The organism is Nakamurella flavida (assembly GCF_030811475.1).
Classification (GTDB): domain Bacteria; phylum Actinomycetota; class Actinomycetes; order Mycobacteriales; family Nakamurellaceae; genus Nakamurella; species Nakamurella flavida.
In genome coordinates this window covers 3,872,707-3,987,161 of the sequence record NZ_JAUSQV010000001.1, presented here as the reverse complement: position 1 = coordinate 3,987,161, position 114,455 = coordinate 3,872,707, and the positions used below count along the sequence as shown (strand labels likewise).

The 114,455-nt window shown below is 71.9% G+C and carries 96 protein-coding genes, 1 tRNA gene, 2 pseudogenes and 2 riboswitches (1 of these 101 running past the window's edge); of the genes and pseudogenes, 27 read left to right on the top strand and 72 right to left on the bottom strand.

Annotation, left to right across the window (positions count from 1 at the left end; all coding sequences use genetic code 11):
* The 3 genes from J2S58_RS17650 to J2S58_RS17640 all read right to left on the bottom strand — a co-directional run.
* Window positions 1-328 carry the 5' portion of a hypothetical protein gene (locus tag J2S58_RS17650; RefSeq protein ID WP_205257064.1) on the bottom strand. The gene continues 314 nt to the left of window position 1, outside the view, so 328 of the gene's 642 nt are visible here — the first part of the coding sequence; its start codon is at window positions 326-328; its stop codon lies beyond the left edge, outside the window.
* The gene (gene mshB / locus J2S58_RS17645; protein ID WP_205257063.1) at window positions 325-1,164 is read right to left on the bottom strand and encodes an N-acetyl-1-D-myo-inositol-2-amino-2-deoxy-alpha-D-glucopyranoside deacetylase; all 840 of its coding nucleotides are present in this window, start codon (window positions 1,162-1,164) and stop codon (window positions 325-327) included. Before mshB ends, J2S58_RS17650 begins: the two co-directional genes overlap by 4 nt.
* Before the next feature lie 61 nt (window positions 1,165-1,225).
* Window positions 1,226-3,244 (bottom strand): ABC transporter ATP-binding protein, encoded by a 2,019-nt coding sequence (locus J2S58_RS17640; RefSeq protein WP_205257062.1) that lies wholly within the window; start codon window positions 3,242-3,244, stop codon window positions 1,226-1,228.
* Window positions 3,245-3,354: 110 nt separating this feature from the next.
* Between J2S58_RS17640 and J2S58_RS17635 the strand changes: the two genes are divergently transcribed.
* The gene (locus tag J2S58_RS17635; RefSeq protein WP_205257061.1) at window positions 3,355-3,960 is read left to right on the top strand and encodes a PH domain-containing protein; all 606 of its coding nucleotides are present in this window, start codon (window positions 3,355-3,357) and stop codon (window positions 3,958-3,960) included.
* Between the two features lie 32 nt (window positions 3,961-3,992).
* Here J2S58_RS17635 and J2S58_RS17630 read toward each other — a convergent pair whose 3' ends face one another.
* From J2S58_RS17630 to J2S58_RS17620, 3 genes are all read right to left on the bottom strand, one after another.
* Window positions 3,993-5,060, bottom strand: a complete 1,068-nt coding sequence (locus tag J2S58_RS17630) for an ABC transporter permease (protein ID WP_205257060.1) — start codon at window positions 5,058-5,060, stop codon at window positions 3,993-3,995.
* Window positions 5,057-6,604 (bottom strand): ABC transporter permease, encoded by a 1,548-nt coding sequence (locus J2S58_RS17625; protein WP_205257059.1) that lies wholly within the window; start codon window positions 6,602-6,604, stop codon window positions 5,057-5,059. Before J2S58_RS17625 ends, J2S58_RS17630 begins: the two co-directional genes overlap by 4 nt.
* Window positions 6,605-6,865: 261 nt before the next feature.
* Window positions 6,866-8,872, bottom strand: a complete 2,007-nt coding sequence (locus tag J2S58_RS17620; protein ID WP_205257058.1) for an ABC transporter substrate-binding protein — start codon at window positions 8,870-8,872, stop codon at window positions 6,866-6,868.
* 406 nt (window positions 8,873-9,278) lie between these two features.
* Between J2S58_RS17620 and J2S58_RS17615 the strand changes: the two genes are divergently transcribed.
* Window positions 9,279-9,935, top strand: coding sequence for a PH domain-containing protein (locus J2S58_RS17615; protein WP_205257057.1), 657 nt, complete (start codon window positions 9,279-9,281; stop codon window positions 9,933-9,935).
* Here the strand turns inward: J2S58_RS17615 and J2S58_RS17610 are convergent.
* The 6 genes from J2S58_RS17610 to J2S58_RS17585 all read right to left on the bottom strand — a co-directional run bounded on the left by J2S58_RS17610 (window position 9,883) and on the right by J2S58_RS17585 (window position 19,709).
* Window positions 9,883-11,727: an ABC transporter ATP-binding protein gene (locus tag J2S58_RS17610; RefSeq protein ID WP_205257056.1), complete on the bottom strand. Its 1,845-nt coding sequence runs from the start codon at window positions 11,725-11,727 to the stop codon at window positions 9,883-9,885. The genes J2S58_RS17615 and J2S58_RS17610 overlap by 53 nt on opposite strands.
* A gap of 46 nt (window positions 11,728-11,773) precedes the next feature.
* Entirely contained in the window at window positions 11,774-12,799 is a 1,026-nt protein-coding gene (locus J2S58_RS17605) for an ABC transporter permease (protein WP_205257055.1), read from the bottom strand.
* A 26-nt stretch (window positions 12,800-12,825) separates the two neighbouring features.
* Complete coding sequence (locus tag J2S58_RS17600; RefSeq protein ID WP_205257054.1) at window positions 12,826-14,364, bottom strand: ABC transporter permease; 1,539 nt, start codon at window positions 14,362-14,364, stop codon at window positions 12,826-12,828.
* 155 nt (window positions 14,365-14,519) lie between these two features.
* Window positions 14,520-16,373 carry an ABC transporter family substrate-binding protein gene (locus tag J2S58_RS17595; protein WP_205257053.1) on the bottom strand — a complete coding sequence of 618 codons (1,854 nt, stop codon included), beginning with the start codon at window positions 16,371-16,373 and terminating at the stop codon, window positions 14,520-14,522.
* A gap of 240 nt (window positions 16,374-16,613) precedes the next feature.
* Entirely contained in the window at window positions 16,614-18,467 is a 1,854-nt protein-coding gene (locus tag J2S58_RS17590) for an ABC transporter substrate-binding protein (protein WP_205257052.1), read from the bottom strand.
* Window positions 18,468-18,533: 66 nt separating this feature from the next.
* Window positions 18,534-19,709: a phytanoyl-CoA dioxygenase family protein gene (locus tag J2S58_RS17585; RefSeq protein ID WP_205257051.1), complete on the bottom strand. Its 1,176-nt coding sequence runs from the start codon at window positions 19,707-19,709 to the stop codon at window positions 18,534-18,536.
* A gap of 111 nt (window positions 19,710-19,820) precedes the next feature.
* Between J2S58_RS17585 and J2S58_RS17580 the strand changes: the two genes are divergently transcribed.
* A complete protein-coding gene (locus tag J2S58_RS17580) occupies window positions 19,821-20,864 on the top strand; it encodes a LacI family DNA-binding transcriptional regulator (RefSeq protein WP_205257050.1) in 1,044 nt (347 codons plus the stop codon).
* Between the two features lie 106 nt (window positions 20,865-20,970).
* On the opposite strand, the gene typA is transcribed toward J2S58_RS17580, so the two are convergent.
* Window positions 20,971-22,815: a translational GTPase TypA gene (gene typA, locus J2S58_RS17575; protein WP_205257049.1), complete on the bottom strand. Its 1,845-nt coding sequence runs from the start codon at window positions 22,813-22,815 to the stop codon at window positions 20,971-20,973.
* A gap of 259 nt (window positions 22,816-23,074) precedes the next feature.
* Between typA and J2S58_RS17570 the strand changes: the two genes are divergently transcribed.
* Entirely contained in the window at window positions 23,075-23,260 is a 186-nt protein-coding gene (locus tag J2S58_RS17570; RefSeq protein WP_205257371.1) for a hypothetical protein, read from the top strand.
* Between the two features lie 22 nt (window positions 23,261-23,282).
* Here the strand turns inward: J2S58_RS17570 and J2S58_RS17565 are convergent, their stop codons facing one another.
* From J2S58_RS17565 to J2S58_RS17540, 6 genes are all read right to left on the bottom strand, one after another.
* Complete coding sequence (locus tag J2S58_RS17565) at window positions 23,283-24,188, bottom strand: amino acid ABC transporter ATP-binding protein (protein ID WP_205257048.1); 906 nt, start codon at window positions 24,186-24,188, stop codon at window positions 23,283-23,285.
* Window positions 24,189-24,193: 5 nt separating this feature from the next.
* Window positions 24,194-24,982: an amino acid ABC transporter permease gene (locus J2S58_RS17560; protein WP_240189014.1), complete on the bottom strand. Its 789-nt coding sequence runs from the start codon at window positions 24,980-24,982 to the stop codon at window positions 24,194-24,196.
* A gap of 117 nt (window positions 24,983-25,099) precedes the next feature.
* Window positions 25,100-26,077 (bottom strand): ABC transporter substrate-binding protein, encoded by a 978-nt coding sequence (locus J2S58_RS17555; protein ID WP_205257046.1) that lies wholly within the window; start codon window positions 26,075-26,077, stop codon window positions 25,100-25,102.
* Window positions 26,078-26,206: 129 nt separating this feature from the next.
* Complete coding sequence (locus J2S58_RS17550; protein ID WP_306829092.1) at window positions 26,207-27,121, bottom strand: (deoxy)nucleoside triphosphate pyrophosphohydrolase; 915 nt, start codon at window positions 27,119-27,121, stop codon at window positions 26,207-26,209.
* A gap of 27 nt (window positions 27,122-27,148) precedes the next feature.
* Complete coding sequence (locus J2S58_RS17545; RefSeq protein WP_205257045.1) at window positions 27,149-28,393, bottom strand: glycosyltransferase 87 family protein; 1,245 nt, start codon at window positions 28,391-28,393, stop codon at window positions 27,149-27,151.
* A complete protein-coding gene (locus tag J2S58_RS17540; RefSeq protein ID WP_205257044.1) occupies window positions 28,390-29,670 on the bottom strand; it encodes a glycosyltransferase 87 family protein in 1,281 nt (426 codons plus the stop codon). Before J2S58_RS17540 ends, J2S58_RS17545 begins: the two co-directional genes overlap by 4 nt.
* Window positions 29,671-30,060: 390 nt before the next feature.
* On the opposite strand from J2S58_RS17540, the gene J2S58_RS17535 reads away from it, so the two are divergent.
* Genes J2S58_RS17535 through J2S58_RS17525 form a run of 3 tightly spaced genes read left to right on the top strand, consistent with a single transcriptional unit; the run spans window position 30,061 to window position 33,498 of the window.
* Window positions 30,061-32,325, top strand: a complete 2,265-nt coding sequence (locus J2S58_RS17535) for a carbon starvation CstA family protein (protein ID WP_205257043.1) — start codon at window positions 30,061-30,063, stop codon at window positions 32,323-32,325.
* A complete protein-coding gene (locus tag J2S58_RS17530; protein ID WP_205257042.1) occupies window positions 32,322-32,504 on the top strand; it encodes a YbdD/YjiX family protein in 183 nt (60 codons plus the stop codon). The genes J2S58_RS17535 and J2S58_RS17530 overlap by 4 nt, the downstream gene beginning before the upstream one ends.
* A 34-nt stretch (window positions 32,505-32,538) precedes the next feature.
* Entirely contained in the window at window positions 32,539-33,498 is a 960-nt protein-coding gene (locus J2S58_RS17525; protein ID WP_205257041.1) for a DNA polymerase domain-containing protein, read from the top strand.
* A gap of 10 nt (window positions 33,499-33,508) precedes the next feature.
* Here J2S58_RS17525 and J2S58_RS17520 read toward each other — a convergent pair whose 3' ends face one another.
* Window positions 33,509-34,195: an alpha/beta hydrolase gene (locus J2S58_RS17520; protein ID WP_205257040.1), complete on the bottom strand. Its 687-nt coding sequence runs from the start codon at window positions 34,193-34,195 to the stop codon at window positions 33,509-33,511.
* A 71-nt stretch (window positions 34,196-34,266) separates the two neighbouring features.
* Here J2S58_RS17520 and J2S58_RS17515 point away from each other — a divergent pair, with 71 nt between their 5' ends.
* The 3 genes from J2S58_RS17515 (at window position 34,267) to J2S58_RS17505 (ending at window position 37,267) form a co-directional block, all read left to right on the top strand.
* Window positions 34,267-34,824, top strand: a complete 558-nt coding sequence (locus J2S58_RS17515; protein WP_205257039.1) for a TetR/AcrR family transcriptional regulator — start codon at window positions 34,267-34,269, stop codon at window positions 34,822-34,824.
* Between the two features lie 101 nt (window positions 34,825-34,925).
* Window positions 34,926-36,449, top strand: coding sequence for an FGGY family carbohydrate kinase (locus tag J2S58_RS17510; protein WP_205257038.1), 1,524 nt, complete (start codon window positions 34,926-34,928; stop codon window positions 36,447-36,449).
* Window positions 36,446-37,267: an SDR family NAD(P)-dependent oxidoreductase gene (locus J2S58_RS17505; protein WP_205257037.1), complete on the top strand. Its 822-nt coding sequence runs from the start codon at window positions 36,446-36,448 to the stop codon at window positions 37,265-37,267. The genes J2S58_RS17510 and J2S58_RS17505 overlap by 4 nt, the downstream gene beginning before the upstream one ends.
* A 57-nt stretch (window positions 37,268-37,324) precedes the next feature.
* On the opposite strand, the gene J2S58_RS17500 is transcribed toward J2S58_RS17505, so the two are convergent.
* The 3 genes from J2S58_RS17500 to J2S58_RS17490 all read right to left on the bottom strand — a co-directional run bounded on the left by J2S58_RS17500 (window position 37,325) and on the right by J2S58_RS17490 (window position 39,567).
* Window positions 37,325-38,461 (bottom strand): SDR family oxidoreductase, encoded by a 1,137-nt coding sequence (locus J2S58_RS17500; RefSeq protein WP_205257036.1) that lies wholly within the window; start codon window positions 38,459-38,461, stop codon window positions 37,325-37,327.
* A gap of 180 nt (window positions 38,462-38,641) precedes the next feature.
* On the bottom strand, window positions 38,642-39,208 hold the full coding sequence (locus tag J2S58_RS17495; RefSeq protein ID WP_205257035.1) for a zeta toxin family protein: 567 nt from the start codon (window positions 39,206-39,208) through the stop codon (window positions 38,642-38,644).
* Window positions 39,208-39,567, bottom strand: a complete 360-nt coding sequence (locus tag J2S58_RS17490; protein WP_205257034.1) for a TA system antitoxin ParD family protein — start codon at window positions 39,565-39,567, stop codon at window positions 39,208-39,210. The genes J2S58_RS17495 and J2S58_RS17490 overlap by 1 nt, the downstream gene beginning before the upstream one ends.
* Window positions 39,568-40,067: 500 nt before the next feature.
* Here J2S58_RS17490 and J2S58_RS17485 point away from each other — a divergent pair, with 500 nt between their 5' ends.
* On the top strand, window positions 40,068-40,772 hold the full coding sequence (locus J2S58_RS17485) for a hypothetical protein (RefSeq protein ID WP_205257033.1): 705 nt from the start codon (window positions 40,068-40,070) through the stop codon (window positions 40,770-40,772).
* Between the two features lie 124 nt (window positions 40,773-40,896).
* On the opposite strand, the gene J2S58_RS17480 is transcribed toward J2S58_RS17485, so the two are convergent.
* The gene (locus J2S58_RS17480) at window positions 40,897-41,133 is read right to left on the bottom strand and encodes a hypothetical protein (RefSeq protein ID WP_205257032.1); all 237 of its coding nucleotides are present in this window, start codon (window positions 41,131-41,133) and stop codon (window positions 40,897-40,899) included.
* A gap of 72 nt (window positions 41,134-41,205) precedes the next feature.
* On the opposite strand from J2S58_RS17480, the pseudogene J2S58_RS19240 reads away from it, so the two are divergent.
* Window positions 41,206-41,343 (top strand): annotated as a pseudogene (locus tag J2S58_RS19240) (tyrosine-type recombinase/integrase); the annotation flags it as partial.
* A 78-nt stretch (window positions 41,344-41,421) separates the two neighbouring features.
* On the opposite strand, the gene ychF reads toward J2S58_RS19240, so the two are convergent.
* Both ychF and J2S58_RS17470 read right to left on the bottom strand, forming a co-directional pair.
* Window positions 41,422-42,501, bottom strand: coding sequence for a redox-regulated ATPase YchF (gene ychF / locus J2S58_RS17475; protein ID WP_205257031.1), 1,080 nt, complete (start codon window positions 42,499-42,501; stop codon window positions 41,422-41,424).
* Between the two features lie 11 nt (window positions 42,502-42,512).
* Window positions 42,513-43,157 (bottom strand): class I SAM-dependent methyltransferase, encoded by a 645-nt coding sequence (locus tag J2S58_RS17470; RefSeq protein WP_205257030.1) that lies wholly within the window; start codon window positions 43,155-43,157, stop codon window positions 42,513-42,515.
* A gap of 68 nt (window positions 43,158-43,225) precedes the next feature.
* On the opposite strand from J2S58_RS17470, the gene J2S58_RS17465 reads away from it, so the two are divergent.
* Window positions 43,226-44,140, top strand: coding sequence for a DMT family transporter (locus J2S58_RS17465; protein WP_205257029.1), 915 nt, complete (start codon window positions 43,226-43,228; stop codon window positions 44,138-44,140).
* On the opposite strand, the gene J2S58_RS17460 is transcribed toward J2S58_RS17465, so the two are convergent.
* The 12 genes from J2S58_RS17460 to J2S58_RS17405 form a co-directional block, all read right to left on the bottom strand.
* Window positions 44,137-47,157, bottom strand: a complete 3,021-nt coding sequence (locus J2S58_RS17460; RefSeq protein WP_205257028.1) for an alpha/beta hydrolase — start codon at window positions 47,155-47,157, stop codon at window positions 44,137-44,139. The two genes, J2S58_RS17465 and J2S58_RS17460, sit on opposite strands and share 4 nt — an antisense overlap.
* 130 nt (window positions 47,158-47,287) lie before the next feature.
* Complete coding sequence (locus J2S58_RS17455; RefSeq protein WP_205257027.1) at window positions 47,288-48,019, bottom strand: sirohydrochlorin chelatase; 732 nt, start codon at window positions 48,017-48,019, stop codon at window positions 47,288-47,290.
* Complete coding sequence (gene fgd / locus J2S58_RS17450) at window positions 48,016-49,017, bottom strand: glucose-6-phosphate dehydrogenase (coenzyme-F420) (protein ID WP_205257026.1); 1,002 nt, start codon at window positions 49,015-49,017, stop codon at window positions 48,016-48,018. Before fgd ends, J2S58_RS17455 begins: the two co-directional genes overlap by 4 nt.
* Before the next feature lie 68 nt (window positions 49,018-49,085).
* Window positions 49,086-49,991 carry an ABC transporter permease gene (locus J2S58_RS17445; protein ID WP_205257025.1) on the bottom strand — a complete coding sequence of 302 codons (906 nt, stop codon included), beginning with the start codon at window positions 49,989-49,991 and terminating at the stop codon, window positions 49,086-49,088.
* On the bottom strand, window positions 49,978-50,832 hold the full coding sequence (locus tag J2S58_RS17440; protein ID WP_205257024.1) for an ABC transporter ATP-binding protein: 855 nt from the start codon (window positions 50,830-50,832) through the stop codon (window positions 49,978-49,980). Before J2S58_RS17440 ends, J2S58_RS17445 begins: the two co-directional genes overlap by 14 nt.
* A 23-nt stretch (window positions 50,833-50,855) precedes the next feature.
* On the bottom strand, window positions 50,856-51,977 hold the full coding sequence (locus tag J2S58_RS17435; RefSeq protein ID WP_306829078.1) for an ABC transporter substrate-binding protein: 1,122 nt from the start codon (window positions 51,975-51,977) through the stop codon (window positions 50,856-50,858).
* Between the two features lie 268 nt (window positions 51,978-52,245).
* Window positions 52,246-53,661: a sulfate adenylyltransferase subunit 1 gene (locus tag J2S58_RS17430; RefSeq protein WP_205257023.1), complete on the bottom strand. Its 1,416-nt coding sequence runs from the start codon at window positions 53,659-53,661 to the stop codon at window positions 52,246-52,248.
* Complete coding sequence (gene cysD, locus J2S58_RS17425; protein WP_205257022.1) at window positions 53,661-54,611, bottom strand: sulfate adenylyltransferase subunit CysD; 951 nt, start codon at window positions 54,609-54,611, stop codon at window positions 53,661-53,663. Before cysD ends, J2S58_RS17430 begins: the two co-directional genes overlap by 1 nt.
* Window positions 54,608-55,189, bottom strand: coding sequence for an adenylyl-sulfate kinase (gene cysC, locus J2S58_RS17420; protein ID WP_205257021.1), 582 nt, complete (start codon window positions 55,187-55,189; stop codon window positions 54,608-54,610). Before cysC ends, cysD begins: the two co-directional genes overlap by 4 nt.
* Complete coding sequence (locus J2S58_RS17415) at window positions 55,186-55,881, bottom strand: phosphoadenylyl-sulfate reductase (RefSeq protein ID WP_205257332.1); 696 nt, start codon at window positions 55,879-55,881, stop codon at window positions 55,186-55,188. Before J2S58_RS17415 ends, cysC begins: the two co-directional genes overlap by 4 nt.
* Before the next feature lie 5 nt (window positions 55,882-55,886).
* Complete coding sequence (locus tag J2S58_RS17410; RefSeq protein WP_205257020.1) at window positions 55,887-56,069, bottom strand: hypothetical protein; 183 nt, start codon at window positions 56,067-56,069, stop codon at window positions 55,887-55,889.
* Window positions 56,066-57,775: a nitrite/sulfite reductase gene (locus J2S58_RS17405; RefSeq protein WP_205257019.1), complete on the bottom strand. Its 1,710-nt coding sequence runs from the start codon at window positions 57,773-57,775 to the stop codon at window positions 56,066-56,068. The genes J2S58_RS17410 and J2S58_RS17405 overlap by 4 nt, the downstream gene beginning before the upstream one ends.
* 424 nt (window positions 57,776-58,199) lie before the next feature.
* Here J2S58_RS17405 and J2S58_RS17400 point away from each other — a divergent pair, with 424 nt between their 5' ends.
* Window positions 58,200-59,369 (top strand): DNA recombination protein RmuC, encoded by a 1,170-nt coding sequence (locus tag J2S58_RS17400; RefSeq protein WP_205257018.1) that lies wholly within the window; start codon window positions 58,200-58,202, stop codon window positions 59,367-59,369.
* On the top strand, window positions 59,366-59,815 hold the full coding sequence (locus J2S58_RS17395; RefSeq protein ID WP_205257017.1) for a DUF6542 domain-containing protein: 450 nt from the start codon (window positions 59,366-59,368) through the stop codon (window positions 59,813-59,815). Before J2S58_RS17400 ends, J2S58_RS17395 begins: the two co-directional genes overlap by 4 nt.
* Window positions 59,816-59,843: 28 nt before the next feature.
* Here J2S58_RS17395 and J2S58_RS17390 read toward each other — a convergent pair whose 3' ends face one another.
* On the bottom strand, window positions 59,844-60,809 hold the full coding sequence (locus J2S58_RS17390) for a 4-hydroxy-3-methylbut-2-enyl diphosphate reductase (protein WP_205257016.1): 966 nt from the start codon (window positions 60,807-60,809) through the stop codon (window positions 59,844-59,846).
* A 112-nt stretch (window positions 60,810-60,921) separates the two neighbouring features.
* On the opposite strand from J2S58_RS17390, the gene J2S58_RS17385 reads away from it, so the two are divergent.
* From J2S58_RS17385 to J2S58_RS17375, 3 genes are all read left to right on the top strand, one after another.
* Complete coding sequence (locus J2S58_RS17385; protein WP_205257015.1) at window positions 60,922-62,154, top strand: hypothetical protein; 1,233 nt, start codon at window positions 60,922-60,924, stop codon at window positions 62,152-62,154.
* A gap of 31 nt (window positions 62,155-62,185) precedes the next feature.
* Entirely contained in the window at window positions 62,186-63,445 is a 1,260-nt protein-coding gene (gene xseA, locus J2S58_RS17380; protein WP_205257014.1) for an exodeoxyribonuclease VII large subunit, read from the top strand.
* A 90-nt stretch (window positions 63,446-63,535) separates the two neighbouring features.
* Window positions 63,536-63,784 carry an exodeoxyribonuclease VII small subunit gene (locus J2S58_RS17375; protein ID WP_205257013.1) on the top strand — a complete coding sequence of 83 codons (249 nt, stop codon included), beginning with the start codon at window positions 63,536-63,538 and terminating at the stop codon, window positions 63,782-63,784.
* 19 nt (window positions 63,785-63,803) lie between these two features.
* Here the strand turns inward: J2S58_RS17375 and J2S58_RS17370 are convergent, their stop codons facing one another.
* Window positions 63,804-64,403, bottom strand: a complete 600-nt coding sequence (locus J2S58_RS17370; RefSeq protein WP_205257012.1) for a DUF4245 domain-containing protein — start codon at window positions 64,401-64,403, stop codon at window positions 63,804-63,806.
* 145 nt (window positions 64,404-64,548) lie between these two features.
* On the opposite strand from J2S58_RS17370, the gene J2S58_RS17365 reads away from it, so the two are divergent.
* Window positions 64,549-66,006, top strand: a complete 1,458-nt coding sequence (locus J2S58_RS17365; protein ID WP_205257011.1) for a class II fumarate hydratase — start codon at window positions 64,549-64,551, stop codon at window positions 66,004-66,006.
* A 93-nt stretch (window positions 66,007-66,099) separates the two neighbouring features.
* On the opposite strand, the gene J2S58_RS17360 is transcribed toward J2S58_RS17365, so the two are convergent.
* The 6 genes from J2S58_RS17360 to J2S58_RS17335 all read right to left on the bottom strand — a co-directional run bounded on the left by J2S58_RS17360 (window position 66,100) and on the right by J2S58_RS17335 (window position 74,146).
* Complete coding sequence (locus J2S58_RS17360) at window positions 66,100-67,626, bottom strand: hypothetical protein (protein ID WP_205257010.1); 1,527 nt, start codon at window positions 67,624-67,626, stop codon at window positions 66,100-66,102.
* Window positions 67,627-67,895: 269 nt separating this feature from the next.
* Entirely contained in the window at window positions 67,896-69,173 is a 1,278-nt protein-coding gene (locus J2S58_RS17355; protein ID WP_344469944.1) for a PhoH family protein, read from the bottom strand.
* A gap of 357 nt (window positions 69,174-69,530) precedes the next feature.
* Window positions 69,531-71,222, bottom strand: a complete 1,692-nt coding sequence (locus J2S58_RS17350) for a sensor histidine kinase (RefSeq protein WP_205257008.1) — start codon at window positions 71,220-71,222, stop codon at window positions 69,531-69,533.
* Window positions 71,223-71,233: 11 nt separating this feature from the next.
* Window positions 71,234-71,935: a response regulator transcription factor gene (locus J2S58_RS17345; protein ID WP_205257007.1), complete on the bottom strand. Its 702-nt coding sequence runs from the start codon at window positions 71,933-71,935 to the stop codon at window positions 71,234-71,236.
* A 203-nt stretch (window positions 71,936-72,138) separates the two neighbouring features.
* A complete protein-coding gene (locus J2S58_RS17340; protein ID WP_205257006.1) occupies window positions 72,139-73,341 on the bottom strand; it encodes a DUF885 domain-containing protein in 1,203 nt (400 codons plus the stop codon).
* Between the two features lie 43 nt (window positions 73,342-73,384).
* Window positions 73,385-74,146 carry an isoprenyl transferase gene (locus J2S58_RS17335; RefSeq protein WP_205257331.1) on the bottom strand — a complete coding sequence of 254 codons (762 nt, stop codon included), beginning with the start codon at window positions 74,144-74,146 and terminating at the stop codon, window positions 73,385-73,387.
* Between the two features lie 129 nt (window positions 74,147-74,275).
* On the opposite strand from J2S58_RS17335, the gene trhA reads away from it, so the two are divergent.
* Window positions 74,276-74,953, top strand: coding sequence for a PAQR family membrane homeostasis protein TrhA (gene trhA / locus J2S58_RS17330; protein WP_205257005.1), 678 nt, complete (start codon window positions 74,276-74,278; stop codon window positions 74,951-74,953).
* An 88-nt stretch (window positions 74,954-75,041) separates the two neighbouring features.
* Here the strand turns inward: trhA and J2S58_RS17325 are convergent.
* From J2S58_RS17325 to mca, 3 genes and pseudogenes are all read right to left on the bottom strand, one after another.
* Window positions 75,042-75,596: pseudogene (locus J2S58_RS17325) on the bottom strand (hypothetical protein); the annotation flags it as partial.
* A gap of 565 nt (window positions 75,597-76,161) precedes the next feature.
* Window positions 76,162-76,572, bottom strand: a complete 411-nt coding sequence (locus tag J2S58_RS17320) for a hypothetical protein (RefSeq protein ID WP_205257003.1) — start codon at window positions 76,570-76,572, stop codon at window positions 76,162-76,164.
* The gene (mca, locus tag J2S58_RS17315) at window positions 76,569-77,417 is read right to left on the bottom strand and encodes a mycothiol conjugate amidase Mca (RefSeq protein ID WP_344469943.1); all 849 of its coding nucleotides are present in this window, start codon (window positions 77,415-77,417) and stop codon (window positions 76,569-76,571) included. Before mca ends, J2S58_RS17320 begins: the two co-directional genes overlap by 4 nt.
* Window positions 77,418-78,048: 631 nt before the next feature.
* On the opposite strand from mca, the gene greA reads away from it, so the two are divergent.
* On the top strand, window positions 78,049-78,534 hold the full coding sequence (greA, locus tag J2S58_RS17310; protein WP_205257001.1) for a transcription elongation factor GreA: 486 nt from the start codon (window positions 78,049-78,051) through the stop codon (window positions 78,532-78,534).
* Between the two features lie 182 nt (window positions 78,535-78,716).
* On the opposite strand, the gene ilvA is transcribed toward greA, so the two are convergent.
* The 3 genes from ilvA to J2S58_RS17295 all read right to left on the bottom strand — a co-directional run bounded on the left by ilvA (window position 78,717) and on the right by J2S58_RS17295 (window position 82,708).
* Window positions 78,717-79,928, bottom strand: coding sequence for a threonine ammonia-lyase (gene ilvA, locus J2S58_RS17305; protein WP_205257330.1), 1,212 nt, complete (start codon window positions 79,926-79,928; stop codon window positions 78,717-78,719).
* Between the two features lie 127 nt (window positions 79,929-80,055).
* Window positions 80,056-81,267 (bottom strand): cystathionine gamma-synthase, encoded by a 1,212-nt coding sequence (locus J2S58_RS17300; protein ID WP_205257000.1) that lies wholly within the window; start codon window positions 81,265-81,267, stop codon window positions 80,056-80,058.
* Between the two features lie 76 nt (window positions 81,268-81,343).
* Window positions 81,344-82,708 (bottom strand): cystathionine beta-synthase, encoded by a 1,365-nt coding sequence (locus tag J2S58_RS17295; RefSeq protein ID WP_205256999.1) that lies wholly within the window; start codon window positions 82,706-82,708, stop codon window positions 81,344-81,346.
* A gap of 280 nt (window positions 82,709-82,988) precedes the next feature.
* On the opposite strand from J2S58_RS17295, the gene J2S58_RS17290 reads away from it, so the two are divergent.
* Window positions 82,989-84,035 (top strand): SGNH/GDSL hydrolase family protein, encoded by a 1,047-nt coding sequence (locus tag J2S58_RS17290; protein ID WP_205256998.1) that lies wholly within the window; start codon window positions 82,989-82,991, stop codon window positions 84,033-84,035.
* Window positions 84,036-84,049: 14 nt separating this feature from the next.
* On the opposite strand, the gene J2S58_RS17285 is transcribed toward J2S58_RS17290, so the two are convergent.
* The 11 genes from J2S58_RS17285 to J2S58_RS17235 form a co-directional block, all read right to left on the bottom strand.
* Window positions 84,050-84,355: a hypothetical protein gene (locus J2S58_RS17285; protein ID WP_205256997.1), complete on the bottom strand. Its 306-nt coding sequence runs from the start codon at window positions 84,353-84,355 to the stop codon at window positions 84,050-84,052.
* 37 nt (window positions 84,356-84,392) lie between these two features.
* Window positions 84,393-85,166: a Bax inhibitor-1/YccA family protein gene (locus J2S58_RS17280; RefSeq protein ID WP_306829057.1), complete on the bottom strand. Its 774-nt coding sequence runs from the start codon at window positions 85,164-85,166 to the stop codon at window positions 84,393-84,395.
* A gap of 167 nt (window positions 85,167-85,333) precedes the next feature.
* Window positions 85,334-87,022: a fibronectin type III domain-containing protein gene (locus tag J2S58_RS17275; protein ID WP_205256996.1), complete on the bottom strand. Its 1,689-nt coding sequence runs from the start codon at window positions 87,020-87,022 to the stop codon at window positions 85,334-85,336.
* 247 nt (window positions 87,023-87,269) lie between these two features.
* Entirely contained in the window at window positions 87,270-87,950 is a 681-nt protein-coding gene (locus J2S58_RS17270) for a GyrI-like domain-containing protein (RefSeq protein WP_205256995.1), read from the bottom strand.
* 145 nt (window positions 87,951-88,095) lie between these two features.
* A tRNA-Leu gene (locus J2S58_RS17265) sits at window positions 88,096-88,169 on the bottom strand.
* 51 nt (window positions 88,170-88,220) lie between these two features.
* Window positions 88,221-89,186, bottom strand: coding sequence for a Ppx/GppA phosphatase family protein (locus J2S58_RS17260; protein WP_205257328.1), 966 nt, complete (start codon window positions 89,184-89,186; stop codon window positions 88,221-88,223).
* 55 nt (window positions 89,187-89,241) lie between these two features.
* Window positions 89,242-89,733, bottom strand: a complete 492-nt coding sequence (locus tag J2S58_RS17255; RefSeq protein WP_205256994.1) for a DUF501 domain-containing protein — start codon at window positions 89,731-89,733, stop codon at window positions 89,242-89,244.
* Window positions 89,730-90,182, bottom strand: coding sequence for an FtsB family cell division protein (locus J2S58_RS17250; RefSeq protein WP_205256993.1), 453 nt, complete (start codon window positions 90,180-90,182; stop codon window positions 89,730-89,732). The genes J2S58_RS17255 and J2S58_RS17250 overlap by 4 nt, the downstream gene beginning before the upstream one ends.
* 147 nt (window positions 90,183-90,329) lie before the next feature.
* Window positions 90,330-91,616: a phosphopyruvate hydratase gene (eno, locus tag J2S58_RS17245; protein WP_205256992.1), complete on the bottom strand. Its 1,287-nt coding sequence runs from the start codon at window positions 91,614-91,616 to the stop codon at window positions 90,330-90,332.
* A gap of 244 nt (window positions 91,617-91,860) precedes the next feature.
* The gene (metX, locus tag J2S58_RS17240) at window positions 91,861-92,961 is read right to left on the bottom strand and encodes a homoserine O-acetyltransferase MetX (protein ID WP_205256991.1); all 1,101 of its coding nucleotides are present in this window, start codon (window positions 92,959-92,961) and stop codon (window positions 91,861-91,863) included.
* A 37-nt stretch (window positions 92,962-92,998) separates the two neighbouring features.
* Entirely contained in the window at window positions 92,999-94,315 is a 1,317-nt protein-coding gene (locus J2S58_RS17235; protein WP_205256990.1) for a bifunctional o-acetylhomoserine/o-acetylserine sulfhydrylase, read from the bottom strand.
* Window positions 94,316-94,400: 85 nt separating this feature from the next.
* A riboswitch (SAM riboswitch) is annotated at window positions 94,401-94,517 on the bottom strand.
* Window positions 94,518-94,679: 162 nt separating this feature from the next.
* Between J2S58_RS17235 and J2S58_RS17230 the strand changes: the two genes are divergently transcribed.
* The 3 genes from J2S58_RS17230 (at window position 94,680) to J2S58_RS17220 (ending at window position 96,730) form a co-directional block, all read left to right on the top strand.
* Window positions 94,680-95,327 (top strand): dihydrofolate reductase family protein, encoded by a 648-nt coding sequence (locus tag J2S58_RS17230; protein ID WP_205257327.1) that lies wholly within the window; start codon window positions 94,680-94,682, stop codon window positions 95,325-95,327.
* Window positions 95,312-96,298, top strand: coding sequence for an NAD-dependent epimerase/dehydratase family protein (locus J2S58_RS17225; RefSeq protein ID WP_205256989.1), 987 nt, complete (start codon window positions 95,312-95,314; stop codon window positions 96,296-96,298). The genes J2S58_RS17230 and J2S58_RS17225 overlap by 16 nt, the downstream gene beginning before the upstream one ends.
* A gap of 99 nt (window positions 96,299-96,397) precedes the next feature.
* Window positions 96,398-96,730 carry a DUF3817 domain-containing protein gene (locus J2S58_RS17220; protein ID WP_205256988.1) on the top strand — a complete coding sequence of 111 codons (333 nt, stop codon included), beginning with the start codon at window positions 96,398-96,400 and terminating at the stop codon, window positions 96,728-96,730.
* Window positions 96,731-96,758: 28 nt separating this feature from the next.
* Here the strand turns inward: J2S58_RS17220 and J2S58_RS17215 are convergent, their stop codons facing one another.
* From J2S58_RS17215 to J2S58_RS17205, 3 genes are all read right to left on the bottom strand, one after another.
* The gene (locus tag J2S58_RS17215; protein WP_205256987.1) at window positions 96,759-98,033 is read right to left on the bottom strand and encodes an Nramp family divalent metal transporter; all 1,275 of its coding nucleotides are present in this window, start codon (window positions 98,031-98,033) and stop codon (window positions 96,759-96,761) included.
* A gap of 135 nt (window positions 98,034-98,168) precedes the next feature.
* Entirely contained in the window at window positions 98,169-99,398 is a 1,230-nt protein-coding gene (locus tag J2S58_RS17210) for a ribonucleotide-diphosphate reductase subunit beta (protein ID WP_205256986.1), read from the bottom strand.
* 94 nt (window positions 99,399-99,492) lie between these two features.
* Entirely contained in the window at window positions 99,493-102,477 is a 2,985-nt protein-coding gene (locus J2S58_RS17205; RefSeq protein WP_205256985.1) for a ribonucleoside-diphosphate reductase subunit alpha, read from the bottom strand.
* A gap of 121 nt (window positions 102,478-102,598) precedes the next feature.
* A riboswitch (cobalamin riboswitch) is annotated at window positions 102,599-102,877 on the bottom strand.
* 145 nt (window positions 102,878-103,022) lie between these two features.
* Between J2S58_RS17205 and J2S58_RS17200 the strand changes: the two genes are divergently transcribed.
* A complete protein-coding gene (locus J2S58_RS17200) occupies window positions 103,023-104,057 on the top strand; it encodes a Gfo/Idh/MocA family protein (protein ID WP_306829045.1) in 1,035 nt (344 codons plus the stop codon).
* 9 nt (window positions 104,058-104,066) lie between these two features.
* On the opposite strand, the gene J2S58_RS17195 is transcribed toward J2S58_RS17200, so the two are convergent.
* The 5 genes from J2S58_RS17195 to J2S58_RS17175 all read right to left on the bottom strand — a co-directional run bounded on the left by J2S58_RS17195 (window position 104,067) and on the right by J2S58_RS17175 (window position 111,743).
* Window positions 104,067-104,753, bottom strand: a complete 687-nt coding sequence (locus tag J2S58_RS17195) for a nucleoside triphosphate pyrophosphohydrolase (RefSeq protein ID WP_306829043.1) — start codon at window positions 104,751-104,753, stop codon at window positions 104,067-104,069.
* Complete coding sequence (locus J2S58_RS17190; protein WP_205256984.1) at window positions 104,750-105,613, bottom strand: hypothetical protein; 864 nt, start codon at window positions 105,611-105,613, stop codon at window positions 104,750-104,752. The genes J2S58_RS17195 and J2S58_RS17190 overlap by 4 nt, the downstream gene beginning before the upstream one ends.
* 220 nt (window positions 105,614-105,833) lie before the next feature.
* Complete coding sequence (locus J2S58_RS17185) at window positions 105,834-107,546, bottom strand: sugar transferase (RefSeq protein WP_205256983.1); 1,713 nt, start codon at window positions 107,544-107,546, stop codon at window positions 105,834-105,836.
* 285 nt (window positions 107,547-107,831) lie between these two features.
* Window positions 107,832-108,287, bottom strand: coding sequence for an adenylyltransferase/cytidyltransferase family protein (locus tag J2S58_RS17180; protein WP_205256982.1), 456 nt, complete (start codon window positions 108,285-108,287; stop codon window positions 107,832-107,834).
* A gap of 210 nt (window positions 108,288-108,497) precedes the next feature.
* Window positions 108,498-111,743 (bottom strand): PKD domain-containing protein, encoded by a 3,246-nt coding sequence (locus J2S58_RS17175; protein ID WP_205256981.1) that lies wholly within the window; start codon window positions 111,741-111,743, stop codon window positions 108,498-108,500.
* 397 nt (window positions 111,744-112,140) lie between these two features.
* Between J2S58_RS17175 and J2S58_RS17170 the strand changes: the two genes are divergently transcribed.
* Entirely contained in the window at window positions 112,141-112,758 is a 618-nt protein-coding gene (locus tag J2S58_RS17170) for an arsenate reductase/protein-tyrosine-phosphatase family protein (RefSeq protein WP_205256980.1), read from the top strand.
* Window positions 112,759-112,790: 32 nt separating this feature from the next.
* Here J2S58_RS17170 and J2S58_RS17165 read toward each other — a convergent pair whose 3' ends face one another.
* Window positions 112,791-114,320, bottom strand: coding sequence for a tyrosine-protein kinase domain-containing protein (locus tag J2S58_RS17165; RefSeq protein ID WP_205256979.1), 1,530 nt, complete (start codon window positions 114,318-114,320; stop codon window positions 112,791-112,793).
* Window positions 114,321-114,455 lie beyond the last annotated feature (135 nt).

Genomic DNA, 114,455 nt, shown 5'->3' with positions numbered 1-114,455 from the left:
GCAGGGCGACGGGCAGCAGCGCACTGACGGGCAGCGGGACGGAGCCGATGTGCAGGGGCAGGAAGAACACGGCCACCACGGCGACCCAGGCCGCCAACAGGGCGAGACCGGCGACGACCAGCCAGTCCCCCGGTCCCGGGCGGTGCGCCGGGGCGGGAACGGCCCGATCGCCGGTGTCCACACCGTCGAGGTCCGCCGTCTGCGTCCGACCTCCCGCAGGACCGCCGGGCAGCGGACACCCGTCGGCAGCTGCTGCGTCGAGCTCGACCGGGGTCGGCGCCGCCGGGGAGCCGACCGGCTGGGCGCCGGCGGCCGTCGGCCCCGTCATCCCGCCCCGGCGAACAGCACGTCCGGCCCGCCGCTGACGATCCCGGGGAGGGCGTCCCCGGTCACCACGCGGAACCACTCCGCGCTCGGGTCGGGCTGGGCGATGCGGTTGGACAACGCGAACCCACCGGGCAACAGCTCGACCTGGGTGGCGTGCGCGGCCAGCGCCGCGCGGCGGGCGGGTGCCCCGGGTCCGAGCTCGACCGTCGCGCCGATCTCGGCGTCGTCGACCAGGAAGCCCAGGTCGCCGTCCCGCGGGGCCGCGTACCCGGCGGGCACGGTCATCCCCGCGACGAGCCGGGCCAGCTCCGCCCGCGGTTTGACCGCGGCGAGCACGCGGGGCACCCGACCGGCGGCCGCAGCCACGGCGACCTCGTGGGCGGCGATGTGGTCCGGGTGGCCGTAGCCGCCGTCCGCGTCGTAGGTGAGCAGGACGTCCGGACGGACCTCGTCGATCACCGCGACCAGGGCGGCGACGGCCCGGGCGTGGTCCGGTCCGCCGGTACGCGCGCGGACGAAGGCCCGGGGGTGGTCGGCGGACGGGGTTCCGGCCATGCCGGAATCACGGAAGGCGCCGACGCCGCCGAGCATCCGGTGGTCGGTGATCCCCAGTGCGCGGCAGGCGGCGGCCAACTCGGTGTAGCGGTAGCCGCCCAGCTGATCGGCCTCGTCGGCCGCCAGACCGGCCAACTCGGCGCCGATCACCTCACCCTGTTCGCCGAGCGTCGCCGTGACCAGGGTGACCGCGATCCCCTCGGCCGCGCATCGCGCCAGGGTCGCCCCCATGGTGAGGGTCTCGTCGTCCGGGTGGGCGTGGACGGCGAGGAGGCGGGGCACGAGGGATCACGCTACCGGGGCACTCCCCGGGTTCGGTGGGTTCCCCCGACCCCCGCCGCGATCAGCCGGACCCGCCCGCGAACCGGCCCGATTCCTCGGCGGCGAACGAGCCCGGTGCGTCCTCGGCGACGCCGAGGCCCTTGTCGGCCTCGGCCCTGCGCTTGGCGTCGGCCTCGTCGTCGCGTCGATCCGGACCGTCGTCGTCCGTTCCGACCCCGGCGGCCAGCAGCGCGTCGCGCTCGGCGCGGCGGCGGGCCTGCTCGTCGGGGTCGGGGACGGGCACGGCGGCCAGGAGGCGGCGGGTGTAGGCGCGCTGCGGATCGGTGAGGATCTGCTCCCGGGTGCCCAGCTCCACCAGGCGGCCGTGGTGCATGACCGCGATGCGCCGGGACAGGATCTCCACCACGGCGAGGTCGTGGCTGATGAACAGGCACGCGAAGCCGGCACTGGCCTGCAGGTCCTGGAACAGCTGCAGCACCTTGGCCTGCACGGAGACGTCCAGTGCGGACGTCGGCTCGTCGGCGATGAGCAGCTTCGGCTCCAGGGCGAGCGCCCGCGCGATGCCGATGCGCTGACGCTGGCCCCCGGAGAGCTCGTGCGGGTACCGGTTCCGCATGGCCCGCGGCAGCTGCACCTTGTCCAGCAGGGCCTCGACCCGCTTGCTGAGGTCCGCACCTTTGGCCACGTCGTTGAGCAGCAGCGGCTCGCCGATCGACTCCCCGACCGGGAAGCGGGGGTTCAGCGACGAGCCCGGATCCTGGAAGACGAAGCTGACGTCGCGGCGGAGCTGGCGGAGATCCTTGGGCTTGATGCCGACCAGGTCGTGGCCGACCACGCGGGACTGGCCCTGCACGAACGGCAACAGGCCGACCAGGGCGCGGCCGACCGTGGTCTTGCCCGACCCGGACTCGCCGACCAGGCCCACGACCTCGCCCTCGCCGATGCGCAGGCTCATCCCCTCCACGGCCCGGAAGGCCGCGCTGCGGCCGCGCTTGGGGTACTCGATGGCCACGTCGTCCAGCTCGACCACGGCCGGCACCCCGGGGGCCAGGCCGGCGCGGTGCACGGACGGGTCCAGCTCGACACCCGACGCCGTCTTCTGCAGGGACGGGGCCGGCCGCGGGGACGTCTCCGCCCCGCCGAGAGGGCTGCTCCCGGCCAGCAGTCCGCCGTGCCCCAGCGTCGCCCCGTCGGCCGCCGGTCCGTCCGCGAGGGGCCCGGACCCGGCGGCGCCGGCCCGGTCGGTCTCCCTCTCGGCGCCGATGACGGCACCCAGGTGGGGCACGGCGTCCAGGAGCTGGATCGTGTACGGGTGCTGCGGGCGGTGGAACACCTCGTCGGCGGTGCCCGACTCGACGATGCGACCGTCCTTCATCACCAGCAGGCGGTCGGCCAGGTCGGCGACCACGCCCATGTCGTGCGTGATGAGCACGATGGCCGCGTCGATGCGGTTCTTCAGATCGCGCATCAGCTTGAGGATCTCGGCCTGGACGGTCACGTCCAGCGCCGTGGTGGGCTCGTCGGCCACCAGGAGCTCGGGATCGCAGGCCAGGGCCTGGGCGATCATCGCGCGCTGCCGCTGCCCGCCGGACAGCTGGTGCGGGTAGGAGTCGACCCGGCGCTCCGGGTCCGGGATCTCGACCATCGACAGCAGCTCGATCGCCCGCTTGCGAGCCGCCGACGGGGCCATCGCGAAGTGGCTGCGGAGCATCTCGGCGATCTGGAACCCGATGGTGTACACGGGGTTCAGCGCGGTCATCGGCTCCTGGAAGATCACCGAGATCTCCCGGCCGCGGATCGACCGGAGCATGCGGGCGTCCGCGCCGACGAGCTGCCGCCCGCCCAGCTCGATCGACCCGGAGACGTGGCTGTTCTTGGGCAGCAGGCCGAGCAGGGACATGGCGGTGGTCGACTTGCCCGAGCCGGACTCGCCCACGATGGCCAGCACCTCACCGGCCCGCAGGTCGAACTCGGCGCCGACCACGGCGGGGTACCAGGTGCCGTCCACCCAGAAGTCGACGCCGAGGTTCTTGACGGAGACCACGGGGGCGCCACTGGCGGAGCTGGCAGCGGTGCTCATCGGGAGTTCCTTTCGCACGGGTGGTGCAGAGGGGCGCCGTGGACGGGTCCGCGGCGGGCGGGACGGTGCAGGCAGCGGGCCCGCTCCGGTCCGGGTGCGACGATGGCGGCATGGAGAGCCACGTGCAGCGACCGACCGGCGGCCGGGTGCTCGCCGTGTCCGTCTGGGTGATCTGTGCAGCCGGTGCGGTGGCCCTGGCCGTCTCGCAGGGTCCGGGGGTGCTCGTCGGCTCGGGCGCCTGGCTGCTGCTGCCCGCGGTCGCGGTGTGGGCGGTGTTCTACCGCCCGGGGGTCGCGGTCGACGACGGCGGGGTGGAACTGGTCAACGTGCTGCGCACGGTCCGGCTGCCCTGGCCGAGCATCCAACGGGTGGACACCCGTTGGTCGCTGACCCTGCACACGGCCTACGGGAAGTTCTCCGCCTGGGCGGCGCCGGCACCCGGCCGGTACGCGGCGCGCCGCGACCAGCGCCGACGGGGCGGCCGGGCCTCGGCCGACGAGGGCGGCATCCGGCTGGGCGATCTGCCGGACTCCGAGTCCGGTGCGGCCGCGGAATCGATCCGTCGCCGCTGGGAGGCCCTGCGTGACGCCGGGCATCTCGACGATCCCCGGTTGGAGTTCGACCGGGCGCCGACCCGTTGGCACCTGGGCACCATCCTCGCGCTGGTCGCCCTGCTGGTCTGGGCGCTGCTGAACCTGGCCGGCGTCATCCGCTGACCACGGTCCGGGCACCGACCGCGCCGAACTTCTCACGCCTTGTCCTGCGAGGTGCGGGCGGCGGAGGCGGCCAGGTCCTTCTGCTTGGGGATGCGCTTCTGGCGGGGATCGAAGGCGTCCCGCAGGCCGTCGCCGATGAACTGGATGCAGAGCACGATCACCACGATGAAGAACCCGGGCCACACGAACAGCCACGGTCGGGTGGTGAACGCGCCCTGGTACTGGCTGATCAGCGAGCCGAGCGAGATGTTGGGCGGCTGGATGCCGAAGCCCAGGAAGCCCAGGGCGGCCTCGGTGAGGATGCCCGCGCCCATCAGCAGCGTGGTGTTGACGACGACCACGCCGACGGTGTTGGGCAGGATGTGCTTGAAGATGATCCGCGTCGAGGACGCCCCGCCCACCCGGGCCGCGTCGACGAACTCCCGTTCCCGCAGGGCCAGGAACTCCGCCCGGACCAGCCGGGCCAGACCGGTCCAGGTGAACAGGCCCAGCACCAGCGCCACGCTGAACACCCCGCGGGCGTTGAAGGCGAAGCCGGCCACCGCCGCGATGAGGATCAGCGGCACGATGATGATCATGTCGGTGAAGCGCATCAGGATCGAATCGGCCCAGCCGCCGAAGTAGCCGGCGACGGCCCCGATGACGATGCCCAGCGTGGTGGCCAGCAGGCCCAGCACGATGATGACCACCATCGTGTTCTGGATGCCCTTCATGGTGGCGGCGAACATGTCGCGGCCGACCTCGTCCTGGCCGAACGGGTGGGTGCCGATCGTGAACCCGCCCTCGCCCCAGAGCGAGAGCGTCGGCTGGCCGCGGGGGTTCAGCGGGGCGGGGCGGTCGAACGGCGTCCAGGTGTACCAGCCGCGGATCGGCCCGATGCCGATGCTGGTCACGGCCAGCAGCAGGATCAGGATCAGCACGAACAACGAGACCATCGCGCCCTTGTGACGGAAGAAGCGGCGACGGACGATCTGCCCCTGCGAGAGACCGGCCACCTCCTTCTGCTCGAGGCTCTGCTCGTTGCCGGCCTCGGCGGAGCCCTCGGGGGCCACGGTCTCCCCGGACACGTGGCCGGGGTTCGTCGGAAGCGGTGTCGTCATGACTGTCCCACCCTGATTCGCGGGTCGAGTGTGGCGTAGGCGATGTCGGCCAGGATGTTGAAGACGACGGCGATGACCGCGACGACGACGAAGAACGCCATCACCGGGTTGGGGTCGCGGTTCGTCAGGCCGTTGTTGAACAGGGTGCCCATGGCGTCCCACTGGAAGATGCGTTCGGTGATGACGGCGCCGCCGAGCAGGCCGCCGATGTCGAAGGCGACGATGGTGGCCAGCGGGATCAGGGCGTTGCGGAACGCGTGCCGCATGACCACGGTGCGCTCGGTGAGGCCCTTGGCCCGGGCGGTGCGGATGTAGTCCTGGTTGAACACCTCGAGCAGGCTGGCCCGGGAGTACCGGGTGTAGCTGGCCAGCGAGATGAGCATCAGGGCCAGGGTCGGCAGCAGCAGGTGGGTGAAGACGTCGATGGTGCGGATCCAGAAGTCGCCCTCCAGACCGGTCTGCGCGTCACCGATGGTCTTGATCGGCCGGCCGCGGATGGCCGGGTTGTCGCTGTAGACCTGCCAGGCCCGCATGGTCCGGTCCAGGAAGACGACCAGCGAGACCCCGACGGCGGTGAGCGCGGCGGCCCGGGCGGACAGCCCCCGGTCGTCCCCGCCCCAGGCGTACCCGACGCCGATGCCGACGACGATGGCCAGCACCGCCAGGCCGAGCAGCTTCCAGACATTCATGCCCTCGTAGAAGAAGTACTGCAGCGGGAAGTACGCGGCCAGGCCGATCGCGACCACGGTCAGCGCGGAGTACAGCGCCTTGCGGTTGCGCAGGCCGGCGGTGAGCACGGTGACGCCGAAGGCGATGCCGACGCTGAGCACGGCGATGACGATGATGCCGAGCGAGGGATTGAGCAGCCACTGGGTGGCCGAGATGTAGGCGAGCACCCCACCGACGACGACGGCGGCCACCGCCCCGACCAGCAGGCGTCTGGGTGGACTGCCGCCGGCCAGGCTGTACCCGATCGCACCGACCACGACGGCGCCGCCGATGATCACCCACAGCGGCAGGGTGGGCCCGTCGGCGAGGAAGTCGTTGAACCGGATGGCCACGAATTCCTTGAGCAGGACCGCCACCCAGAAGACCGGCAGGGAGAAGAACAGGAAGGTGAAGAACGTGGCGGTGTAGTCGAAGCCGGAGTACTGGCGCAGGGCGGTGACGATGCCGATCGCGACACCGATGAGCACGGCGAGGATCTGCGCGGCGAGCACCAGCTTGATGGTGATGGCGATGCGGCCGGGCAGGTCGGCGGCCACCGGCTGCAGGGTGACCGTCGAGATGCCGAAGTCGCAGTTGCCGACGAAGCAGCCGCCGACCCCCTTGAGCCACAAGAAGTACCGGCTGACCGGGTCGAGGTCCAGCCGCAGGTTGCGGGTGATCGACTCGACCGCCTGCTGCCGCGCCACCGGGTCGTTGATGGCCAGGGTGCGCTCGAGCGGGTCACCGGCGTTCGCGGTGAGGATGTAGACCAGGAACGAGGCGGCCAGGATCACGAAGAACCCGGCGACCAGTCGCCTGAGGATGAAGGTGGCCATCGAGGAAAAACCCTTCGCCTGCGCCGGAGGGACGTGCCTGGGGCGAACCGTAGCCCTTGACTGACGGGACCGTTCACCGTCGCGGTCGGACCCGCCGGACGGGCCGGGACGCGACGAGGGCGCCGAACCCGGTGGTGAGGCCGCGCGTACACGCGGAGGGATTCGGCGCCCCGGTCGTCCCGCGGCGGGCCCGGTGGGCCCGCCGCGGGGTGGTGCAGATCGTGCGGCTCCTGGTGGAGCTGTCGGTACCCGACCGTCAGGTCAGGAGACCGGCTGCCAGTCCCAGAAGTTGAAGAACACTCCGGGGGCCAGCGGGGTGTCCGAGACGCCGGTGACCCGGTTCTCGTTCCACGCGGTCACGTTCGGGAACTGGAAGATGGTGACGCCGAAGGCGTCGTCCACCAGCTGCTTCTCGATCGTGGAGAGCAGTTCGGTCCGCTCGTCCTCGGACAGCACGCTGCCGGTCAGCTTGTTCTCGGCGTCGTCGACCACCGACGAGGAGTACAGGCCGTAGTTGTTCGACCCGTCCGTGACGTAGTTGGCCTTCTGCTCGGCCACACCGGTCGAGGTGGACTGCCACCCGAACAGCGAGGCGTCGTAGCCGTCGATGGCCGGCAGCTCCTGGCCCCAGCTCGCGCTGCGTCCGTCGACCAGGTTGAACCCGGCCTCCTGAGCGGAGGCCTTCATCAGGTCGTACTCGTTGGAGCGACGGGCGTTGTTCTCGGCGAACTTGAGCCGCACGTCGACCGTGCCGGTGACCCCGGCCTCGGCGAGCAGCGCCTTGGCGCCCTCGATGTCCACCGTGCCGTAGGCGGTGCCCATGCCGTTGGCCTCGGTGATGGCGTCGTAGGCCGGTGCACCCGGGACGGTGGTGTACGACTGGCGCAGCACCGCTTCCGGGTTGATCGGCTTGATGAGCCGGTCGAGGATGTCCTGCCGGGGGACGGTCTTGAGGAACGCCTGGCGGACCTTCTTGGCCTTCTCGGTGTCGCCGCCGTAGGTGGCCGGGTCGAACGGGCCGCCGTTGGCGAAGACCAGGTCGACGTGCTCGTAGGTGCCGCCGTCGCCCGTCTTCACCTGGATGCCACGGTCGGACAGCGCGCTGACCGCCTCGTAGATGTCCGCGGTGGACTGCGGGGAGATGACGTCAACCTCTTCGTTGGTCAGCGCCTGCACCGCGGCCGTGGCCTCACCGATGATCTGGTACTGGATCGTGTCGGCGATGGGCTTGGGGCCCCAGGTGTAGCCGTCCATCTTCTCGAAGGTCAGGCTGGCCCGCTGCTGGTACGCGGTCGTCTTGTACGGCCCGGTGGACAGGTACAGCGACGGGTCGCTCGGCAGCTGGTCGGTGTCGAAGCCGGTGTTCCAGAAGTCGGCGACCGGCTTCAGGGAGGCCTTGTCGTTGTTCTTGAACGCGGTGGTCACCGCGGCCGCCGCAGCGGTCGGGTCGGTGATGTTCAGGGCCTTGGCCCCCAGCACGTGCGCGGGGATCAGGGTGCCGGGGCCGCCGTTGTTGGCCGGGCCGGCGGTCTGGTAGTCGACGTAGTACTCCGACCACACGAAGGTGGCGGACCGGTTGTCGTCCTCGATCGTCGGGAAGTCCTTGATCAACGACAACGACGGGTCGAGCTTGTCGAAGGCGACCCCGGCGGTGGGCAGCAGGTTGCCGTCGTCGTCGGTCTGCGCCTCCTCGTCGTTGAACACGCCGGACTGGGCGGCCCAGGACAGGACCAGGTCGTCGGCGGTGACGGGGGTGCCGTCGGACCACTTGACGCCGTCGGCGATCGTGTACTTGACGGTCAGCGGATCCTCGCTGACCAGCGTGCAGGTGCCGAACTGATCGTTGTTGATCAGGTTCAGATCACCGTCGTAGTAGCTGAAGCCCAGGTTGGTCAGGTACTGCACGTTGAACGTAGCGACCGCGTTGCCGTGGGTGGTGTTGTTGTTCCAGGACAGCGGCGGGTCGTTCCAGGCCGCGCGCACCTCCCCACCGGTCTGCGACGGATCGGCGTACGGGCCGTGCGGGATGCCACAGGCGGAGCCGCCGACCTTGCCGACGTTCGCCGCCTCGGGGCTCTCGGTGATCGGCGTGCCGCTGCTGGCGGACTCCGTCCCGCTGGCCGACGCTGAGCCGCCGGCACTGCCGGACGGCGCGGAGCTGGCGCTCGTGGTGGCACCCTGCTGGCCGGGCGTGCCGCTGCACGCCGCCAGGACCAGGGCCGCACTGGCCACGAGAGCGGTGAGTCCCACCGCTCTGCTTGTCCTCATCAAAGATCCTCCTCCGTGCCGGTAGGTACCGGCACCTGCTGACCTCGTCGACCCGCCGGCCGTCCCTGTCGACGCCGGCGTTCCGGGCACCGGCTTCCCGGCACACCATGGGATCGGCGATGGGTTGTCCATCACCGACCGTGGAACTCTACGACCGGGTAACTTCCCGCACATCCGGAGCGGGACATCGTGACCGAAGGGTGATGCACACAGGTCCGAACGTGTCACCGGCCCGCACGATCATCCGATTGGTCGAACACCCCACTGAGATCCTCGTGTCTCCACGGTCTATCAGCGCGAGATTTCCGTCGTATTACCGCATCGACGAGTGATCCACCGCCCCGACCCCGCCACCCCGTCGTGGATCGGGTCGAGGCGGATCGACCCCCGCTGGGAGGATGGCGGGATGCCCCCGCTCCCCCGTCCGCGGTCCGCCAACCCGGTGGCCGGGCCCGACACCTTCACCTTCCGCCCCCGCACGGCCTGGATCTCCGCGGTGGTGTGGGGGCTGGTGGTGGCCGGTTGGCTGACCCTGGCCCTGACCGGCTCGGCCGAGCCGATCGGAGCAGCGTCGCGGCAGCTCCCGGCGATCGCTCTCGGCTGCGTGGTCGTCTATGCGGTGTGCGTCCGCCCGGTCGTCCGGGTCGGTGCCGAGGGGGTGTGGCTGCGCAACGTGGTGCGCGACGTCTGGCTGCCGTTCGCCGATCTCGCCCGGGTCGAGACGCAGTACGCGCTGACCCTGGTCACCGTGTCCGGTCGGCGTCATCAGGCGTGGGCGGCGCCGGCCCCGTCCCGGCACGGGGCGGCCCGGGTCACCGACGGGGACGTTCGCGAGATGGGCTGGACCCCGGACCAGGGGCCGGTGCCGGCCAGCGCCACCCTGCGCAGCGACGCCGGGGCCGCCGCGGTGACCGTGCGGCGCATGTGGGACGCCCACCGCGCGGCGGACGGCCGACCCGCCGCGGGAACCGAGGTGCGCTGGGCCCGCGGGGTGCTCGCCGCCCTGGCCGTCACGGCCCTTGCTGTGGGGCTTGCGTCGGTCCTTGCGGGGGCGCCGGCCTGACCACGCGGCCGATCCCCCGGCTCGCCGGATCCTGCTCGTCCGATCCCGCGGCGAGCAGCGCCCGCCGCTCGTCCCGCCGGGCCTCCTGCTGGGCCGGGTCCGGGACGGGCGCGGCGGCGATGAGCCGCTGGGTGTACGGATCGGTGGCCGCGGTGAGGATCTGTTCCCGGGAGCCGATCTCGGCGAGCTTCCCCCGGTGCAGCACGGCGATCTGATCGGCCAGGATCTCCACGACCGCGAGGTCGTGGCTGATGAACAGGCACGCGAAGCCGAACTCGCGCTGCAGGTCCTGCAGCAGGTCGAGCACCCGGGCCTGCACCGAGACGTCCAGAGCGCTGGTCGGCTCGTCGGCGATCAGCAGGGCCGGTTCCAGGGACAACGCCCGGGCGATGCCGACGCGTTGCCGCTGCCCGCCGGATAGCTCGTGCGGGTAGCGGTTGCGGTAGTGCTGCGGCAGCCGCACGGACTCCAGCAGCGCCTCGACCTTGCCGTCGAGGTCCTTGCCACGCAGCGGGGTGTGCAGCCGGAGCGGCTCGCCGATGGACTCCCCGATGGTCATCCGCGGGTTGAGCGAGGACGCCGGGTCCTGGAAGACGATCGCGACCCGCTTGCGCATCGGGCGCAGCTGCTTCTGGCTGAGCCCGCGGATGTTCGTGCCGGCGATGCGGATCTCCCCGGCGGTGGTGGGCAACAGGCTGGCCACCGCCCGGCCGATGGTCGTCTTGCCCGATCCGGACTCACCGACCAGGCCGAGGATCTCCCCCGGGCCGATGCTGAAGGAGACGTCGTCCACGGCCCGGAACGCCGGTACCCGGCGGCCGCGCCCGGGGTACTCGATGACCAGGTTGCGGATCTCCAGCGCCGGGACGGTGTCGGCTGCCGGCTCCCGACGCGGGGCCGGCACGGTCGCCGGCCGGTCCTCGACAGTGGCACCCAGATGCGGGACGGCGGCCAGCAGGTCCCGGGTGTACGGGTGCTGGGGCGAGGCGAACACCGACCGCACCGTGCCGGTCTCCACGATGGACCCGGACCGCATGACCACCACGCGGTCGGCCAGATCGGCGACGACGCCCATGTCGTGGGTGATCAGCAGGATGGCCGAGTTCAGGCGGCGGTGCAGGTCGCGAAGCAGGTCGAGGATCTCGGCCTGCACCGTGACGTCGAGCGCGGTGGTCGGTTCGTCGGCCAGCAGCAGCACGGGGTCGCAGGCCAGGGCCATGGCGATGACGACGCGCTGGCGCTGCCCGCCGGACAGCTGGTGGGGGTAGCGGTTGTAGCGCTCCTCCGGGTCGGGCAGGTCGACCAGGCGCATCAGCTCGAGCACCCGCACCCGGGCGGCCTCGGGGGTGAGGTCGAAGTGGCTGAGCAGTACCTCGCCGATCTGGAACCCGACGGTGAGCACCGGGTTCAGCGCGGACATCGGCTCCTGGAAGATCAGCCCGACGTCCTTGCCGCGCACCGCCCGCAGGGTGGACTCGCGGGCGCCGATCAGCTCGCGGCCGAGCAGCGTGGCGCTGCCGGTGACCCGGGCGTTGCCCGGCAGCAGGCCGAGCACGGACATCGCGGAGACGGACTTGCCGGACCCGGACTCGCCGACCACGGCCAGCACCTCGCCGGGGGCGATGGCGAAGTCGACGTGCTCGCTGGCCATCACCCACTCGTCATCGACCCGGAACGCCACACCCAGGTCGCGCAGTCGCAGGACCGGTTCGCCGTCGTGGGCCTCGGGACGCTGGATGCCGGCGAAAAGGTCACCGGTGTCGACGCTCGCGCCGGTGTTCGAGGGGCTCATCAGGTGCTCCTGTGTGTTGCTCGGAAGGCGTCGACCACCGGGGCGCTCATGCCTTGGCCCGGTTCTGCCGCGGATCGAACGCATCGCGCAGACCGTCGCCGATGAAGTTGATGGCCAGCGAGATCAGCACGATGAGCACGCCGGGCCACCAGAACAGGTACGGGCGCACGTCCATCGCCTGCCGGTACTGCTGCAGCAGCAGGCCGAGCGAGGTGTCCGGGCTCTTGACCCCGAGGTTGAGGAAGCTGAGTGCGCTCTCCAGCAGGATCGCCCCGGAGATCGACAGGGTGGCCGACACGGTGATGACGCCGATGGTGTTGGGCAGGATGTGCCGGAAGATGATGCGCCCGCTGGATGCGCCGACCGAGCGGGCCGCGTCGACGAACTCCTTCTCGCGCAGGGAGAGGAACTCCCCGCGCACGATGCGGGCCAGGCCGGTCCAGGTGAACAGGCCCAGCAGCAGCCCGAGGAACAGGATGCCGCCACCGCCGACGCTGTTGGCGACCACGGCCGCGATGGCCAACAGCGGGATGGTGATGATGACGTCGGTGATGCGCATCAGCACGCCCTCGGCCCAGCCGCGGAAGTAGCCGGCGACCGCGCCGATCACGGTGCCCAGGATGGTGCTGGTGATGCCGACGAGGAACGCGATGATCAGCGACTGCTGCAGCCCGCGCATGACCAGCGCGAAGTAGTCCCGGCCCTCGTTGCTCTGGCCGAACGGGTGCTCCCCCAGGCTCGGCGGCCACAGCGACAGGGTCGGCGCACCGCCGTCGGTCAGCTGGGTGGCGAAGTCGGTGTAGTCGTACTTCCACCAGCCCGGGATCGGCCCCCAGCCGATCGAGGTGAACGCGAGCAGGACGATCAGGGCGAGCACCACCAGTCCGGCCAGCGCGGCCCGGTGCCGCAGGAACCGGCTCAGCACCAGGCGGAACTCGGTCTTCGCGGCCACCGGGGTGACCGTGCCGGAGCCGCCGCCGGCCCGCCCGACATCGGTGTCGGTGGCCTCGAGCGTGAGGTACTCCAACTCGGTGGCCGGGACGTTGCGGGCGGGAACGTGTTCGTCCCCCATGTCGGGATGCTCGTGTCGGGCCATCATCACGCCAATCGGATTCTGGGATCGAGGTACGCGTAGGCGATGTCGGCGAGCATGTTGAACAGCACCGTCGCCGTGGCAGTGATCAGGAAGAAGGCCATCACCGGGTTGGGGTCGATGTTGGTCAGGGCCGTGGTGAACAGCCGCCCCATGCCGGCCCAGCCGAACACCGTCTCGGTGATCACGGCGCCGCCGAGGATGCCGGCGAAGTCGAACGCGACCAGGGTGGCCAGCGGGATGAGCGCGTTGCGGAACCCGTGCCGGACCACCACCGTCCGGTTGTTCAGACCCTTGGCCCGCGCGGTGCGGATGTAGTCCTGCCCCATCACGTCGAGCATGCTCGCCCGGGTGTACCGGGTGTACGTCGCGAAGGAGATGAGCATGATCGCGAAGGTCGGCAGGATGAGGTACGACAGATAGTCCAACTGCGTCGTCCAGAAGTCCGCGCTCAGGTTGGGCGTCTCGGACCCGGTCGTCTTGATCGGCCGGCCGCCGGTCGCGGCGAAGAGGGACGGGTAGGAGCCGAGCAGCTGGTCGACCGCCACCAGCAGGGCGACGGTGAACCCGGTCAGCCCGGCCACCCGCTGGGCCAGCCGCCGGGCGGGCCCGCCGAGCACGGCGCCGGCCAGGAAGCCCAGCGCGACGAGCAGCACGATCATGCCGAGCACCACCGGCCAGCCGCCGGTGTGCACCAGGTTGCCGGCCACGAGCACCAGCACGGTGCCGACCACGACGGTGGCGGCGCTGGAGAGCAGCACCGGTCGGCTGCGCCGGGTCAGCCCGGCGAACAGCGACGTCCAGCCGACGGCCGCGGCCAGCCCGAACACCACGATGCCGGTGACGCCGAAGTAGGGGGTGCGGAAGAAGTCGGTGGCCAGCAGTGCGTAGACGACCACGAAGGTGGCGATCGCGGCGACCCCGAAGACGACCAGCTTGCGCCGGGCGTCACCGCCGATGATCAGCATCCAGAACAGCCCGGCCACCACGGCCACCCCGATGATCGCGGCGACCGTCATGACGGGATCGCCCAGCCAGGTGTTCAGGTCGATGGCCACGTACTGCTTGAGCAGGGTGGAGACGAAGAAGATCGGGAGGGAGAAGCAGAGGAAGGCGATGAAGGTGACGCCGTAGTCGAAGACGCTGTACTGGCGCAGCGCGGTGACCACACCGGTGACGACGCCGAGGATCAGCGCGAGCAGGGTGGCGACGACCACGAGCCGGAGAGTGGAGCCGATCGCGTTCTGCAGCTGTGGGAGCACCGGCTGGCCGTTGCGGTCCAGCCCGAGGGTGCACTGCCCGCCGCCGGGCAGCACGCACCGGCCGACGTCGCCGAGCCAGAGGAAATAGCGCCCGATGACGGGGGTGTCGAGGTTCAACGCCTCGGTCCGCAGGGCGATCTTGGAGTCGCGCTGCGGGCCGCGCAGCTCGAGCAGGTCCTGCAGCGGGTTCCCGGAGAGCGCCACCAGCACGTAGGTGAGGAACGTCGAGGCCAGCAGGATGAAGAACGAGACGACGATGCGTCTCACCACGAACACGAGCACGGGACTCCTTCGGACACTCCGACAGCGATACGACGGTGGTACGACATCGCGGCCACACCGGCACCGCCCCCACCGATCGGATCGGCGGGGGCGGCGGCGGAGGGGGTGGGGTGCCCCGCCGGTCGGCGGGGGCACCCCGGGAGATCACCGACGGATCAGCCGGCGCTCTTCGTCCACGTCTCGGCGTTCCAGGTCAGCCCGGTCTGGGTCGGGTTGAACCCGGCACCGGTGATGCTCGACGAGGTGGCCGACAGACCCGGGGTCGCGTAGAGGGTGGCGTTGTAGGGGTTGGCCCACAGCTGCTCCTCCATCGGGGCCTTCTTCTCCTCAGCCGAGTCGCGGTCCACGGTGCGGACGACGTCGTTCCAGATGGAATCGACCTTCTCGTCGCTGTAACCGCCGTAGTTCTGATCACCGCCGGTCACGTAGATCGACTGGCCGGAGGCCACCAGGCCGGAGCCCGACCAGCCGAAGACGGCCGCGTCCCAGGTGCCGCGGGTGGTCAGCGTGGTGAAGACGTCCGGGTCGGGCTGGTCGATGATGTTGAACCCGGCCTGGTCGCAGGAGGACTTGATCAGGGCGATCTGCTGACCACGCAGGTCCGAGGCGGACGAGCGGATGAAGCGGATGTCGTAGGGCTGGGTGACACCGGCCTGGGTGAGCAGGTCCTTGGCCCCGGCCAGGTCGACGGTGTCGTACAGCTTGGCGCTGGGCACCTGGTCCAGGATCTCCTGGTAGTTGCCCTGGGCCGGCAGGAACTCGTGCAGGTTCAGGATCTGCGCACCGTCGAAGACGGGCTTGGCGAACTTGTCGACCAGCTCCTGGCGCGGGATGCACTTGAGGAAGGCCTGGCGGACGCGGAGGTCGGCGAACCGACCCTGGGGTGAGGAGTCGAAGTCGACGTGGGAGAAGGAGTAGCTCTCCCCGGTCTCGTACTTGACCTTGTCACCGAGCGCATCGAGCTGGGAGACGACGTCCTGGGTGGGGTTGGACGGGTCGTAGGCGTCGATCTCGCCGTTGGCCATGGCCTGCACCCATTCCTCGGCGCTGACCGTCTTGAACACCAGGGTCTTCGTCTTGGCCGGGGTGCCCCAGAACTGGTCGTTGGCGACCACGGTCAGGGTGCCGTTGGTGGCGTTGTCGTACTTGTACGGCCCGGTGGAGGGCAGCAGGGCCACGTCCGGGATGGAGGGCAGCTCGGGCTGGAAGTCCCAGCCGCTGTTCCAGAAGGTGGCCACCGGGGTGAGCGCCGCGGTGTCAGAGTTGTTGATCGCGTCGATGAGTGCCTGACCGTTGTTGTCGGCGGACAGGCCACCCTGCTCGGCCGCGATGTGCGCGGGCATGAGGACGCCGCCGCTCATCAGGGCTTCCCAGTCGGCGTAGGGCTCCTTGAACACGAACGTGAACGAGGTGTCGCCGGCCTTGCCCTCGGGCTTCTCGATCTGGGCGAAGCCGTTCGTGCTCGCCGGGGTGAACAGGTCGACGTCGTTGCCGGCGTCGTCCTTCGCGCCGGTCGGGAAGTTGCCGGACAGCGCCGCCCAGGCGAGCAGCACGTCGTCGAAGTCCAGTGGGGTGCCGTCGGAGAACTTGGCGCCCTCGGCGAACTGGTACTTCACCGTCAGCGGGTCGTCGGAGGTCTTCTCGTAGGTGCCGAAGGCGGTGTTCGGCTTGAGCGACCCGTCCGGCTGGACGTCGACGAATCCGTCGTTGACGACGTTGTCGACGTACCCGGTGTAGACGCTGTTGGCGCCGGCGGAGTTGGGGTTGAAGCCGCCCGGGGACTGCTCCAGACCGATGTTGATGGTGTCGGCCGTGGCGCCACCGGTGGCACCGCCCGAGCTCGACGAGTCGGCGGCCGTCGAGGACGCCGCACTGGTGGCCGAACCCGCGGAGGACGACGTGGTGGTGGTCGTGCTGCCCACCGATCCGCACGCGCTCAGCACGACCGCGGCGGCGGTGGCGGCCACGGCCACCCGACCGGCTCGGCGCATTCCTGACCTACTACTCATCCAGGGCCTCCTCGAAGCCTGACGGACGAGCGGATGCGGCCCTGTTGGCCGCGCCCGCGGGCGCCCACTCAGGCATCTCTCATGGTGTTCCGATGGCAGGCACCCTACGACGTTGATCACCGGGCTTCACGCCATCCGGTCAGGTCGTGAGGACACCGTGACCGTTAGCCGCAAAAAACACCCGTATGCCGAGGAATGGAGTGCTGTCTTCCTGCAGCGCCGGTCCGGCACCCCGGGCACTCAGGGGGTGGGCCACTCGGCCAGACCGGCCAGCGGTCCGGTCCACACCCAGCCGCGGCGCTCCGTGGTGATCACCGAGGCCAGCTCGGGCGCCACCGCGAAGGTCGTGGTCGGCTCGGCCACGGGCAGCACGGGGAGGGCGGACCACAGCATGTCGTCGGCCTCCGTCACGTCGACCCGGCCGGCCAGCGCGTCGGTGAGGGTCTCCTGCAGGTCGGGGGCGCAGTACCCGGAGAGGTTCCCGACCCGCGGCGGCAGCACCGGGACGGCCGCGTCGGCCACGGGGGCGTCCTGCGTGGGGCAGCCGAACGCCGAGGCGGCGGAGACGGTGTCGGAGAAGCCCCGCGGGACGGTGAGCAGGGCCAGATCGACCGTGCCGGCCGGCAGCAGGTCCTCCACGATGGTCGACGGGGCGTCCGGGCGCAGGTCGATCTCGATGCCGGCGGCCCCGAGCCGGGTCTGGATCTCGAGCGCGGCGGCGGTCAGCCGGGCGTCCTGCTGCGGGTAGGCCAGGGTCATCCGCAGCACCTGGCCGTCGCGGGCCGCGTACAGCCCCGTGCGCCGGAACCCGGCCCCGGCCAGCAGCGCGGTCGCCGCGTCCGCGTTCCCGGTGGTGATCGGCGGCCCCACCGGCTCGCCCGCCGAACCCGAGGAGGCGGGCTCCGTGCTCGTGGTCCGGTCACCAGGAGTGGAGACGGTCGTGTCGTCGGACGGCACCCGCGCCGATCCGGGGGCCACGGGGGCGCCGGTCGCCGGCAGCCGGACCTGCGAGGTGACCGTCGGGTAGGCGGTGGCCTGCTGTCCGCTGAGCACGGCCCGCAGCCGGTCGAGATCCAGCGCGGCGGCCACCGCTCGCCGGATGTCCTGTTCGGCCGCCGGTCCGGTGGTGGTGTCGAACACCAGCTGGACCGAGGCCGGCTCGGCGACCGTCACCCGACGCTCCTGCGGCACCGCGGCCGCGAGCGCAGCCGAACTGTCCGCGCCCGGCCCGACGAGCACGGCCTGCAGGTCACCGCGTTCCAGCCCGGCCACCAGATCGGACGGGCCCCCCTGGCGGAGCACCACCGACGCCGGCCCGGGCGGTGCGCCCCAGAACTTGTCGTTGCGGACGAGCGTGATCTCGCCGGTCACCGCGTTGTAGCTGTCCATCTTGTAGCGGTTGCCCGAGACGGGGAGCTCGGTGGCCAACGCCGCCGACCATCCCCCGGGTGAGTCCTTCATGATGTGGCTCGGCAGCAGCGGGGAGAACAGCGTCCGCCACTCGGCGAAGGGTTCGGCGAACTCCACGTCGACGGTCTTGCCGGCGTCCCGCGACCGCACGGCGGTGATCAGCCGGTAACCCGCCGGTGCCTCCGCGCCGGCCTGGCTCACCATCTGATCGCGCAGGTAGGCGAAGTCCTCCGCGGTGATCGGCGTGCCGTCCGACCAGGCCGCGCGCCGGTCCAGCGCGTAGGTGACGGTGAACGGACTGCCCGCGGTGGTCACGGCGCCGGTCGCGTCGACCTGGCTCACCCCCACGGGTACGGCCGGGCGGACGGTCACCGAGTCGACCACGTCGGGGTCGGGCGCGAGGGTGCCGTTGGCCGCCATCACCACCGCGGACGGCAGGACCAGCTCGGTGACCGCCCGGGAGGCGGTGGACCAGTCGGCGATCGCGTGCGGGTTGAACCCGGTGACGGCACCGCCCTCCACGCCGACGACGACCGCCCCGTCCGCCACGGGGGACTTCCCGGGCGAGGTGGTCCGGGTGGGCGTCAGCGGCGGCGGCAGGTTGGGCGGGGTGCAGGCGGCCGTGGCCACCAGGAGCAGGACCGCGAGGGCGACTGCGTCCCGTCGCCGCCCCCGTCGCCTCACCCTGCGAGGGTACGAGGCCACCGTACGGTGCCGACGGCCCGCCACCCCGGCTCGCGGCCGCCGCCGTCAGTGGGTGAGATGCCGGGCGGCCTGCGCCAGCAGGGCCTCCGTCGTACGCGCGGGTGTCCAGCCCTCGGCCAGCGCCTGGCGGAGCAGATCGGACTGGCTCTGCGGGTTGATCGAACCCAACGGCTGGTCCCGGTCGAGATTGGTGGGGTACGGGTACCCCTCGCTGACGGCGGTGACGACGTTGTCCACCAACCGGGCCGGGGTGCCGGCGGCACTCAGCTCCTGCAGGGTCGGGTAGACGGCGATCGACATGCGCGTGGTGTCCACCGCCTCCAGGCACCGACCGAACGCCGAGGAGATCTGCAGCAGGTTGGCCATCCGCCGGACGTCGGGCGTGGTGTTCGTGCCGGCCCCGTGCATCAGGGCCGGGTTGAAGAACACCGCGTCACCCTTGCCGAGCGCCTGCTGGACGTGGTGCTCGGCGAAGTACTCCTGGAACTCCGGGAGCGAGAACGCCACGTAGCCGGGCAGGTACTTGTGCGAGTGCGGCAGGTAGAGGGTGGGTCCGGTCTCGATCGGCATGTCGCAGTGCGCCACCGCACCCTGCAGGGTCAGGGCCGGCGACAGCCGGTGCACGTGGGCGGGGTAGGTCAGCGCGGTCTCCAGCGGCATGAAGCCCAGGTGGTAGTCGCGGTGCGCGACCTGGGCCCGGCCGCCCGGGTTCACGATGTTCAGCGCCGCGTTCATCTGGTAGTTCGCCCCGAGCCAGGCCCCGGCGGCCAACGCGACGTAATCGTTGGAGAAGTACTCGGCGAACAGGGCGGGGTCCGCCACGGCCAGTTTCTCCAGGGCGTTCCACACCCGGTCGTTGGCCCCCGGCTTGGCGAAGTGATCGCCGCCGACCATGCCGGCGGCCTTCTCCTGCGCCAGCAGGTCGAAGAACGCGGCGGTGGCGCGGTCGATGAGGTCCGGGTCGAACGCGTTCCGGAACACCACGATGCCGGGGCCGTCCGACAGTGCCCGGGCGATCTCGGCCTGCACGTCCCGGCGTCCGGACGCGGTGTCCAGATGGTCGAGCAGCCGGTCGGAGTAGATCAGCACTCCCCCGCTGACGGCGTCGGCGTAGGGGTAGTCGGCGAGGTCGGTGCCGGACTCCAGGAGTGCGGCGAACTCCCTCAGGTCGCAGTCGTCCCGGGAGAGGAAGACGGGGGGCTTCGGAGCGAGGGAGGTCATCTGAGCTGGTCCTTCCGGCGGGGATCGACAATGATCGTGCTGCTGACCCTAGGAGCGGGCACCCTCGGTCACAAGGTTGCCAACCCCTCAAGAACCCCTCAGGATCAGTGGATGGCACACCCCCACCGCGTCCGTGACATCGCCGTCCAGGCCGGCCTGAGTCAGGCCACCGTGGACCGGGTGTTGAACGGGCGGGGCGGCGTCCGCGCCAGCACCGTGGCCCAGGTCGGCCGGGCGGTCGCCGAGCTGGACCGCCAGCAGACCCAGCTCGCCGTGGACGGCCGCACCTTCCTGGTGGACGTCGTGGTGGACGCCCCGCAGCGCTTCTCGCACGCCGTGCGGGCCGCCCTCGAGGCGGAGCTGCCGGGCCTGCGGCCGGCGGTGGTCCGGGGCCGGTTCACGCTGACCGAGGCCGCCCCGGCCGCCGAGATCGCCGCCGCCCTGCACCGGGTGGCCGACCGCGGGTCGCACGGGGTGGTGCTGAAGGCACCGGACTCCCCCGAGGTGACCGACGCCGTCGCCCGGGTCCAGCGCGCCGGGATCCCGGTGATCACCCTGGTCACCGATCTGCCCGGGACGGCCCGGCTGGCCTACGTGGGCCTGGACAACCGGGCCGCCGGGGCCACGGCCGCCTATCTCGTCGACCGGTGGCTGCCCGCCGACGACGCGGCCGTCCTGGTCATCCGCGGCGACTCCGCCTTCCGCGGCGAGGACGAACGGGAGATGGGCTTCCGGGCGACTTTGCGGGCCACCGCGCGACCCGGCGCCGAGCCGCGTCGGCTGGTCGAGCTGGTGCACTCCGCGGGCGGCGACGACACCCTGCGCCGGGCCGTCACGGAATCCTTGGCCCGGCACGGCGACATCGCCGCCGTGTACTCGATGTACGCCTTCGGCGGGAACGCCGCGGTGCTGGACGCCTTCGACCGGGCGGGCCGCCGGTCGGCCGTGTTCGTCACCCACGACCTGAACGCCGATAACCGTGCGCTGCTGCTGGACGGCCGCATCTCCGCCGTGCTGCACCACGATCTCAACGACGACCTGCGGCGCTGCTGCTGGTTGATCATGCAGGCGCGGGGGGCGCTGCCCGGGACACCGGTGACCCTGACCTCGCCGATCCAGGTCGTCACGCCGTACAACGTGCCGCCCGCCCGGTGATCCGGGCTCGCGGCCGCCGCTCCATCCCCGGGAACGGCACCCCGGAGCGCCGACGACCCCGGAGCCACAGGGGCGCCGGGGTCGGGACGGGGTGGGACGGGGTCGATCAGCCCTTGTTGCCGCGGGTGCGCGAGCGGGCGCGCTCCCCGGCGTTGAGGATGACCTTGCGGATGCGGGCGGAGACCGGGGTGATCTCCACGCACTCGTCGTCGGCGCAGAACTCGAGCGCCTGCTCCAGGGACAGCGAGCGGGACGGCACCAGGTGGACGAGCTCGTCACCGCTGGACTGCCGCATGTTGGTGAGCTTCTTCTCCTTGGTGATGTTGACGTCCATGTCGTCGGAGCGGGAGTTCTCCCCGATGATCATGCCCTCGTACACCTCGGTGGTCGGCGGCACGAACATCGCGCCGCGCTCCTGCAGCGCGAACATGGCGAACGGGGTGGCCTTGCCCGCGCGATCCGCGACGAGCGAGCCGGTCGGCCGGGCGCGCAGGTCGCCGGCCCAGGGGCCGTAGCCGTCGAACAGGGTGCTGGCGATGCCGGTGCCGCGGGTGTCGGTGAGGAACGCGGTCCGGAAGCCGATCAGGCCGCGGGACGGGACGTGGAACTCCAGGCGGACCCAGCCGGAGCCGTGGTTGCTCATGGTCTCCATGCGGCCCTTGCGCACGGCGAGCAGCTGGGTGATCGCGCCCAGGTACTCCTCGGGGGCGTCGATGGTCAGTCGCTCGAAGGGCTCCTGCTTCTTGCCGTCGACGATCTTGGTGACGACCTGCGGCTTGCCGATGGTCAGCTCGAAGCCCTCGCGGCGCATCGTCTCGACCAGGATGGCCAGGGCCAGCTCGCCACGGCCCTGCACCTCCCAGGTGTCGGGGCGCTCGGTGTTGAGCACGCGGATGGACACGTTGCCGATGAGCTCGGCGTCCAGCCGGTTCTTCACCTGGCGGGCGGTCAGCTTGGTGCCGCCGTCCTTGCCGGCCAGCGGCGAGGTGTTGATGCCGACGGTCATCGAGATGGCCGGCTCGTCCACGGTGATCGGCGGCAGGGCCACCGGGGTCTCGACGTCGGCCAGGGTCTCGCCGATGGTGATGTCGGCCATCCCGGCCACGGCGATCAGGTCACCGGCGTAGGCGGACTCGACCGGCACGCGGTCCAGCGCCTCGGTGATCAGCAGCTCGGTGATCTTGGTGCGCTGGACGGTGCCGTCGAGCTTCATCCAGGCCACCTGCTGGCCCTTGGTGATGGTGCCCTCGATGACCCGGCACATGCCGATGCGGCCGAGGAAGGGCGAGGCGTCGATGTTGGTGACCTGCGCCTGCAGCGCGGCCCCCTCGGTGTACTCCGGGGCCGGGATGGCCTCCAGGAGCACGTCGAACAGCGGGTCGAGGTTCTCGTGGTCGGGCATCTCGCCGTTGCCCGGCTTGTTCTTGCTGGCCCGGCCGGCGCGGGAGGCGCAGTAGACGATCGGGAACTCGATCTGCTCCTCGTCGGCGTCCAGGTCCAGGAACAGGTCGTAGGTCTCGTCGACGACCTCGTCGATGCGGGCGTCGGGGCGGTCGGTCTTGTTGATGACCAGCACCACGGGCAGCCGGGCGGCCAGCGCCTTGCGGAGCACGAAGCGGGTCTGCGGCAGCGGACCCTCGGAGGCGTCGACGAGCAGGACGACACCGTCGACCATCATCAACGCGCGCTCCACCTCGCCACCGAAGTCGGCGTGACCGGGGGTGTCGACGATGTTGATCACCATGTCGCCCCGGCGCACGGCCGTGTTCTTGGCGAGGATGGTGATGCCCTTCTCGCGCTCCAGGTCGTTGGAGTCCATGACGCGATCGGTCTTCTCACTGCCGATCCGGAACGCACCGGACTGCCACAGCATGGCGTCGACCAGAGTGGTCTTGCCGTGGTCGACGTGGGCCACGATGGCGACGTTACGAAGATCAGAACGCACAGGCACGGGGAACAACACTCCTTGCAGTTGGGTGGCGCACCGGGACGACCGGGGCGACGTGTCGGCCACCCACCCGGAGTCCGACCGGCGCAGTGCAGCCCTCCCAGTCTACCGATGGGAGCACCTGTCGACGGCACGGCCGTCCGCGGCGGCGGTCGCCGACCACTCCGCGGGCCGCGTCGGGACCCTGCGCATCGGCGTCCGGCGGGCGGCCGTTCTAGGCTCGCGGTCCCCGTGCACTCCCCCACCGCGTCAGGAGCACCCGATGGCGAATCCCGATCAGACCCCTGCCGGTACCCCCGCGCCGGACCCGGCCGCCGAGGGCATCCCGGTCGGTCCGGACGGCCGGCCCGATCTGCCGTTGCAGGTCCTCGAGGACGACGAGACGGTGCCGCCGCGCCCCGAGGAGGAGCTCGCCGATCTCGAGCGATCCGACCCCCAGGCCCCCTGACCTGCAGGGACGGCTCTGCAGGTCAGATCCCGCGGTTGAGGTTGGTGTCCAGCGGGCTGGTCAGTGGAGCACCCGCCGCGACGTCGATCGGAGCCGGCGGCGCCGGGAACGAATCGCCCGGTTCGACCTGCGTCGGGTTCAGCACCCGGGACAGGAACGACTTGGTGCGCTCGTTCTGCGGGTTGCCGATGCACTCGTCCGGCGGCCCCTGCTCGACGATGTAGCCGCCGTCCATGAAGATCACCCGGTCGGCCACGTCCCGCGCAAAGGCCATCTCGTGGGTGACGACCATCATGGTCATCCCCTCCTTGGCGAGGCCCTTCATGACGGCCAGCACCTCCCCGACGAGCTCCGGGTCCAGGGCCGAGGTGGGCTCGTCGAAGAGCATCAGCTCGGGCGACATGGACAGCGAGCGGGCGATGGCCACCCGTTGCTGCTGCCCGCCGGACAGCTGCGCGGGATAGGCCTGCGCCTTCTCGGCCAGGCCGACCCGGGTCAGCGTGCTCATGGCGATCTTCTCCGCCTCCTCCTTGCTCCGCTTGAGCACCTTGGTCTGGGCCACGGTGAGGTTGCGCAGCACGGTGAGGTGCGGGAAGAGGTTGAACGACTGAAAGACCATGCCGACCCGGGTGCGGACCTTGTCCAGGTCGACATCCGGGTCGGTCATCTCGTCGTCGCCGATGAAGATCTTGCCGGCCGTCGGCGTCTCCAGCAGGTTCACGCAGCGCAGCAGGGTCGACTTGCCGGAGCCGGACGGTCCGATCACGCAGACCACCTCGCCGGTGGCGATCTCGACGTTGATGTCCTTGAGCACCTCGATGGCCCCGAACGACTTCTTCAGGTTCTGCACCGAGATGGCCGGGCGGGACGACAGCCGGCCGGCTGGGCTGGTGGAGGAGGTGTTGGACGGGGACGTGCTGGACGACATGGCGGTCACCGGGCCCTTGCGTGGCGGATCTCGAGGCGGCGGACGAGCTGGGACAACGGCAGGGTCAGGCAGAGGTAGAGCAGGCCGCCGACGACCAGCGGGGTCGGGCTGACGGCCTTGTTCAGGAAGTCCTGGCTGAACTTGGTCAGCTCGTACTGAGCGGTGGTCACCCCCAACACGTAGACCAGCGAGGAGTCCTTGAGCAGCAGGATGATCTCGTTGGTCAGCGGCGGGATGACGATGCGGAAGGCCTGCGGCAGCACGATGGTGATCAGTGTCCGGCCCGGGGACATGCCCAGGGTGCGTGCCGCCTCGACCTGCCCCTTGGGCACGGCCTGGATGCCGGCGCGGATGGTCTCGGCCATGTAGGCCGCGGCGGTCAGTCCGAGACCGACCGTCACCTGGCCGAGGAAGCCGCCGGGGAAGCTGAAGTTCGGGAATGCGTTGGGGATGCCGTAGGCCACGATGAACAGCACGAGCAGGGCCGGCAGACCGCGGAACAACTCGACGTAGAGGGTGCCGATCCACCGGTACGGGCCGACGCTGGACAGTCGCATCAGCGCGATGATCACGCCGACGACGAGCCCGAACACGAAGGCCAGGATCGTGTACTTGACCGTGTTGAGCAGGGCGATGCCCAGCACGCGCGGGAACATCCGGCCCGCGACCTCGGTGTTGAAGAACGCCTCCGCCACCCGGGGCCAGTCGGCCGCGACGGCGATGAAGACGATGATCGCGACGAGGATCGCGTACTGGACGCCGCGGAACGCGCGGGCCCGCTGACGACGGGTCATGGTGGCCAAGGGGACTCCTCGGGAGCAGCGGCGGGCTGACGGGGCGGAGCTGCAGGTGACACGGCGAAGGGCCCGGGCGGTGCGGTGGGACGACCCGCCCGGGCCCTGGTGGCCGGATCAGCCGGCCGGGACCTCACCGATCCACTGCGTGTACAGCTCGTCGTACGTGCCGTCGGACTGCGCCTTGCTGATGGTGGCGTCGACGACGGACTTCAGCGGGGTGTTGTCCAGCTTCATGCCGAAGCCGTACTGCTCACCGGTGTCGAACTGGGCGGCGATCTTGGTCGTGCCGGCCTGCTCCTTGATGTACTCCGACCAGACCGGGAGGTCGTTGATGGCCCCGTCGATCTGGTTGGTGACCAGGGCCTGCTGCTCGGAGGCCAGGTCCTGGAACTCGACGACCTCGTAGCCGCTCTCGGCCGCGTTGGCGTTGGCGTAGTCCAGGCCGGTGGTCGAGGACTGGGCACCGACGCGCTTGCCGCTCAGGTCGTCCAGCGAGGCGTAGGAATCGCCGGAGCGGACGAGCAGCGCCTGGGTGGCGTCGAAGTACGGCTCGGAGAACAGGATGACCTTCGACCGCTCGTCGTTGATGGTCATGCCGGCCGCGGCGATGTCGCACTTGCCGGTGGACATGTCCTGGCCGGACTTGATGCCCTCGAAGGGCGTGTCGACCACGGCGACCTCGACCCCGAGCTCGGTGGCGACCAGCTTCATCATGTCGATGTCGAAGCCCACGGTCTCGCCCGCGTCGTCGTTCGACTCGAACGGGGCGTAGGGCAGGTGGGTGCAGACGGTGAGCGAACCGGCGCTGATCAGCGAGGCCTTGGCCGCCTCGACGTCGGCGGCCGCGACACCGGACCCGCTGGCGGCGGAACCGGAGGTGGCCGAACCGGACGTGGCCGCGGTGGCCGCCGAGCTGGAGGCGGACCCGGAGGACGCCGCGGCCGAGGTCTCGGAGGCGACGGCGGAGGACAGCGCGGAGGACGCGGAGCCGGCGGCCGGGGTGGCGCTGCCACCGCAACCGGCCAGCAGCAGGCCACCGGCGGCGAGCGAGGCCACGGCGGCGGCGCGGGCCTTGGACGAGGTCAGAAACACGAAGACTCCCGGATGTGGCGAAGATGCGAGCGACCTCTGAAGAAGGCCGACGGGTGTCGCACCGGGGCATCGTGCCACGCCGAATGTGTCAAACGGATCACAAGAGTGACGGGAGTATTCCGTCGCCGGTCACCCAGCGTTGTCCGGGCGATCATCGTGGGCGCGTTCGGCCCTGTTCTCCGCGGCGGTGGCGGTGGCGGCGAGCAGGGCCCGGACATCGGGCAGGACGGCGAGGTCGGCCGGCAACCAGTCCACCTCGGTGAGCTCCTCGCCTTTCAGCCAGCGGATCCGGTCGTGGTCACCGGCCTGCGGGGTGGGGGTCCCCGACCGCACGGTCGCCACCCGGCAGCGCAGCACGGCCGACCCGCCCAGATCGACATCGGGGCCGACCCGCTCCCCCACCCGGACCGTGATCCCCAGCTCCTCCCGGAGTTCCCGGACCAGCGCCGCGTCCTCTTCTTCGCCGGGTTCGACCTTGCCGCCCGGGAACTCCCAGCCACCGGCGTGGGCGGACGGGGCGGCCCGGCGCGCGGCGAGCACCCGGTCGGCGTCCACCACCACCCCGGCGACGACGACGAGCGGTTCCCGGGCGAGCAGGGTGGCGATGCCCAGCAGGACCCCGGCGCCGGCCCGGATCCGCCGGGCGGGCATCCGCCCCGGCCGGCCGACGGTGCACCGGACGACGGCCCCGGCCGGGTCGCCGTCCACCCGGAAGCTCACGGTGGCGCCGGTCAGGGGGCCGTGGACGATCTCCAGCACGGGGGTCGGGTCCGTCGCCCGGACCCGCAGATGCATCGCGACGGGACGCAGGAGGGCCGGTCCACCGTCGGGGCGCACCCGCAGCAGGTCACCGACCCGCAGCTCGCGCCGCACGTCGACCAGCTCGCCGGCGACCTCGAGCCGCCGCCCCAGCACCCGGGCGGTCCGGCTGTACAGCTCGGCGCGGCGCAGGGCCCGCGACACGGCGACCGGTGGGGCCTGCACGGCCATCCCGGTGACGATCTCGGCAGCGGCAGCGGCGGCGGCGGGGAGCGGGGACGGCACGGCCCCACCCTGCCACGGGCGCGCAGGTCAGCTCCGGACGGCGTGGTCCCGGGAGGGCGCGGCAACCGTGCGGTGCACCGTGCCGATGACCACGAGTGCGGCGAAGCCCAGGACGGGATAGACGGCGTCCAGCACCGACTCCCAGATCGGCCGGCCGGCGGCGAACTCCAGATGCCCGTTCTGGATCATGATCAGGAAGATCACCACGTAGAGCAGGCACACCGCGGCCCAGGCCCAGCCGAGCCGCCGGACGGCCCGCACGGCGGAGCGCGGACCGAACAGGCACCAGAGCAGCAGCGGGACGACCCAGACCCAGTGGTGCGACCAGGACACCGGCGAGATCAGCAGCCCGACGATCTGGGTGCCGACCAGGGCGGCCAGTCCGTCCCCGGCGCGGGCGGCCCGGGAGATCGCCCAGATTCCGACGGCCAGGCTGACCACGGACAGCAGGATCCAGGCCGCGGTGTGGTCGTGGCCGAACAGCCTGTACACGGTGCCGCGCCACGACTGGTTGCGGGTGACCCAGATGGCGCCGGTGCGGGTGGGGTCGAACATGAGCTGGGTGAAGAAGCGCCAGGTCTGCGACGGGAGGAAGGCGAAGGAGATGCCGAGCGCGGCGAGGAACAACCCGATGCTCCAGGCCGCCGCCGCCCACCGCCGGCTCAGCAGGTAGTACAGCCCGGTGACGGCGGGGACGACCTTGATCCCGGCGGCGACGGCGACCGACAGCCCGGCCCAGACGTCGCGCCGCCGGCCGGCCGCGGAGGCACCGGCGAGCAGCAGCGCGGCCAGGAACAGGTTGATCTGCCCGTAGTTGAAGGTCGAACGGACCGGTTCGAGCCAGAAGGCGATCGCGGTGGCAGTGACGACCGTGCCCCGCAGGTGGTCCAGTGGCCGGTCGGCCCGGTGACCGGCCCGGCCCAGCATCCGCAGCGAGCACACGATCATCACGACGAGCGCGGCCAGGCTGGCGATCTGCCAGCCCACCGCGACGACGGGCCAGGGCAACAGGCCGAGCGGGGAGAACAGCAGCGCGGCGAAGGTCGGGTAGGTGAAGGGGAGCACCTCGACCCCGGAGGTGAAGTCGTACAGGGCCCCGTCGGTGAGGTGTTTCGTGCCGTCGACGTAGACCCGCAGGTCGATCATCTTGAATCCGTCGGCGCCGAGGGCCTGGAAGGCGACGTGCAGGAGGACCGTCACGCCGAGCAGTGCCCACGGGATCCACGGGGAGGACACGACACGGGTGCCCAGCCGTGTCAGGCGGTCCGTCATGCCACTCCCTCGTCCGCGAGCCCGGTGCCGGACGCGCCCCGGGAGGGTAACGGGACGCCGGGGGTGCGCCGGCCCGGCAGGACCAGGATCGCGATCACGCACCACAGGACGGGCAGCCCCGAGAGCACCAGCGTCACGACGCCGGCCGTGGGCCAGTCGTCGATGTCGGTGCGGATGTAGGACGTGGGTTGCATGCCCCAGATGAGCATCCCGGTCAGGCCGAGCACGAGCAGCCCGGTCCGTCCGCGGCCGGGGGTGCCGCGCAGCCGCCACCACCGGTCGGCGATGACGGCGAGGGCGGGCAGCACCCACACCGCGTGGTGGATCCAGCTGACCGGGCTCACCGCGATGCCGACGAGCCCCACCACCGTCAACCCGGCCAGGTCGTCGCCGCCCCGGTACAGGCGGGCCGCCCGGTACAGCCCGATGCCGACCAGCGCGGCGGCGAGCACGGCCCAGAGCGGCCGGGGTACCGGCTCGGGCGCGAACCACCGGGCCAGCCAGCCGTTGACCGACTGGTCGAGAATGCTCTCGGGCCGACCGACGCGGGTGGTGTCCCACAGCAGGCCGGTGAAGAAGTCCCAGGTCTCCCGGGGCGCGATCGCCGCGGCCAGCCCGGTGACCACGGCCGCGGTGGCGACCGCGGTCAGCGCGGCACGCCAGCGCCGGGTGACCAGCAGGTAGAGCACGGCGATCCCGGGGGTGATCTTCAGCGCGCCGGCCAGGCCGATCCCGACGCCGAACCAGCGGGACCGCCGCCGGCCGAGCACCAGCACGTCGGCGACGACGAGAAGCACCAGGAACACGTTGATCTGACCGAACGACAGGTTCTCCCGCAGCGACTCGACCATGAAGGCGACCGGGGTCAGCACGACCGCAGCCGCCCAGCCGGTGCGCCGGGCGAGGCCGGGGCCGACCCGGTCGGTCAGCAGCAGGTGCACCAGCACCCCACCGGCCACCACGATGGCCAGCACGGTGAGCACCCGGACCGCTCCGAACGACAGCAGCGTCATCGGGCTCATCACGATGGCGGCGAACGGCGGATAGGTGAAGCCGAGCGAGCCCATGATCTCGTCGGGCTGGGCGTAGGAGTACAGCCCGGCGCCGGCCACCCAGGCCGAGACCGCGCGGTAGTAGATGGCCAGGTCGAACTGGGGCACCCAACCGGTGGCGCTGAGCGCGGCGATCACCGACAGCAGGGTGGTCAGGCCGAGCGCGGTCGCGAAGCGGACGCCGGCTCGCTGCCGGCGCCACCGGGCGAACACGGGGCGCAACACGCGGGGTGATCCGTTCGGAGGCGGTACGGGGGTCCGCCCCACCGTAGGGCCCGGGGTCCGGGGAGACCGGACCCGACACCGGGACCGGCGCGGTCCGGGTGCGGTCGACCGGGGCCCGGGTCGGGAGCCGATCGAGCGGCTCCCGACCCGGGAGAAGGAAGCGTGGTCACGTCGCACCCCTCGAGCGACATCACCGGCATTCTCACACTCAGTCGTTCTCCTATTACTGATCGTTACACACCCTCGGGGGCGCTCCTCGGATCGACGGTTCGCCTGCCCGATGGCTCGCCCACGAACACGGCCCCCGTGTGACGGCGATCACCTAGGCTCGGCGGGTCCGGTCCCGGCGAGCAGTCCGCCGGTGCGAGCGAACACCGACATCGGAGTCTCATGGTCACCACCTCCCCCCGCAGGCCGCAGGACGGCGTGGAGCTCGTCCGGACCGACCCCGATCAACCACCCGTCGCGGTGCGCGAGCCCTACCGTTGGACCCCGGCCAAGCGGGTCGTGTACGTCCTCGTCGCCCTGCTCGGCGGCCTGGGCTGGGTGATGCTCGCGGTGGTGCGCGGCGAGCACGTCAACGCGGTGTGGTTCGTCTTCGCCGCCGTCTGCACCTACGTCGTCGCGTTCCGCTTCTACGCCCGGCTCATCGAGTACCGGGTGGTCAGACCGAAGGACGAGCGGGCGACACCGGCCGAGATCCACGACAACGGCAAGGACTACGTCCCCACCGACCGCCGGGTGCTCTTCGGCCACCACTTCGCGGCGATCGCCGGAGCCGGACCACTGGTCGGGCCGGTGCTGGCCGCGCAGATGGGTTACCTGCCCGGGACCATCTGGATCATCGTCGGCGTCGTGTTCGCCGGCGCCGTGCAGGACTACCTGGTGCTGGCCATCTCCATCCGGCGGCGCGGCCGCAGCCTGGGTCAGATGGCGCGGGAGGAACTGGGCCGGGTCGGCGGCATCGCCGCCCTGGTCGGCGTGTTCATCATCATGATCATCATCATCGCGGTGCTCGGCCTGGTCGTCGTCAACGCACTGGCCGAGAGCCCGTGGGGCGTCTTCTCCATCGCCATGACCATCCCGATCGCGTTGTTCATGGGCGTGTACCTGCGGTACCTGCGGCCCGGGCGGGTCTCGGAGGTCTCCCTCATCGGGGTGGCCCTGCTGCTGCTGGCCATCGTCTCCGGCGGCTGGGTCGCCGAGACCGAGTGGGGCGCCGACACCTTCACGCTGTCCAAGGTGACCATCGCCTGGTTCATGATCGCCTACGGCTTCGCCGCGTCGGTGCTCCCGGTGTGGCTGCTGCTGGCCCCGCGCGACTACCTCTCCACGTTCATGAAGATCGGCACCATCGTCCTGCTGGCCGTGGGCATCCTCATCGCCCGCCCGGAGGTGCAGGCCCCCGCGGTGAGCACGTTCGCGACGGAGGGCAACGGCCCGGCCTTCGCCGGCAGCCTCTTCCCGTTCCTGTTCATCACCATCGCCTGCGGTGCGCTGTCCGGGTTCCACGCGCTCATCGCCTCGGGCACCACGCCGAAGCTGATCGAGAAGGAGAGCCAGGCCAAGCTCATCGGCTACGGCGGCATGCTCACCGAGTCGTTCGTGGCGATCATGGCGTTGGTGGCGGCGGTCTCGCTCGACCAGCACCTCTACTTCGCGATGAACGCGCCCGCCGGGCTGACCGGGGGCACCGCCGAGGCGGCGGCGGCCTACGTGAACGGCCTGGGACTGAGCAGTCCGAACGTGGACGCCAACTACTTCACCCAGATCGCGTCCGATGTCGGCGAGCAGAGCGTCATCTCGCGCACGGGCGGCGCCCCCACGCTGGCCCTGGGCATCTCGAACATCATGCACGACGTCATCGGCGGCGAGGGGCTCAAGTCGTTCTGGTACCACTTCGCGATCATGTTCGAGGCGCTGTTCATCCTGACCACGGTGGACGCCGGCACCCGGGTGGCCCGCTTCATGCTGTCGGATTCGCTCGGCAACATTCCCGGAAGGGCCCGGCGCTTCCGCGATCCGTCCTGGCGGGCCGGTGCCTGGATCTGCTCGCTGGTCGTCGTCCTGGCGTGGGGGGCGATCCTGCTGATGGGCGTCACCGATCCGCTCGGCGGGATCAACACGCTCTTCCCGTTGTTCGGGATCGCCAACCAACTGCTGGCCGCCATCGCGCTCACCGTGGTGTTCACCATCCTGGTGAAGAAGCAGATGTACCGGTGGTGCTGGATCCCGGCCGTGCCGCTGGTCTGGGACCTGCTGGTGACCATGACGGCGTCGTACCAGAAGATCTTCTCCGCCACCCCGGCGATCGGATACTGGGCCCAGCACAACGCCTTCCGGACCGCCCGGGACGCCGGGGAGACCTCGTTCGGTACCGCCCGGACGCCGGAGGCGATGGACGCGGTCATCCGCAACACGTTCGTCCAGGGCAGCCTGTCCATCCTGTTCGCCGGGCTGGTCCTCATCGTGGCCGTCGCCGGCGCGGTGGTCTGCATCCGCTCGGTCCGGGCCGGCGGCATGCCCACCTCGGAGGACGAGGAGGTGCCCTCGCACCTGTTCGCCCCCCGCAGCTTCGTGCCCACCGAGGCCGAGAAGCAGGTGGCGGCGGAGTGGCTCGAGGTGGCACCTCCGCGGGCCCGGAGCCACGGATGAGCGGGGTGTTCGCCGGCGTGCGGTGGTGGTTCGCCGGGCTGATGGGCGACGACGCGTACACCCGCTACGTCGCCCACCTCGCGCGCCGGCATCCCGACGCACCGGTCCCGACGGTGCGGGAGTTCTGGCGCAGCCGGTATGCCGACATGGAGGCGAATCCGGGCGCGCGATGCTGTTGAGCCGGCCCCCGGCGCCGGCGGGGAGGATGGGCCGGTGAGCGACGAGCTGGCCGGGGTGGCCCTGACCCATCTGGACGACGAACTGTTCGAGGGCGCCGGAGCGACGAAGCGGGACCTGGTCGGCTATCTGGACGCGGTCGCCGACCGGATGGTGCCGGTGCTGTCCGGTCGGCCGCTGTCGGTGATCCGGGTCCGACCCGGGTCGCCGCCGTTCATGCAGAAGAACCTGCCGAAGTACGCCCCGGAGTGGATCGCCCGCACCGTGGTCTGGTCGCCGGCCTCTTACCGGGAGATCACCTACGCGCTCGGGGACGACCACCGCACGCTGATCTGGTTCGGCAACCAGCGGGCGGTGGAGTACCACGTGACGCTGAGCCGGGCGGACGACCCGGCGCCCACCCATCTGGTCATCGATCTGGATCCGCCGGAGGGGGCGCCGTTCTCGGCCGTGGTCGCCACCGCGGCCCTGGTCCGGCAGGCGCTGGCCGACACCGGACTCGCCGGCGCAGTGAAGACCAGCGGGGCCAAGGGGCTGCACGTCTTCGTGCCCCTGCTGCCCGGGGTGTCCTGGGACGACGCCGCCGGGGCGACCCGGGCCCTGGCCGCCCGCGCTGCGGCCCTGGACCCGGGCGTGGCCACCCCGGCGTACATCGTCCAGGACCGGGAGGGGAAGGTGTTCGTCGACTCCACCCGGTCCGGCGGCGGCACGGTGGCCGCGGCGTACAGCCCGCGGGCCAGACCCGGGGCGCCGGTGTCGTTCCCGCTCGGCTGGGACGACCTCGGGTCCGTCTCCCCCGCCGACTTCACCCTGCACACCGCAGTCGCGGCGTTGGGCTCCGGTGATCCCTGGGCGGCGGCGATGCCCGACGCGGTGGCCCTGCCCGAGGACCTGCTCGAGCAGGGCCGGGCGATCCCCGTCGCCCGGGTCGCCGCCATGCACGAGGGGAAGCGGCGCAAGCGGGCGGCGCGGACCGCCGACGGGGACGGCTCCTGAGCGGTCCCGCTCAGAGATCGAGCAGCAGGTCGCGCATCGCTGCGGGCTGCGACAGGAACGGGTGGTGGCCGGTGTCGAGCTCGACCACGCGGTCGGCGCGGCGGGCGAACTCGTGCTGCCGATCGACCGGGGTACCCCGGTCCTGGGTGCAGACGAGATAGGTGGTCGGCACCTGGTGCCAGGCCGCCGCCGCCACGCCCTGCCCGATGACCTGGACGCTCTGCCGAGCCAGGTGGTCGGCTCCCGAGGCCCGGATGTCGGGACCGCAGTCCTGCAGGAAGGTCTGGACGAGCAGATCGGGCCGCACCCCGAAGGTCCCCGCGACCGGGTCGACGTCCAGGAACGGGGCCGGGGCCTCACCGCCGAAATCGCCCAGGCTCTGGCCGATCTCGGGCAGGTAGCTGGACACCAGCACGAGATGACGGACGGCGTCGATGCCGGCCGCCGCCTCGGCCGTGACGATCCCGCCGTAGCTGTGCGCGACCAACACGATCGGCTCCTCGCCGCCGAGCGCCGCGCGCACCGCGGCCACGTCCTCGGCGAGGCCGGCGCCCCCGGCCGCGATGCCCGTCTCCCCGCAGCTCGGCAGGGCCGGGCTCCGGCTGCCGATCCCCCGCTCCGCGAGCAGCTCGGCCGTGCGGTGCCGCCACCACGCCCCGTCCCGCACGCATGCCCCGTGCACGAAGACCACCCTCATCACTGCCTCCACGTCTCGACCGGCTCTTTCCGACGGTAGACGTACGACTTATTACGCGAAAAGATGGCGCCATGGGCCGCCGACCGCAGCCGGAGATCGCCCGGCACCTGCTCGAGGCCTGCACCGATCACGCTCTTGCGCACGGCCTCCCCGACCGGCTGGAGACCCTGGCCGCCGCGGCGGGCACGTCGTCCCGGATGCTGATCTACCACTTCGGCAGCCGCGACACCCTGCTCCGCGCTGTTCTGGACCGGGCCCGCCGGCGCCAGCAGGAGTTCTACGGCGAGCTGCTGACCGCCCGAGCGGGTGAGCCCTACCCCGTGACACTCCGCCGGGCGTGGGCGGAGATGACCGGACCGCGTGGCCGGCCGTACCTTGGCATGTTCGGGCAGCAGTTGCGGGACAGCACCGGGCAGCGACTGTGGCCCGGTTTCCCGCGGGAGGCGACGACGGACTGGCTGCCCCTGCTGACGGAGGGGCTGCGGACCATCGGCCGACCGGAGCTGGCCACCCTCGTGCTCGCCGTCATCCGCGGTCTGTTGCTGGATCTGGCCGCGACCGGCGACACCATCCGCACCGATGAGGCTTTCGACCACTACCTGGTCGGCCTGACCCCCCGCCGCACTTGACACCAGCCTGTCTCGATAGTAATTCTGTGCACGCATATCCAGTCAACGGCGACGGGGTGCAGAGGTCCTCCCGGGCGACTGTGCCGTGAGGGAGCGTGGTGGTGGGCGGGGAGCAGCGCGGCCTGCGGGCCGTCGTGGTGGCGGTCGATCAGGGCACCAGTGCGACCAAGGCGGTCGTCGTCGACGAGGCCGGCGAGATCCTGGGTCGGGCATCAGTGCGGGTCGGCCGGTCGGACCCCCGCCCGGGCTGGGTCGAACAGGACCCGGCCGAGATCCGGGACAGCGTCGTCACGGCCATCACCACCGCTCTCGACACGGTCCCCGGCGTCGAGGTGCGCGGGCTCGGCCTGACCAACCAGCGCGAATCGGCCCTGATCTGGGATCGGCAAACCGGCGAACCGCTGGGTCCCATGCTCGGCTGGCAGGACCGACGCACGGCCGGCCGGGTCGCCACCCTCCGGGAACGGGGCTGGGACACCCGCATCCGGGCGAGCACCGGCCTCCCGGTGGACCCGATGTTCTCCGCGTTGAAGCTCGGGTGGCTGCTGGACGAGATCGACCCGACCCGGGAGCAGGCGCGCAGTGGACAACTCGCCGTCGGCACCGTCGACTCCTGGCTGCTGTTCTCCCTCACCGGTGAGCACCGCATCGAGGCCGGTAACGCCGGCCGGACCCAGCTGCTCAACCTGGACCGGTTCCGCTGGGACGACGAGCTTCTCGAGCTGTTCGACATCCCCGCGGCGTGTCTGCCCGAGATCGTCCCGTCCGGCGCCGCGAGTGCGCCGATCACCGGGGTGCCGGGCCTGCCGGCGGGGGTACGGGTGCACGGCGTTCTGGGTGATTCGCACGCCGCGCTGTACGCGCACGGCGTCCGCGGGCCGGGACAGGTCAAGGTCACCCATGGCAGCGGCAGTTCGGTCATGGGGCTGTCGGGGAGTGCGTCTGCGGGCGCAGTTCCCGATCCGGCCGACGGCGGGGTGGTGCGCACCCTGGCCTGGGCGGACCCGGAGCCGGTCTTCGCGGTGGAGGGCACGATCCTGTCCACCGGGGCCACCGTGCTGTGGCTCGCGAAGTTGCTGGACTCGGATCCGGCCCGACTGGCCGCGTTGGCGGCCGGGACCGGTACGGCCCACGGGGTGAACCTGGTACCCGCCTTCGCCGGTCTGGGCGCGCCGTGGTGGGACGAGCAGGCCGTGGCCACGGTCAGCGGTTTCGGCCTGGGCACCAGCGCGGCCGATCTGGCCCGGGCCGCGTTCGAGTCCATCGCCCTGCAGACCGAGGACCTGCTCGCCGCGGTCGAGACCAGGGTCGGCACGCCGGTCGACACGGTGCTGGCCGACGGCGGCCCGGCCCAGAACGACTGGCTCATGCAGACCCAGGCCGACCTGAGCCGCCGACATCTGTTGCGCAGCAACATCGCCGAGCTCTCCGCCACCGGCGCCGCCCATCTGGCCGGTCTCGGGTGCGGCCTGTGGACCGCCGACGAGTGCCTGGACATGCCCCGGGACCGCACGGCATTCGAACCTGCGCTGGACGCCGAGACCGCCGCCGAACGGCGCCGGTCGTGGCGCGATGCCGTCGCCCGTTCCCGTTTTCGCCCCGCCCCCCAGGAGGAGTCCCCGTGACCGCATCCACCCCCGCCCCCCGGACGTCCGCGATCTTCGCCGGCCACTTCACCGGGCGCGTGGCGCTGGTGACCGGGGCCGGCCGCGGCATGGGCCTGGCCATCGCCCGGTCTCTGGCCGAGAACGGCGCCGGTGTCGTGCTTCTCGACCGTGACGAGCGGGTGGAGGCCGCGGCCGCGTCGCTGCGGGAGATGGGGCTGGATGCCGAGGGCGCGATCGTCGACGTCACCGACGAGGCCCAGGTCGGCGCCGCGGTCGATGCCATCGGCGAACGACGGGGTCGCCTGGACATCGTCGTCAACAACGCCGGCGTCATCAGCGTGGAGTACCTGCAGGATCTGACCCCCACCGAGTTCCGCCGCATCCTCGACGTGAACACCGTGGCGCCGTTCGTGGTGGCCCGGGCGGCGGCGCCGTGGCTGCGCCGCAGCGGCGGCGGGGTCATCCTCAACTCCGCCAGTGCCCAGGCCCGCGAGGGCTTCATCTACACACCGCACTACGCGGCCAGCAAGTTCGGCGTCATGGGCCTGACCCAGTCGCTGGCCAAGGAACTCGCCAAGGACGACATCCGGGTCAACGCCTACTGCCCGGGCATCGTGATGACCGACATGTGGGGCTACCTGGACGGCGCGTGGGCGGCCAAGCTCGGCGACTACCAGCCCGGCCAGCTCGTCCAGGAGTGGATCGACGCCATCCCGATGGGCCGCCCGGCCAGCGAAGCCGACGTGGCCAACCTGATCCTGTTCCTCGCCTCCGACGCCGCCAGCTACATCACCGGCCAGGCGATCAACATCGACGGCGGGATGCAGATGGACTGACGTCCGTAAATCCCCCCCCGCCCCGGCGGCTTCCACCGGGGCGGGCGAGCACGGACGTCAGGGCAGGATGCGGTCCGCGCGGTAGCGGCCGAGCATGTCCAGCAGGGAGCCGGTGGTGTTGACCCAGCCGGTGAACCCGGCGACCCGGCTGCGGGTCATGTCCCCGAACACCTCGGTCTCCCGGCCCAGGTCGCTGTCGGTGTGCCACCAGGACGCGACGCGGGACAGATCGGGCTCGGCGAGATCGTGCTCGGCGACGAGCTTCTCCCACACGGCCTCGGCCCCGACCATCTGCTCCTCCAGCGGCACCGGGGTCTCCCCCGGCCCCTCCGCGCGGACCCCGAAGTACTCGGCCAGCTGCGGCCACAGCCGACGCCAGCGCACGAGGTCGCCGTCGACGATGTTGAACTCGGTGTCCGCCGCCTGCGGGGTGGTCGCCGCCCAGAGCTGGTGGTCGGCGAGCAACTCCGCGTCGGTGATGTCGACGACGCCGTTCCACGCGACCTGCGATCCGGGGAACAGGAAAGGCCGGTCGGTCGCCTTGACGATCGCGGCGTAGGCACCGAGGGTCGAGGCCATGTTCATGGCGTTGCCGACCACGTGCCCGAAGACGGTGCTGGCACGGTGCACCGACCACGAGAACCCGTGCGCCGCAGCGGCTGCGGTGAGTTCGTCCTCCTGCGCGTAGTAGAAGTTCTCCACCGGCCGGCGCTCGGCGTCCTCCAGGAACGGGGTGTCCGGCAGCTCGCCGATCCCGTACGCCTCGAAGGGCCCGAGGTAGTGCTTGAACCCGGTGACCAGGGTGACGTGCCGGAGCGAGCCCTGCGGGCCGAGGACGGCGAGCAGGTCGCGCACCATGCCGCCGTTGACCCGGACGTTCTCCGCCTCGGTCTCCTGCCGTGACCACGCGGTGATGAACACGTGCGTGGGCTGGAGCCCGTCCAGCGCGCTCTGCAGGCTGTCCAACGAGGTCAGGTCGGCGGCCACGTGCCCGGCGCCGGGGATGTCCAGCGAACGCCGGGACAGCCCGGTGGTCCGCCAGCCGGCCTCGACCAGCTCGTCGATCAGCGCCGACCCGGTGATGCCGGTGGCCCCGACGACCAGCGCGTGCGCGCCCTCCGGCGGCGTGCGGGTCGGGGTCGGGGCGCGGTAGGCGGCGTTGTCGCCGGTGGGCAGGGTGGGGCTGTCGGGCATGGGTCTCCTCGTTCGCACGTCGATGACGGGGGTGGCCCGTACCTGGTGCGAACACGAGTGGACCCGGACCCATTCCTCGCGTGCGGCGAGTTCAACTCCTCGGCTCACTTCCCGGTTCGATCAGCGCCCGTTCAGGTCCGGGCGCCACCCCCCACCGTCATGCGCGGCGGTGCCGCCCGATCAACCGCACAGGGCAGCGGGAGTCCAGGCCGGCCACTCCGGAGCACCCTCGAGTGCGCCGTGCCGGTACGACGCACACAAGCGGAACGGGGCGTCCGCACTGGTGTTGTCGAACACTTCTGCGATGTCGGCCACGACGATCGCGTCTCGGACGTAAGACCAGAGCCGCTCGTAGCGCTCGCGGATCTTGTACTCGGGGACGACATGACCACCACGCCGGACACGCTCACGAACCCGCTGCACGGTCAGTTCGACGGGAACCAGGACGACGTGCAGGTGCACCAGATAGCCGGCCCCGGCGGCGTCGGTGACGAGCTGCACCTTGCTCGGGTGGGAGAACACAGTCTCGGAGATGAAGGATGTCCCCGCTGCGATGAGGGCCCGACGCTGTTCCTCGGCCATCTGCGCCGCCTCGTAGGCGTGCACCGCAGGATTCTCCGGCCAGTGTGATGCCGCGATCTCGTCGGCATTGACGAACGGCAGGCGTGTGGCGGGCAGCAGCACATCTGCGACATAGCTGGATTTCCCGGAACCGTCGGGACCGGCGAGGAGGTGCAGCAGAGGCATCAGTCGCGGGCCGGGTGCACGACGACACTGCCGTCGGCGTCGAGTTCCGAGTAGGACTCCCCTGCAGCAGTGAAACCGGCTGCGTAGTTCAGCTCTCCCCGGAGAGCCGTCGCGCGTTCGGTCCACTCCTGACGAACCACGGCCTGCTCCTGCTCGCTCAGCGCGTCATAGGACCCGGCGCCGACGAGAACGTGATTGATCGCCCGGTGGTTCACCTGGGGGGACATCTCCAGCTCACGACCGATGCGCGCCCAGTGGGCGATCTGCTGCGCCGCCGAGCGCGACGAGATCGCGGACGCTGCCACCGCAGCGTCATAGATGTCGGCCGGGAGGCGGGTGGGCTGACTGGTCCTGGCCATGCATCACGGTAGCACCGTGCTACCACGACCGAAGAAACGCTTCCGAGGACGACCAACGACGCCCGACTCGGTCAGACGTTGAAGCGGGACGTCGCAGGGGGTCGTTGGGTAGCGTCGGGTAGTGACGTTTACATGTCCTGATCTTGGAGGATGTGCACGCCGACCGTTTGGGAGGAAGGGGCAGAAACGGGCTGTCACGGCCTTCTTGCGGACTTTCTGCGGACCAGCGAAGATCAACTTGGGTCTGCCGCCTGTCCGAGCCCTCTTTAGCGAGACGGCACGTCGGGGCGGGCTAAGGCCGCCCAAGGTGAGGACAACACGCACGTTGTACGAGTGCCCTACAGTTCTGGCCGCGCCTGGCTAAGGTCGGTCAGATGTGGGATTTTGCGGCCTGCCTCCGGTGCCAGGGCAGACTAGAGCCCGAAGCGGGCGGCCTGTGCGGTGGCTGTTTGCAAGGATGGGAAAAGTGCTCTGACGAGAAAGTCACTGGGCATCTTCCCATGACTCTGCCCTTGTTTGTCGATTCCGAACCAGAGGAGGCTTTAGCCTCCGCGGGGGTGGTGCTCGGGCCCATGGGCACAGCGGAGAAACCAAGACAGGTCGAGCTTCCACCTCTTGGTGCAAAAATCCCGATATATTTTTTCATCCGCCGTACTGAGACGGTCTCGCAACGGTCAGGGCCGGCGAGCATTAAGAGTGTTCAGAAATACAAGCGATCGTCATCTCACAAGGGTGCTGAGCTCATGGTCCATTTCAACCTCTGGTACAAGGACCGAAAAACACTCTTGAACCGAGTGAGATGGATTGACCAGCTCGCAAATTACTACGTCGAATTCTACCTGGACCAGGCGACTTCGACCGTCGTCTTCTGCAACGAGGAGCGATTGAAAGATCACGGAAACCGCGGAAAACGGGTACCCGGACTCAAGCTGCGCGAGTGGCCATCGCTTGACTTCCTCACCGAGGAGGATTTTGTTCCAATGCGAGACGTACCGATCCGAGAAATCCTGGCGTTACCCACGGGGGATTACATGTTTCCTGAGGGGGGCTCGGTTGTCTCGCCAGGCCGTCATGGCCGCGATTGGGAGCCTGCGCACGTCTTACTCGAGGAATGGTCTCATGATATTGACTCGCAGCAAACGGTACAGAAATTTGAGATTGGCTTCTACCGAGCATATGACTCCAAGGGAGAGATTGGAGGCTGACGGGACTGCCTCCGCACGTTTTCGTTCCTCGTGATCAAAACGGGTACACGCCCGAAGGGGCAGCGGGAGGGCAGAGGTTACGTGAACAGCGTGGCGAACCGAGAGAGTTCCTGTCCCGGCCAAGTCAGAGCTTGCGCCAGGTACGGATGAGCCTGGGCAGGGGGATCAGTATGGGTAGTACGAGCATGAGGCACGCGAGCCAAAATACGGTGTCTGTGGCTGCGGCGAAGTGCCTGTGGCCGATCCCCCAGGCGATGCTCGCGAAAGCAAGTAGGCCCCCGACGACGGAACCGACGATCTGCCACGTTGGCGGCCGTTCGCCAAGCCAAATCTGACTGTCCTTGCCGGTGTCGTCGACCATGTCTGCATCCTGGCACCGGCCCGCCATCTTCGCGAGGGACACATCGCCCGGCCACCTGAACCCCTGTGGGATGCCGGCTGCGACGTGGTCACGGTGCAGCGTGCCCTAGGCCACGCGTCTGCGACGACCACCCTCGGGACTTACTCGCACCTGTGGCCGACTGCAGAAGATCGCACCCGACGTGCCGCCGACGCCCTCATGGTCGCAGCTTCCAGCGAGATTCTTGCGGACTATCTGCGGACAAGCAGATACCGCACATGCCCTCTGACCACAATGAACACCCTCGTTTCACACGTTGAAGCGGAACTCCACCACGTCCCCGTCGTGCATGACGTAGTCCTTGCCCTCGATGCGGGCCTTGCCGGCGGAACGGGCGGCGGCGATGGTCTTGGCGGCGACGAGGTCGTCGTAGGAGATGACCTCGGCCTTGATGAAGCCCTTCTCGAAGTCCGAGTGGATGACGCCGGCGGCCTGCGGGGCGGTGGCGCCCTGCTTGATCGTCCAGGCCCGCGACTCCTTGGGCCCGGCGGTCAGGTACGTCTGCAGGCCCAGGGTGTGGAAGCCGGCGCGGGCCAGGGCGTGCAGGCCCGGCTCCTCCTGGCCGACGGACTCGAGCAGCTCCAGGGCGGATTCGTCGTCCAGCTCCAGCAGCTCGTACTCGACCTTGGCGTCCAGGAATACCGCGTCGGCCGGGGCGACGGCCGCCTTCAGCTCGGCCTTGCGGGCGTCGTCGGTCAGCACCGACTCGTCGGCGTTGAACACGTACAGGAAGGGCTTGGTCGTCATCAACGACAGCTCCTTGAGCACGGCCAGGTCGATCGTCTTCTGCGCCGAGAACAGCGTCCGGCCGGAGTCCAGGACGGCCTGGGCGGCGACGGCGACCTCGAGGACCGCGCGGCGGTCCTTCTGCATCCGGGCTTCCTTCTCCAGCCGCGGGATCGCCTTCTCCAGCGTCTGCATGTCGGCCAGGATCAGCTCGGTGTTGATGGTCTCGATGTCGGCCATCGGATCCACCCGGCCGTCGACGTGGATCACGTCGTCGTCGGCGAACACGCGGACGACCTGGCAGATCGCGTCGGCCTCGCGGATGGTGGCCAGGAACTTGTTGCCCAGCCCGGCACCCTCGCTGGCCCCCTTGACGATGCCGGCGATGTCCACGAACGACACCACGGCCGGCACGATCTTCACCGAGTCGAACAGCTCGGCCAGCTTGTCCAGCCGCGGATCCGGCAGCGGGACGATGCCCACATTGGGCTCGATGGTGGCGAACGGATAGTTCGCGGCCAGCACGTCGGCCTTGGTCAGCGCGTTGAACAGGGTGGACTTGCCGACGTTGGGGAGGCCGACGATGCCGAGGGTCAGGGTCACGGGAAGCCAGTCTAAAGGGGGTCGGGCTCCGCGCCCGCCGGTGCACGCAGGACGCTGACCACCCAGCCCGCGTCGTCCATCCACGGGTCCAGGTGCCAGGTGGCGAAGCGGTGCTCCAGCACGAGCCCGACAGCGGCGCAGTCGGCGTCGAAGTCGGCCACGCGGTAGACGCGGTCGGTCGCGAAGCCGGTGACCAGCCGGCCACCCGGCACCAGCAGCGTCGCCAGCGCCGTCAACACGTCGCGCTCGCTACCCGGGGCGAGGAACACCATCACGTTGCCGGGGACGGCCACGACGTCGAACCGCTCGGGCGCACCGGCGCTGCGCAGCACGTCGGCGGTCACCGACCCCAGGTCGGCCCGCAGGTACCGCACCTCCGGGTACTGCCGGGCCGCGATGGCCAGCAGGCCGGCGTCCCGGTCCACCCCGACGACCCGGTGCCCACGACGGTGCAGGCCGGCGGCCACCCGCCCGGTGCCGCAGCCGGCGTCCAGGATCGCCGCGCCGCGCGGGGCGAGCACATCCAGGAAACGGGCCTCGCCGTCGTGATCGACCCCCTCGGCGAACTCGCGAGCGAACCGGTCGGCGTAGTCCGCCCAGTCCTGGCCGGTGTACTCCTGCTCCCACCGGGTGGGCGGTCCTGCGTCCAGCGTCATGACCGTGATGGTGCCCCACGCGGCCGTCGGTGTACGGCGGTGTCGGGGCGGGGTGCGAGAGTCGTGCCATGCCCTCCGTCGTGCTCTCCCCCGCTGCCCGCACGACCACGGCGGTGGTGATCACCGTGCTCGCGTGGGCCTCGGCCTTCGTGGCCATCCGCGCCGTGGGTCGGGACTTCGAGCCCGGGTCCCTCGCCCTGGGCCGGTTGCTGGTCGGCGCGATCGTGCTGGTCTCGATCACCGTGCTGCGCCGGGCGTGGGTGCGGCCGACCCGCCGGGAATGGCTGCTGCTGGTCGTGTGCGGGGTGGCCTGGTTCGCCCTCTACAACGTGGCCCTGAATGCGGCCGAACAGCACCTGGACGCCGGGACCACCGCGATGATCGTGGGCGTGGGGCCGGTGCTCATCGCCGTGCTGGCCGGCTGGCTGCTGCGCGAGGGATTTCCGCGGTGGCTCGTCATCGGGGCCGGCGTGGCCTTCGCCGGCGCCGTTCTCGTGGGTGTGGCCACCCGCCGGGCGGGCGCGGTGGATGTCACCGGCGTCGGTCTCGCTCTGGTCGCGGCCGTCACCTACGCGATCGGGGTGCTGGCCCAGAAGCCGGTGCTCCGCCGCCTTCCCGCCCTGCAGGTGACCGCCACCGCCTGCCTGATCGGCGCGGTGGCCTGCCTGCCGTTCCTGCCGCAGCTCGTCGGCGACCTGGCCGACGCCCCCGGGTCCGCCATCGCCGGAGTGGTGTACCTGGGCGCGGTGCCCACCGCCCTGGCCTTCGTCACCTGGGCCTATGCCCTGGCCCGGATGGACGCCGGTCGGCTCGGCGTCACCACCTACGTGGTCCCGCCCATCACGATCCTGCTGTCGCTGGTGCTGCTGGACGAGGTGCCGCCCCTGCTGGCGCTGGCCGGCGGGGCGCTGTGCCTGGTCGGCGTCGGGCTGTCCCGGCGGCGGAGCCGGCCCCGGGTGGAGCCGGCCCCGGCGGAGGGCTAGTGCGCCCGGCGGGTCCGACGGCGCGTGGTGACCACCACCGTGAGGCCCGCCCCGATGAGCAGCACGCCCGCCGAGATCAGACCCCCGACGTCGACCCCGGTGTGGGCCAGCGACCCCGACCGGACGGCCGCGGCGTCCCGTGAGGTCGTCCGGACCACCGGCACCACCACCGCGGTGACCGTGCTGGTCACCACCGGAGTCGTGGTGGTCGACGAGGTCGCCGGATCGGAGGTGACCGGATCGGACGTGGCCGGATCGGACGTGGTCGAACTGTCACTGGTCGACGGATCGCTGGTGGCCGGATCGCTGGTCGACGGATCGCTGCTGGTCGGCGGGGCCGCAGCGGTGACGGTGATCGACCCGGTCGCACGGAGTGATGAGCCGTACCCCACGGCGGTGACCTCCGCCGCACCCGGGGACGCATCCGCCGGGACGGCGGCGGCGATGCGGACGGCCCCGTCCCCGTCGGCCAGGGCGGTCACGTCCGCGGCTCCCGGGACGGTCAGCGTCACCGTCTCCCCGGCCCGGAAGCCTGATCCGGTCACCGTGAAGGCGTCGCCCGGCCGCAGCTCCCCGCCGGGAACCCCGAGGGTCCCGATCGGCGTGAGCGCCTCCGCGCACACGTCACCCTGCTCGCCCACCTGCGGGCCGTCGTCACCGAGGTCGGCGGGTTGGACGGTGACCTCCGCGGTGGCGATGCCGGGCAGGGCCGCGGTGATCAGACCGCCGTCGGCGTCGATCCGGGCCACCGACACCCCCTCCTCTCCCGCGCCGGGCACCGGGAACGAGGCCGGCGCGCACCGCTGTCCGGCCGGGACGGTGACCTTCGTCGTGGCCGTGATCCTGGTCGAGACGCCCGCCTGCGCGTGCGTGACGATCCAGGTCGTCACCGGTCGGGGGGAGGGCTCGTCCAGCAGCACGGCCAGGGAGCCCGCCCGGGTGGCGGCCACCTGCCGGACCCCGGTCGGGGCCAGCGACAGCGTCGGCAGCTTGCGCACCTCGGGCCGTCCCACGCTGCTGCGGGTGGCGGCCACGTCCGCGATGTACACCCCGCCGGTGTCCGTGCCCGACCGGAACCGGATCCCGCGGATGTCGGTCAGGTCGAGGCCGGCCAGCGAGCTGAGTGGCACGCGCACCTGCTGCAGCACCACCCGGCGCAGCGGGGTGGTGGTTCCGGGCAGCACCCGCAGGGCGTCGTCGAGGAGGGCGGGGTCCAGCGAGCGGGTCGTCCCGGTCCCGTCGTACACCTCCGCCGTGACGTCCGTGCTGCCGGCCACCGCCTCGTCCGGCGCCAGCGTGAAGGTCAGATCGGTCATGGTGGACACGTCGCGGGAACCAACCGCGAACGGAAGGTCCAGGGAGCCGCCGGCGGCGTCCCACCGCATCCGGAAGGCGGAGGACGTGGGCAGGGAACCGGCGCTCCACGCGGGTCCCCAGTGGGGCACCTGGTCGGGCGCCAGGGTCGAGCACGCCGTGGCCGCCGAGAGCGCCGCGGTGCCGGATCCGGTGCACACCGCGGCCTGGACCCCCGAAGCCAGGAGCGTCGTGGACGCGGTCGGCGCGAGATCGATCCGGTCGTCCGCCGGGGCCTGCGCGGCCACCCGCACGTCGGCGTTCCGGGCCGAGGCCACCGTGGACCGGGAACCGTCGAACAGCGGAAGGAACCGGGTGTCGTCGGCCAGGGTCAGGCGGAAGAAGCCGGACAGGTAGGCCGTGCCCACGGCCCGCTGGGCGGCCTGGTCGAGCCGCCCGGGTGCGTTCTGTCCGCAGACCGGATTGCTCTGGTCCTCGTCCACGTACGACCAGTCGTCGGACGTGGCGACGGAGAAGCCGCCCGGCGACCAGATCGTGTTGAAGTAGTTGTGGTTGGTCCCCATGACCAGCAGCGAGGTCCGCAGGACGGAGTCGTCGAAGGCACCCTGCGCGTCGTCGACGAAGTGCTGCCCGTCCAGGCTGCTGACGTCCCCGTCGCAGTAGGGCAGCAGGACCGCGGTGGCCACGCCGGGCGCGGTCTCCCGGGTGGGGTTGGTCGGGGCGAGCGGGAAGACCGACCGGATGCCGAACGGCTGGTCCAGCTGGGAGTTCATCCGGGCCGCGCGCACCACGCCGGCGCCGCCCCGGGAGTGGCCCATCAGGCCGACCCGGGTGAGGTCGAGCCGGCCGCGGAGCACCGGGTCGAAGCCCGGCGCGCCGACGGTGTCGGCCTGGGCGAGGCGGGTCAGCGTGTCCAGGACCAGCTGCCCCCGGGCCTGCGTACCCCCGTCGGAGGCGAAGTTGTCGAGGACGTTGATCGCGTCGGCGGACACCGAGACCACGACCACCCCGTTGCTGGCCAGCGCCTGGGCGGGCTGGTCGTAGCCCAGATAGCTGGGGATGGATGCGCCACCCGTGCACGGCCACTGCTCGGGTCCGCTGACGCAGCCCGTGTGCCGACCGTGCAGGAAGAGCGCCACCGGACTGGCCGTGGTCTTCTCCGCGGGGTAGTAGACGGCGCCGCGGATCTCGCCCCGCCGGCCCTCGAGACCGGCCAGGTCCTCGACCTCGTCACCGAGGTCGTAGTCGGCGCGGGCGACGGTGTACGGCCCGGCTACGGCCGGGTCGGCGTCCAGCACGGGACCGGACGCCGGCGGCGCGGTGTCGCCCGCTGTCCCGTCGGCGGCCTGGACCGCGGGGTCGCCGTCCCAGGTGAGCACCACGGTGTCGGTGTTCCGGACGGCGGGGTCGGGGGTTTCCGCCTGCACCCTGCGTCGGTCCGCGGACACCGACACGGACGTCAGGTCGACGCCGTCCACCTCGAGCCCGGCCTCGGCCGATCGGACGGGGAGCGGATCGGCGACGGTGAGTTCGATGCGGTAGCCGTCGGCGGTCTCGGTGATGGTCCAGCCCGGGCCGGAGTCGACGACGTCGCCCGGCGCGGCGGAGGCGGCCCCGGCGAGGGGCGGCGCCAGCACCAGACCGCCCACCAGCAGCAGGACGGCCAGGGCGCCGGGCAAGGTCGGTCGGCGACGGGTCTTCACGATCGGATCTCCCGGAAGGGCCAGGGCACCCTCTCGGGAGAACGGACGGACGACCACCCCGGGAATGCCTGACAGTGATCAGATCATTACGTTCGGTTGCCCCTCGGTGAAGCCCAGCCGGGTCGAGCGGTCAGCCGGCGACCGCGTCGTACCGGGCCAGCACCAACCCCGCCAACGTGGTGCCCAACGGCTCGGTGATCAGCACCGGGACGTCCCCGGCGAGGTCGCGGGCGCGGCGGACGGTGGCGTCCAGCAGCAGCCCCGGAGCCAGGAACAGCGGCACCACCACGACGGGGGTGTCGGTGGTGACTGCGTGCTCCCCCACCTGCTCGAGGACGGCCGCGGCCTTGGGCTGGCCGGCGGTGGCAAACCCCGCCCACACCGGCCCGGTCCGCAGCGCGGCCCACCGGCCGGCCAGATCGTGCACGGCGTCGTTGGCGCTCTGCACGCTGGAGCCGACCGCCAAGAGCAGGATCGCGGCGTCGTCCGGGACGTCGGCGGTGCGGGCAGCGGCCCGCAGCGCGGCCAGCACCTCGTCCCCCATGCCGAGGATGTCGCCGACGAGCAGCTCCACCCCGGTCTCGCCGGTCACCTCACCGACCGCGGTCGGCGTGTCCACCGTGGCGTGGAAGGCCTGGGTGAACAGCAGCGGGAGCACCACGGCCCGCGCCAGCTCCCCCTCCTGCTGCAACGCAACCACGGCCTGTCCGAGGTCGGGTTCCATCAGGTCGAGGTAGGCGGGTCGGGTGACCAGACCCGGTCGCAGCTCCGCCACCGCGGCCATCACCGCCTCGATGGTCTCGGCGGCGCGGGGGTCCCGACTGCCGTGGGCCAGCCCGATCAGCGGCGGGACGCCGCTCACGCGAGGGCGCGCAGACGCGGCAGGACCTGCTCGCCGTAGATCTTCAGGAAGCGCTCCTGATCCGGACCCGGGGCGTGGAACACCAGATGCCGGAAGCCCAGGTCGAGGTACGTCCTGATCTTCTCCACGTGCTCGTCGGGATCGGACGAGACGATCCACCGGGACTGCGCGCGCTCCACCGGCAGCGCATCGGACAGCCGCTGCATCTCGATCGGGTCCTCCACGCCCATCTTCTCCTCGGCGCTGAGCGCCAGCGCCGCCCAGTAGCGGGTGTCCTCCCGGGCCCGGTCGAGATCCGGATCGAACGACACCTTCATCTCGATCATCAGATCCAGGTCGTCCAGGGTGCGACCGGCCTTGACGGCGCCCTCGGCCAGGGCCGGCATCAACGTGTCGCGATACAGCGTCTCGGGCTTGCCGGAGGTGGTGATGAACCCGTCGCCCACCCGGCCGGCCATCCGCGTCGCCGCCGGACCCGAGGCGCCGATGTAGATCGGCACGGGGGTGTCCGGACGGTCGTAGATGGTGGCGTTCTGCGTCCGGTAGAACTGCCCGTCGAAGGTGACCCGCTCACCCGACCACAGCTCCTTGATGAGCGTGATCGCCTCCTTGAGCCGGGCGAACCGCTCCTTGCCGTCGGGCCACTCGATGCCCAGCGGCACCTCGTTCAGCGACTCCCCCGACCCGATGCCCAGGATGATCCGCCCCGGGTACAGCACGCCCAGGGTGGCGAAGGCCTGGGCGACGACACCCGGGTGGTAGCGGAACGTGGGCGTCAGCACGGAGGTCCCGAGGATCACCCGTTCGGTGCGGGCGCCGGCCGCGCCCAGCCACGGCAGGGCGGCGGGGGCGTGCCCGCCGTCGTGCCGCCAGGGCTGCAGGTGGTCGGAGGTGAAGACCGAGTCGAAGCCGTTCTCCTCGGCCGCCACCGTGTAGCGCAGCAGATCCACCGGCCCGAACTGCTCGGCCGATGCCTTGTACCCCAGACGAAGTCCCATGACCCGATCCTGCCCGTTGCGACGGCCCGCCCGCACCCCTGTGGCGTTCGAGGGTGCGGGCGTCGCGATCAGCGTCCGGTGGTGGACAACCCGCGGGCGGTCAGGATGGCCCGCTCGATCGGCCGGAAGAAGAGCATCTCCACGCCGACACCGACGATGAAGATGAGGATCAGGCCGGTGTAGAGCAGCGGGGCGTCGGACAGGTCACGGCCCTGGTTCATCAGCTGGCCGAGACCGAACCCGAGCTTGCTCGACGTGGCGATCAGCTCGGCGGCCATCAGCGAACGCCAGGAGAACGCCCAGCCCTGCCGTAGACCGGCGACGTATCCGGGCAGCGCCGCGGGCAGCAGCACGTGCCGGGTCTGCCCCCACCAGGACAGGCCGAGGACCTTGCCGACCCGGTTGTACAACGGCGGCACCTGGTCGATCCCCGAGACGAGCCCGTTGGCGATCGACGGCACGGCGCCCAGCAGCACCACCATGTAGATCATCGACGGGCTGATCTGGAACCACAGGATGGCCAGCGGCACCCAGGCCACCGACGGCAGCGACTGCAGCCCGGACAGCAGCGGCCCGATCGAGGCGCGCAGCCAGCCCAGCCGGGCCACCGCGATGCCGATCAGCGAGCCCAGCACGATGGACATGGCGAAGCCGATGAGCCCGCGGGACAGGCTCGTCCACACCGCGTCGACGGCCTGGCCGCCCTCCAGCAACCGCAGGAACTCCTTGCCGACCGAGGCGGGCGACGGGAGCATCACCTCCGGCTTGACCTTGAGCAGGAAGAGGATCTCCCAGATCACCAGCACGACGACCAACGCCAGGAACGGCGGCACGATCGACGAGCCGAGCCGCCGCCACCAGGGCGTGCGGTGCAGGTCGACCGCATCCAGTCGATCCAGACCGGCCTCGACGCGGGCGGTGTCCTCGCGTTCGACCTCCTCGCGGGAGACCACCGAATCGTCAAGCGCCGGCATGGCTGGCGATCTCCTCACGCAGACGCACGGTGATCTCGGCGGCCAGCGCCGAGACCTCGGGATGCTCGATGGTGCGCGGGCCCGGGATGGCGACCTGCCACTCGCCGACGACGCGACCGGGGCGGGAGGACAGCAGGACCACCCGCTGGCCCAGCCGGACGGCCTCGCGGACGTTGTGCGTCACGAAGACGACGCTGTTGCCCGTCTCCTTCCACACCCGGGTGAGTTCGTCGTGCATGACGTCGCGGGTGATCGCGTCCAGCGCGGCGAACGGCTCGTCCATCAGCAGGACCGTGCCGTCCTGGGCCAGCGCGCGAGCCAGCGAGACCCGCTGCCGCTGCCCTCCCGACAGCTCGTGCACCCGCCGGTCGGCGGTGCCGCCCAGGCGCACCAGCTCGAGCAACTGCTCGACCCGGGCCCGGCGATCGGCCTTGGCCACCCCGGCGTACTTCAGGGCCAGTGACACGTTCTGCCCCGCGGTCAACCACGGGAACAGCGCCGCCTCCTGGAACATCAGTGCGGGCCGGCCGGCCACCGTGAGGGTGCCGGAGGTCGGCTGGTCCAGGCCGCTGATCAGGTTGAGCAGCGTGGACTTGCCGCAGCCGGAGGCACCCAGCAGGCAGACGAACTCACCCGGCGCCACCGACAGGCTGACGGTGTCCAGGGCCGGAACGGCCCTGCCACCACCTTTGCGGCCGCCCCGGCCGCTGAAGACCTTGCCCACGCCGTCGAGCCGCACCGCGGCCTCCACCGTCTGCAGGGTCGGCGGCAACAGCGGGACGACGCGGGGATCGTCGTCGATGTAGACGCGCTCCCGCTTGGTGGGGCTCAGGGTGACCATGTGGGCTCCTCGTTCCTGTCCGCTTATTCCTGACCCAGACCGGCGGCCGAGACGGCCGGCTTGCCCTGGGCGGTGAGCACCTTGTTGAGGATGCGCAGGTCGTAGATGCCGTTCAGATCGGGCTCCTCGGTGAGGGTGCCCGCGGCCAAGCCGTCGGCGGCGATCTTGGTCAGCGACGAGGCCAGCGGATCCCAGGTGGGGGTGATGTTCGCGAAGGCGCTCTCGATCGTGGCGTCCTGCAGCGGCTTGCCGGTCAGCTCACCGATCGCGGCGTTCAGCGCGGTGCGCGAGCCGGTCGGGTCGGCCTGGATGGCCTCGATCTCGGCGACCTCGCCGGTGATCAGCTTCTCGATGACGTCCGGGTGCGCCTCGAGATAGGTGCGCGAGACGATCAGGTGGGTGGTCAGGAACTTCTCGTCCGGCCACAGGGTCTTCTCGTCCACCAGCACCTTGCCGCCGGCCTCGAGCACCAGGCGGGACGCCCACGGCTCGGGCAGCCACCCACCGGCGACCTCGCCGCTCTTGAACAGGTCCAGGGTCTGCGCGTTCTCCTGGTTGACGATGTCGACATCGGACCCGCCGGTGGTCTGCACCTTCAACCCGTTGTCCAGCAGCCACTTCCGCAGCGCCACGTCCTGGGTGCCGCCTAGCTGAGGGGTGGCCAACGTCTTGCCGGCGAGGTCGGCTGCGGAGTTGATGTCCGGCGCGACCACGAGCGCGGCCCCGTTGTCGGTGGCCCCGGCCACGATGCGGATCGCGTCCCCGTCGGACTTGGCGAAGGCGTTGATCGCCGGGTTCGGGCCGATGAAGGTGGCGTCGATGGCGCCGGACAGCAACGCCTCGGTGGCCGCCGGGCCGGCGTTGAAGGTGGTGGTCTCCAGCGCGGTGTCGCCGAGCGCCTTCTGGAACGTTCCGTTGGCCACCCCGAGCACGGCGGCGGCGTGGGTGACGTTCGGGAAGTACCCGAGACGCAGCGTCCCGCCACCCTCGGCGGTGTCGCCCCGGGTGACGGAGTCGGTGCCGGCACCGGCAGACCCGCTGTCCGTACCGCCGCCACCGCAGGCGGCGGTCAGGGCGAGCAGACCGGCGAGGACGACGGCGGCCGCGCCGCGACGGCGGACGGTGCGGGAGGAGAGGGCAGGCACGGGAGGACTCCACGATCTGATGAACAGGGGGCGCGGCGCCGGGCGCGCGGAGAAGGGCGCTGGAGACCGGGAACGCGGCGTGGGCCTGCGTCCGAGGTCAGCTGGCGGAACAGGCTGCGCAGCTGCGGCGCATGAGATCGACGGTCAGACGTGCAACAAGGCACAGACGCGTCGGCATGGGAGTATGTCTACCAGTTCAGGGGGTGTTGAGGGAAGCAGAACGGGATGACCGTCCCAGCTGATGGGACGGTCATCCCCCGAGACTTCCTCAGGCGGGCCGGCCGTCTTTCTGCAGTGCGGCCGGCCGGCGAACCTCGCTGGCGTGCAACGACTCCCGCCGGTTGCCGACCATGCCGGCGGCCAGCGACGTGCCGTCGGCCGGGTCGACCAGGAGCAGGGCACCGACGGCGCCGCGGGGGCGGAAGGGCTCCACCGGCACCGCGTCGACGGTGCGCAGGGTGACCTGGGCCAGATCGTTGAGCGACAACGTCGACGGCGCCGGCAGCGACGCGAGGGTGTCGATGTCGATCAGGTGGTCCAACGAGGCGACGATGACCCGGACCTCCCGGGTGCCGTACCGCAGCAGGGCGCGCTGGCCGGACCGCAGCGGGCGGTCGGCGAGCTGGGCCACCGTGGCGGTGAACTCGGTGACCGGCTCGGGCAGGTCGCCCTGCCCGCCCACGATGAGATCGCCGCGCGACAGATCGACGTCATCGGCCAGCAGCAAGGTGACCGACTCCCCCGCCCTGGCCTCGTCCACCGGGCCGTCCGGGGTGTCGATCCCGGAGATCGAGCTGGTCCGCCCGGACGGCAGCACCGTCACGGTCTCCCCCACCCGCACCGTCCCGGCCGCGACCCGACCGGCGTACCCGCGGTAGTCCGGGAACGCGTCGGAGCGCGGGCGGATGACCAGCTGCACCGGGAAGCGCACCGGCCCCTCCGCGGCGTCGTCGGTCAGCTCGACGGTCTCCAGGTGTTCGAGGATGCTCGGCCCGGAGTACCAGTCGATGCGCTCCGAGCGGGTGACCACGTTGTCGCCGTGCAGCGCCGAGATCGGGATGGCGGTGACCTCGCCGATGCCGAGCTCCCGGCTGTACTCGTCGAACTCGGCCGCGATCCGGTCGAAGACGGCCTCGTCGAAGTCGACCAGGTCGATCTTGTTGATGGCCAGCAGCAGGTGCGGGACGCCCAGCAGCGCGGCCACCGCGGCATGGCGCCGGGTCTGGTCGACCACCCCGGTGCGGGCGTCGACCAGGATGACCACCAGATCGGCCGTGGAGGCGCCGGTGATGGTGTTCCGGGTGTACTGCACGTGCCCGGGGGTGTCGGCCAGGATGAACGTGCGCAGCTGGGTCGCGAAGTACCGGTAGGCCACGTCGATGGTGATGCCCTGCTCGCGCTCGGCGCGCAGGCCGTCGACCAGCAGCGACAGGTCCGGAGTGTCCAGCCCGCGGGCGGTGGAGGTCCGCTCCACGGCATCCAGCTGGTCCGACAGCACCGACTTGGAGTCGTGCAGCAGGCGACCGACCAGGGTGGACTTGCCGTCGTCGACGGAACCCGCGGTGGCGAACCGCAGCAGCTTGCGCTCCGGCGCCCGCTCGTGGAACGCGTGGGCCAGATCGTGCGCCTCGGTGGGCGAGACGGCCGCCTGATGCTCGGTCCGGGTGGAGGTGGAGCTGCTCATCAGAAGTACCCCTCGCGCTTGCGGTCCTCCATGGCGGACTCGCTGACCTTGTCGTCGGCCCGGGTGGCCCCGCGCTCGGTGATGCGGGTGGCGATGATCTCCTCGATCACCGCGGCGATCTCGGCGGCGTCGGAGTCGACGGCACCGGTGCAGGACATGTCGCCGACCGTGCGGTAGCGCACGGTGCGGGTCTGCAGGGTCTCGCCCGCCTTCGGGCCGCCCCACTCCCCGGCCGTGAGCCACATGCCGCCGCGGTCGAACACCTCGCGCCGGTGCGCGTAGTAGATGGCAGGCAGCTCGATGCCCTCGGCCTCGATGTAGTTCCAGACGTCCAGCTCGGTCCAGTTGGACAGCGGGAAGACCCGGACGTGCTCGCCCGGGGCGTGCCGCCCGTTGTACAGGTTCCACAGCTCGGGCCGTTGCCGCCGCGGATCCCAGCCGCCGAACCCGTCGCGCAGGGAGAAGATCCGCTCCTTGGCGCGGGACCGCTCCTCGTCGCGGCGGGCACCGCCGATGACCGCGTCGTGCCGCTGCTCGGCGATGGTGTCCACCAGGGGCACCGTCTGCAGCGGGTTGCGGGTGCCGTCGGGCCGCTCGGTGAGCCGGCCGTCGTCGATCCAGTCCTGCACCTTGGCCACCGTGATGCGCAGCCCGGAGTGGGCGACGACGCGATCCCGGTATTCGAGCACCTCGGGGAAGTTGTGCCCGGTGTCCACGTGCAGCAACGAGAACGGCAGCGGGGCCGGGTAGAACGCCTTGAGCGCCAGGTGCAGGACCAGGATCGAGTCCTTGCCGCCGGAGAACAGGATCACTGGCCGTTCGAACTGCCCGGCCACCTCCCGGAGGATGTGGATGGCCTCGGACTCCAGGGCCCGCAGATTCTCGCTCTTGCGCGTCGCCAGTCCGGTCCCGCCGGCCGAACCCCCACGCGGCCCCGTCCAGAAGCTCATGCCAGTCCTCTTTCCCGCAGCAGGTCGAGCACCGTGCGCACCGTCGCGGTCAGGTCGACCGTCGAGGTGTCGATCCGCAGATCCGGGTGCTCGGGGATCTCGTAGGGGTCGTCGACCCCGGTCATGCCGGTGATCTCGCCCCGGGCCGCCTTGCCGTACAGGCCCTTGACGTCCCGCTCGGCGCACACCTGCACCGGGGTGGACAGGTGCACCTGCACGTAGGACGTGCCGCGGTCGGCGTGGTGGGCGCGCACCGTCTCCCGGGTGGCCGCGAACGGCGCGATGACCGGGACGAGCACGATCACCCCGTGCCGGGCGAGAAGTTCGGCCACGAAGGCGATCCGGGTGACGTGGGTGTCGCGGTCGGCCCGGGAGAAGCCCAGCCCGGCGGACAGGTGCGTCCGCACCTCGTCGCCGTCCAGGACCTCCACCTCGTGCCCGGCCTCGCGCAGCGCCGCGGCCACGGCGAAGGCCGCGGTGGTCTTCCCGGCGCTGGGCAGCCCGGTCAGCCACACCGTGGCCCCGCCGCGCACCGGGGTCCCCGATCCTGCTCCGAGCGCCTGCACGGATGTGCTCATGTGTTGATCCCGCATTCGGTCTTGGCCATGCCGGCCCAGCGGCCGGCCCGGGCGTTCTGTCCGGGGAGCACCGCACGGGTGCACGGTGCACACCCGATCGACGGGTACTCCGGGGAGAGCAGTGGATTGACCAGGACGCCGTTCGCGGCGATGTAGGCGTCCACGTCCTCGTCGGTCCATGCGGCGAGCGGCGCCAACTTGATCTTCTGCCGGCGCACGTCGAAGGCGACGACCGGGGTGTTCGCCCGGGTCGGCGACTCCACCCGCCGCACCCCGGTCGCCCAGGCGTCGTACCCGGCCAGCGCCGCGTTGAGCGGGGCGACCTTCCGCAGCGCGCAACAGGTGTCGGGATCGGTGGCGAACAGGTCCTTGCCGAGCAGGGCGTCCTGCTGGGCCACCGTGTGCTCGGCGGTCAGCCGCCTCAGGGTGACGTCGTAGACCGCCTCGACCGCGTCCGCAGTGCCCAGCGTCTCCAGGAAGTGGTACCCGGTGTCCAGGAACAGCACGTCGATCCCGGGGACGGCCTTCGAGGCCAGGTGGGCCAGTGCGGTGTCCTGCATGGAGGCCGTCACCGCCAGCCGGTCACCGAAATGCTCGCCGGCCCAGGACATCACGTCGTGGGCGCTCGCGCCCTCGAGCTCGTGGGCGCCGACCTCGGCCAGCCGGGCCAGATCGGCCGGGCTGCGCAGCATCGACGTCACGGGGTCACCTCCGGAGCCGGGTCACCGGACTGCGCCCGCGAGGCCAACCCGATGAAGCGCACCGCGAACACCCGTCCGCAGGTGCGGCACGACCAGGCGCCGTGCGAGTCCTCGTGCGGCCAGAGGTCGGTCTCCCCGCAGTACGGGCAGTACTGGGCGGGCGACCGCGTCTCGCTCATCGCAGGGCCGCCTCGTCCGCCCGTTCGACCCACTGCGCGAACCGCTCGCCGGGCACGCGCTGCGCGTCGAAGGACCGCACGACGCGTTCGACGAAGTCCGGCAGCTCGTCGCCGGTCACCTTGTGGCCGCGCAGCTTCCGCCCGAACCCGGCGTCCAGGCCGAGTCCGCCACCCAGGTGCACCTGGAAGCCGTCGACCTGCCGGCCGTCGGAGTCCGTGACGATCATGCCCTTGAGGCCGATGTCGGCGATCTGCGTGCGGGCACACGCGTTCGGGCACCCGTTGATGTTGATCGTCAGCGGGACGTCCAGGTCGCCGACCCGGCGCTCCAGCTCGTCGACCAGGGCGATGCCGCGCGCCTTCGTCTCCACGATGGCCAACTTGCAGAACTCCAACCCGGTGCAGGCCAGCATGTTCCGCCGGAACGTCGACGGGTTGACCGACAGCCCGAGGGCCTCGAGACCGGCCGTGAGCGAGGCCAGCCGCGCCTGCTCGATGTCCAGGATCACCAGGCCCTGGTCGGTGGTCATCCGGACGCGGTCGCTGCCGTGCGCCTCGACGAGATCCGCGACCTGGGTCAGCAACGAGCCGGACACCCGGCCCACGGTGGGGTTGACCCCGACGTAGAAGCGGCCGTCCTTCTGCGGGTGGATGCCCACGTGGTCCCGCGGTCCGGCGTACTCGGCCGGGGCGGGGCCGTCGACCAGGGTGCGGTGCAGGTACTCCTGCTCCAGCACGTCCCGGAACCTGCGGACCCCCCAGTCGGCGACGAGGAACTTCAACCGGGCCCGGTTGCGCAGCCGCCGGTACCCGTAGTCGCGGAAGATCGAGATGACGCCGGCCCAGACCTCGGGGATCTCGTCCAGCGGGACCCATGCGCCGAGCCGCTGACCCAGCATCGGGTTGGTGGACAGCCCGCCGCCGACCCACAGGTCGAAGCCCGGGCCGTGCTCGGGGTGCACCACACCCACGAACGCGATGTCGTGGATCTCGTGGGCGACGTCGTGCCGGGGCGAGCCGGAGATGGCCGTCTTGAACTTGCGGGGCAGGTTGGAGAACTCCTCCGACCCGACGAACCGACGGACGATCTCGGTGATCGCCGGGGTGCCGTCGATGATCTCGTCGGTGGCGATCCCGGCCACCGGAGAGCCGAGCACCACACGGGGGGTGTCGCCGCAGGCCTCGGCGGTGGACAGACCCACCGCCTCCAGCTGCTGCCACACGTCCGGGACGTCCTCGATGCGGATCCAGTGGTACTGCACGTTCTGCCGGTCGGTGAGATCGGCGGTGTCCCGGGCGTACCGGGTCGAGATGTCGCCGATGGTGCGCAGCTGGGTGGTGGTGAGCTGCCCGCCGTCGATGCGGACCCGCAGCATGAAGAACTTGTCCTCCAGCTCCTCGGGCTCGAGGACGGCCGTGCGGCCGCCGTCGATGCCCGGGGCGCGCTGGGTGTACAGCCCCCACCAGCGGAACCGGCCGCGCAGGTCACCGGGGTCGATGCCGTCGTAGCCGGTGTAGCGGTAGACGTTCTCGATGCGCTGGCGGCAGTGCAGGCCGTCGTCGTCCTTCTTGGTCCGCTCGTTGGGGTTGAGCGGTTCGCGGTGGCCCAGCGCCCATTGGCCCTGGCCGCGCCCGGCGTCGGGCCGGGTACGTCGGGGCGCCGGAGCGGGGGCTCCGGGAGCGGATGACGGGGCTTCTGTGGACACAGCACGTCCTTGCGGATCTGGCTGGAGATGGCCACCCGGCAGCGACGGCGGACGTCAGCGGGAGGACGACATCCCGGCGCGGCGGCGAACGGGGTCGGGTCTAGGACGCAGGGCAACACGCCGCGCTGGTGACGCGCACGAGGTCGACCTCGCGACGGCACACCAACGGAACACCCTGGACGGACATGGCACGGAGCCTACCGCGACCGGCGCGTCCGATCCGCTGTCTGTCGACCCACACCCGGCCGGCAGACCGCCGGACGTGGTGGGCCATCCGTGAGCTCCCGCCGGTGACGTCTGCTGGAGACCCGGACCAGGGCGCCAAGGAACGACCCGGGCACCGTGGCGATCGCACCTCGGGGGCGGTGCCGGGTGCTGGGCGGACGGGTGAGGACTGTCGGGGGTCTGCGGCAGGGTGCGGACCATGGACGCCACCACCCTGCTGCTCGGAGCGGCCCTGATCGCCGTCGGCGTCGGCCTCGGACTGCTCATCGGCCGATCCACCGGCAGCAGCCGGGCCGCGGACACCGCCCAGCTCTCCGCCCTCCTCGCCCCCGCCTCGCAGGCCATGCAGCGGGTGGAGGACCGATTGCGGGAGGTCGAACGGGACCGGGTGGGCGCCTATGCCGGCCTGCACGAACAGGTGGCCGCGCTGCACCGGGCATCCACCGAACTGGGTGGGCAGACCCGGTCGCTGGTCGGTGCGCTCCGTGCTCCGCAGGTCCGCGGCCGGTGGGGGGAGATCCAGCTGCAGCGCATCGTGGAGCTCGCCGGCATGGTCGAACACTGCGACTTCGACGTCCAGGTCAGCGCGCCGGGCGCACGGGACCGGGCCGGTCGCGCCGCCCCCGGAGTGCGCCCCGACATGGTGGTGCGACTCTCCGGCGGCCGCAGCATCCCGGTGGACGCCAAGATGCCGTTCGCCGCCTGGCTGGCCGCCCTCGACGCACCCGACGACCGCCAACGGGCCGGGGCCATGGCCGCCCACGCCCGGGCGCTGCGGGGTCACGTCGATGCCCTCGCGGGCAAGGCGTACTGGTCGGCGTTCCAGCCCGCCCCGGAGTTCGTCGTGCTGTTCGTGCCCGGCGAACCGCTGCTGGACGCCGCCCTGGTGCACGACCCGGGGCTGGCCGACCACGCCTTCTCCCGGTCGGTCATCCTGGCCACCCCGACCACCCTGATCGCCCTGCTGCGGACGATCGCCTTCACCTGGCGGCAGGAGACGCTGACCGCATCGGCCACGGAGATCCACGCCCTGGGCCGCGAGCTGCACGGGCGGCTCGCCACCATGGCCGAGCACCTGGCGCGGGCGGGCACGGGCCTGGAACGGGCCGTGGAGTCCTACAACCAGCTGGTGCGGTCGATGGACAGCCGGGTGCTGGTCACCGCGCGGCGGTTCACCGATCTCGGGGTACCGGGCGAGCCGGCTCCGGCCGCGCCGCCCATCGGATCCACCCCGCTGCGGGCCCAGTCCACCGAACTGCGACCGCCGACCGGCGGCCCGGCCGGCCTGTCCCCCGGCCCGGACGAACGGGACGCACGGCCGCCGAGTCACACGCCGGCCCACCGGCCAGCCGCTACCGTGGAGCGGTGACCTCGCCCGGAACCGTTCCCGCCGTCGATGCCAGCGTGGTGCCCACCCGCAAGGGCGGCCCCTGGTGGTCGGCCGTGGCCATCGCGCTCGTGCTGACCATGGTCGGCGCGGCCGCCGACGGCGTGATCAGCGGTCAGCTCAGCTGGGGTCTGCGGCTGGGCTTCTGGTTCGGAGTGGTCGCGGCGGTGCTGTTCGTCCGCCGTGGTTCCCTGTTCACCGCGATGGTGCAGCCGCCGCTGGTGCTCGTCTTCGGCGTGCTCGTCGGTGGTATCGCGTTCACCGCGACCAGCGGGCTCTACGCCACCGCGCTGCGGGTCATCGCCACGTTCCCGACCATGCTCATCGGCACCCTGCTCGTCCTCATGCTGGGCGGCATCCGGATCTACGCGCAGCCGCTGCGTCGGTCGACCGCAGCGCGTCCGCGCGCCACCGCCGGGCACCACTGACCCCGGCGGGCACCTGTCGGCACCGTGGTCAGCGGTTGGCCGGACGCAGATCCCGGCGCAGCTCCTTGGGCAGCGAGAAGGTCAACGTCTCGGTCGCCGCGGTGAACTCCTGCACGTCGGCGTAGCCGCGCTCGGCCAGCCAGGCCAGCACCCCGTCCACCAGGTCCTCCGGCACCGAGGCGCCCGAGGTCACCCCGACCGTGCCCACGCCGGTCAGCCAGGCCTCGTCGATCTCGGTCGCGTCGTCCACCAGGTACGAGGTGTCCGCGCCGGCGTCCAGGGCCACCTCGACCAGCCGCACGGAGTTCGACGAGTTCTTGGAGCCCACCACGATGACCAGCTGGCAGTCGTCGGCGATCTGCTTGACGACCTCCTGCCGGTTCTGGGTGGCGTAGCAGATGTCGTCGCTCGGCGGTGAGGTCATCAGCGGGAACCGCCGACGGAGCAGGTCGACCGTCTCCAGGGTCTCGTCCACCGACAGGGTGGTCTGCGAGAGCCAGATCACCTTCTCGGGGTCGGCGACCTGGACCGCGTCCACGTCCGCGGCGGTGTCCACGACCTGGATGACGTCGGGGGCCTCGCCCTGCGTGCCCTCGACCTCCTCGTGCCCGCGGTGCCCGATGAGGACGATGTCGTACCCCTCGGAGGCGAACCGGACGGCCTCCTTGTGCACCTTGGTGACCAGCGGGCAGGTCGCGTCGATGACCCGCAGATCGCGCTGCGCGGCCTCCTCGTGCACCGCCGGGGACACCCCGTGCGCGGAGAACACCACGATCGCCCCCTCGGGGACCTCTTCGGTCTCGTCGACGAAGACCGCCCCGCGCGCCTCGAGACCGGCCACCACGTGCTTGTTGTGGACGATCTGCTTGCGGACGTAGACCGGGGCGCCGTACTGCTCGAGCGCCTTCTCCACCGTGACCACGGCCCGGTCCACGCCGGCGCAGTAACCGCGGGGACGGGCGAGCAGGACACGGCGGGTCGTGGCGGCGGTCATGACCCCATGGTAGGTCGGTCCGTCGACGTCGGGCGGCGCACGCAGCCCCGCGCGGGTCATCTCCGGACACCCGGCGCGGGCCGACCGCCGGCGGATACGGCAGTCTGGAGACATGGCCCTCACCCTGCCGACCCCCGTGCTCGTCGCCGCCGGACTCGTCGGTACCGGCATCGACACCCTCAAGCGCCTGCCCGAGGAGCTCCCGGCCCTGCCGGTGACCCTCGTCGGCCGCGCCGTACGCCTGTCGATGAAGGTGCAACAGGAGGTCGCCGAGCTCGCCGGCCGCGGGGAGGAGCTGCTCTCCGGCCTCACCCGGGGATCCGGCGGGGACAGCCCGGCCTGGGCCCGCTTCGACGACGACGACGACGACGCGCCGACCTCCGCCATGGGCCGCCCGGCCGACGATGCGGGTGATGCCGCCGATCACGACGACCAGCACGAGCACGCGCACCGGAGCTCCAGCAGTGGCCCGATCCCCGGCGGGCCGGCACAGGCGCCCACCGTGCTGCCCGACCTGGACGACGTGCTTCCCGCGGTCCACCACGAGAACACCGGCCCGTCCGCCCACACGCCCGCCGACTCCCCCGCGGCCGTGGCCGAGGCCGACGGGACCGCCACCACCCGGACCCGCCGGGCAGCGGCGGACGCCGCCCTCGACCCGCCGGCCGGTGGCTCCGAGGCCCTGCTGGCCGCCGCGGTCGGCGGTGAGCCGACCGTCGGCACCGCGCCCGTCCCCACCGCCGCGTCCGCCCCGTCTGCATCCGCCCCGCCTGCGTCCACCCCGCCCGTGCCGACCCCGCCCAAGCCCGCCGCGCCCGCACCGACACCCACCCCGGTGGGTGGGCCCGAGGTCCGACCCACCCCGGCGCACCCGGCGGCCCGCCCGCCCCGGCCGGTCCCCACCTCGGTGGACGCCGTCACCCCCGAGCGCGCGCCGCACGGGTTGACCGCCGAGGACACCGCCCGGAGCGCGGCCGCGGCCGCGCGCACCCGGGACGCGGCCACCACGCCCAAGCCGGCCGGGCCGGCGGTCGTCCCGCCGACCTCCGCACCGACGGCTGTGCCCTCGACCCCGCCCACCCCGTCGGTCGCCGCGGACCCGAAAGCCGGCACCGGTTCAGCCACGGCCACCACCACCACCACCCCGACCACGACACCGGACGAGCCCGATGCGCTGGCCGGATACAGCGGGATGACCGTGGCCCAGGTCCGCGGCCACCTGGGGAGCCTCACCGCGGCCCAGACGGCTGATCTGCTGCTGTTCGAGCAGCAGCACCGCGGCCGGGCTCCGTTCCTGACCCTGCTGACGAACCGGATCACCACGTTGGGCCAGTCGGCCGAGTGAGCGCCGCCGCGGCCCCGTGCCCGGGTGCCCGGTGACCGGCCCGCAGGCGCCGCCGGCGACGGCCGGGCAGACGACCCGGGAGAACCCGTGGCCGGTTCGTGCGCTCACCCAGCGGATGACCGAGTACATCTCCCGGGCCCCGGCGGCCTGGGTGGAGGGGCAGATCGCCCAGTTCACCCTGCGGCCGGGCGCCCAGACGGCCTATCTGACGCTGCGGGACGCCTCGGTGACGATGTCCCTGCAGGTCACCTGCTCGCGTTCGGTGCTGGCCGGATTGGCCGCGCCGCCCAGCGAGGGATCCCGGGTGGTGGTGCACGGGCGTTTCGAGTTCTACCCGGCGCGGGGGTCGCTGTCGTTCCGCGTCGACGAGATGCACCCGGTCGGCCTCGGAGAGCTGCTGGCCCGGCTGGAGCGGGTGCGCCGCCTGCTCGCCGCCGAGGGGCTGACCGCCGCCGCCCGGAAGCGCCCGCTGCCGTTCCTGCCCCGGGCCGTGGGGCTGATCACCGGGCGGGCGAGCGCCGCCGAGTCCGATGTGCTGGCCAACGCCCGGGCGCGGTGGCCCGCGGTGCGGTTCCGCATCGAGTACGCGGCCGTCCAGGGTCTGAACGCCGTCACCCAGCTCATCGACGCGCTGACCAGGCTGGACGCCGACCCCGAGGTGGACGTCATCGTGATCGCCCGGGGCGGCGGCAGCGTGGAGGACCTGCTGCCGTTCTCCGACGAGACGCTGTGCCGGGCCGTGGCCGCCTGCCGGACACCGGTGATCAGCGCGGTCGGGCACGAACCGGACCATCCGATCCTGGACGACGTCGCCGACGTCCGGTGCTCCACGCCGACCGACGCCGGCAAGCGGGTGGTGCCCGACATGGCCGCCGAGCTCCGGCAGGTCGAGCAGCTCCGGGCCCGGGCCCGCCGGGCGCTCACCGGGTGGGTGCTCACCGAGCAGGCACGCCTGGGCCGGCTGACCGCGGCGACGGTGCTCGCCGACCCGCTCGGCCCGATCGAACGGCGCCGCCAGGACGTGCAGGTGGCCACCGAACGGGCCCGCCGCTGGGTGCACACGACGCTCGACCGGGCCGACCGCGACCTCGCGCACCGCCGGGCGCAACTGTCCGTCCTCGGTCCGGCTGCGACCCTGGCCCGCGGGTACGCCGTGGTCCAGACGGTCGACGCCGGGACGCGGACCGTGCTGCGGTCGATCGACCAGGCCCCGGCCGGGACGACCCTGCGGGTCCGGGTGGCCGACGGCGCGGTGCTCGCCGTGAGCGACGGCGCCGCGCCGGACTCCTGACCGGCCGCCCGCTCCCGAGCGGCCCGCCGCCGGCCGACGCCGTGAGAACCTGACCCGCACCCCGCACCCCGCCCGGAAGGACACCCGACGATGGCCGCCACCCGCGAACCCGCCTCCCCCGCCCCGGCGGCCGACGACGGGCCGACCAGCTACGAGCAGGCCCGGGACGAGCTCGCCCAGGTGGTGGCCCGCCTCGAGGCCGGTGGACTGCCGCTGGAGGAGTCGTTGACGCTGTGGGAACGCGGTGAGCACCTGGCCGGGGTGTGCACCCGGCTGCTGGACGGGGCCCGGGAACGGGTCGAGTCGGCGCTGGCCCGCGCCGACGAGGACAGCGCCTGACCAGGACGGCAGTGAGCGGTCAGCCGGCCGCGGTGAGCTGTGCGGTGACTGCGGCGGCCAGCGTCTGGAAGGCCTTGGGCGTGGCCGTACCGGTGATCAGGTAGACCAGTTGGCCCGACCCGCTGCCGCCGGGCACCTGGGCGGCCGGCACGGTGAGGAACCACGCCGCCTCGTCCCGTCGGCCCACCGCCAGCGACCACTCCCGGCCGCCGGCCTGCACCACACCGGTGGCGCCGATCTCGGCCTGCTCGCCCAGTTCGGCGGTGAGCACATCGGCGACCGGCGCGGAGGACTCGATGAGGGTGATGAACCGTTCGCCGTCGACCAGCCAGCCACCGCGCACCGCGGGCGGGGCGGACCCACCGGCGGCCGTCCGGGAGAACGAGCTGGGTTGGAACGCGGCCGGTAGACCGGTGGGAGTGAGCACCGGGAAGCCCACCGAGGCCTCGGAGGTGTCGAAGCCGCGGGTCACGTCGGCGGTCGGGTTCTCCCCCGCCGTGGGCCCGCCCGGGGAGAAGCTGAACCCGAAGTAGAACGCCGCCCCGAGCAGCGCGATGACGGTCAGCAGACCCATCGACAGCACCATGTCGCGCATGGTGGTGGTGCGTCGGGCGGCCATGGGTCCATGTTCCCACGCACCCCCGTGGGCCCCCCGCCGCGGCGGCCCGTGCGGAGCCGCCCCGGCGCCCGCTGTGATGCAGATCAGCCCCGGAGTCGGCCGACGGGAGCGCCGTACCCGCCCGGACCCGGATAGTTTGGCCCGCATGGCAGAACACAACGGCGAGTTCACGCCCGCGACCGCATCCTCCGCTGACGCCCCGGCCCCGTCGACGGGCCCGGCAGGCGACTTCCGCATCGAGCACGACACCATGGGCGAGGTCCGGGTGCCGGCGGATGCGTTGTACAAGGCGCAGACCCAGCGGGCCGTGGAGAACTTCCCGATCTCCTTCCGCGGGCTCGAGCGGGCGCAGATCCGCGCACTCGCCCTGATCAAGGCCTCCGCGGCGACGGTCAACGCCCGACTCGGGGTGATCACCGACGAGCAGGCCCGGGCGGTCACCGCCGCGGCCACCCGCGTCGCCGACGGCGAGTTCGACGGGCACTTCCCCATCGACGTCTTCCAGACCGGCTCGGGGACCAGCTCGAACATGAACACCAACGAGGTGATCGCCTCGCTGGCCTCGCAGGACGGTGCGGCGATCCACCCGAACGACCACGTCAACGCCTCGCAGTCGTCCAACGACGTCTTCCCGTCGTCGATCCACGTGGCCGCCACCGAGGCCGTGGTCACCGAGCTGATCCCCGCGTTGAACCACCTGGCCGGCGCCCTGCAGATCAAGGCCGACGAGTGGTCGGACGTGGTCAAGGCCGGCCGGACGCACCTGATGGACGCCACCCCGGTGACCATGGGCCAGGAGTTCGGCGGCTACGCCGCGCAGATCCGCTACGGCGTGGACCGGCTGTCCGGCTCGCTGCCCCGGCTGGCCGAGCTGCCGCTGGGCGGCACCGCCGTCGGCACCGGCATCAACACCCCGCCCGGGTTCGCCGCGGCCGTCATCGAGGAGCTGGCCCGGCTCACCGATCTGCCGTTCACCGAGGCCCGCAACCACTTCGAGGCCCAGGGCGCGCGGGACGCACTGGTCGAGACGTCCGGCCAGCTGCGCACCATCGCCGTCGGCCTGAACAAGATCTGCAACGACATCCGCTGGATGGGATCGGGTCCGCGCGCGGGCCTGGGCGAGCTGCACCTTCCCGACCTGCAGCCCGGGTCGTCGATCATGCCCGGCAAGGTCAACCCGGTGCTGCCGGAGGCGACCCTGCAGGTGGTGGCCCAGGTCATCGGCAACGACGCCACCGTCGCGTTCGCCGGCTCGCAGGGCAACTTCGAGCTGAACGTGATGCTCCCGGTGATCGCCCGCAACCTGCTCGAGTCGATCCGGCTGCTGGCCAACGTCTCGCGCCTGCTGGCCGACCGGTGCATCGCGGGCCTGGAGGTCGACCGGCAGAAGTGCCTGTTCTACGCCGAGGCCTCGCCGTCCATCGTGACCCCGCTGAACAAGTACATCGGGTACGAGGAGGCCGCTTCCGTGGCCAAGCAGGCCCTGAAGGAGTCCCGCACGATCGCCGAGGTGGTCCGCTCCCGCGGGCACGTCACCTCCGGCAAGCTCACCGACACCCAGCTCGACGAGGCGCTCGATCTGCTGTCCATGACCCACCCCTGATCCGTCCCCGGACGCCGGCCGCGCGATCGGCACGGGAACAGGACGCAGAACAGCCGGACCCCGCGGGGTCCGGCTGTTCTGCATCTGCGATGGTCACCGCCGGGGCGGTGGATTCCCGTCGTCATCCGGCCGCCACGCCTGGGTGGGGGGCCCGTCACCCTGGGGGTGTTCGCCGGTGTCGTCGAAGTCCGGCCGGAACGCCTGGGTGTGCGGGCCGAAGTCCCCACCGGACGGGGCCGAGCCGCTCGGCGGGCCCGTGGGGCCGGCGGGCGGCGGGAAGGGGTCGCGGCGCGGCGGGTCGTAGCGGGTGGTGGCGTCGTCCTGACCGCGACCGGAGCCCCCGCCGTACAGCTGCGGCGAATCGGGATGCTCCCGGCCGGACAGCAGACCGAAGTGGTCACCGGCGTCCGGCGGTCGCGGCGGCTGCACCACCGGGGGCAGGTAGGCGGTGGGCGCCTGGGCGTTGGCCTGGATCTGTGCCTGTTCCTGCCGCCGCCGCTCGGCCTCCGCGGCCTGGGCCAGGGCCGCCTCGTGCACCACCCGTTCCTGCTCCTGGGCCTGCCGGCGCCGGTACAGCACGATGCCGGTCACCGCGGCACTGATCACGACCAGCGCGAGGACCAGCCACAGCCACCACAGCGAACCGGACGACGACACCGGCGCGGCCACGTCGGCGGTGGTGGGTGCGGTGGTCGGCGCGGCCGAGGTGGTGCTGACCTCGGAGGTCGGTGCGGCGGACGAGCTGGTCGGGGTGGTGGACGTGGGCGCGGTGCTGGTGGTGGAGGGCGGGGTGCTGGACGACACCGGCACGGCCGTCACCTGGAAGGTGGCGACCCCGGCCACTCCGGACTGCTGCCCGATGGCCTGCAGCCGGTGACTGCCCGGGTCGAGATCGATGGGCACGCCGAAGGTCGCCTGGACGACCCCGGTGGCGTCCGCGGTCACCCCCGGCAGCTCGACCTCCCGGGAGAACAGGGTGAGCGCCACTTCCTCGCCGGGCTGGAAGCCGGAGAAGACGACCTGCTGCTCGCCGCCGGCCTCGATGCTCTCGGACCGGACGACCTGCACGATCGCGGTGCTGGGGGCCGCCGTCGTCGTCGGCGTGGTGGGGGTGGTCTCGGTGGTCGGGGTGGTCTCCCCGGTGGCGAAGGCCAGCGGCACGGCCAGGCCGCCGTCCGGAGCGGCCCCGGCGATCAGGGCGCAGGAGTCGGGGACACAGCCGGCGGCGGCCACGTCGGGCAGGGTCAGCGGAGTGGAGAACGCACCGCCGGTGGGCAGGTGGACCCAGCCGGAACCGGTCGCCGCGGCCGTGTCCGGCGCGCCCACGCAGTCCGCGGCCGCGCCCGCACCCGGCGGGCACACCATCAACCAGCCCTCGGCGGCCAGCGAACCCTGGGCGGTGACGACCGCCCCGGACGGGGCCAGCCCGGTGGCCGGATCCACGGTGAGGGCGCCGTCCGGCCCGGTGGTGACCACGGGAGCGGCAGCCGCCGCCGGGGCCACGGCGGCGCCAGGGGCGGTCGCCCCGGACGCGGGAGCCAGCACAGCCAGGGTCGCGGCCGCCGCCACGCTCACGGCGGCCAGCGCTCCGGCCAGGTGTCGTCGGGTGGCGCGGGTCATCGGCTCCTCTTTCCCGTCCGGCTGACGCCGGCATCACGCACCCGGACCGGGGCGCCGTGAACACGATGCCCCCTGTGGGGTCGGGGCGCCGCCTTGCCGCCGTCCTCGGCGTGTCCGCCCTGTCCGGCCGGTCTCGGCCCACCCACCCGGCCCCGTTGTCGATCATGACCCCCGCGCGGCGTGTCACGGAGGACACGCCGCCCGGGCGGACACCAGCGTCATGATCAACAGGAGGGGGGTCCGCCACGCGGCGGGCACGCCGGGAGCGGTCAGGCCAGGTCGGGCAGCTCCAGCATCTCGGTGACCAGCGCGGCGATGGGCGACCGCTCTGAACGCGTCAGCGTGACGTGGGCGAACAACGGGTGCCCCTTGAGGGTCTCGATGACCGCGGCGATGCCGTCGTGCCGACCCACCCGCAGGTTGTCGCGCTGGGCCACGTCGTGGGTGAGCACCACCCGGGAGTTCGTACCCAGGCGGGACAGCACGGTGAGCAGCACGTTGCGTTCGAGCGACTGGGCCTCGTCGACGATGACGAACGCGTCGTGCAGGGACCGGCCGCGGATGTGGGTCAGCGGCAGGACCTCGAGCATCCCGCGGGCCAGCACCTCCTCGATGACCTGCGGCGACGCCGTCGCCGACAGGGTGTCGAAGACCGCCTGGGCCCAGGGGCCCATCTTCTCGGCCTCGCCGCCGGGCAGGTACCCGAGCTCCTGCCCGCCCACCGCGTAGAGCGGACGGAACACCACGACCTTGCGATGCGCGCGCCGTTCCATCACCAGTTCCAGCCCGGCGCACAGGGCGAGCGCGGACTTCCCGGTGCCGGCCCGACCGCCGAGGGAGACGATGCCGACCTCGTCGTCCATCAGCAGGTCCAGGGCGATGCGCTGCTCGGCCGAGCGGCCCCGGAGGCCGAACGCGTCCTTCTCCCCGCGCACCAGGCGGATCTGCTTGCCCGGGGTCACCCGACCCAACGCCGACCCGGACGGGCCGGTGAGCTTGACCCCGGTGTGGCAGGGCAGGTCGCGGGCGGCGTCGGAGTCGATCAGGCCGGTGGAGAACAGGGTGTCCACCTCCTCGGCGGCCACCGCCACCTCGGCCATCCCCGTCCAGCCGGACGGCACGATGTCCTGCGCCCGGTACTCGTCGGCGGCCAGCCCGACCGCGGACGCCTTGACCCGCAGCGGCATGTCCTTGCTGACCAGCACCACGGCGCCGGCCGGCCGTTCGGCGGCCAGGTTCATCGCACAGGCCAGGATGCGGGAGTCGTTGCTGTCGTTGCGGAACCCGACCGGGAGCACGGAGGCATCGGTGTGGTTGAGCTCGATGTGCAGGGTGCCGCCCTCGCCCGCCGGCACCGGGGCGTCGAGGCGCCCGTGCTCGACGCGCAGGTCGTCGAGCAGGCGCAGGGCCTGCCGGGCGAAGTAGCCGAGCTCGGGATGGTGCCGCTTGGCCTCGAGCTCGGAGATGACGATCAGCGGCAGCACCACCTCGTGCTCGTCGAACCGGTTGAGCGCGAACGGGTCCGACAGCAGGACCGAGGTGTCGATGACGTAGGTGCGGCGCCCGGGGGGCGGTTCGGCCGCGTGGTCACCGGTGGGCGCGGGCTGCGTCCCGTTCCGGGTCGTGGCGGACGAGGAAGGACGGCGTGAATCCACGAACGGCTCCCTGACGGACGCGGGACCGCGCGGCCGCTGACGAGACGAGGCCGGCGGTGTCCCGACGATGCATCCGATCCGGGGATCGGTGCCCGCTGGGGCCCGGTGCCGGCCCCCTCGAAGCAGGTGCAGATGATCCGCACGCCTTCACTCGGGGCCTCCCGTGTGACCCATGACGGGGGCCACGAATCGGACGTTACGCCCGGGCCGTGAGGGCCCCGCTCCGACACGCACCCGGTCTCGCAGACTTCACGTACCGGAAACGTCGCGTTCCCCGCCGACCGGTCCAGCGGCCCCGACCGGGGTGGGAGCGGAGCCCGGGACGATGCCGATCGGCCCGGTGATCGGGCCGGTGACGGGCTCGGCGCCCACCGGCGGCACCGCGGCGGTGCCGGTCGCCCCGGGCAGGATGACGGTCATGGTCAGCCCGCCCCCGGGCGTGTGGGACGCGGTGACCTCGCCGCCGTGGCTGCGCACGATGGCCGCGACGATGGACAGCCCGAGCCCGGTGCCGCCGTTCTCCCGGCTGCGGGAGGCCTCCACGCGGTAGAAGCGGTCGAAGAGCTTGGGCAGGGCCTCGTCGGAGACGCCCGGCCCGTTGTCGCTGACCGTCACGGCCACATCCCGGGCACTGACCAGGACGGACACCGTCACCGTGGTCCCCGCGGGGGTGTGCGTGCGGACGTTGGCGAGCAGGTTGGCGAAGAGCTGGTGCAGGCGCATCCGGTCGCCGACCACCAGCGAGCGGGTGCCGGTGCCGGCCAGCCGCCAGGTCCGGGTGGGGTCGATGACGGCCGCGTCGTCGGCGACGCCGGTGAGCAGCTCGGACAGATCGACCCGCTCGAAGCGGGTGGCGCGCTCGGCGTCGGCCTGGATGAGGGTGAGCAGGTCCTCGACCAGCGCCCCCATCCGCCGACCCTCGAACCCGATGCGGCCCATGGCCTTGTCCACCGCGGCCTCGTCCGGCAGGGCGCCCGCAGCGTACAGGTCGCTGTAGCCGCGCACGGCGGCCACCGGGGTGCGCAGCTCGTGGGAGGCGTCCGCGACGAACTGCCGGAGCCGTTCCTCGCTGCGCCGCCGGTCCTCGAGGAGACCACCGACGCCGTCCACCATGCCGTTGAACGCCGCTCCCAGCCGGCCGACCTCGGTGGACGGGTCGATCACGTCCACCCGGCGGTCCAGGTCACCCCCGGCGATGGCGTCCGCGGTGCGCGCCATCCCCTCCAGCGGCTTGAGCTCGCGGCGGATGATCAGGCTGGAGATGCCGCCGAGCAGCAGCAGCAGACCGGCGGTGATGAGCAGTTCCAGGGCGACCAGACGTTTGACGGTGCCGGTGATGTCGGCGATCGGGCTCCAGGCCACCAGGTAGTAGGTCGCGTCGTCTCCGACGACGCTGGCCTGGACACCCAGGGCCAGGTAGTTGACCCCGGGCCGGTCGTCGTCCCCGACGACCTCGGCCGATCCGAGTGGCGGCTGGTCCCCGAAATCGGGGTTGGCCTGCAGATCACCCGCGGCCGGGGAGAAGGACTGGTTGACCCCGGACGGCCGGACCAGGGTCCAGCCGATCTCGCCGCGCAGCGAGCTCTGCTTGGACGACTCGATCAGCTGGTCCGGGCCGAAGGTGCCGTTCGCGCCCTGCGGCAGCGTCGACAGCACGCTGCGCAGCGTGTTCTCCCGGGAGTCCAGCAGTGAGGCGCGCAGGTTCATCGGCAGGACGATGTCCACCGCGGCCAGGGCGAGCGCGGCGGTGGCCAGCACCAGCGCGATCAGCCGCGCCCGCAGGCTCCATCGGCGCGGAGTGGCGGTGAGCGGGTCGGCGCGCAGCGGGGTGGGCGCCGACTTGGTCAGGCCGCCGGCCGGCGGATCGAGGTGATCCGACCCGGACGGATCGGACGCGACGTCCAGGGGCGGTTCGGAGCGGGTCGGGGTGTTCCGGGCCATGACGGGACGGCTCAGTGCCGCTGACCGCGCAGCACGTAGCCGAATCCGCGGTGGGTGTGGATGAGCGGGGTCTCGGCGACCTCGGGGGCGTCGACCTTGCGCCGCAGGTAGGAGATGTAGGTGGCCACCACGGAGTCGTCGCCGTAGAAGTCGGTGCCCCACACGGCGTCCAGCAGCTGCTGGCGGGAGAGCACGACATTGGCGTTGACCATCAGGTGGCGGAGCATCTTGTACTCGGTGGGGGCCAGCTCGATGGTCTTGCCGGCCCGGGTGACCTGGTAGGTCTCGGGGTCCAGCTCGAGATCGGCGACCTGCAGCAAACCGCCGCCGTCCGCGTCGCCGCGGGTGCGGCGCAGCACGGCGGCCACCCGGGAGGCGAGCTCCTCCAGGTTGAACGGCTTGACGACGTAGTCGTCGCCGCCCGCGGTGAGGCCGGCGATGCGGTCGGCCGGGGTGTCCCGGGCGGAGAGGAAGACGACCCCGGAGTCGACACCGGAGGCGCGGACCCGCTTCATCACCTCGAGCCCGTCGAAGTCCGGCAGCATCACGTCGAGGATGATCAGGTCGGGCCGGGTGTCGGTCGCCACCCGGACGGCCTCGCGGCCGGTCCCGGCGGTGGAGACCTCGTATCCCAGGAATCTCATCGAGGTCGCGACGATGTCCTGCAACGACGGCTCGTCGTCCACCACCAACAGCCTGGCCTGTCCGGACATCGGCGTGCGCCCCCTGCTCTCGTCACCCGATCCTGCGGTGACCCTGGTCCCGGGGCCGATCGACCCCGTTCCGTCCCGCCTCCGTCGCGGGCGACGTCGGGCCGGGATCTCGACTTCATCATCTTCGCTGCGGTGCTGCCGGGGAAGCGTATGGGAACGCCGCGTGAGCCCGTGGTCGGGCGCGCCCCGCCCGACGGTGCGGGTCAGACCGCGGCGAGCTCGGCCTGGATCACCGACGGCGTGAGCGGCTCGTCGAGCAGGCGCTGGAAACGCTGCAGAGCGGTCACGCCCGGCTCGCGGGCCGACATCCAGGGCCGGAGCAGCCGCTCGCCCTCCACGTACGTCGAGGTGTAGGCCCGCCACAGCGGATCGGTGAGGAACCGCAGCATCTGCCGGGCCCGCTGGGCGTCGACCAGGCCCCAGCGCTGCAGGTAGGCCAGCACCTCCGCCTCGTCCACTCCGTCGTCGTGGAGCAGGATCGCCGCGTTCTGCCGGACGGTGTTCAGCGGGCGGGACGCGATCTCCAGGGCCTGCACGAGATCGGGGTCGAAGGAGGGCCCGATGCCGTCGAGCACGCCGGCCAGCCAGTGCCCCCACTCCGGCCCGATCACCGCGCTCATCGCCAGGTCGCCGAGCCCCTCGGCCATCAGGCACTGCGGGGTGTTGACCAGGAAGAGGGTGTGTTCGACCTCCAGCCGCTGCCGGACCAGCAGGTCCTCCTTGCGGCAGTGCTCGGTGTGGTGACCGGGGTAGCACTCGTGGGCCACGAGCACCCCCAGGGTGCTCATCCGGTGGCCGACGTCCGCGTTCACCGCGACCCGGGAGGAGAAGTCGCCCAGGTAGTAGTTGAAGCCGCTCCACGAGACGTCCCGCTCGACGGCGAAGTCGATGTGCTCGCCGTCGGGGAGGCCGACCGCGGGCACCACCCGGGCGCGCAGATCGGCCGCGACGGTCTGCACGGCCCGGCCGACCAGATCGGGCGGGCAGAGTTCGCGGGCCCGCGCCGCGGCCAGCCGCTCGCCGACCGGCCCACTGCCGCCGAGCAGCTCACCGATCTCGGCGTGGGCCCGGGCGTAGACGTCGGTGTCGACCATCTCGATGCGGACCTGGAAGTAGCTCTCCACCTCGGCCACGAACGACATCGACTCCCCGGCCAACCGTCGACCGGCCACCGCCAGGGCGTCCAGGTGGGCGACGAGGAAAGCGGTCCGCGGGGCGGGCAACCCGGCCGCGGCCACCAGACCGGAGAGCTCGTGGGCCCGCCGGGACAGCTGGGCGGGATCGGGAACCGGCTCGTCGGCCACCTGACGGGACAGTGCCGGGTCGCCGGTGTAGGAATCCACGAACCCGTCGACGACACGGCCGAAACGCAGCCCGAGCAACAGGTATTCGGTGATCAGGTCCACCGGCGCACTGTATCGGCGGTGGGGCCGGGGCCGCTGGTGCGTGTCAGCCGCCGTAGCGGCGGTGCCGGGCCGCGTAGTCGCGCAGCGCCCGGAGGAAATCGACCCGCCGGAAGTCCGGCCAGTAGGCCTCGCAGAACCAGAACTCCGAGTGCGCGCTCTGCCAGAGCAGGAACCCGGACAGCCGCTGCTCCCCCGAGGTGCGGATGACCAGATCGGGGTCGGGCTGACCCGAGGTGTAGAGGTGCTCACCGATGGAGTCCACCGAGAGCCCGTCGATCAGTTCGGTCCCGGAACGCCCCTCGGCCAGTCCGGTCAGCACGAACGAGCGCATCGCGTCGACGATCTCCTGCCGCCCGCCGTACCCGACGGCCACGTTCACCTCGAGCCCGGTGCGGTCGGCGGTGCGCTCCTCGGCGGCGGACAGCCGGCCGGCCATGGCCGGCGGCAACATGTCCAGCGCGCCGACGATGCGGACCTTCCAGGGCTGGTCGGGTTCGGCCAGATCGTCGACGACGTCGGTGATGATGCCGAGCAGGGGCAGGAGCTCGTCGTCGGCGCGACGGAGGTTGTCGGTGGACAACAGCCAGAGGGTGACCATCCCGATGCCGGACTCCTGGCACCACTCCAGCAGGTTGGCGATGTGCGCGGCCCCGGCGCGATGCCCCTCGTTGAGGTTGGCGAAGCCGGCCTTGCGGGCCCAGCGTCGGTTGCCGTCGAGCATGACGCCGACGTGGTGCGGGATGGGCGCACCGATCAGGGAGCGGGTCAACCTGCGCTCGTAGACCCGGTACAGCAACGCGGGCATCCTCACGGCCGGTGACCTTACTGCGTGCGGGGTGAGAACACCGTCGGGGACGGGCACCCGCCGCCGGGCGGGACACGGTCACCCGTGCGGGAATGGGCGGCGGGCCCCCTCATCGAGCACCATGGACCCATGAGCGCGCTGACCGACCGTCCCCTCCCGCTCCGTCCGCGGGCCCGGGGATGGATCCACCTCTACTCGGCGGTCGGCGCCGTCGCGATGGGTGTCGCCCTCGTGGTCCTCGCCGCCACCACGGTGAGCGCCACCGCCGCCGTGGCGTGCGCGATCTACGCGGTCACCCTGGTGGGCCTGTTCGGCATCAGCTCGACCTACCACCTGCACACCTGGATCTCCCCGCGCGCCCGGACCTGGATGAAGCGGGCCGACCACTCGATGATCTTCGTGTTCATCGCCGGCACGTACACGCCCATCGCGGTGCTGGCCATGGACGACCCGAGCCGGACGGTGGTGCTCGTGGTCGTGTGGGCGGGTGCCGCCGGCGGCGTCGCCCTGAAGATGCTGCGCCCGCACGCGCCGCGCTGGGTCGGCGTGCCGTTCTACCTGGCGCTGGGCTGGGTGGCGGTGTTCCTCATGCCGGACATGCTGTCCGGCGGCGGTGTCGCCGTGGTCGTGCTGATCTGCGTCGGCGGGCTGCTCTACAGCGTCGGCGCGGTGTTCTACGCGATCCGCCGGCCCAATCCGTGGCCCGGCACCTTCGGGTACCACGAGTGCTTCCACGCGATGGTGACCGGCGCGGCCATCTGCCACGCGGTGGCGATCTGGTTGCTGCTGTACAGCTCGGCGTCCTGAGCGACCGGGCGACGCACCGCCGGGGACCTGCGGCCGGCTCGTGACCCGACCCCGGGGAAGCCCCGGGATCGGGCGGCGGGCGTCGGCATCACGACAGATCCGGGCCCTGCGAACGGAGTGCGGAGACCTGCTCCATCGCGGTCCGCAACTCGGCCAGCCAGGTGTCGGCGTGCTCCCCGACGAGCCGGACGGCCCAGGCCAATGCCTCGGAACGGGACCGGGCCACTCCGGCCTCGACGAGGGTGTCCAGCACCTGGCGCTCGGGCTGTCGCAGTCGCGTCATCACCGGCACCGACTGGGTGGTGAACAGCTCCTCGGTGCCCCCCAGGGACGCACCCCAGGAGATCTCCCGGCCGTACCGGTGGGCGGCCTGACGGGCGATGTCGACGCGCTGCTCCCGCGTGTCCTCGCGGAACCGGGCGATGCGCCCGGCCTCGGCGGCACTGCGCGCCGCGGCGTCCGCGAAGTCCTCGGTCAGCGCCGGGAGCTGCCCGACCACCACGATCTCGTCGCGATCGACCTGCACCGTCGGGGAACCGGTGAACCAATCCCCCGGCAGCCGCCCGGCGAACCAGGCCGCGGCGTCACCGGCGTCCGGAGCCTCCGGGGCTCCCCCGCGGCCACCGCGACCCCGAGGGCCGCCGCCGCCCCGTCCACCGGGCCCGCGGCCGAAGCCCGGCCCTCCGGGCCCGAAGCCCGGGCCGCCACGGCGCCCACCGGGACCGCGACCCTCCGGGCCGTCCTGCTCGGCTGTGCGCGGATCGAAGCCCTCGGCCCACGCTGCGAAATGTCCTCTCATGTCTTCCTCCAGAAGATGTACACCGGCGTTCGGCCGTCATCGACCAGTTGATTACACCGTTACAGTGCTTTCAACTGTGCAGCAGATACAGCTGCTCCTCGATGGGATGTGACAGGGGTCACCTCATGGGTCGCCGGACAATCGTTCGACCATGGCGGGGCGGAGGGCAGGCGTCGGAGCGGGCAGCGGCTCGAGCGGGCGGGGCGGCGGTCGACCGCAGAATCAGCCGAGCCGACCTGGCCCATCCCGACATCGGCCGGTGGCCGGGGCGGAGTCACGCCCCGTCAGGCCGGCGCCCGGAGCAGACGGTCGACCGCGTCAGGCCGACGTGCGGAGAACAGCCGGGCGCGTCAGACGAGAGAAGCCGCCCGCGAGGCGGGCGGCTCCTTCGATGGTGTTCTGCCGACGGTCAGTCGGTGGTCCCGCCGGGGCGGGTGCCGTCCGCGGCAGGAGTGCTCCCGGAGCCGCTACCTGCCGGGGCGGCCGGAGCGGGAGCGGCCGTGCCGGTCGAGCCCGCGGGGGCGGCGGCGGACGACGCGCCGGCGGCTGCCGCACCGTCCTCGGACTGGGTGGACGCGGGGGCGGCCGGGGCGAAACTCGTCGGCACCCGCTTGATCCGCTTGTTCATGGACTTGACCAGGAAGAACAGCGCGATGCACAGCAGGGCGATGACCAGCAGACCGATCGGGGCGGCCTTGCCCCACTCCGGACCCTTGCCGTTGCTCGGATCCGGGTCGCCCGGCTGGGCCAGGACGACCGCGACCCCGGCCCGGTGCACCAGATCGACGGCGACCTCGCCGACGGTGGCCAACGCGCTCACGGCCGGATCCCGGCGAACAGGTCGGTCTCGGGCAACGGGGCCTCGACCAGTGCACGCGCGAGCTCGTAGTCGTCGGTGCCCCAGACGCGGGCCTCGACCTCGCGGGGGACGGCGAACCAGTGCGAGTCCGGGTCGATCTGGGTGGCGTGGGCGCGCAACGCGGCGTCCCGGGCGGCGAAGAAGTCGGCCACCGGGACCTGGGTGGTCATCCGGGCGGACGGATCGGGGCGGTCGTTCTTGGCGAACCGCTCCAACCATTCGTCGAACGGGCCCTCACCGGTGGCCTCCTTGACGGCCTCGTTGATGGCCAGCATCCGCTTCTTGGAGAAGCCGACGTTGTAGTAGAGCTTCGAGGGCTGCCACGGCTCACCGGCATCGGGGAACGCCGACGGGTCACCGGCGGCCTCGAAGGCGGCCATGGACACGACGTGGCACCGGATGTGATCCGGGTGCGGGTACCCGCCGTTCTCGTCGTAGGTCGTCATCACCTGCGGGCGGTAGTGGCGCACCAGGCGGACCAGCGCCTCGGTCTCCACCGCCGGATCGAGTGCGCCGAAGCAGCCGGCGGGCAGGTCCCAGGTCGCCGGGTCGCCCTCGTGGTAGCCGGAGTCCTCGAACCCCAGCCACTCGTGGGCGACACCCAGGATCTCGGCGGCGGCGGCCATCTCGGTGAGACGCAGCGCCGGGATGTCGATCCCGGCCTGATCGAAACGGGGGTTGAGGATGTCCCCGCGCTCGCCACCCGTGCAGGAGACGACGACCACCCCGACCCCGTCGTCCGCGTACTTGGCGAGGGTCGCCGCACCCTTGCTGGATTCGTCGTCCGGGTGGGCGTGCACCGCCATCAGGCGCAACGGCGCCTGCGCGGCGGCCACCCGGCGCTGGGCCGCGGCGTCGGACAGATCGGTGCTGGGCTGCGGAGCTCCGGCGATGGCCTGCTCCCCGGTCCGGTCGACGGCCGTCGAGCCGACCTCGTCGGTCAGCGAACTGGTCTGGCTCACGGGTGTCCTCCTGCTGTGCCGCACCGCCGGACCCGCGGGCGGGACCTGCTCGGCGACGGTTCTCATCGGTGCGCTGTGGCGTCGCCCGCCATTCTCCCCCGGCACACCGACATCGCGGCCCCGCCGGGGCATGAGGCTGGCCACCCCGCGCTCCGTCGGCACCGCCGCGGTATTCCCCGGCGACCGTGGGCGACCGCCCCCGCACAGCTGCCCGGAAAACGCCCCGCGGGCCACGTACCTGCACGTCAGAGGGCATGCCGACGGGGTGGGCGAAAACGCAGGAATCGCTGCCGAAAGCCTTCCGCGTGCTAACATCATGCCTTCGACGGCCCTTCACCGGGCCGTCGTGCTGTTTCCCTGGTGCCACCTTCGAGAGCGGACACGCGGCTCGCGACCGGCTCTCGCAAGGCAGTGCACACCGATTCTCCGCATGGCCGGTCCCCGGCGGTGTGGAGCCATACCCCGAGGAGTTGCCATGACCGGAGTCGCCGTGACGTGGCTGACCCAGGAGGCGCACGATCGCCTCAAGGGCGAGCTGGACGGCCTGGTCGCGAACCGACCGGCCCTGGCCGCCGAGATCAACGCCCGCCGCGAGGAGGGTGACCTCAAGGAGAACGGTGGCTACCACGCCGCCCGTGACGAGCAGGCCAAGCAGGAGAACCGCGTCCGCCAGCTCCAGGAGCTGCTGCGCAACGCCCAGGTGGGCGTGCGGCCGGCGGACGACGGCCGGGCCGAGCCCGGCATGGTGCTGACGGTGGCCTATGACGGCGACGACGAGGACCGGGAGACCTTCCTGCTCGGTTCCCGCGAGGAGGGCGCCCACGGCGCCCTGCAGGTCTACTCGCCGCAGTCCCCCCTGGGCCAGGCCATCCTGGGTGCCGCGCAGGGAGAGTCGCGGGAGTACGCACTGCCCAACGGCCGCACGCAGAAGGTCACCCTGGTCGAGGCCAAGCCCTTCTGATCGCTGCCCGCCCGCGCCTCACCGGCGACGGAGCATCGAGCACGACCTGAACCAGCGCACGACCGGACGGCGGTGCGGACCACGAGGTTCGCGCCGCCGTTCTGCGTCCCACCCGCCCGGCGCACCGGTCGCTGCGACCCCCTCCGCCCCCGACCCGGGGCGACGGGCCATCCGGCGCAGGCTCAGCTGCGGTCGAGGATCCGGTAGCCCGAGGCGACCAGTGCGCCCACCACCTCGTCGCAGTGGGCCGGACCGCGGGTCTCCAGACGCAGCGCGACCTGGACGTCGCCGAGCGGCAGCATGGAGGCGACCCGGGAGTGCTCGACGTCCACGACGTTGCCGCCCAGCTCGCCCACCTCGGCCAGCAGGGTGGCGAGCGAGCCCGGCCGGTCCGGGATCTCCATGCGCAGCGACAGGAAGCGCCCAGCGGCGACGAGCCCGTGCTGGGTGACGTGCAGCAGCAGGAGCGGGTCGATGTTGCCGCCGGACAGCACGGCGACCACCGGCGGGGTGAATAGGTCCGGCCGGGCCAGCACGGCGGCCACGGCGGCCGCGCCCGCGGGCTCGACGATCAGCTTGGCCCGCTCCAGGCAGAGCAGCATCCCCCGGGACAGGTCGTCCTCGGAGACGGTGATGACCTCGTCGACCAGATCGTCCACGTGCTGGTACGTGAGGTCGGTGGGCTGGCCCACGGCGATGCCGTCGGCCAGCGTCGACATGCTGCCCACGCGCACCGGATGGCCGGCCTTGAGCGAACCCGGCCAGGCCGCGGCCTGCTCGGCCTGCACCCCGACGATGCGCACGTCCGGTCGCTGCGGCTTGATGGCCGCGGCGACCCCGCTGATCAGACCGCCGCCGCCGGCCGCGACGACCACGGTGGCCACGTCCGGCACCTGCTCGAGGATCTCCAGCCCGACGGTGCCCTGCCCGCGCAGGATGTCGGCGTGGTCGAACGGGTGGACCAGGACGGCGCCGGTCCGGTCGGCGTACGCCCGGGCCTCGACCAGCGCCTCGTCCAGGGTGGCGCCGACCAGGTCGACGTGAGCGCCGTAGGCCCGGGTGGCGGTGAGCTTCGCAATGGACGCACCGATCGGCATGTAGACCTGCGCGGTCACCCCGAGCAGGGCGGCGGCCAGGGCGACCCCCTGGGCATGGTTGCCGGCCGAGGCCGCCACGACGCCCCGGGCCCGTTCGGCCTCGGTCAGCCGCAGGATGCGCAGGTAGGCGCCGCGGATCTTGAACGAGCCGGTGCGCTGCAGGTTCTCGCACTTGAGGTGCACCGGACCGCCGACCAGGTCGTGCAACGGCCGGGAGGACTCCATCGGGGTGTACCGGACCACCCCGCGCAGCAGCTCCGCCGCCTCGCGGATCTCGGCCACGCTGACGTGCGGGATCGCGTCCGGGATCGTCACCGGGCGGGCGGCGCCGGGTGTCACCGCACCGAGATCGGCGTCCTGCAGGGCGGTCTCGGCGACAGCGGCAGCCGGCGGCGCGGTGGGCCGGGCGGGTTCGGTCACCGGGTCAGTCCAGCGCGTCGGAGAGATCGGCGAGCAGATCCTGCACGTCCTCGATGCCCACCGAGAGCCGGACCAGGTCGGCCGGCACCTGCAGGCTCGTCCCGGCCACGCTCATGTGGGTCATCAGGCCCGGGTGCTCGATGAGCGACTCCACCCCGCCGAGCGACTCGGCCAGGGTGAACAACCGCGTCCGGGCGCACACCTTGGTGGCGGCCTCCTGCCCGCCGACCACGGTGAACGACACCATGCCGCCGTACCGGAACATCTGGCCGGCGGCCATGTCCGACCCGGGGTGCGCATCCAGTCCCGGGTAGTAGACGCGGCCGACCTTGGGGTGCTCGCTGAGCAGCTCGACGACGGCCTCCGCGTTGTCGCAGTGCCGGTCCATCCGGACGGCGAGGGTCTTGATGCCACGCAGGGTGAGCCAGGCGTCGAACGGTCCCGCGACGGCGCCGACCGACTTGGCCAGGAACCCGAACGACTCCCCCAGTTCGTCGTCGTCGGTGAGCAGTGCCCCACCGACCACGTCGGAGTGCCCACCCAGGTACTTCGTCGTCGAGTGCAGCACCACGTCGGCGCCCAGCAAGGCGGGCTGCTGCAGGTACGGGGTGGCGAAAGTGTTGTCCACCACCAGTTTCGCCCCCGCGGCGGACGCGATCTCGGCCAGCCCGGCGATGTCGGCGATGCCCAGCAGGGGGTTGGTCGGCGTCTCGCACCAGATCAGCCGGGTGGTCGGCCGGACCGCCGCACGCACTGCGTCCAGATCGCCCAGCGGCACCGGGGTGTAGCTGATGCCCCAGGGGACGCAGACCTTGTCGATGAGACGGAAGCTGCCGCCGTAGGCGTCGTCCGGGATGATCACGTGGTCCCCGGGCCGCATCACGGAACGGATGACGGTGTCCGCGGCGGCCATCCCGGAGGCGAACGCGGTGCCGTGCCGCACGCCCTCCAGCGAGGCCAGGGCCTCCTGGAGCGCGGTCCGGGTCGGGTTGCCGGCGCGCGAGTAGTCGTACCCGGCGCGGGTCTCCCCGGGGAGGTCCTGCGCGAAGGTCGACGTCTGGTAGATCGGCACCACCACGGCACCCGTGCCCGCCTCGGGCTCCTGACCGGCGTGGATCGCCCGGGTGGCGAACCCGTCACCCGACGGCGCACCGCGATCGGCCGGGAGGGGAGACGGGGCGGGCGGTACGGGAGCGGAGGAATCGGGGCCGGTCATGCCGGTCAGCGTAGTTCCCGGCCCCGACAACCCGACCGTGACGGCCGGGGTCCCCGGCCGGCCGCAGGGGGCGGGTTCAGACGGTCAGGAAGCCCAGCAGATCGGCCCGGGTCAGCACCCCGGCCGGCTTGCCGTCCTCGACCACCATGATCGCGTCCGCCTTCTCCAGGGCGGCCCGCGCCGCCTCGACGCTCTCCCCCGCCCCGACCAGCGGGAACGAGGGCGCCATGTGGGTGGCGACCGCATCGGCCGGCGAGGCGTGCTCGGTGAACAGGGCGTCGAGCAGGTCCCGCTCGTAGACCGCGCCGACCACCTCGCCGGCCATCACGGGGGGCTCGGCGTTGACCACGGGCATCTGGGAGACCCCGAACTCACGCAGGATGGCCACGGCGTCGCGGATGGTCTCGTTGGGGTGGGTGTGCACCAGGTCGGGCAGGGCGCCGTCCTTGCCGCGGAGCACCTCCCCCACCGTCGCCTCGCCGTCGCGCTCCAGGAAGCCGTACGAGCTCATCCAGCTGTCGGAGAAGATCTTGGACAGGTACCCGCGGCCGCCGTCGGGCAGCAGCACGACGAGCACGTCGTCGGCGGTGAGCTCCTGGGCGACCTTCAGGGCGGCGGCCACCGCCATCCCGCAGGAGCCGCCGACCAGCAGCCCCTCCTCGCGCGCCAGCCGCCGGGTGATGGCGAAGGACTCGGCGTCGGAGACGGCCACGATGCGGTCGGCGATCGACGGGTCGTAGGCCGACGGCCAGAAGTCCTCCCCGACCCCCTCGACGAGATAGGGCCGACCGGTCCCGCCGGAGTACACCGAGCCCACGGGATCGGCGCCGATGATCTGCACCGCCCCGCCGGAGACCTCCTTGAGGTAGCGCCCGACACCGGAGATGGTGCCGCCGGTGCCGACGCCGGTGACGAAGTGGGTGACCCGACCCTCGGTGTCCGCCCAGATCTCCGGGCCGGTGGTCTCGTAGTGGCTGGCCGGGTTGTTGACGTTGGCGTACTGGTCGGGCTTCCACGCGCCGGGGATCTCCCGGGTGAGCCGGTCGGACACCGAGTAGTAGGACTGCGGATCCTCCGGCGCGACGGCCGTCGGGCACACCACGACCTGAGCGCCGTAGGCGCGCAGCACGTTCCGCTTGTCCTCGCTGACCTTGTCCGGGCAGACGAAGACGCAGGAGTAGCCACGCTGCTGGGCGACCAGGGCCAGGCCCACGCCGGTGTTGCCGCTCGTCGGCTCCACGATCGTGCCGCCGGGCTGCAGTTCGCCGGACTCCTCGGCGGCCAGGATCATCTTCATCGCGATCCGGTCCTTGACGCTCCCGCCGGGGTTGACGTACTCCACCTTGGCCAGGATCAGCGGGGCGAGGCCCTTCGCCAGCGGGCCCAGCTTGACCAACGGGGTGTTGCCGACGAGGTCGACCACGGAGTTCGCGTACCGCACGGAGTTGTCCTCTCACCGGGGCCCGTCCGGTGCGGCCGGGGCGCCCGGGGGCGTGCGGTCGGGACCGGAGGGATGTCTCGGCCAGGCTATCGGGCTCGTGGTCGCCGGTGGTCCGGGCGACCGGTCCCCCTCGCCGAACGGGGGGCCGACGAGAGCGATGGTGTGATGCAGCGAGCAGGAGGGGCGGACGGGAACGGCCGGCGCGGGCGGGAACAGCCGGGAGGGGCCCGGGGTTGCCCAGGAGGGGACGAGCAGTGGGTTGGAACATGGGGGTGGAGCGATGACGGGACCGGGACGGACCGAGTCGGCACGGAAACCGACGGCCGGGCACCACGAGGCCGATCCGACGGCTCTGCTGCACGCGGCGACCCTGGCGTTGGCCGGGGCCGGTCTGCTCGCCGGGGTGACCGGGGCCGCGGTGGCCGGTCTGCTCCGGCAGGCCCGGTCGACCGCCCGCCGCATCGAGCACGCCCAGCACGAGGTGGGGCCCGTCCTCACCCAGGATCCCGCGCTCGCCGAGGCCGCGCTGACCGCGGCACGATTGGACGGCTCGTACGCCCCGTCGACGTGGGGTGCGGTCGGCGGCGCCGCCCAGCAGGCGGCGGACGCCACCGCCCAGCGGTGGCTACCGCGCGGCGACGGCGTGTACGGGCCCACGGGTGAGCTGGTCGACGGTGCACCGGACGGTGCCGGCGGGGTGCTGCGGTTGGCCATGCTCGGCGATTCCACCGCCGTCGGCTTCGGCTGCACCGTCGCCGACGAGCTCCCCGGCGTCATGCTGGCCCGTGGGCTGGCCCGCGCGGCCGGTCGGCCCGTCGCGCTGCGGACGCTCGGGGTGGTGGGGGTGGGCGCCGCCGACCTGGACCGCCAGCTCGCCCTGGTCGGTCCGGGCGGGGCCGATGTCGTCGTCGTGGTGGTCGGCGCCAACGACATCCGCGACAAGGTGTCGCCGCATCTGTCCGCCCGCCTGCTCGGCGCGATGGTCGGGGAGGCGACCCGAGCCGGGATGCCCGTGGCCGTCGGGACGTGCCCGGACTTCGGGGTCATCGGCGCCATCCCCCAACCGCTGCGCACGCTGTTGCGGACGTGGTCGCACCGGCTCGCCGATCAGCAGGCCCGGGAGGTGATCCGGGCGGGCGGCGAGCCGGTGGCCATCGGCCAGCTGGTCAGTCCGGAGTTCGCGGGACGACCGGAGCTCTTCGCCGCCGACCGCTTCCACCCGTCGGGCGCCGGGTACGCCCGGGCCGTCGATGCCCTGCTGCCCGCTGTCCTGCGGGCCGTGCTGGGCGGAGACGAGGTACCCCGGCCGGCCCGACCGGCGGAGTGACGGGTCGGCCCTGATCAGCGGCGCAGACCGAGATCCCCGGCCAGGGCGTCCAGCAGACCGGCGAGCCGGTCCTCCTCCACCCCGGCGTCCCGGGCGGCCCGCACCAGCACGACGAGCTGATCGGCGAGCACGTGCGCACCCAGATCGGGCACGGGGTGCTCGCCAGGCTGCGGGGCGGCCAGGTCGGCCAGCTCCTGCAGGGCCCGCCGGGTGCGCGCGGCCCGGTCTCCGTGCCGCCAGGACGAGACGGGCCAGGCCCGCAGCCGACCGGTGAACGCGTCGATCTGCGGGCCTGGCCCGGAGGTGTGCGGGGTGATCACCCCCGCAGTGTGCCGCCCACGGCGGCACGGTGCGGACTCAGTCGCGGAAGTAGCTGAGCAGACGCAGGATCTCGATGTACAGCCAGACCAGCGTGACCATGAGGCCGAAGGCGAAGTACCAGGACGTCTTGGCCGGCAGGCCCGCCTTGATGCCCTTGTCGATGGCGTCGAAGTCGAGCAGGAAGCTGAGCGCGGCGACCACGATGATGACCAGCGAGAAGATGATGGCCATCGTCCCGCCGCTGCGCAGCCCGGTCTCGACGCCGAACAGGCCCATGATCAGGTTGAAGACGACGAGGACCAGGATGCCCATCATCGAGCCGATGATGACCTTGGTCAGCTTCGGGGTGACCCGGATGGCGCCGGTCTTGTAGACGACGAGCATGGCGGCGAACACGCCCACCGTGCCGACGATGGCCTGCAGGCCGATGCCGGGGTAGATCGAGTTGAACAGGCTGGTGATGGTGCCCAGGAACACCCCCTGCGCCGCCGCGTAGGCGGAGATCAGGAACGGGTTGCTCGACTGCTTGAAGATGATGACCAGGGCCAGGACGAATCCGACGAGGACGGCCGGCAGGGCCAGCGCGGTCAGCCCGCTCCAGGCGGTGAGAGCGCCTGCGATAACGGCGATGCCGAGGATCGTCGCGGTCTTCATCACCACGTCGTCGATGGTCAGGAACCGCTCGCGGGCGGGCACCCCGGCCGACGGCTTCGCGTACATCTGGTTCAGGTATTCGGCGCTGGGCGCCGCCTGCCGCTGGGCGTCGGCGGTCGCGCCCATCTTCTTGAAGGCGGGGTTGCTGGTCTGCACGGGAACCTCCGGAACGGTTCTGACTCGGTCTGGTGGAACGTCCTCGTCGCCGTCGTCGGGCGTGGCCGGGGCCGACCGCTCGACGCGGAACGAGGACCGTTCCACCCTGGCAACGAGGGCGGTCGGGCTTTCGTTCCCGGTGCCGGGCGGCCCCGGGAGGATCACCCTCAGGACGCGGTGAGGACCTCGGGGTCGGCGAACGCCCCGGCCGCGATCACCGTCGGTGCACCGCCGTCGATCCCGTAGCGGACCAACCCGGCCGGCCCGCCACCCGTCCGGGCGACGTACAGACCGTCCGCCGCGGCGTCCAGCCCACCCACCGGCAGGGCGAGACCCGACACCGGGGTGGTCGTCCCGGCGTCGGCACCGGCCGGGACGGTCAGCACGTCGTCGACCGCGCGGTCCGACACGCACCCGGCGTCCGTGTTCGGCACCAGGCACTCGTTGCGGCTCTGCAGCAGCACCAGCGCGCCGGCGGGATCCACGGTGTAGGCGTAGATCGCGTTCCGGTCGCTGAACTGGGTCTCCTCGACCGACCCCGGGGCGACCCGGACGATCCAGGACGCGCCGCTGCCGCCGGAGGCCTCGCGCTCCAGGTACAGCGTCCCGTCGGCGGCGATGCGGGCGGAACGGATGCCGTAGCCCGGCTCCAGCGAGCGGACGACCGGAGCGCCCCCGGCGGCGGGCAGGGTGGTGATCTTCCAGACGCGGTAGGAGGAGTCCCACAGCACGGAGGCGTTGCCGGCCGCGTCCACGACCAGGAACCGGGCCTTGTCGACGGTGCCGAGCACGGTCGTCGAGGTGCCGTCGGCGGCGATCCGCACGACGCGGGTGCCGTCCAGCACGTAGACCCGACCCTGGGCGTCGGTCTGGATCTGCTGCGGATCGGTCCACCCGGACCCGACGGTGCTCTGCGTCCCGGTGCCGGCGGCATAGCGCAGCACGGTGTCCCCGCCGCGGTCGGCCGCGAAGACGTCACCCGCCGCGTCGACGGCGATCGAATCGCCCCGGGTCAGCGTCGAGCTGCCCAGCGGCACCACGGTGCCGTCGTGCGCGACGCGGACGACCCGCTGGGCGGCGGTGTCCAGGGCGGCCACGGACGGGCCGACCGGGGCGGGCACCGGAACGGTGTACTCCACGACGGCCGCGGACCCCGTGCCGGCGGAGCTGACGGCGCTGACCGCCAGGCGGTACCGGGTGCCCGCGGTGAGCCCGGTGAGGACGGTGGTCCGCGCGGACGCCGGGACGCTGACGGGGGCACCCGCAGCGCCACCGGCCGGCGTGGCCACGATGCGGTAGCCGGTGAGGGCGGCTCCACCGGTCCGGTCGGGTGCCTGCCACGCGACGGCGACGGTTCCGGCGGCATCACCGGGTCGGGCGGTCACCCCGGTGGGGGCTCCCGGAGCCACCGCCGGGGATGCGAGCGCGATGGCCGCCGACGGCCCGAACCCGGTGACGCTCAGCGGCTGGACGGTGACGGTGTACCGGACGGCCGGGGCCAGGTCGGTGTAGCGCACCGATGCGGACCGGACGGTGACGAAGTCCGCCCGCACCTGCGCCACCCCGTCGACCGTGGCCCGGCGGGTGGCCACGTAGGCCAGCACCGATCGGGCGCCGCGCACGGGGGCGGCCCAGCTCACCGTGCTCTGCCCGCCGGCGACCGCGGTCGCCGCCAACCGGGTGGGCGCCCACGCGCGGGAGGTGCCGAAGGCCCAGTACTGCAGCGAGACCGGCGCCCGGCGAACCGTGGCGTCGTCGGTGGGGACCACGGGGCGGGTCGCTCCGTCGGCCGTGTCGGCGCCGGCGGCCGGTACGGCGGGCGCGGCCTGGGCCCCGGTCGGGGACAGGGTCGTCACGCACGCGGCGATCGACACGGCGAGGCACAGAGAGGTCAGACGACGCATGGTGAAGGTCCCCCACAGGGCAGGTGATTACGCTGAGCCCCCCTCAGCTACACGAAGAGTAACCCCCTAACGCGCACTTGTGGTCACGATCGGCCAACGTTTCGGCAAACGTGTCGTCAGGACGGGTCGGTGGAGCCGATGCACTCCCCCGGGCGGGGTGCAGTTCGCCCGACTGCTTGGCTGTCGGTGAGTGCGGTCGTCACTCCGACGACGCGGCGATACGGGCCGGGGCGACCGGCTGCCGCAGGATGGTGCGCAGCCGGGACGGGTCCGTACGGCGGGGGTCGGACAGGTAGATCTCGTGGTGCGGCCCGGTGGGCACCCGGCCGTGAGCGGGCAGATGCTCCTCGTGCAGCCGACGCAGGACCGGGCCCTCGTCGTCGTAGGGCCCGATGTGCAACGTCTGCACGCTGAGCCCCTCGTCCAGGTCGGCCAGCCGGACCCGGTGCGCGGCTGCGAGATCCCTTTCGGCGCAACGCTTCCGGCCGGCGGCGAACACCTCCGGGGTGATCCAGTCGGGCTGGACGACGAGCATCGTCCAGTCCCAGGCGTCCTTGTCCCGGGTCCGGAAGGCCGCGGGATCCTCCGCCGACCACAGCCCCTCCAACGGGCCGACGGTGTGCACCCGGCCGAGTTCCGCCTTCGCCACCGCCCGGCAGGCGTAGGACAGCGTGTACAGCGCCTCGACCACCTCCCGGTAGACCGGCGCGGTGTTCGGATCCCCGTGCCCGTCGGCCATCAGGAACCGGAGGCGGGGCACGTCGACCTCGACGAAACATCCCGCGCGGGGCGCGTAGAGATCGCGCCGTTCCTTCTTGATGTCGAAGGACCTGGTGTGGCGAGGGCCGATGTCGCCGGTGCTGCCGCCGGAATCCGTCACGATGCGCCCCCGTCCGCCGTTGCCCCTGGCCAGACCGTAGAAGGCCCCGGCGGCCCCGGCCACCCGGAAGGAGCGCGGGGAGACAACCCAACGGGGCGACGGCCCGACGAACCGTGGTCGGTCGCCTCCGGCGGAGGGTGATCGGTGCCCCCGGTGGGATTCGAACCCACACTGTGACCCTTTTAAGGGGCCTGCCTCTGCCGATTGGGCTACGGGGGCCGGTGGACCGGCCGGGCCACAGCGTGCCAGACCGGCGACCACGGATGCGGGTCAGCGGGCGAGGGACAGGGCCAGCCCGTCGAGGATGTCGTGCTCGGACACGGTGATCGCCTCGATGGCGGGGAGCCGCCGCCGGACCTCGTCGACCAGCACGGACAGGATCAGGGATCCGCCGCCGATGACGTCGACCCGGCCGGGATGCATGTAGGGCAACATCGCGCGGTGCGCGCGGGTGGCCCGCAGCAGGGTGTCGGCGACCCGGCCGACGGAGTCGGCGGAGATGTCGGCGAGGTGGATCGCGAGGGGGTCGTACCGCTGCAGCCGGAGCGCCGCGGCCGCGACCGTGGTCGCCGTCCCGGAGACGGGGATGAGCCGCCGGACGCCGGACAGCGGCAGCCGGTCCAGGCCGCCGGAGATCAGGCCGGTCGCCCAGTCCCGGGCGGTGGCCCGCTGTTCGGGGGTCGGCGGATCGGCGCGGAGCAACCGTTCGGTGATCCGTACGCAGCCCAGATCGAGGCTGACCGCCCCGGCGATCTCGACCCGCCCGCCCCGCATGTCGCCGACCACCATCTCGGTGGAGCCACCGCCGATGTCCACGACCAGGAACGGCCCGGTCGACGGATCGAGATCGCCGACGGCGCCGGCGAAGGAGAGCGCGGCCTCATCCTCGCCGGTGATCACCTCCGGCTCCTGGCCCAGGGTGTCCACCACCATGGCCACGAAGTCGGCGCGGTTGGCCGCGTCTCTGGTCGCCGAGGTCGCCGCCATCCGGATGTCCACGGCGCCCGAGGCCCGCAGGATCGCGGTGTAGTCGGCCAGGGCGACCCAGGTGCGGTCCAGGGCCTGGGTGGAGATCCGCCCGGTGGCGTCGACCCCCTCGCCCAGCCGGACGACCCGCATCTCCCGGTGCACGTCGACCAGGTGGGCGGGCACGCCGCGGGCCGGATCGGCCGGGGTGACGTCGGCGACGAGCAGCCGGATGGAGTTCGTCCCGCAGTCGATCGCGGCGACGCGCATCGGGTCGGTCGGCGTCCGCGCGGACGCGGGCTCGGCGGGGTCGGTCACGGCGGGTTCAGGCCAGCCGGGCGCAGGACTTCGCGCCACGGAAGTACTCGTCGAGCCGGTCCACGGCCTCGTCCCCGAGCGGGTTGACCCCACGCCCGACGCCCAGGGAGTGCGCGACGAGCACGTGCAGGCATTTGACCCGGTCGGGCATCCCGCCCGCGGAGACCCGGGTACCGAGGTCACCGAGCTCGAGCCGATCGGCCAGGTAGGCCTCGTGGGCGGCGCGGTAGGCCCGGGCGAGGTCCTCGTCGTGCTCGAGCCGCTCGGTCATCTCCCGCATGAGCCCCTCGGACTCCATCCGGCTGACCGCGGCGGCGAGGACCGAGCAGCACAGGTAGTACGTGGTGGGGAACGGAGTCCCGTCCTCCAGCCGGGGGGCGGTGCGGACCACCGCGGGTACCCCGTGGTCGCAGCGGTAGGCGACCCCGACCACGCCGCGCGGGGGCCGGCCGAGCTCGCGGATCAGCAGATCGCGGTCGGCGGCGTCGAGCGCGGTCATGGTGTCCCGGTGGCGTTCGGTGCGGCGGCGGGTTCGGTGACCGTCTCCCACAGCCCGGAGTACCAGGACTGCGGCGGCGGGGCGGCGGTGACGGGTGCGTCGATCACGACCGGGGCGCCGGGGGCGTGCACGGTGAAGACGGTGTCGCCGGGACTGACGTACTGCAGCCGGCGGCGGGCCTCGGTGCGGATGTGGTCGGGGTCCTGCAGCGCGGCGACCTGGGCCTCCAGGTCCGCCTTCTGCGCCTGCAGCTCGACCTGCTCGGCGGCCGCGGCGGCCTGCACGGACCGTTGCTCCAGGTATCCCCGCAACGGGAAGGCCACCGTCAGCGCGACGGCGCAGAGCACGATGCCCAGGATGGCCAGCTGGCGGGTGAGCCGGGACTTCGGCAGGACCGTCCGCGGCCCGACGGGGGACGACCCGGTCCGCCCGAACCTGCGGCCGGCCACGGGCGGGGCGGTCGCGGCCCGGTTGGCACCGGGCCGCGACCCCGACCGTTCACGCCGCACCGGGTCGATCCGACGCCCGCCGCCCCGGGGCCGGGACGGCCGGGCGGAGGGGCGGGCGGTCCGGCGCTGCGCGCTGGTCATCGAGCGTCAGGCTCCCGGGGTGTAACGGGGGAACGCCAGCTCGCCGAGGTAACGGGCGGCGTCGCCCAGGTTCTCCTCGATGCGCAGCAGCTGGTTGTACTTCGCCACGCGCTCGGAGCGGGCGGGGGCGCCGGTCTTGATCTGCCCGCAGCCGGTCGCCACGGCCAGATCGGCGATGGTGGTGTCCTCGGTCTCGCCGGAACGGTGGCTCATCATGCAGCGGTAGCCCGAGCTCTGCGCCAGGGTGACGGCGTCCAGCGTCTCCGACAGGGTGCCGATCTGGTTGACCTTCACCAGCAGCGCGTTGGCGGCGCCGCGGGCGATGCCCTCCTCGAGCCGCTCGGGGTTGGTGACGAACAGGTCGTCGCCGACGATCTGGATCTTGTCGCCGAGCTGGCCGGTCATCGAGATCCAGCCCTCCCAGTCGTCCTCGGACAGCGGGTCCTCGATGGAGACGATCGGGTAGCTGGCGACGAGCTCGGAGTAGAACGCGATCATCTCGTCGGAGGTCTTCTTGCCGCCCTCGAAGGAGTAGACGCCCTCGGAGTGGAACTCGGTGGCGGCCACGTCCATGGCCAGCACGATGTCGGTGCCGAAGCCGAAACCGGCCTTCTCGATGGCCTCGGAGATGAGGTCGAGCGCGGCGCGGCTGGAGGCCAGCGCCGGGGCGAAGCCGCCCTCGTCACCCAGACCGGTGGAGAAGCCGGCCTTCTTCAGCACGGACTTGAGCGAGTGGTAGGTCTCCGCACCCCAGCGCAGGGCCTCGCGGAAGGTGGGGGCGCCGATCGGCGCGATCATGAACTCCTGCACGTCGACGCCACTGTCGGCGTGCGCACCACCGTTGACGATGTTCATCATCGGCACCGGGAGGATGTGGGCGTTGGGGCCGCCCAGGTAGCGGAACAGCTCGAGCTCGGCGGACTCGCTGGCGGCGCGGGCCACGGCGAGCGAGACGCCGAGGATGGCGTTGGCCCCGATCCGGCTCTTGTCCGGGGTGCCGTCCAGGTCGATGAGCTTCTGGTCGATGACCCGCTGCTCGATGGCGTCGTAGCCGATCAGCTCGGGGCCGATCTCCTCCAGGACGGCCTCGACGGCCTTCTGCACACCCTTGCCGAGGTAACGGGCCGGGTCGCCGTCACGGAGCTCCACGGCCTCGTGCTCGCCGGTGGAGGCGCCGGACGGGACGGCGGCGCGTCCCAGCGAGCCGTCGTCCAGGGCGACCTCGACCTCCACGGTCGGGTTGCCCCGGGAGTCGAGGATCTCGCGTGCGCCGATGAGTTCGATGGCCGCCACGGGCACATCCCTTCGCTTGCCGGAGGTGTTCGTCTGAGCAGTGCAGGTGCTGAGTTCGGGTGCTGGTGCGGTGACTCCGGACCGGCCGGCCACCCGGGTCACGATCGGACCGGCGGGAGCCTGGCCGGGTACGGGGCCGAGGACAGCCTAGAGCCCTCGGTCCCGCGCTCGTGGCCGGACTCGCCCGCCCCCGACCCGGTGGCCGGCAGGCCACCGTGGGCGCAGTGGGCGGCCCCGACCGGCGTCAGGCGAACGCGGAGCGGACCACCGCGGCGACCTGGTCGGCCTCGATGAGGAACCCGTCGTGCCCGTGGTCGGAGGTGATGGTGAGCAGCGGACGCGCGGTGGGCGCGGTGGCGACGACCGCCCCCTCGGCCGGTCGGTACAGCCGGTCGGAGTCCACGACGGCGACGGTGATCGCGGCCGTGATCATCCCCAGTGCGGCGCGCACCCCGCCGCGCCCCCGCCCCAGGTCGTGGCTGTTCATCGCCTCGGTCAGCACCAGGTAGGAGTGCGGATCGAAGCGGGTACCGAGCTTGCGGCCGTGGTGCTGGAGGTAGGACTCGACGGCGTACCGACCCCCGGTGGCCGGGTCCTCCCCGGGCTGCGGGACGCGGCCGAACCGGGTGTTCAGCTCGTCGGCACTCCGGTAGGTGGCATGGGCGATCTGCCGGGCCACGGCCATCCCGGTCAGCGGGGCGGGGCCGCCGTGGTAGTCCCCGCCCAGGAAGGCCGGGTCGGCCCGGATGGCTGCGAGTTGCGGTGCCGCCCAGGCGATCTGGTCCGCCGAGGCGGCCGCGGTGGTGGCCACGGCGATGACCCGGTCGATCCGGTCGGCGTGCAGGACGCCCCATTCCAGCGCCCGCATGCCGCCCATCGAACCGCCGAGGACGGCGGCGAACCGGGTGATGCCGAGACGGTCGGCCAGCATCGCCTCGGCGGCGACCTGGTCGCGGACGGTCAGCCGGGGGAAGCGGGAACCCCACGCCCGGCCGTCGGGGGCCGGGGACGACGGCCCGGTGCTGCCCCGGCAGCCGCCCAGCACGTTCGCGGCCAGCACGAAGTGCCGGGCCGGGTCCAGTGGCGCGCCGGGCCCGATCAGCCCGTCCCACCAGCCGGGGGTCGGCTGGTCGGGGCCGGTCGGGCCGACCACGTGGGCGTCGCCGGTCAGGGCGTGCAGGACCAGGACGGCGTTGCCGCCGTCGGGGTCGAGCGTCCCCCAGCTCTCGTACGCCATCCGGACCTCGGGGAGCACCGCCCCGGACTCGGTGGTCAGCGGCCCGAGGTCGGCGGACCGACGGCCGGGGCCGGCGCCGTGCGGCACCGACTCCCGGGCCGTCGTCATGGTGACCACCGTGCCGGTGCGCTGGGGCGCGGCCGGCTCAGGACGACTTCGCCGCGGCGAACCCGGCCTCGAGGTCGGCCAGGATGTCGTCGATGTGCTCGATGCCCACGGACAGCCGGATCAGCCCGGGGGTGACGCCGGTGGTGATCTGCTCGGCCGGCGACAGCTGGCCGTGCGTGGTCGACGCCGGGTGGATGACCAACGAGCGCACGTCACCGATGTTGGCGAGGTTGGTGAACAGCTCCAGGGCGTCGGTGAAGGTGGCTCCGGCCTCGACCCCGCCGGCGATCTCGAAGGAGACGATGGGGCCGCCTCCGTGGGGGGCGTACCGCTGCTGCCGTTCGTGCCAGGCGCTGGACTCCAGGCTCGGGTAGGAGACCGAGACGACCTCCGGCCTCTGGGCCAGGAACTCCGCCACCCGGGTGGCGTTGGCGATGTGCCGCTCCATCCGCAGCGACAGCGTCTCGATGCCCTGCGAGATGAGCCAGGCGTTGAACGGGGAGATGGCCGGGCCGAGATCCCGCAGGCCCTGCAGGCGGGCCTTGAAGATGTACGCGACATTGGACTTGAAAAGCCCGTCCGGGCCGAGATCCCGACCCCAGGTCAGGTTGTTGTAGCTCGGGTCGGGGGTGTTGAAGCCCGGGAAACGTTCCGGATCGGCCAGCCAGTCGAAGTTGCCGGAATCGACGATGGCGCCGCCGACGGCCGTGCCGTGACCACCCAGGTACTTGGTCGCCGAATGCACGACGATGTCCACGCCGTGCTCGATCGGCCGGATGAGATACGGCGTGGGCACGGTGTTGTCGACGATCAGCGGCACCCCGGCCGCGTGGGCGACGTCGGCGACCCCGCGGAAGTCGAGCACGTCCAGCAACGGGTTGGACATGGACTCGGCGTAGAAGGCCTTGGTGTTGGGCTGCACCGCCGCCCGCCAGGAATCCAGGTCGTCCGGGTCCTCGACGAATCCGACGGTGATGCCCATCTTCGGCAGCGTGTAGTGGAACAGGTTGTAGGTGCCGCCGTAGAGCCGCGGCGAGGAGACGATGTGGTCGCCGGCCTCGGCCAGGGTGAGGATCGCCAGGGTCTCCGCGGACTGCCCGGAGGCGGTCAGCAGTGCGCCGACCCCGCCCTCCAGGGAGGCGATCCGGTCCTCCACCACGGCCTGCGTGGGGTTCATGATCCGGGTGTAGATGTTGCCCAGTTCCTCCAGCGCGAACAGCTTCCGGCCATGCTCGGAGGAGTCGAAGGCGTACGAGGTGGTCTGGTAGATCGGCAGCGCCCGCGCCTTCGTGGTGGGGTCGGGGCTCTGGCCGGCGTGGATCTGGCGGGTCTCGAAGGACCAGTTCGGGGACATCGTTGCTCCTGCAGGTCGCGTCGACCCGGGCAGGATCCCGGCACTGCGGATCCCACGGCGGAACCGACAGGGTCCGCCCGAGGCGGACCCGCGCTTGCCGGCCGCCGGGGCGGCGGTCGGCCCGGTCATCACCCGGGGCACCCCACCGCGTGTGGAGGGTTGCCGCCCAGCGAGCCGGGGCTTGGCGCTGGGACTCATGACCTGACCGGGATGGTAGCGCCGCCGTCCAGCGCGTGGAGGCCGCCCGACGGCGGCCGGTGTCGAGCTCGTCCTGATGTCGGGACCGGACAGAATGCGATGGCGGGGTCACGCCCGTGATGGCACGGTGTCAGAACCCAGCCCGACCAGCTCACCGGGGGACGCCGTGCGCGAGCTCGTCTACTACGTCGCCACCAGCGTGGACGGGTACATCGCCGACCCGACCGGTGCCTTCGATGCCTTCCCCGTGGAGGGTGACCACATGGCGGTCGTCCTGGACGAATACGCCGACGCCCTGCCCGGACACGTGCTCCGGGCCCTCGGGATCGACCCCCCGGGAACCCGGTTCGACACCGTGGTCATGGGATGGAACACCCTCGCCCCCGCCCTGGCGGCGGGCATCGACAGTCCCTACCCCCACCTCCGGCAGATCGTGGCGAGCCGGCAGGACCGGGATGTGGCGCCGGCCGTCACGCTCACCCACGATCCGGTGGCGACCGTGCGCGCGCTCAAGAAGGAGACCGGCCGATCCATCTGGCTGTGCGGCGGCGGTGAGCTCGCCGCGTCACTGCTCCCCGAGATCGACCGCCTGGTCATCAAGCGCAACCCCCTCGTGTTCGGCGCCGGCATCCCGCTCTTCGGCCGGGCGCCCTACGCCCCCCGCCCCTTCACCCCCGTGTCCGCGCGTGCCTTCCGGTCCGACGTCGTGATCGAGGAATACGTGGCGGCACGCGCGGGCGGGAACGCGGGAGGCGATCCCCGCCAGTCGTCCCCCTCCCCCGCACCTACGCTCACCGCATGCGCATCGCGGTGATCGGCGGCAGTGGCCACATCGGCACGTACCTGGTGCCCCGGCTGGTCCGGGCCGGTCACGAGGTGCTCGCCCTGTCCCGGGGGACGAGCCACCCGTACTCCCCCGACGACGCCTGGTCCTCGGTCACCCGGGTCACGGTCGACCGGACCGCCGAGGACGCGGCCGGCACGTTCGGCGCCCGGGTGGCCGCCCTGGACGCCGACGTGGTCGTCGATCTCATCTGCTTCACCCCCGAGTCCGCCGTCGCCCTGGTCGACGCCCTTCGCGGGCACACGGGACATCTGCTGCACTGCGGGTCGATCTGGCGGTACGGGGTGAGCCACAAGCTGCCGATGCACGAGGACGACACCTCGCCCCCGTTCGGCGAGTACGGCGTGCAGAAGGCGGCCATCGCCGAGCTGCTCGCCGCGGAGACGCGGGGCGGCGGGCTGGTCACCACCGTCGTGCAGCCCGGGCACATCAGCGGCCCCGGCTGGATGCCCATCGGGCCGCTGGGCAACCTCGATCCTGGCGTGTGGCAGGCACTGTGCGCCGGGGAGGAGATCGCCGTCCCCGGCGCCGGGTCCGAACTCCTGCACCACGTGCACGCCGACGACGTGGCCCAGGTGTTCGCCCTGGCCGTCGAGCACCGGGACGCCGCCGCCGGGCAGGCGTTCAACGCGGTGGCGCCGTCGGCGTTGACCGTCCGCGGTTTCCTGGAGATCGCCGCGGGCTGGTTCGACCAGCCCCTGCGCACCCGGTCGGTGAGCTGGGACGAGTTCCGCGCCGGCACAACCGCCGAGTTCGCCGACGCCAGCTGGGAGCACCTGCACCGCAGCCAGTTCGCGTCCCTCGACAAGGCCCGCACCCTGCTCGGTCACGTCCCGATCGCCGAGCCGGAGGAGGCCGTCCGCGAGGGCATCGCGTGGCTGATCGAGCACGGCGAGCTCGAGGTCCGGAACCCGCTGGTGGGCTCCGGACGCCGGTTGTGACGGTCGTCGCGGCCGGAACGCCCAGGTGAGGTCATCGGCCCCGGGACAATCGACGAAGGAGCACGCACGTCGCACACCCGACCGGGAGGACCCGTCCTGATGTCTGCCACCGCCCTCGTCAAGGCGTTCCGCCTCGTCTCGTTCGCCGAGGCGGTGTCGTGGACCGGGCTGCTCATCGGGATGTTCTTCAAGTGGGTCGTGCAGTCCGGCGAGGTCGGCGTGCAGGTCTTCGGGCCCATCCACGGCGCGGTGTTCGTCGCCTACGTAGTCATCGCGCTGCTCACCGCCCGCGCGCAGCGGTGGTCGCTGTGGACGACGTTCCTGGCCCTGGGCGCGTCGATCCCGCCGCTGTTCACGCTGTGGTTCGAGCGCTGGGCCCATCGCACCGGCCATCTCGACCCGGCCCGCGCGGGTCGCACCGCCACCGCCTGACGCCCCGCCCGGGTCACCGCCGGCCGGGCTATCCCCCGGTGACCACGCCGACGATGAGCACCCCGTTGAGCCCGACGATCGCCGCGGTGATGGCCCAGCCGGCGACCTGGGTGACCCGCCCGTTGACCTGCTCCCCCATCAGATCCCGGTCGGCGGTCAGCCGGAGCAGCGGCACGAGGACGAACGGCAGACCGAAGGACAGCACGACCTGGCTGATGATCAACGCGGAGGTCGGGTCCACGCCGGAGCCGAGCACGATCAGGGCCGGGATGAGTGTGATCACCCGACGCCAGACCACCGGGATCCGCTTGTGGATCAGGCCGTCCATGATGACGCTGCCCGCATAGCTGCCGACGGACGCCGACGCCAGGCCCGACGCCAGCAGGCCGATCGCGAACATCAGGCCGATCACCGGCCCGAGCCCGGCCGTCACGGCCGCGTGCGCACCCTCGATGGTGTCCACCCCGTCCACCCCACGCAGGGCGGACGCCGCGAGCAGCAGCATGGAGATGTTGACCGCACCGGCCAGCACCATCGCGATCCCCACGTCGACGCGGGTGGCCGACAGCAGCCGACGCCGTTCCGGTCCGGGGGGCACCACCCCGAACCGGTCCCGGGTGAGGGCGGAGTGCAGGTAGACCACGTGCGGCATGACGGTGGCCCCGAGCATGGCCGTGGCCAGCAGGACCGAGTCCAGGCCGTCGAACCGGGGCACCAACCCGCCCACCACGCCCGACGGGGACGGTGGCGCGACGAACAGCCCGGCGACGAACCCGATGGCGATGACCAGCAGCAGGCCGGTGATGACGCGCTCGAACGGTCGCTGTCCGCGGCGGTCCTGCACCAGCAGCAGGAACAGCGACACGGCCCCGGCAACCAGGCCACCGAGCAGCAGGGGAAGGTCGAACAACAGGTACAGCGCGATGGCCCCACCGACGACCTCGGCCAGATCGGTGGCCATGGCGACGGCCTCGGCCTGCAGCCAGTAGGCGAGCCGGCCGGAGCGCCGGGTGCGGCGGCCCACCAGCTCGGGCAGCGAGGCCCCGGTGGTCAGGCCGAGCTTGGCCGACAGGAACTGGACGATCCCGGCCGACGCGGTGGCCAGCACGAGGACCCACACGAGCAGATAGCCGTAACGGGCGCCGGCCTGCAGGTTGGCCGCGACATTGCCGGGATCGACGTAGGCGACAGCGGCGACGAACGCCGGGCCGAGGGAGGAGGCGGTCACCCATCGACGCCGACGCGATCGACCACCCTGGACACCCGGCGACACCAGGTCCGCCGAGGACTCCCCTGTGCTCATGGCGTGATTGTGCGCGACGGAACGGCTGCGGACGGTGTGCGACGACGCACGGTTGACCTCCGTGTCACGGGGGCAGGACGCAGAGCGGGGGCGATCCCTGTTCGGAACCGCCCCCGCGTCGGACTGCCGGACGGGCTACCAGCTCAGACCGGAACCGGTCTGGTACTCGATCACCCGGGTCTCGAAGAAGTTCTTCTCCTTCTTGAGGTCCATCATCTCGCTCATCCACGGGAACGGGTTGTCGGTGTCGGCGAACAGCGGGGGCAGCCCGATCTGGCCACAGCGCCGGTTGGTGATGAAGTGCATGTACCGCTCGCACTGCTCGGCGGTCAGGCCGAGCATCCCGGTGGGCATGGTGTCCCGCCCGTAGGCGATCTCCAGCTCGCACGCCTTGGCCAGCATGCCGCTGACCTCGGCCTGGAACTCCGGGGTCCACAGGTGCGGGTTCTCGATCTTGATCTGGTTGATCACGTCGATACCGAAGTTCAGGTGGATCGACTCGTCACGCAGGATGTACTGGTACTGCTCGGCGATGCCGACCATCTTGTTGCGGCGGCCGAGCGAGAGGATCTGCGCGAAGCCGGTGTAGAACCACATGCCCTCGAAGATCACGTAGAACGCGATCAGGTCGCGCAGGAACGCCTGGTCGGTCTCCGGGGTCCCGGTGCGGAACGACGGGTCCTCCAGGCTCTGGGTGTACTGCAGCGCCCAGGCGTCCTTCTCGGTGATCGACGGCACCTCGCGGTACATGTTGAACAGCTCGCCCTCGTCCAGGCCGAGCGAGGTGCAGATGTACTGGAAGGTGTGCGTGTGCACGGCCTCCTCGAAGGCCTGCCGCAGCAGGTACTGCCGGCACTCTGGGTTGGTCAGGTTCCGGTACACCGCGAGCACGATGTTGTTGGCCACCAACGACTCCGCGGTGGCGAAGAAGCCCAGGTTGCGCTTGAGCATGGTGCGCTCGGCCTCGGTCAACCCACCGGGCGAACCGGCCGGGGCCTTCCACAACGCGATGTCGGCCTGCATGCCCACCTCGGTCGGCATCCACTGGTTGTTGCACCCGGCCAGGTACTTCTCCCAGGCCCAGGTGTACTTGAGCGGGAGCAGCTGGTTGACGTCGGCCCGCGCGTTGATCATCGACTTCTCCGACACCGAGACCCGGCCGCCGGTGGTGTCGATGGAACCCAGTCCGGTGACCAGGTCGTCGGCCGACGAAGCCGGGTCGACCTGGGGAGCCGCGGCCGGGACGGGGGCTGGGGACGGGGCGGGCGTGGCGACGGCCGCGGACGCCGGCGTGGTCGGACGCGCTTCGACAGCGGGGGCCTGGGCCGGGGCGTCGAAATCGGCCCAGAAATCGGTCGTGGTCATGGTGGTCCTCTCGGGAAGCAGGAGGTGCAGGGGCGGACGGGGCAGCCGGTGGGGCCGGCCGCGCGGCCGGGTCACAGGACCCGACCGCGAACGGTCACTGGCAGGCTTCGCAGTCAGGGTTCTCGATGGAGCAGGCCAAGGCCTCGGCCTCGGCCAGCTCGGCCTCGCTGCGCACCGGACGCTCCTGGGCGATGGGCGCCGCGACCGGAGCCGGCACGGGCACGACGGCGACCGGGGCGGGCGCCGCGACCGGGGTGGCCGACACGGCGTTCAGCCGCCCGTCCGTCCCGCGCAACGTGGACTTCTCCACGTGCGTCGCCGAGGTGGAGCGCAGGTAGTAGGTCGTCTTGCACCCGGTACGCCAGGCCAGCCGGTAGATCTCGTCGAGCTTGCGGCCGTTGGGCGCCGCCACGTAGAGGTTCAACGACTGCGCCTGGTCGATCCACTTCTGCCGACGGGACGCCGCGCGGACCAGCCAGGAGCCGTCGATCTCGAAGGCGGTGGCGAAGAGCTGCTTGACGTCGTCCGGGATGCGGTCGATCGGCCAGAGGGACCCGTCGAAGTACTTGAGGTCGGCGACCATGACCTCGTCCCACAGCCCGCGTTCCTTGAGCACGGCGACCAGGGCGGCGTTGACGACGGTGAAGTCGCCACTCATGTTCGACTTCACGAACAGGTTGCGGTAGGTCGGCTCGATGGACTGGGCCACCCCGATGATGTTCGAGATGGTCGCGGTCGGGGCGATGGCCATGACGTTGGAGTTCCGCATGCCCTGGCTGATCACCCGCTGCCGCAACGCATCCCAGTCCAGCCGCTGGGTGCGGTCCTGGTCCAGGTCCCCGCCCCGGCTGTCGGCCAGGATCTCCACCGAGTCGATCGGCAGGATCCCCCGACTCCACAGCGAGCCCTCGAACGAGCCGTACCGGCCCCGCTCGGCGGCTAGGTCGGAGGACGCGGCGATGGCGAAGTACGACAGCTGCTCCATGGACGTGTCAGCGAACTCCACCGCGGCGTCGCTCGCGTAGGCGATGCCCTGCGCGTACAGCGCGTCGGCGAAGCCCATCAGGCCGAGGCCGATCGGCCGGTGGCGCAGGTTCGACCGACGCGCCGAGGGCACCGTGTACATGTTGATGTCGATGACGTTGTCCAGCATGCGGACGGCGGTGGTGACCGTCCGGCGCAGGCGCTCGACGTCCAGGCCGTCGGCGGTCACGTGGGCCGCCAGGTTGACCGAACCCAGGTTGCAGACGGCGGTCTCGGCCTCGGCGCCGGAGCGGGTGTTCAGGGTGATCTCGGTGCACAGGTTCGACGAGTGCACGACACCGACGTGCTGCTGCGGGGAGCGCAGGTTGCACGGGTCCTTGAAGGTGATCCACGGGTGCCCGGTCTCGAACAGCGAGGTGAGCATCTTGCGCCACAGGTCCAGTGCGGCGACGCGGCGGAACACCCGCATTTCGCCGCGGTCGGCGGCCGCCTCGTACTCCGCGTAGCGCTCGCTGAACGCGGTGCCCACCAGGTCGTGCAGGTCCGGCACCTCGTCCGGGCTGAACAGGGTCCAGCTCGCGCCGCTCTCCACCCGGCGCATGAACTCGTCCGGGATCCAGTTGGCGGTGTTCATGTCGTGCGTGCGGCGACGCTCGTCACCGGTGTTCCTGCGCAGGTCGAGGAACTCCTCGATGTCCACGTGCCAGGTCTCCAGGTAGGCGCAGACCGCGCCCTTGCGCTTACCGCCCTGGTTGACCGCGACCGCGGTGTCGTTGGCGATCTTCAGGAACGGCACCACACCCGAGGACAACCCGTTGGTGCCCTTGATGTGGGCGCCGATGCCCCGTACCGGGGTCCAGTCGTTGCCCAGGCCACCGGAGAACTTCGCCAGCAGGGCGTTGTTCTTGATCGACTGGAAGATGTCGTCCAGGTCGTCGTCGACGGTGGTCAGGAAGCAGGAGGACAGCTGCGGACGGGTGGTGCCCGCGTTGAACAGCGTCGGGGTGGAGGCCATGAAGTCGAACGAGCTGAGCAGCCGGTAGAACTCGATGGCCCGCGCCTCGCGGTCGATCTCGCGCACGGCCAGACCCATCGCCACGCGCATGAAGAACGCCTGCGGCAGCTCGTAGCGGGTGCCGTCGGAGTGCAGGAAGTACCGGTCGTAGAGGGTCTGCAGGCCCAGGAAGGTGAACTGGCCGTCCCGCTCGGGGAGCAGCGCGTCGCCGAGCCGGTCGAGGTCGAACTCGGCGAGGGTCGGGTCGAGCTGACCGCACTCGATCCCGCGGGCGACGAAGGCCCGGAAGTACGGCGCGTAGCGCTCGGCCATCTCGCCGGCGTCGGCCTGCTCGGGGCGGCCGGACAGGAAGCTCAGCGCCTCGGCGCGCATGGTGTCGTTGAGCAGGCGGGCCGCGACGGTCGTGTACGCGGGCTCGGTCTCCACCAGGGCGCGGGCGGCCATGATCGGCGCGAGACCCAGTTCACGGGTGGTGATCCCGTCGTACAGGTTGTCCCGGGTGGCGGCCAGCACGGTGGCCGCATCGGTGTCCGGCAACCCGTCGCACGCCTCGGTGACCAGGGCCTCCAGCCGGGCCAGATCCAGCGGGGTGCAGGTGCCGTCCAGACCGAGGACCTGGAAACCGGCTGCGCCGGTGACGCTCTCACCGGCAGGCAGCTCGCTCGCCTCGCTGCGGGCCCGGCGGTGCTCCTCGCGGTACAGGATGTACGCGCGGGCGACCGCGGCGTCACCGCTGCGCATCAGAGCCAGCTCGACCTGGTCCTGCACCTCCTCGAGGTCGATGGGTCGACCGGGGGCGCTGCCCGAGTCGGCGCCGTAGCGGCGCGCGAGGGTGGCGGTGACGGCGTCGGTCAGCTCGATGACCTGGGCGCGCAGTCGGGAGGAGCGGCCCGCGGACTCGCCCTCGACGGCCAGGAACGCCTTGGTCAGCGCGACCGAGATGCGGCCGGCGTCGAACGGGGCGGTCGTCCCGGTCCGGCGCAACACCGTCATGCCATGGGGGGCGCCGGAACCCGGCTGGGCCGGCTCGTCGGTGGTCCCGGCCGGACGGGGCGTGGTCGGGGTGAAGGTCTGCGTCATGCTCTCTCCTCACGAGCTGGCAACCGGTCACCGGTCACCGCGGGGAGAGCACGACAGGGGGTCACGGAGGACACCCGGGCGCACCGACCCTCCCACGGGGTCCAGCGACGGCACCCCCGGGATCGGGGGTGCACCGAGGGCAGGTCTTCGGACTCGTGGGCCGGGCCCGCGGTCATCCGCCGGTCGCCCGACGTGTGCTCGCGTGCCGTTCCTAGTGGCCGTCGCTTCCCGGGAACCGGCCGGCTCCCAGTGCTGTCCGCACCGTCGGGCGTGACGCCTGACGGGCGGGACGGCTGTCGTTCCCACTCACCGCTGCGGGGCAGTCCCGGATTCGCACCGGATTCCCTGTTACCTTCCCCGACCTGGCTCGGCCGGAGAAACCTTCAGCAAGGAGGACAGTACATGTGGTGGTCCCCCATGGCGACCACCACCAGATGGTGTGGCGCGTCGCGTGTCGGATTCGCAGCGTGTCGGGAGCGACACGCCGCGTAGACCTCGTGCGTCCCGACCGGCGGCGGGTTCCCCGGCCGCTCTACGCTGCCCCGGTGAGTCTCCCCCGCAGCCTGCCGACCAGTCGCGTCCCGGATCCCGCCGATGCCCCGCCGCTGCGGTGGGGCATCCTCGCGCCGGGCGGCATCGCCCGCTCGTTCGCCGACGGTCTGCACCGGCACACCCGACAGCGTGTCGTCGCCGCCGGCTCCCGGTCCCTGCACCGCGCCCGGGTCTTCGCCGACAAGTTCGGCGTCGAGCGGGCGTACGGCTCGTACCAGGAGCTGGTGGACGACCCCGCCGTCGACGTCGTCTACGTGGCCTCCCCGCACAGCGGACACCACGAGCAGGCCCTGCTGGCCATCGCGGCCGGCAAGCACGTGCTGGTCGAGAAGGCGTTCACCCGCAACGCCACCGAGGCCGCCGACGTGGTGCGCGCCGCCCGCGCGGCCGGGGTGTTCGCGATGGAGGCGATGTGGACCCGCTTCCTGCCGCGCACCGACGTCCTGACGCAACTCCTGACCGACGGGGTGCTCGGCGAGCTGCGCAGCGTGCTGGCCGACAACGGCCAGTGGTTCGAGCCCGACCCGGGCCACCGGCTCTTCGACCCGGAGCAGGCCGGCGGCACCCTGCTCGACCTCGGGATCTACCCCATCTCGTTCGCCTGGTCGGTGCTGGGTCGACCGGACTCGTTCCTGGCCTCGGGCACCCTGACCGACACCGCCGTCGACGCGCAGGTGGCGATGATCCTGCAGTACCCGGCGGCCCAGGCCGTGCTCGCCGCGACGCTGACGGCCCGCACCCCGACGGCCGCCTCGGTCTCCGGGACGCTGGCCCGGGTCGAGATCGGCCACCCGTTCTACACGCCGGTCCCACTCGTGCTGATCGACCGGGACGGGGAGCGCATCACCGGTGATCCCGAGCCCATCGCCGGGCATCTCGGGCTCTGCCACGAGGCGGCCCACGTGGCCCAGCTGATCGCCGACGGAGCCACCGAGTCGCCCCTGATGCCACTGGACGAGTCCGTCGCGATCATGACGTTCATCGACGAGGTGCGGGCGCGCCTCGGGGTGGGCTACCCCGGGGAGTAGCCGCGCCGATCATCCCTCGGCGATGCCCCGATCGGCCTCGGCCTGCTGGATCCGGGCGGCGTGGGCCCGGGCCACCTCGCGCAGGGCGACCTCCGGTTCGACGCCGGCGGCACCCGCGGCGTAGGCGATGCGGAACAGCTGCTCCCCCACCGAGTCACCGTCCGGCGGGGGCACGTCCAGTCCGTTCTTCGCCGCGCGGGAGCCGAGCTTGCCGGCCAACGCCACCGCCGGCTGTCCGAGGGCCACCCCGTCCAGGGCCCGGGAGCGGCCCCGCTCGGCCTTCTTCAGTTCGTCCCAGCGCACCTGCTGGTCCTCCGCGGTGTCCAGGCCGGTGGTCGATGCCTCGGTCGGCGCGAAGACGTGCGGGTGCCGGCGGACGAGTTTGGCCACCAGATCACCGGCCACGTCGTCGATGGCGAAACCGCCGAGCTCCCGCGGCCGTTCGGCGGCGATCCGCGCGTGGAAGAGCACCTGCAGGAGGACGTCGCCGAGCTCCTCGCGGACCGCGTGGAGATCGCCGTCCTCGATGGCCTGGACGAGCTCGTAGCACTCCTCGACGAGGTAGCGCAGCAGGCTCTCGTGGGTCTGGGTCGCGTCCCACGGGCATCCGCCCGGTGAGCGCAGCCGGTCCATCACCGCCACGGCATCGAGCAGGGCGGCCCCGGGCACGGGCTCCGGGGAGGCGGGTGCCGTCACAGACCGTCGTCCGCCGGGACGACCTGCAGGGCCAGGGAGTCCCACACCCCGTACCGGGGGTTGACGCTCACCCCGGCCTGCTGGGCGTACCCGGTGAGCAGCAGCGCACCCAGGTCCCGGATCACCGTGGGCGGCTGATCGGCCACCGCTGCGGCCGTCAGCGTCCCGGGCTGCTCGGTGCGGTCGACGATGCGCAGCACCAGATACCCCGTCTGCGACGGGTACAACACGATCGACCCGACGGCGGCGCGGTACAGACCGATGGGGGCGGCACTGGGCTGGGCCAGCAGGGACAGCTGCTCGTCGTCGACCGCGCCCTGCGCGCCCCGCGCGATCTCGGCGGTCAGGGCCGACGGGTCGGCCAGGAACGCCGACCGCTTCGCGACCGCCTCGTCCCGGGTGGCGACCTGCACGCCCTGCACGGTGACCAGCACGTCGGTGACGGCGACCCCCTCCGGCGGCAGCTGCTCGAACAGGGCGGACAGGGTGAGGATGTCCCGGACCGCGGCGGGCACATCGGCCGCGGAGACCTGCAACTGGGTGGCCAGGGCATCGGTCCCGGCCTGCGCGACGACCGCGGCGACCTGCCCGGTGCTCACCTGCGCGCCACGCTCCCGGGCGACGGAGTCGAGCAACCGGGTGCGGATGGCCTGGGTGGCGACCGTCCGGGCCACGGTGGCCCGGGTGGCATCGCCGGGATCGGTCCCCGAGGCCGCGATCACCGCCGCGGTGCCGTCCTGCACGGTCGTGTCCGAGATGGCCGTCCCGCCCACGACGGCGGCCGAACCCATCTGCTGGGAGCACCCGGCGACCGTCAGTCCCACCAGGACGACCATGGTCGCCGTCAGACGTCGAGGCATCGTCGCCACCGTCCTCTCACCGGCCGGGGCGGCTGCCCGCAGCGCGTCCCCACCTTCGCACATCGCCCCCCGGCCGGTCGGCCGCGGCCCCGCTCCGACACGACACGACACGACACGACACGACACGACACGACACGAACGGGACCGCACACCGGGTCGGCCACGCTCCGCGCGGGTCGAGGCCCCGTGCGCGGTCCGGCGGGCGGACGTGGCGACCGGGTCAGTAGGCCCCGGCCGAGGAGACGGTGGCCTTCGCGGTCTTCCACAGGATGACCAGGTCGGCGGTGATGGACCAGTTCTCCACGTAGTAGACGTCGAGCCGGACCGACTCGTCCCAGGTGAGGTCCGATCGCCCGGACACCTGCCACAGACCGGTGATCCCCGGCTTGACCAGGAGTCGCCGCCGCGCCTCGATCTCGTACATCTCGACCTCGGCGGACAGCGGCGGCCGTGGGCCGACCAGGCTCATGTCGCCCTTGAGCACGTTGAACAGCTGGGGCAGCTCGTCCAGGCTGAACCGCCGGATGAATCGGCCGACCCCGGTGATCCGCGGATCGTTCTTGATCTTGAAGAGGACGGCGTTGCCGGCGTCCCGGTCCTCGTTCTTCAGCGCGGCCAGCCGGTCCTCCGCGTCCACCACCATCGACCGGAACTTGATCATCCGGAACCGGGAGCCGTTGATGCCCACCCGTTCCTGCAGGAAGAACACCGGACCGGGGCTGGAGAACTTGACGGCCAGGGCCACCCCCAGCAGCACGGGGGACGCCAGCAGGATCAGCAAGCTCGTGCCGACCATGTCGAAGGACTTCTTGAGGAACCGGTTGGCCCCGCGGTAGGTCGGCCGGTCGACGTGGATGAGCGGGAGACCGGCGACCGGCTGCGTGTGGATGCGCGGCCCGGCGATGTCGGTCAGCGCCGGGGCGAGGATGAGATCGGCGTCGCTGTCCTCGAGCTCCCAGCTCAGCCGGCGCACCGCGGCCGCGCCGAAGGACGCGGTCGAGGTGATGGCCACCGTGTCCACCCCGGAGCTGCGGACGACGTCCGCGACCTCGTCCAGGTTGCCCAGGATCGGCACCCCGTCGATGAAACCGGTGTCCACGCCGTCGACCTCGGGGACCCCGGGCTGGTGGCGCACGCAGGCACCGACGATCTCGTACCCGGCCCGCGGCGCGCGGCGCAGATCCCGGATCAGGTCCCGGACGGTCGCCGCGTTGCCCACGGCGAGCACCTTCGCCATGTCCTCGCCGGCGTCCCGGCGACCGTGCAACCAGCGCCGCCAGATGAACCGGGAGGTGAGCAGGGCCGCGAGCCCGGCCGGCATCATGATCAACATGTAACTGCGCGGCAGTTCGAGCTTGAACAGGTAGGACGCGATGGCCACCGCGCCGAAGACGGCCAGGGTCGCGTTGGCGACGCGCTTGTACTCCAGCGGGCCGTGGCCGATCACCCGCACGTCACGGCTGCCGGAGACGGTCAGCCCGACCAGCCACAGTGCGAGCAGGCCGAGGGTCATCAGGAGGAAGGGCAGGTAGACCGGTTCCCCGGCGGCCCGCTCCGACACGGCGGTCAGGTGCACCATGTGCACACCGATGGCCGCCCAGCTGAGCGCGAAGAGGTCGGTCAGGGCCAGATGCGCGGCGTACCGACGACTCCACGCGCGGCGACCGGGCCGACGGGCCCGCAGACCCGGGTGCCGGCGGTCGCGTACGGGGCGGGCGGCCCGCAGGTCGGTCATCCGCCGATCCGACGGCGCCGACACCCCGTCCGGGGTCGCGTAGCGGAGATCGAACGCCAGGGCGCCCGGCACTCCGGCCGGATCGTCCTGCACCGCCGCGGCCTTCTCGACCGAGGGCCTCTCGACGCCGGTCAGGTCGACCGGCGACCGCGACGATCGGCGGGTCCCCCGACCGCCGGACCGCAAGGAGAACGCCATGGACTGTGCCTTCTCTCCCTGACCACCGTTGGTGGCCGGATCATCTGCTCCCCCGAGCAGAGACGGAACCTCTGTGACTCGGGCCCGGCGCGCCACGCTGGCCCGGATGTGGATGAGTCACTCTGTCGGGCCCACCCGATGGGCCGGACTCCGACGAGTGCAGTTCAGCTGAGCGTAGTCGGCCCCCCCGTCCGGCGGAACCCTCGGTCGGGCCGGCCATCCTTCCGAGGAGGCCGATTCACCCAGCGTGAGCAAGTCGCGTCGAGGACGGCGTCGACGGTGGTGTCAGGACGACGCGGCGATGGCGACGGGAGCCGACTCCGCCGTCATACCGGTGAGCACCCGGCGGAGCATCGAACTGGAGGTGTGCACCGTGTACGGGAAGTAGACGATCTCCACGCCGACCTCGGCGAAGTCGCGTTCCAACTTCTCGCCCTTGGCCGTGCCGCGCCAGTCGTCCCCCTTGAACAGGACGTTGAACCCGACCTGCCGCCAGGTGTCCAGCTTCTCCGGGACGACCTCGGCGACGGCCTCGTCGACGTAGGAGATGTGCCGGACGATCTCCATGCGTTCGGCCAGGGGGATCACCGGGCGACGGCCCTTGGTGAGCTCGCACATCTCGTCGGACACGACGCCGGCGATCAGGTAGTCGCAGTGCGCCTTCGCGTGACGAAGGATGTTCAGGTGCCCCACGTGGAACAGGTCGTAGGCGCCCGGCGCGTAACCGATACGAACAGGCATGGATTCCCCTCCAGGTACTTCTCGAGCAGGTGACTGCGGTGGCGGACCGTGTCCGTCCACCGCGTCGGGGACCCCCATCCCCCTGCGGTGATCGTCTCTGATAGTAGCCGAATGAGCCCCGAACGGGCGCTTTTCTCACCGCAGAGCGACAGATCTCGCCCGTTCGAGGTCACTCTCCGTGCCGTTGCCCACGTTCCGAATGCCGGATCCTCATGGACGGCGGGCGGCGAGGTTGTCCAGACCGACCACCAGAGGCACCGTGGTGGCCGAACTCGACAGATAGGTCACCACCCCGATCCCACCGGGCTGCTGCAGCGCGGCCGTCGAGTCCTGCACGGTCAGGAAGGCCGTCGGCTCCGTCCCGGTCACCGGCCAGGCCTTGGCGCCGACGGTCGTCGGAGCCGTCCCGTTCGCCACCAGTCGCACCCGCAGCCAGCTGCCCGGCGCGACGGCGGGCAGGTTCTGGGTGGCCAGGGTGGTCTCGGCGTTGCCGACGACCCGGACCAGGGTCAGCTGAGGGACCCCGGCGGCGTACCGGACCTTCGCCCGGTAGGCGGTGAACGCGGAGGTCCCGGTCTTGCGGGCGTCCAGCGACACGTACAGACCGCTGCCGTTGGGGACCCGGTCGACGGCGATGTCGACGGTGGCGTCCACATCGGTCGCCGACACCCCGGCGAGGTTGGCCGTCGGTGATCCGCCGGCGGCCTCGATGCGCAGCCGGGCGGCGTTCCCGTCGACGGAGAACGCCGACGCCGCCCCGCGCAGGCTGTACGGACCGCCCGCCTCCGGTGCGCCCAGCGAACCGGACACCGTCCGGCCGAAGGTGTCCCGGACCAGATCGGCATTCGCCGGTGCGGTGACCGTCACCGTCGCCGTCCGGGTCCCGGTGGCGCCCTTGTCATCGGTGACGGTGAGGGTGACCGGGTAGCTGCCGGCGCTCGCGTAGGTGCGACTCGCGGTGACACCCGTCGCGGTGGCCCCGTCCCCGAAGGTCCAGGCGTACGACGCGATCGTGCCGTCCGCGTCGGTCGACGTCGTGCCGTCCACCGATGCCGTCAGCCCGGACACCGACGAGGTGAACGCGGCCGTCGGCGCCACGTTGACCGGGGGCTGCGGCTCACCGGAGAACTGGGCGGCGATCTGCTGCGCGGTCAGCGCGGTCGGGTAGATCGCCACCTCGTCCACCGCGGCGGTGATGGCCGCCGACCCGGGATTCGCGGTGTAGCCGTTCAACCGGTCGGCACCCACCCGCCAGTACCCGAAGGTGTTCCAGCCGGTGGTGACGTCGGTCCGGTTCGCCACCCGCACCCCGTCGACGTAGAGCTGCATGCCCTGCGGCGACAGCGTCGCGGTGGCCTGATGCCACTGTCCGTCGTTGTACGCGCGGGACCCGCTGACGGTCCGGTACCCGCCGTTGTAGACGGCGTAGTAGAGCTTGCCGTCCGCGGCCAGGAACAGGGAGCGGTCGTTCACCGTCGAGGTGCCGGTGGCCGCGTTGCCGAAGCCGAGCAGCTGCCCACCCGTGGTCGAGGTGGTCCGGAACCAGATCTGCTGGCTGTACTGCTGCGGCCCGTACACACCGGTCGGCGCGGTCACCGTGGCTGCCGCGGTGCCGTTCAGGCTGGACGCCGTATCTCCGGCGACCGCGCCGGACGTCCCGCGGGTGACCCCGGTGCCCACCACCCCGTTCGGTCCGCCCAGCGCATCCGATCGGGCCGAGCTGTTCGCGGCCTGGGTTCCGGCGGCCTCGTTCAACCGCCAGAACAGCGTCGCACCGTCGGCGCGGACCCGATCGGCGGAGGCGCCGGTGGCCGACGTCGCCGAGGCCGCCCCCACGGCGGAGTCGCCCGTGTACTCGTTGCCCGACGGGTCTACCACCCGGATCCGGTAGGTGTGGTTGACCCCCGGCGTGCGGTTCGGATCGGTGTAGCTCAGGTAGGGCCTGTCCCAGAACGTCGAGTCGATCGTCGTGGTGAAGATCGGGGTGCGGTCGCGCAACACCTGGTAGGTCAACCGGGTGTCGTCGCGGTCCCAGTTGGCCCGCCAGCCCACCCGGATGGTTCCGGCAGCCGGCGAGGACAGGGTCGCGGCGGTCTGGGCGCCGGTGACCCGCGGGCCCTCCTTGTTGGGCGCAGCCCCCCGCGCGGCGAACCGGACGAGCCCCTGCTGGGCGATGCCGTTCACCGTCGTGAACTCCCCACCCATGGAGAGGAACTGGCCGTTGCCGGTCACGCTCCACGCCGCCTGGTTCGAGGGGGTGAACCCGCCGTTGGTCAGGTCGGGGAACCAGTTCAGCAGGGTCGGCGCAGGCTGACCGGTGAAGCTCGCGTAGTTGCCCACCGAGTTCGGCTGCACGGTGCCGGTGGCCTCGGTGGTGAACGCGACGGCCTTGTGCTCGACGCGCGGCGTCACCTCCGGATACCCACCGATGTTGTTGCAGGCGTGCGGGTGTCCGGCGGCGTACAGGACGCCCCCCATCGGGAACGTGGAGTAGGTGTCGCCGTGGCAGTCCTCGATCCAGCGGATCTGTCCGGTCTCCGGCTCGGCCGCGAAGGAGCCCTCGAGATTGCCGCCTCCTCCGAAGACGTACCCGGAACCGAAGATGGACGTGCCGTCACTGACCAGGCTCAGGATCGCCGCGGTGGTCCCCGCGTTCCGGACCACCGCATTCGCGGCCCAGGGCTTGACCGCACCGCTGGCCGCGTCCACCGACGCGAGCCCGTACGCAGGCGTGCCGCTGACGTTCTGGAAGGCGCCGCCCACGATCACCGAGGAGCGCGACGGGGTCAGCGCCAGTGCGTTGACGGTGTAGTCGGCCTGCGGCGCCCAGTTGAGCAGCATTCCGTCGCTCGCCCGGAAGGCGGCCAACCGGACACGCGTGCTGCCCTTCGCGGAGGTGAACTTCCCGCCGACGTACACGGTGGTGTCGGTGGCCACGATGGACTCCACGACACCGCCGACCCCCGCCTGGAAGCTGGTGATCAGCGCGCCGGTGGTGGAGTCGAAGGCCGCGATGCGGTCACGGGCGATCCCGTTCGCCGTCAGGAACACCCCACCCACGTAGATCCGCGATCCGTCCGGTGAGGCGGCCACGGCGTTGACCTCACCGTTCACCGTGGGGTTCGTGGGCAACGAGACCGGCGCCCCGGTGGTGATGTCGTACACGGCGATGTTCCCGCGGCCCGCGGCGTTCACGCCGGCCGCGCTTCCTGCCGGCCGGATCGTGTCGAAATCACCACCCGCGAAGACCCGGTTGCCGACCACGGCCTGCGACCACACCACTCCGTCGATCTGGGCGGTCGGCAGGGCGTCCGCGCTCACCCCCGTCTGCGCCACCGGAGCCGCGGCGACCGCCTGGACGGCGGGAGCCGCCAGCATCCCCGAGCCCGGGCTGGCCGGGACGGCCGCGGCCGACGCCGTCGGTGCCGTCAATCCGGCGATTCCCAGAGTCGCCATCACCAGGACGGCGTAACCGCGCCGAAGGGTCCTGGACTTCCGCGCGTCCCGGAGGGCGACCGCCGGATTCAGGTGATGGGTGGACATGACGGGCGACCTCCGACTGAGCACTCGGGGGCAGCACACTGCGTCACCCCCCGGCGGGATCAGTATTCACCCGTCAGGGTCACAGCGGCATCACGATCGCCCCGGAAGAGGTCAGCTCGTCAAGAATCACCGGGGTTGATGAACAGCGAGTGATCAGGCTTCGTTGCGACAGGACGGCTTGCCGCTCCGTCGGGAAGCGCCCGGACGCAGCAGAGGTCGTGGGCCTCCGCACCGGCGCGGCATCGTCCGGCGATGACCGGCCCCCACCCGGGATCCCGGAGCCGCCCCCCAACCCTGGAAGGATGAACCCGTGTCCGTACCCCCTGGCGTTGCCGTCGACCCGCCGTTCCGCGTGCTCATGGTCTGCACGGCCAACCTGTGCCGTTCACCCATGGGAGAACGACTCCTCCGCGCAGCGGTGACCCGGCCCGGTGGCGCCCCGGCCTGGGAGATCACCTCCGGCGGCGTGCAGGGCTTCGACGCCCTGCCCATGCACGCAATGGCGGCCCAGACCCTGCAGGAGCGGGGCATCGATGTGGACGGGTTCGCCTCCCGCCCGCTGAGCCGGGAGATGCTCGAGGAGTCCGATCTGGTGCTCACGGCGACCCGGGCCCATCGGGCCGCTGCGGTCCAGCTGGCCCCGCGCACCATCAAGCGCACCTTCACGCTGTTCCAGTTCGCCCGCCTCGCCGCGGCGGTGCCCCCGATGGGTCCGATGAGCCCGGAGCGGGCCGGTCGCAGCCTGGTCGCGGAGGCCCTGCTCGCCCGGAGCGACGTCCCCGCGGCCACCGGCGACGAGGACGATCTGAAGGATCCGATCGGACTGCCCATCGAGGCGTTCCGCCGGTGTGCCGACGAGATCGCGACCGCCGTGGCGGCGATCGTGCTCCCGGTCGGGCTCGGACCCGCCCGGGTCGTCCACGACTGACTCCGGGCACGGCCCGGACACGTGCTCCCGGCTCAGGACTCCGGGACCGGCGCGGGCACGTCCCGTCGGCCGGTCGCGGTCGACGGAGCCTGGGGGGCCTGCGGCTCGTCGCCGGGGGGCAGCTCGGCGACGGCGGCCCCCGCGGCCCGGTCGCGGCGGCGCGGCTTGTCCTCGTAGTACCCGTACCCCGAGGAGCCGTACCGGTCCGCCCCGCGGGTCGGCGCCATCGTCAGGATCGTCCCGAGGAAGCGCGCCCCGACCGCGTCCAGGGACCGCAGCGCGGTGGCGATGTCGTTCCTGCTGGTCTTGCCGTGGCGGACGACCAGTACCGCACCGTCGGACCGGGTGGCCGCGACGGCGGCATCGGTCACCGGCAACAACGGCGGGGTGTCGATGACGATCATGTCGAAGGTGGCGGCGAGGGAATCCAGCAGCTCGGCCATCGACGGGCTGCCGAGCAGCTCGGACGGGTTGGGCGGGATGGTCCCGCTGGGCAGGACGGTCAGCCCTCCACGACCCCAGGGCTGTAGGACGTCGTCGATCGACACCTGCCCGAGCAGTACGTTCGTCAGACCGACCGACCGCTCCAGGCCCATGTAGTCGGCCACCCGGGGGCGGCGGAGATCGGCCTCGATGAGCAGGACGCGCTGACCGGAGTCGGAGAAAGTCATCGCCAGGTTGACCGCTGTGGAGGACTTGCCCTCCCCGGCGAGGGACGAGGTGACCACCAGGACCCGGACCGGCTGCTGGACGTCCACGAACTGCAGGTTGGTGCGCAGCTGCCGGAACGACTCCGCCCGCAGTGACCGGGCCGACGAGTCGGAGATGAGCGGCGACTTGCGGGCGCCCCGGTCGAACGAGATCACCCCGAGCACCGGCGCCTTGGTCAGGGCGCGCAGCACCTGCGGCGAGCGGACGGTGGTGTCGAGCACCTGCCGGAGGATGGCCAGCGCCAGACCGGCGGCCAGGCCGACGAGCAGACCGAGCCCGATGTTCAGCGTCGGCCGGGGGGACACCGGAGTCGGGTTCAGCGTCGGCCCGGAGATGACGTTGAGCTGGACGTTGGGCGCATCGGCGCTGCCGCTGTTGTCGAGGTCGTCGACCAGGGCGCCCAGCTGAGCGGCGACGGCGCCGGCGATCTGTAGTGAACGGGTGTCGGAGGTGTCGGTGACGGTGGCCGAGAGCAACACCGTGTTCAGATCGGCGCTGGCCGCGATGGACCGCTGCACCTGGGCGCGGGTCATGTCGGTGATGCCGGTGCTCGACAGGACCCGATCGGCCAGGGCCTCGCTGCCGAGCACACCGACGTAGGAGTTGACGCGACGTTGGGCGTACTGATCGGCCTGCAGCGCCGTACCGGTGCCGTCCGTCGGGGTGGAGACGAACCAGGTGATGGTGCTCTCGTACTCCGGTTGGGCACGGAAGGTCGCGGCGATCGAGAGCCCCAGGCCGATCAGCGTCGCCAGGACGACGATCCACCAGTACTTGCGCACCGCGCGGAAGTAGGTCTTGAGATCGTGGTCGCCCGTCCGCGCCGCCTCGTCGCCCGCAGCTTGTCGCACACTGGACCCCCGTCCCCCGACTTGTCACTCGAATGGTCTACCGGTGCATGCTAGCGTGCCTACGAAATGTGAGTGTGAGGCCGCCCGCCCACGGTGCGGACACAGCCATAGGCCCCCCGGGGGCCGTCCCCCCCG

What these genes read in the sequence shown, in the direction of transcription:
- J2S58_RS17640 (WP_205257062.1), bottom strand. Translation starts at nt 3,244, where the DNA reads ATGAGCACCGCTGCCAGCTCCGCCAGTGGCGCCCCCGTGGTCTCCGTC.
- J2S58_RS17635 (WP_205257061.1), top strand. Translation starts at nt 3,355, where the DNA reads ATGGAGAGCCACGTGCAGCGACCGACCGGCGGCCGGGTGCTCGCCGTG.
- J2S58_RS17630 (WP_205257060.1), bottom strand. Translation starts at nt 5,060, where the DNA reads ATGACGACACCGCTTCCGACGAACCCCGGCCACGTGTCCGGGGAGACC.
- J2S58_RS17625 (WP_205257059.1), bottom strand. Translation starts at nt 6,604, where the DNA reads ATGGCCACCTTCATCCTCAGGCGACTGGTCGCCGGGTTCTTCGTGATC.
- J2S58_RS17620 (WP_205257058.1), bottom strand. Translation starts at nt 8,872, where the DNA reads ATGAGGACAAGCAGAGCGGTGGGACTCACCGCTCTCGTGGCCAGTGCG.
- J2S58_RS17615 (WP_205257057.1), top strand. Translation starts at nt 9,279, where the DNA reads ATGCCCCCGCTCCCCCGTCCGCGGTCCGCCAACCCGGTGGCCGGGCCC.
- J2S58_RS17610 (WP_205257056.1), bottom strand. Translation starts at nt 11,727, where the DNA reads ATGAGCCCCTCGAACACCGGCGCGAGCGTCGACACCGGTGACCTTTTC.
- J2S58_RS17605 (WP_205257055.1), bottom strand. Translation starts at nt 12,799, where the DNA reads ATGGGGGACGAACACGTTCCCGCCCGCAACGTCCCGGCCACCGAGTTG.
- J2S58_RS17595 (WP_205257053.1), bottom strand. Translation starts at nt 16,373, where the DNA reads ATGAGTAGTAGGTCAGGAATGCGCCGAGCCGGTCGGGTGGCCGTGGCC.
- J2S58_RS17585 (WP_205257051.1), bottom strand. Translation starts at nt 19,709, where the DNA reads ATGACCTCCCTCGCTCCGAAGCCCCCCGTCTTCCTCTCCCGGGACGAC.
- J2S58_RS17580 (WP_205257050.1), top strand. Translation starts at nt 19,821, where the DNA reads ATGGCACACCCCCACCGCGTCCGTGACATCGCCGTCCAGGCCGGCCTG.
- J2S58_RS17570 (WP_205257371.1), top strand. Translation starts at nt 23,075, where the DNA reads ATGGCGAATCCCGATCAGACCCCTGCCGGTACCCCCGCGCCGGACCCG.
- J2S58_RS17565 (WP_205257048.1), bottom strand. Translation starts at nt 24,188, where the DNA reads ATGTCGTCCAGCACGTCCCCGTCCAACACCTCCTCCACCAGCCCAGCC.
- J2S58_RS17560 (WP_240189014.1), bottom strand. Translation starts at nt 24,982, where the DNA reads ATGACCCGTCGTCAGCGGGCCCGCGCGTTCCGCGGCGTCCAGTACGCG.
- J2S58_RS17545 (WP_205257045.1), bottom strand. Translation starts at nt 28,393, where the DNA reads ATGACGGACCGCCTGACACGGCTGGGCACCCGTGTCGTGTCCTCCCCG.
- J2S58_RS17535 (WP_205257043.1), top strand. Translation starts at nt 30,061, where the DNA reads ATGGTCACCACCTCCCCCCGCAGGCCGCAGGACGGCGTGGAGCTCGTC.
- J2S58_RS17530 (WP_205257042.1), top strand. Translation starts at nt 32,322, where the DNA reads ATGAGCGGGGTGTTCGCCGGCGTGCGGTGGTGGTTCGCCGGGCTGATG.
- J2S58_RS17520 (WP_205257040.1), bottom strand. Translation starts at nt 34,195, where the DNA reads ATGAGGGTGGTCTTCGTGCACGGGGCATGCGTGCGGGACGGGGCGTGG.
- J2S58_RS17515 (WP_205257039.1), top strand. Translation starts at nt 34,267, where the DNA reads ATGGGCCGCCGACCGCAGCCGGAGATCGCCCGGCACCTGCTCGAGGCC.
- J2S58_RS17500 (WP_205257036.1), bottom strand. Translation starts at nt 38,461, where the DNA reads ATGCCCGACAGCCCCACCCTGCCCACCGGCGACAACGCCGCCTACCGC.
- J2S58_RS17495 (WP_205257035.1), bottom strand. Translation starts at nt 39,208, where the DNA reads ATGCCTCTGCTGCACCTCCTCGCCGGTCCCGACGGTTCCGGGAAATCC.
- J2S58_RS17490 (WP_205257034.1), bottom strand. Translation starts at nt 39,567, where the DNA reads ATGGCCAGGACCAGTCAGCCCACCCGCCTCCCGGCCGACATCTATGAC.
- J2S58_RS17485 (WP_205257033.1), top strand. Translation starts at nt 40,068, where the DNA reads ATGACTCTGCCCTTGTTTGTCGATTCCGAACCAGAGGAGGCTTTAGCC.
- J2S58_RS17480 (WP_205257032.1), bottom strand. Translation starts at nt 41,133, where the DNA reads ATGGTCGACGACACCGGCAAGGACAGTCAGATTTGGCTTGGCGAACGG.
- J2S58_RS17470 (WP_205257030.1), bottom strand. Translation starts at nt 43,157, where the DNA reads ATGACGCTGGACGCAGGACCGCCCACCCGGTGGGAGCAGGAGTACACC.
- J2S58_RS17465 (WP_205257029.1), top strand. Translation starts at nt 43,226, where the DNA reads ATGCCCTCCGTCGTGCTCTCCCCCGCTGCCCGCACGACCACGGCGGTG.
- fgd (WP_205257026.1), bottom strand. Translation starts at nt 49,017, where the DNA reads ATGGGACTTCGTCTGGGGTACAAGGCATCGGCCGAGCAGTTCGGGCCG.
- J2S58_RS17445 (WP_205257025.1), bottom strand. Translation starts at nt 49,991, where the DNA reads ATGCCGGCGCTTGACGATTCGGTGGTCTCCCGCGAGGAGGTCGAACGC.
- J2S58_RS17440 (WP_205257024.1), bottom strand. Translation starts at nt 50,832, where the DNA reads ATGGTCACCCTGAGCCCCACCAAGCGGGAGCGCGTCTACATCGACGAC.
- J2S58_RS17430 (WP_205257023.1), bottom strand. Translation starts at nt 53,661, where the DNA reads ATGAGCAGCTCCACCTCCACCCGGACCGAGCATCAGGCGGCCGTCTCG.
- cysD (WP_205257022.1), bottom strand. Translation starts at nt 54,611, where the DNA reads ATGAGCTTCTGGACGGGGCCGCGTGGGGGTTCGGCCGGCGGGACCGGA.
- cysC (WP_205257021.1), bottom strand. Translation starts at nt 55,189, where the DNA reads ATGAGCACATCCGTGCAGGCGCTCGGAGCAGGATCGGGGACCCCGGTG.
- J2S58_RS17415 (WP_205257332.1), bottom strand. Translation starts at nt 55,881, where the DNA reads ATGCTGCGCAGCCCGGCCGATCTGGCCCGGCTGGCCGAGGTCGGCGCC.
- J2S58_RS17410 (WP_205257020.1), bottom strand. Translation starts at nt 56,069, where the DNA reads ATGAGCGAGACGCGGTCGCCCGCCCAGTACTGCCCGTACTGCGGGGAG.
- J2S58_RS17400 (WP_205257018.1), top strand. Translation starts at nt 58,200, where the DNA reads ATGGACGCCACCACCCTGCTGCTCGGAGCGGCCCTGATCGCCGTCGGC.
- J2S58_RS17390 (WP_205257016.1), bottom strand. Translation starts at nt 60,809, where the DNA reads ATGACCGCCGCCACGACCCGCCGTGTCCTGCTCGCCCGTCCCCGCGGT.
- J2S58_RS17385 (WP_205257015.1), top strand. Translation starts at nt 60,922, where the DNA reads ATGGCCCTCACCCTGCCGACCCCCGTGCTCGTCGCCGCCGGACTCGTC.
- J2S58_RS17375 (WP_205257013.1), top strand. Translation starts at nt 63,536, where the DNA reads ATGGCCGCCACCCGCGAACCCGCCTCCCCCGCCCCGGCGGCCGACGAC.
- J2S58_RS17370 (WP_205257012.1), bottom strand. Translation starts at nt 64,403, where the DNA reads ATGGCCGCCCGACGCACCACCACCATGCGCGACATGGTGCTGTCGATG.
- J2S58_RS17365 (WP_205257011.1), top strand. Translation starts at nt 64,549, where the DNA reads ATGGCAGAACACAACGGCGAGTTCACGCCCGCGACCGCATCCTCCGCT.
- J2S58_RS17360 (WP_205257010.1), bottom strand. Translation starts at nt 67,626, where the DNA reads ATGACCCGCGCCACCCGACGACACCTGGCCGGAGCGCTGGCCGCCGTG.
- J2S58_RS17350 (WP_205257008.1), bottom strand. Translation starts at nt 71,222, where the DNA reads ATGGCCCGGAACACCCCGACCCGCTCCGAACCGCCCCTGGACGTCGCG.
- J2S58_RS17345 (WP_205257007.1), bottom strand. Translation starts at nt 71,935, where the DNA reads ATGTCCGGACAGGCCAGGCTGTTGGTGGTGGACGACGAGCCGTCGTTG.
- J2S58_RS17335 (WP_205257331.1), bottom strand. Translation starts at nt 74,146, where the DNA reads ATGCCCGCGTTGCTGTACCGGGTCTACGAGCGCAGGTTGACCCGCTCC.
- trhA (WP_205257005.1), top strand. Translation starts at nt 74,276, where the DNA reads ATGAGCGCGCTGACCGACCGTCCCCTCCCGCTCCGTCCGCGGGCCCGG.
- mca (WP_344469943.1), bottom strand. Translation starts at nt 77,417, where the DNA reads ATGGCGGTGCACGCCCACCCGGACGACGAATCCAGCAAGGGTGCGGCG.
- greA (WP_205257001.1), top strand. Translation starts at nt 78,049, where the DNA reads ATGACCGGAGTCGCCGTGACGTGGCTGACCCAGGAGGCGCACGATCGC.
- J2S58_RS17300 (WP_205257000.1), bottom strand. Translation starts at nt 81,267, where the DNA reads ATGACCGGCCCCGATTCCTCCGCTCCCGTACCGCCCGCCCCGTCTCCC.
- J2S58_RS17290 (WP_205256998.1), top strand. Translation starts at nt 82,989, where the DNA reads ATGACGGGACCGGGACGGACCGAGTCGGCACGGAAACCGACGGCCGGG.
- J2S58_RS17260 (WP_205257328.1), bottom strand. Translation starts at nt 89,186, where the DNA reads ATGCGCGTCGCCGCGATCGACTGCGGGACGAACTCCATCCGGCTGCTC.
- J2S58_RS17255 (WP_205256994.1), bottom strand. Translation starts at nt 89,733, where the DNA reads ATGACCGCGCTCGACGCCGCCGACCGCGATCTGCTGATCCGCGAGCTC.
- metX (WP_205256991.1), bottom strand. Translation starts at nt 92,961, where the DNA reads ATGACGACGGCCCGGGAGTCGGTGCCGCACGGCGCCGGCCCCGGCCGT.
- J2S58_RS17235 (WP_205256990.1), bottom strand. Translation starts at nt 94,315, where the DNA reads ATGTCCCCGAACTGGTCCTTCGAGACCCGCCAGATCCACGCCGGCCAG.
- J2S58_RS17225 (WP_205256989.1), top strand. Translation starts at nt 95,312, where the DNA reads ATGCGCATCGCGGTGATCGGCGGCAGTGGCCACATCGGCACGTACCTG.
- J2S58_RS17220 (WP_205256988.1), top strand. Translation starts at nt 96,398, where the DNA reads ATGTCTGCCACCGCCCTCGTCAAGGCGTTCCGCCTCGTCTCGTTCGCC.
- J2S58_RS17215 (WP_205256987.1), bottom strand. Translation starts at nt 98,033, where the DNA reads ATGAGCACAGGGGAGTCCTCGGCGGACCTGGTGTCGCCGGGTGTCCAG.
- J2S58_RS17210 (WP_205256986.1), bottom strand. Translation starts at nt 99,398, where the DNA reads ATGACCACGACCGATTTCTGGGCCGATTTCGACGCCCCGGCCCAGGCC.
- J2S58_RS17205 (WP_205256985.1), bottom strand. Translation starts at nt 102,477, where the DNA reads ATGACGCAGACCTTCACCCCGACCACGCCCCGTCCGGCCGGGACCACC.
- J2S58_RS17190 (WP_205256984.1), bottom strand. Translation starts at nt 105,613, where the DNA reads ATGCCTCGACGTCTGACGGCGACCATGGTCGTCCTGGTGGGACTGACG.
- J2S58_RS17185 (WP_205256983.1), bottom strand. Translation starts at nt 107,546, where the DNA reads ATGGCGTTCTCCTTGCGGTCCGGCGGTCGGGGGACCCGCCGATCGTCG.
- J2S58_RS17180 (WP_205256982.1), bottom strand. Translation starts at nt 108,287, where the DNA reads ATGCCTGTTCGTATCGGTTACGCGCCGGGCGCCTACGACCTGTTCCAC.
- J2S58_RS17175 (WP_205256981.1), bottom strand. Translation starts at nt 111,743, where the DNA reads ATGGCGACTCTGGGAATCGCCGGATTGACGGCACCGACGGCGTCGGCC.